Source organism: Nonomuraea sp. NPDC046570, assembly GCF_040645915.1.
Classification (GTDB): domain Bacteria; phylum Actinomycetota; class Actinomycetes; order Streptosporangiales; family Streptosporangiaceae; genus Nonomuraea.
Window position 1 is genome coordinate 1 of sequence record NZ_JBEYZF010000002.1, and the last position, 112,626, is coordinate 112,626.

General features: G+C 71.4%; 107 protein-coding genes and 1 tRNA gene (1 of these 108 only partly in view). 62 read left to right on the forward strand and 46 right to left on the reverse strand.

The window, feature by feature from the left end; genetic code table 11:
- Positions 1-218: 218 nt before the first annotated feature.
- Complete coding sequence (locus tag ABZ911_RS03555) at positions 219-1,595, forward strand: IS1380 family transposase (protein WP_358051458.1); 1,377 nt, start codon at positions 219-221, stop codon at positions 1,593-1,595.
- Positions 1,596-1,873: 278 nt separating this feature from the next.
- Here ABZ911_RS03555 and ABZ911_RS03560 read toward each other — a convergent pair whose 3' ends face one another.
- A complete protein-coding gene (locus ABZ911_RS03560) occupies positions 1,874-2,221 on the reverse strand; it encodes a hypothetical protein (RefSeq protein WP_358051460.1) in 348 nt (115 codons plus the stop codon).
- A gap of 1,416 nt (positions 2,222-3,637) precedes the next feature.
- On the opposite strand from ABZ911_RS03560, the gene ABZ911_RS03565 reads away from it, so the two are divergent.
- Complete coding sequence (locus ABZ911_RS03565) at positions 3,638-5,233, forward strand: tyrosine-type recombinase/integrase (RefSeq protein ID WP_358051462.1); 1,596 nt, start codon at positions 3,638-3,640, stop codon at positions 5,231-5,233.
- Between the two features lie 428 nt (positions 5,234-5,661).
- Here the strand turns inward: ABZ911_RS03565 and ABZ911_RS03570 are convergent.
- A tRNA-Ile gene (locus ABZ911_RS03570) sits at positions 5,662-5,735 on the reverse strand.
- A 93-nt stretch (positions 5,736-5,828) separates the two neighbouring features.
- Here ABZ911_RS03570 and ABZ911_RS03575 point away from each other — a divergent pair.
- From ABZ911_RS03575 to ABZ911_RS03585, 3 genes are all read left to right on the forward strand, one after another.
- Positions 5,829-6,353, forward strand: a complete 525-nt coding sequence (locus tag ABZ911_RS03575) for a histidine phosphatase family protein (protein ID WP_358051464.1) — start codon at positions 5,829-5,831, stop codon at positions 6,351-6,353.
- Positions 6,354-6,507: 154 nt separating this feature from the next.
- Positions 6,508-6,714 carry a hypothetical protein gene (locus ABZ911_RS03580; protein ID WP_358051466.1) on the forward strand — a complete coding sequence of 69 codons (207 nt, stop codon included), beginning with the start codon at positions 6,508-6,510 and terminating at the stop codon, positions 6,712-6,714.
- A gap of 2 nt (positions 6,715-6,716) precedes the next feature.
- Positions 6,717-7,592, forward strand: coding sequence for a hypothetical protein (locus tag ABZ911_RS03585; RefSeq protein ID WP_358051468.1), 876 nt, complete (start codon positions 6,717-6,719; stop codon positions 7,590-7,592).
- 18 nt (positions 7,593-7,610) lie between these two features.
- Here ABZ911_RS03585 and ABZ911_RS03590 read toward each other — a convergent pair whose 3' ends face one another.
- The 4 genes from ABZ911_RS03590 to ABZ911_RS03605 form a co-directional block, all read right to left on the reverse strand.
- Positions 7,611-8,231, reverse strand: coding sequence for a hypothetical protein (locus tag ABZ911_RS03590; RefSeq protein WP_358051470.1), 621 nt, complete (start codon positions 8,229-8,231; stop codon positions 7,611-7,613).
- A 73-nt stretch (positions 8,232-8,304) separates the two neighbouring features.
- Complete coding sequence (locus ABZ911_RS03595) at positions 8,305-9,339, reverse strand: LLM class flavin-dependent oxidoreductase (RefSeq protein WP_358051471.1); 1,035 nt, start codon at positions 9,337-9,339, stop codon at positions 8,305-8,307.
- 84 nt (positions 9,340-9,423) lie between these two features.
- Positions 9,424-10,890, reverse strand: coding sequence for a S1 family peptidase (locus ABZ911_RS03600; RefSeq protein ID WP_358051473.1), 1,467 nt, complete (start codon positions 10,888-10,890; stop codon positions 9,424-9,426).
- A gap of 84 nt (positions 10,891-10,974) precedes the next feature.
- The gene (locus ABZ911_RS03605; protein ID WP_358051475.1) at positions 10,975-11,907 is read right to left on the reverse strand and encodes a LysR family transcriptional regulator; all 933 of its coding nucleotides are present in this window, start codon (positions 11,905-11,907) and stop codon (positions 10,975-10,977) included.
- Positions 11,908-12,011: 104 nt separating this feature from the next.
- On the opposite strand from ABZ911_RS03605, the gene ABZ911_RS03610 reads away from it, so the two are divergent.
- Complete coding sequence (locus ABZ911_RS03610) at positions 12,012-12,233, forward strand: DUF6158 family protein (protein WP_358051477.1); 222 nt, start codon at positions 12,012-12,014, stop codon at positions 12,231-12,233.
- Between the two features lie 230 nt (positions 12,234-12,463).
- Entirely contained in the window at positions 12,464-13,762 is a 1,299-nt protein-coding gene (gene secY / locus ABZ911_RS03615) for a preprotein translocase subunit SecY (RefSeq protein WP_358051479.1), read from the forward strand.
- A 3-nt stretch (positions 13,763-13,765) separates the two neighbouring features.
- Here secY and ABZ911_RS03620 read toward each other — a convergent pair whose 3' ends face one another.
- From ABZ911_RS03620 to ABZ911_RS03635, 4 genes are all read right to left on the reverse strand, one after another.
- On the reverse strand, positions 13,766-14,422 hold the full coding sequence (locus ABZ911_RS03620) for a response regulator transcription factor (RefSeq protein WP_358051481.1): 657 nt from the start codon (positions 14,420-14,422) through the stop codon (positions 13,766-13,768).
- Positions 14,419-15,390 (reverse strand): histidine kinase, encoded by a 972-nt coding sequence (locus ABZ911_RS03625; protein ID WP_358051483.1) that lies wholly within the window; start codon positions 15,388-15,390, stop codon positions 14,419-14,421. Before ABZ911_RS03625 ends, ABZ911_RS03620 begins: the two co-directional genes overlap by 4 nt.
- Positions 15,391-15,450: 60 nt before the next feature.
- Positions 15,451-16,626, reverse strand: a complete 1,176-nt coding sequence (locus tag ABZ911_RS03630; protein WP_358051485.1) for an ROK family protein — start codon at positions 16,624-16,626, stop codon at positions 15,451-15,453.
- Positions 16,627-16,808: 182 nt separating this feature from the next.
- Entirely contained in the window at positions 16,809-17,705 is an 897-nt protein-coding gene (locus ABZ911_RS03635; RefSeq protein WP_358051487.1) for an aryldialkylphosphatase, read from the reverse strand.
- Positions 17,706-17,827: 122 nt separating this feature from the next.
- On the opposite strand from ABZ911_RS03635, the gene ABZ911_RS03640 reads away from it, so the two are divergent.
- Positions 17,828-18,274, forward strand: coding sequence for a TIGR02611 family protein (locus ABZ911_RS03640; RefSeq protein WP_358051489.1), 447 nt, complete (start codon positions 17,828-17,830; stop codon positions 18,272-18,274).
- 1 nt (position 18,275) lies between these two features.
- Here the strand turns inward: ABZ911_RS03640 and ABZ911_RS03645 are convergent, their stop codons facing one another.
- Complete coding sequence (locus ABZ911_RS03645; RefSeq protein ID WP_358051490.1) at positions 18,276-18,596, reverse strand: co-chaperone GroES; 321 nt, start codon at positions 18,594-18,596, stop codon at positions 18,276-18,278.
- A gap of 139 nt (positions 18,597-18,735) precedes the next feature.
- On the opposite strand from ABZ911_RS03645, the gene ABZ911_RS03650 reads away from it, so the two are divergent.
- The gene (locus ABZ911_RS03650) at positions 18,736-19,368 is read left to right on the forward strand and encodes a spherulation-specific family 4 protein (RefSeq protein ID WP_358051492.1); all 633 of its coding nucleotides are present in this window, start codon (positions 18,736-18,738) and stop codon (positions 19,366-19,368) included.
- Positions 19,365-19,937, forward strand: coding sequence for a DUF1349 domain-containing protein (locus ABZ911_RS03655; protein ID WP_358051494.1), 573 nt, complete (start codon positions 19,365-19,367; stop codon positions 19,935-19,937). Before ABZ911_RS03650 ends, ABZ911_RS03655 begins: the two co-directional genes overlap by 4 nt.
- Here ABZ911_RS03655 and ABZ911_RS03660 read toward each other — a convergent pair.
- Entirely contained in the window at positions 19,924-20,883 is a 960-nt protein-coding gene (locus ABZ911_RS03660; protein ID WP_358051496.1) for an endonuclease/exonuclease/phosphatase family protein, read from the reverse strand. The two genes, ABZ911_RS03655 and ABZ911_RS03660, sit on opposite strands and share 14 nt — an antisense overlap.
- Before the next feature lie 317 nt (positions 20,884-21,200).
- Between ABZ911_RS03660 and ABZ911_RS03665 the strand changes: the two genes are divergently transcribed.
- Complete coding sequence (locus tag ABZ911_RS03665; protein WP_358051499.1) at positions 21,201-21,800, forward strand: AAA family ATPase; 600 nt, start codon at positions 21,201-21,203, stop codon at positions 21,798-21,800.
- Here ABZ911_RS03665 and ABZ911_RS03670 read toward each other — a convergent pair.
- Genes ABZ911_RS03670 through ABZ911_RS03680 form a run of 3 tightly spaced genes read right to left on the reverse strand, consistent with a single transcriptional unit; the run spans position 21,733 to position 24,610 of the window.
- On the reverse strand, positions 21,733-22,527 hold the full coding sequence (locus ABZ911_RS03670; RefSeq protein WP_358051501.1) for an ABC transporter ATP-binding protein: 795 nt from the start codon (positions 22,525-22,527) through the stop codon (positions 21,733-21,735). The genes ABZ911_RS03665 and ABZ911_RS03670 overlap by 68 nt on opposite strands.
- Entirely contained in the window at positions 22,524-23,558 is a 1,035-nt protein-coding gene (locus tag ABZ911_RS03675) for an iron chelate uptake ABC transporter family permease subunit (protein ID WP_358051502.1), read from the reverse strand. Before ABZ911_RS03675 ends, ABZ911_RS03670 begins: the two co-directional genes overlap by 4 nt.
- Positions 23,555-24,610: an iron ABC transporter permease gene (locus ABZ911_RS03680; protein ID WP_358051504.1), complete on the reverse strand. Its 1,056-nt coding sequence runs from the start codon at positions 24,608-24,610 to the stop codon at positions 23,555-23,557. The genes ABZ911_RS03675 and ABZ911_RS03680 overlap by 4 nt, the downstream gene beginning before the upstream one ends.
- A gap of 79 nt (positions 24,611-24,689) precedes the next feature.
- Between ABZ911_RS03680 and ABZ911_RS03685 the strand changes: the two genes are divergently transcribed.
- Positions 24,690-25,697 (forward strand): ABC transporter substrate-binding protein, encoded by a 1,008-nt coding sequence (locus ABZ911_RS03685; protein WP_358051506.1) that lies wholly within the window; start codon positions 24,690-24,692, stop codon positions 25,695-25,697.
- On the opposite strand, the gene ABZ911_RS03690 is transcribed toward ABZ911_RS03685, so the two are convergent.
- Positions 25,694-28,099, reverse strand: coding sequence for a helicase-associated domain-containing protein (locus ABZ911_RS03690; protein WP_358051508.1), 2,406 nt, complete (start codon positions 28,097-28,099; stop codon positions 25,694-25,696). The two genes, ABZ911_RS03685 and ABZ911_RS03690, sit on opposite strands and share 4 nt — an antisense overlap.
- An 80-nt stretch (positions 28,100-28,179) precedes the next feature.
- Positions 28,180-28,689: an ATP-binding protein gene (locus ABZ911_RS03695; protein WP_358051510.1), complete on the reverse strand. Its 510-nt coding sequence runs from the start codon at positions 28,687-28,689 to the stop codon at positions 28,180-28,182.
- A 223-nt stretch (positions 28,690-28,912) separates the two neighbouring features.
- Between ABZ911_RS03695 and ABZ911_RS03700 the strand changes: the two genes are divergently transcribed.
- From ABZ911_RS03700 to ABZ911_RS03735, 8 genes are all read left to right on the forward strand, one after another.
- The gene (locus ABZ911_RS03700; protein ID WP_358052410.1) at positions 28,913-29,734 is read left to right on the forward strand and encodes a helix-turn-helix transcriptional regulator; all 822 of its coding nucleotides are present in this window, start codon (positions 28,913-28,915) and stop codon (positions 29,732-29,734) included.
- Positions 29,735-29,971: a DUF397 domain-containing protein gene (locus ABZ911_RS03705; protein ID WP_358051512.1), complete on the forward strand. Its 237-nt coding sequence runs from the start codon at positions 29,735-29,737 to the stop codon at positions 29,969-29,971. It abuts the gene before it with no gap.
- An 87-nt stretch (positions 29,972-30,058) separates the two neighbouring features.
- Complete coding sequence (locus ABZ911_RS03710) at positions 30,059-30,313, forward strand: hypothetical protein (protein WP_358051514.1); 255 nt, start codon at positions 30,059-30,061, stop codon at positions 30,311-30,313.
- A 285-nt stretch (positions 30,314-30,598) separates the two neighbouring features.
- Positions 30,599-31,285, forward strand: coding sequence for a FadR/GntR family transcriptional regulator (locus tag ABZ911_RS03715; protein WP_358051516.1), 687 nt, complete (start codon positions 30,599-30,601; stop codon positions 31,283-31,285).
- A gap of 87 nt (positions 31,286-31,372) precedes the next feature.
- Positions 31,373-32,149: an ATP-binding cassette domain-containing protein gene (locus ABZ911_RS03720; RefSeq protein WP_358051518.1), complete on the forward strand. Its 777-nt coding sequence runs from the start codon at positions 31,373-31,375 to the stop codon at positions 32,147-32,149.
- Positions 32,146-33,156, forward strand: coding sequence for an ABC transporter permease (locus tag ABZ911_RS03725; RefSeq protein ID WP_358051520.1), 1,011 nt, complete (start codon positions 32,146-32,148; stop codon positions 33,154-33,156). Before ABZ911_RS03720 ends, ABZ911_RS03725 begins: the two co-directional genes overlap by 4 nt.
- A 34-nt stretch (positions 33,157-33,190) precedes the next feature.
- Positions 33,191-34,162: an ABC transporter substrate-binding protein gene (locus tag ABZ911_RS03730; protein ID WP_358051522.1), complete on the forward strand. Its 972-nt coding sequence runs from the start codon at positions 33,191-33,193 to the stop codon at positions 34,160-34,162.
- Between the two features lie 39 nt (positions 34,163-34,201).
- On the forward strand, positions 34,202-37,546 hold the full coding sequence (locus ABZ911_RS03735) for a GH116 family glycosyl-hydrolase (protein ID WP_358051524.1): 3,345 nt from the start codon (positions 34,202-34,204) through the stop codon (positions 37,544-37,546).
- Between the two features lie 118 nt (positions 37,547-37,664).
- Here the strand turns inward: ABZ911_RS03735 and ABZ911_RS03740 are convergent, their stop codons facing one another.
- Positions 37,665-38,246 (reverse strand): histidine phosphatase family protein, encoded by a 582-nt coding sequence (locus tag ABZ911_RS03740; RefSeq protein WP_358051526.1) that lies wholly within the window; start codon positions 38,244-38,246, stop codon positions 37,665-37,667.
- A gap of 76 nt (positions 38,247-38,322) precedes the next feature.
- Between ABZ911_RS03740 and ABZ911_RS03745 the strand changes: the two genes are divergently transcribed.
- Positions 38,323-38,466, forward strand: a complete 144-nt coding sequence (locus ABZ911_RS03745; RefSeq protein ID WP_358051528.1) for a hypothetical protein — start codon at positions 38,323-38,325, stop codon at positions 38,464-38,466.
- On the opposite strand, the gene ABZ911_RS03750 is transcribed toward ABZ911_RS03745, so the two are convergent.
- The 3 genes from ABZ911_RS03750 to ABZ911_RS03760 all read right to left on the reverse strand — a co-directional run bounded on the left by ABZ911_RS03750 (position 38,456) and on the right by ABZ911_RS03760 (position 42,524).
- Positions 38,456-40,003 (reverse strand): serine hydrolase domain-containing protein, encoded by a 1,548-nt coding sequence (locus ABZ911_RS03750; protein ID WP_358051530.1) that lies wholly within the window; start codon positions 40,001-40,003, stop codon positions 38,456-38,458. The two genes, ABZ911_RS03745 and ABZ911_RS03750, sit on opposite strands and share 11 nt — an antisense overlap.
- Positions 40,004-40,459: 456 nt before the next feature.
- Positions 40,460-41,851, reverse strand: a complete 1,392-nt coding sequence (locus ABZ911_RS03755; RefSeq protein ID WP_358051532.1) for an MFS transporter — start codon at positions 41,849-41,851, stop codon at positions 40,460-40,462.
- 61 nt (positions 41,852-41,912) lie between these two features.
- A complete protein-coding gene (locus ABZ911_RS03760; RefSeq protein WP_358051534.1) occupies positions 41,913-42,524 on the reverse strand; it encodes a TetR/AcrR family transcriptional regulator in 612 nt (203 codons plus the stop codon).
- 82 nt (positions 42,525-42,606) lie between these two features.
- Between ABZ911_RS03760 and ABZ911_RS03765 the strand changes: the two genes are divergently transcribed.
- From ABZ911_RS03765 to ABZ911_RS03775, 3 genes are all read left to right on the forward strand, one after another.
- The gene (locus ABZ911_RS03765) at positions 42,607-43,920 is read left to right on the forward strand and encodes a M14 family zinc carboxypeptidase (protein WP_358051536.1); all 1,314 of its coding nucleotides are present in this window, start codon (positions 42,607-42,609) and stop codon (positions 43,918-43,920) included.
- Between the two features lie 113 nt (positions 43,921-44,033).
- Entirely contained in the window at positions 44,034-44,429 is a 396-nt protein-coding gene (locus ABZ911_RS03770) for a hypothetical protein (RefSeq protein WP_358051538.1), read from the forward strand.
- The gene (locus ABZ911_RS03775) at positions 44,402-44,551 is read left to right on the forward strand and encodes a zinc-binding dehydrogenase (RefSeq protein WP_358051540.1); all 150 of its coding nucleotides are present in this window, start codon (positions 44,402-44,404) and stop codon (positions 44,549-44,551) included. Before ABZ911_RS03770 ends, ABZ911_RS03775 begins: the two co-directional genes overlap by 28 nt.
- Positions 44,552-44,603: 52 nt before the next feature.
- Here the strand turns inward: ABZ911_RS03775 and ABZ911_RS03780 are convergent, their stop codons facing one another.
- Complete coding sequence (locus ABZ911_RS03780; protein ID WP_358051542.1) at positions 44,604-45,263, reverse strand: hypothetical protein; 660 nt, start codon at positions 45,261-45,263, stop codon at positions 44,604-44,606.
- A gap of 104 nt (positions 45,264-45,367) precedes the next feature.
- On the opposite strand from ABZ911_RS03780, the gene ABZ911_RS03785 reads away from it, so the two are divergent.
- The 8 genes from ABZ911_RS03785 to ABZ911_RS03820 all read left to right on the forward strand — a co-directional run bounded on the left by ABZ911_RS03785 (position 45,368) and on the right by ABZ911_RS03820 (position 53,821).
- Entirely contained in the window at positions 45,368-46,228 is an 861-nt protein-coding gene (locus tag ABZ911_RS03785; protein WP_358051544.1) for a Gfo/Idh/MocA family oxidoreductase, read from the forward strand.
- A 197-nt stretch (positions 46,229-46,425) separates the two neighbouring features.
- Entirely contained in the window at positions 46,426-47,382 is a 957-nt protein-coding gene (locus ABZ911_RS03790; protein ID WP_358051546.1) for an ABC transporter substrate-binding protein, read from the forward strand.
- An 86-nt stretch (positions 47,383-47,468) separates the two neighbouring features.
- Complete coding sequence (locus tag ABZ911_RS03795) at positions 47,469-48,434, forward strand: iron ABC transporter permease (RefSeq protein ID WP_358052412.1); 966 nt, start codon at positions 47,469-47,471, stop codon at positions 48,432-48,434.
- Entirely contained in the window at positions 48,431-49,201 is a 771-nt protein-coding gene (locus tag ABZ911_RS03800) for an ABC transporter ATP-binding protein (RefSeq protein WP_358051548.1), read from the forward strand. The genes ABZ911_RS03795 and ABZ911_RS03800 overlap by 4 nt, the downstream gene beginning before the upstream one ends.
- The gene (locus ABZ911_RS03805; RefSeq protein ID WP_358051550.1) at positions 49,201-49,845 is read left to right on the forward strand and encodes an adenosylcobinamide amidohydrolase; all 645 of its coding nucleotides are present in this window, start codon (positions 49,201-49,203) and stop codon (positions 49,843-49,845) included. Before ABZ911_RS03800 ends, ABZ911_RS03805 begins: the two co-directional genes overlap by 1 nt.
- A gap of 217 nt (positions 49,846-50,062) precedes the next feature.
- A complete protein-coding gene (locus ABZ911_RS03810) occupies positions 50,063-51,571 on the forward strand; it encodes a zinc ribbon domain-containing protein (RefSeq protein ID WP_358051552.1) in 1,509 nt (502 codons plus the stop codon).
- Positions 51,571-53,082, forward strand: a complete 1,512-nt coding sequence (locus tag ABZ911_RS03815) for a serine/threonine-protein kinase (protein ID WP_358051554.1) — start codon at positions 51,571-51,573, stop codon at positions 53,080-53,082. The genes ABZ911_RS03810 and ABZ911_RS03815 overlap by 1 nt, the downstream gene beginning before the upstream one ends.
- Positions 53,083-53,161: 79 nt before the next feature.
- On the forward strand, positions 53,162-53,821 hold the full coding sequence (locus ABZ911_RS03820; protein ID WP_358051556.1) for a response regulator transcription factor: 660 nt from the start codon (positions 53,162-53,164) through the stop codon (positions 53,819-53,821).
- Here ABZ911_RS03820 and ABZ911_RS03825 read toward each other — a convergent pair.
- Entirely contained in the window at positions 53,764-54,465 is a 702-nt protein-coding gene (locus ABZ911_RS03825) for a hypothetical protein (protein WP_358051558.1), read from the reverse strand. The genes ABZ911_RS03820 and ABZ911_RS03825 overlap by 58 nt on opposite strands.
- 220 nt (positions 54,466-54,685) lie before the next feature.
- On the opposite strand from ABZ911_RS03825, the gene ABZ911_RS03830 reads away from it, so the two are divergent.
- From ABZ911_RS03830 to ABZ911_RS03840, 3 genes are read left to right on the forward strand one after another with little or no spacing between them, the layout of a single operon-like run.
- Positions 54,686-56,758 (forward strand): DUF6421 family protein, encoded by a 2,073-nt coding sequence (locus tag ABZ911_RS03830; protein ID WP_358051560.1) that lies wholly within the window; start codon positions 54,686-54,688, stop codon positions 56,756-56,758.
- On the forward strand, positions 56,755-57,384 hold the full coding sequence (locus ABZ911_RS03835) for an SDR family NAD(P)-dependent oxidoreductase (protein WP_358051562.1): 630 nt from the start codon (positions 56,755-56,757) through the stop codon (positions 57,382-57,384). Before ABZ911_RS03830 ends, ABZ911_RS03835 begins: the two co-directional genes overlap by 4 nt.
- Positions 57,381-58,436, forward strand: a complete 1,056-nt coding sequence (locus tag ABZ911_RS03840) for a low specificity L-threonine aldolase (protein ID WP_358051564.1) — start codon at positions 57,381-57,383, stop codon at positions 58,434-58,436. Before ABZ911_RS03835 ends, ABZ911_RS03840 begins: the two co-directional genes overlap by 4 nt.
- Positions 58,437-58,527: 91 nt before the next feature.
- On the opposite strand, the gene ABZ911_RS03845 is transcribed toward ABZ911_RS03840, so the two are convergent.
- Positions 58,528-59,958, reverse strand: a complete 1,431-nt coding sequence (locus ABZ911_RS03845; RefSeq protein ID WP_358051566.1) for an NAD(P)/FAD-dependent oxidoreductase — start codon at positions 59,956-59,958, stop codon at positions 58,528-58,530.
- Positions 59,955-60,584, reverse strand: a complete 630-nt coding sequence (locus tag ABZ911_RS03850; RefSeq protein WP_358051568.1) for a DUF305 domain-containing protein — start codon at positions 60,582-60,584, stop codon at positions 59,955-59,957. Before ABZ911_RS03850 ends, ABZ911_RS03845 begins: the two co-directional genes overlap by 4 nt.
- Positions 60,585-60,693: 109 nt before the next feature.
- Between ABZ911_RS03850 and ABZ911_RS03855 the strand changes: the two genes are divergently transcribed.
- Positions 60,694-61,380 carry a DUF3105 domain-containing protein gene (locus ABZ911_RS03855; RefSeq protein WP_358051569.1) on the forward strand — a complete coding sequence of 229 codons (687 nt, stop codon included), beginning with the start codon at positions 60,694-60,696 and terminating at the stop codon, positions 61,378-61,380.
- Here ABZ911_RS03855 and ald read toward each other — a convergent pair.
- Positions 61,377-62,492 carry an alanine dehydrogenase gene (gene ald, locus ABZ911_RS03860; RefSeq protein WP_358051571.1) on the reverse strand — a complete coding sequence of 372 codons (1,116 nt, stop codon included), beginning with the start codon at positions 62,490-62,492 and terminating at the stop codon, positions 61,377-61,379. The genes ABZ911_RS03855 and ald overlap by 4 nt on opposite strands.
- A 246-nt stretch (positions 62,493-62,738) precedes the next feature.
- Here ald and ABZ911_RS03865 point away from each other — a divergent pair, with 246 nt between their 5' ends.
- Positions 62,739-63,707: an excalibur calcium-binding domain-containing protein gene (locus tag ABZ911_RS03865; protein WP_358051573.1), complete on the forward strand. Its 969-nt coding sequence runs from the start codon at positions 62,739-62,741 to the stop codon at positions 63,705-63,707.
- On the opposite strand, the gene ABZ911_RS03870 is transcribed toward ABZ911_RS03865, so the two are convergent.
- The 3 genes from ABZ911_RS03870 to ABZ911_RS03880 are packed head-to-tail and all read right to left on the reverse strand — an operon-like array spanning position 63,704 to position 67,601.
- Positions 63,704-65,089, reverse strand: coding sequence for an NCS2 family permease (locus ABZ911_RS03870; protein ID WP_358051575.1), 1,386 nt, complete (start codon positions 65,087-65,089; stop codon positions 63,704-63,706). The two genes, ABZ911_RS03865 and ABZ911_RS03870, sit on opposite strands and share 4 nt — an antisense overlap.
- A 53-nt stretch (positions 65,090-65,142) precedes the next feature.
- Complete coding sequence (locus ABZ911_RS03875) at positions 65,143-65,373, reverse strand: EF-hand domain-containing protein (RefSeq protein ID WP_358051577.1); 231 nt, start codon at positions 65,371-65,373, stop codon at positions 65,143-65,145.
- Between the two features lie 38 nt (positions 65,374-65,411).
- Positions 65,412-67,601 (reverse strand): molybdopterin cofactor-binding domain-containing protein, encoded by a 2,190-nt coding sequence (locus tag ABZ911_RS03880; protein ID WP_358051579.1) that lies wholly within the window; start codon positions 67,599-67,601, stop codon positions 65,412-65,414.
- Between the two features lie 94 nt (positions 67,602-67,695).
- On the opposite strand from ABZ911_RS03880, the gene ABZ911_RS03885 reads away from it, so the two are divergent.
- On the forward strand, positions 67,696-69,159 hold the full coding sequence (locus ABZ911_RS03885; RefSeq protein ID WP_358051581.1) for a helix-turn-helix domain-containing protein: 1,464 nt from the start codon (positions 67,696-67,698) through the stop codon (positions 69,157-69,159).
- Here the strand turns inward: ABZ911_RS03885 and ABZ911_RS03890 are convergent, their stop codons facing one another.
- On the reverse strand, positions 69,160-71,991 hold the full coding sequence (locus ABZ911_RS03890) for a transcriptional regulator (RefSeq protein ID WP_358051583.1): 2,832 nt from the start codon (positions 71,989-71,991) through the stop codon (positions 69,160-69,162).
- 373 nt (positions 71,992-72,364) lie between these two features.
- Here ABZ911_RS03890 and ABZ911_RS03895 point away from each other — a divergent pair, with 373 nt between their 5' ends.
- The 4 genes from ABZ911_RS03895 (at position 72,365) to ABZ911_RS03910 (ending at position 76,895) form a co-directional block, all read left to right on the forward strand.
- Positions 72,365-73,648: a helix-turn-helix domain-containing protein gene (locus tag ABZ911_RS03895; RefSeq protein WP_358051585.1), complete on the forward strand. Its 1,284-nt coding sequence runs from the start codon at positions 72,365-72,367 to the stop codon at positions 73,646-73,648.
- 44 nt (positions 73,649-73,692) lie between these two features.
- The gene (locus ABZ911_RS03900; RefSeq protein ID WP_358051586.1) at positions 73,693-74,280 is read left to right on the forward strand and encodes a copper resistance CopC family protein; all 588 of its coding nucleotides are present in this window, start codon (positions 73,693-73,695) and stop codon (positions 74,278-74,280) included.
- Complete coding sequence (locus tag ABZ911_RS03905) at positions 74,277-76,268, forward strand: cytochrome c oxidase assembly protein (RefSeq protein ID WP_358051588.1); 1,992 nt, start codon at positions 74,277-74,279, stop codon at positions 76,266-76,268. The genes ABZ911_RS03900 and ABZ911_RS03905 overlap by 4 nt, the downstream gene beginning before the upstream one ends.
- A 231-nt stretch (positions 76,269-76,499) precedes the next feature.
- Positions 76,500-76,895: an ATP-binding protein gene (locus ABZ911_RS03910; RefSeq protein WP_358051590.1), complete on the forward strand. Its 396-nt coding sequence runs from the start codon at positions 76,500-76,502 to the stop codon at positions 76,893-76,895.
- On the opposite strand, the gene map is transcribed toward ABZ911_RS03910, so the two are convergent.
- On the reverse strand, positions 76,882-77,730 hold the full coding sequence (gene map, locus ABZ911_RS03915; protein WP_358051592.1) for a type I methionyl aminopeptidase: 849 nt from the start codon (positions 77,728-77,730) through the stop codon (positions 76,882-76,884). The two genes, ABZ911_RS03910 and map, sit on opposite strands and share 14 nt — an antisense overlap.
- A gap of 44 nt (positions 77,731-77,774) precedes the next feature.
- Between map and ABZ911_RS03920 the strand changes: the two genes are divergently transcribed.
- Both ABZ911_RS03920 and ABZ911_RS03925 read left to right on the forward strand, forming a co-directional pair.
- Positions 77,775-77,954 carry a hypothetical protein gene (locus ABZ911_RS03920; RefSeq protein ID WP_358051594.1) on the forward strand — a complete coding sequence of 60 codons (180 nt, stop codon included), beginning with the start codon at positions 77,775-77,777 and terminating at the stop codon, positions 77,952-77,954.
- A 93-nt stretch (positions 77,955-78,047) separates the two neighbouring features.
- Entirely contained in the window at positions 78,048-79,022 is a 975-nt protein-coding gene (locus tag ABZ911_RS03925; RefSeq protein WP_358051596.1) for a LysR family transcriptional regulator, read from the forward strand.
- On the opposite strand, the gene ABZ911_RS03930 is transcribed toward ABZ911_RS03925, so the two are convergent.
- Positions 78,963-79,541: a hypothetical protein gene (locus ABZ911_RS03930; RefSeq protein WP_358051598.1), complete on the reverse strand. Its 579-nt coding sequence runs from the start codon at positions 79,539-79,541 to the stop codon at positions 78,963-78,965. The genes ABZ911_RS03925 and ABZ911_RS03930 overlap by 60 nt on opposite strands.
- Before the next feature lie 97 nt (positions 79,542-79,638).
- Between ABZ911_RS03930 and npdG the strand changes: the two genes are divergently transcribed.
- Positions 79,639-80,301 carry an NADPH-dependent F420 reductase gene (gene npdG, locus ABZ911_RS03935; RefSeq protein WP_358051600.1) on the forward strand — a complete coding sequence of 221 codons (663 nt, stop codon included), beginning with the start codon at positions 79,639-79,641 and terminating at the stop codon, positions 80,299-80,301.
- A gap of 57 nt (positions 80,302-80,358) precedes the next feature.
- Here npdG and ABZ911_RS03940 read toward each other — a convergent pair whose 3' ends face one another.
- The 4 genes from ABZ911_RS03940 to ABZ911_RS03955 are packed head-to-tail and all read right to left on the reverse strand — an operon-like array spanning position 80,359 to position 83,701.
- Positions 80,359-80,964 carry a response regulator transcription factor gene (locus ABZ911_RS03940; protein ID WP_358051602.1) on the reverse strand — a complete coding sequence of 202 codons (606 nt, stop codon included), beginning with the start codon at positions 80,962-80,964 and terminating at the stop codon, positions 80,359-80,361.
- Positions 80,961-82,052, reverse strand: a complete 1,092-nt coding sequence (locus tag ABZ911_RS03945; protein ID WP_358051604.1) for a sensor histidine kinase — start codon at positions 82,050-82,052, stop codon at positions 80,961-80,963. The genes ABZ911_RS03940 and ABZ911_RS03945 overlap by 4 nt, the downstream gene beginning before the upstream one ends.
- Positions 82,053-82,062: 10 nt before the next feature.
- Positions 82,063-82,812, reverse strand: a complete 750-nt coding sequence (locus ABZ911_RS03950) for an ABC transporter permease (protein WP_358051606.1) — start codon at positions 82,810-82,812, stop codon at positions 82,063-82,065.
- Positions 82,805-83,701, reverse strand: coding sequence for an ABC transporter ATP-binding protein (locus ABZ911_RS03955; RefSeq protein ID WP_358051608.1), 897 nt, complete (start codon positions 83,699-83,701; stop codon positions 82,805-82,807). Before ABZ911_RS03955 ends, ABZ911_RS03950 begins: the two co-directional genes overlap by 8 nt.
- Positions 83,702-83,800: 99 nt before the next feature.
- Between ABZ911_RS03955 and ABZ911_RS03960 the strand changes: the two genes are divergently transcribed.
- The 5 genes from ABZ911_RS03960 to ABZ911_RS03980 all read left to right on the forward strand — a co-directional run bounded on the left by ABZ911_RS03960 (position 83,801) and on the right by ABZ911_RS03980 (position 87,097).
- A complete protein-coding gene (locus tag ABZ911_RS03960) occupies positions 83,801-84,973 on the forward strand; it encodes an aminotransferase class I/II-fold pyridoxal phosphate-dependent enzyme (protein ID WP_358051610.1) in 1,173 nt (390 codons plus the stop codon).
- Positions 84,974-85,123: 150 nt separating this feature from the next.
- Entirely contained in the window at positions 85,124-85,480 is a 357-nt protein-coding gene (locus ABZ911_RS03965; protein ID WP_358051612.1) for a hypothetical protein, read from the forward strand.
- Positions 85,452-85,853, forward strand: a complete 402-nt coding sequence (locus ABZ911_RS03970; protein ID WP_358052414.1) for a DUF3800 domain-containing protein — start codon at positions 85,452-85,454, stop codon at positions 85,851-85,853. Before ABZ911_RS03965 ends, ABZ911_RS03970 begins: the two co-directional genes overlap by 29 nt.
- 12 nt (positions 85,854-85,865) lie before the next feature.
- Positions 85,866-86,168 (forward strand): metalloregulator ArsR/SmtB family transcription factor, encoded by a 303-nt coding sequence (locus ABZ911_RS03975; RefSeq protein WP_358051614.1) that lies wholly within the window; start codon positions 85,866-85,868, stop codon positions 86,166-86,168.
- The gene (locus ABZ911_RS03980; protein WP_358051616.1) at positions 86,165-87,097 is read left to right on the forward strand and encodes a serine/threonine dehydratase; all 933 of its coding nucleotides are present in this window, start codon (positions 86,165-86,167) and stop codon (positions 87,095-87,097) included. The genes ABZ911_RS03975 and ABZ911_RS03980 overlap by 4 nt, the downstream gene beginning before the upstream one ends.
- Before the next feature lie 109 nt (positions 87,098-87,206).
- Here the strand turns inward: ABZ911_RS03980 and panB are convergent, their stop codons facing one another.
- Positions 87,207-88,061 (reverse strand): 3-methyl-2-oxobutanoate hydroxymethyltransferase, encoded by an 855-nt coding sequence (panB, locus tag ABZ911_RS03985; RefSeq protein WP_358051618.1) that lies wholly within the window; start codon positions 88,059-88,061, stop codon positions 87,207-87,209.
- A gap of 155 nt (positions 88,062-88,216) precedes the next feature.
- Between panB and ABZ911_RS03990 the strand changes: the two genes are divergently transcribed.
- The 7 genes from ABZ911_RS03990 to ABZ911_RS04020 all read left to right on the forward strand — a co-directional run bounded on the left by ABZ911_RS03990 (position 88,217) and on the right by ABZ911_RS04020 (position 95,945).
- The gene (locus ABZ911_RS03990; protein ID WP_358051620.1) at positions 88,217-89,437 is read left to right on the forward strand and encodes an MFS transporter; all 1,221 of its coding nucleotides are present in this window, start codon (positions 88,217-88,219) and stop codon (positions 89,435-89,437) included.
- 142 nt (positions 89,438-89,579) lie between these two features.
- On the forward strand, positions 89,580-91,079 hold the full coding sequence (locus ABZ911_RS03995) for an MFS transporter (RefSeq protein ID WP_358051622.1): 1,500 nt from the start codon (positions 89,580-89,582) through the stop codon (positions 91,077-91,079).
- Positions 91,080-91,086: 7 nt separating this feature from the next.
- The gene (locus ABZ911_RS04000; protein ID WP_358051624.1) at positions 91,087-91,689 is read left to right on the forward strand and encodes a TetR/AcrR family transcriptional regulator; all 603 of its coding nucleotides are present in this window, start codon (positions 91,087-91,089) and stop codon (positions 91,687-91,689) included.
- Between the two features lie 77 nt (positions 91,690-91,766).
- Positions 91,767-93,791: a right-handed parallel beta-helix repeat-containing protein gene (locus ABZ911_RS04005; protein WP_358051626.1), complete on the forward strand. Its 2,025-nt coding sequence runs from the start codon at positions 91,767-91,769 to the stop codon at positions 93,789-93,791.
- Positions 93,788-94,174 (forward strand): hypothetical protein, encoded by a 387-nt coding sequence (locus ABZ911_RS04010; protein ID WP_358051628.1) that lies wholly within the window; start codon positions 93,788-93,790, stop codon positions 94,172-94,174. The genes ABZ911_RS04005 and ABZ911_RS04010 overlap by 4 nt, the downstream gene beginning before the upstream one ends.
- The gene (locus tag ABZ911_RS04015; protein ID WP_358051630.1) at positions 94,171-95,394 is read left to right on the forward strand and encodes a hypothetical protein; all 1,224 of its coding nucleotides are present in this window, start codon (positions 94,171-94,173) and stop codon (positions 95,392-95,394) included. Before ABZ911_RS04010 ends, ABZ911_RS04015 begins: the two co-directional genes overlap by 4 nt.
- Positions 95,391-95,945, forward strand: coding sequence for a TetR/AcrR family transcriptional regulator (locus tag ABZ911_RS04020; protein ID WP_358051632.1), 555 nt, complete (start codon positions 95,391-95,393; stop codon positions 95,943-95,945). Before ABZ911_RS04015 ends, ABZ911_RS04020 begins: the two co-directional genes overlap by 4 nt.
- Here the strand turns inward: ABZ911_RS04020 and ABZ911_RS04025 are convergent.
- From ABZ911_RS04025 to ABZ911_RS04040, 4 genes are all read right to left on the reverse strand, one after another.
- On the reverse strand, positions 95,907-97,679 hold the full coding sequence (locus ABZ911_RS04025) for an NAD+ synthase (protein ID WP_358051634.1): 1,773 nt from the start codon (positions 97,677-97,679) through the stop codon (positions 95,907-95,909). The genes ABZ911_RS04020 and ABZ911_RS04025 overlap by 39 nt on opposite strands.
- A 54-nt stretch (positions 97,680-97,733) precedes the next feature.
- Positions 97,734-99,179 (reverse strand): BTAD domain-containing putative transcriptional regulator, encoded by a 1,446-nt coding sequence (locus tag ABZ911_RS04030; RefSeq protein WP_358051635.1) that lies wholly within the window; start codon positions 99,177-99,179, stop codon positions 97,734-97,736.
- 54 nt (positions 99,180-99,233) lie between these two features.
- On the reverse strand, positions 99,234-101,123 hold the full coding sequence (locus tag ABZ911_RS04035) for a histidine kinase (protein WP_358051637.1): 1,890 nt from the start codon (positions 101,121-101,123) through the stop codon (positions 99,234-99,236).
- A gap of 69 nt (positions 101,124-101,192) precedes the next feature.
- Entirely contained in the window at positions 101,193-102,407 is a 1,215-nt protein-coding gene (locus ABZ911_RS04040; RefSeq protein WP_358051639.1) for an MFS transporter, read from the reverse strand.
- A 59-nt stretch (positions 102,408-102,466) separates the two neighbouring features.
- Between ABZ911_RS04040 and ABZ911_RS04045 the strand changes: the two genes are divergently transcribed.
- Positions 102,467-103,432 carry a DUF5937 family protein gene (locus tag ABZ911_RS04045; RefSeq protein WP_358051641.1) on the forward strand — a complete coding sequence of 322 codons (966 nt, stop codon included), beginning with the start codon at positions 102,467-102,469 and terminating at the stop codon, positions 103,430-103,432.
- Positions 103,433-103,464: 32 nt separating this feature from the next.
- Here ABZ911_RS04045 and ABZ911_RS04050 read toward each other — a convergent pair whose 3' ends face one another.
- Together ABZ911_RS04050 and ABZ911_RS04055 are read right to left on the reverse strand one after the other, a co-directional pair.
- Positions 103,465-104,349 (reverse strand): terpene synthase family protein, encoded by an 885-nt coding sequence (locus ABZ911_RS04050; RefSeq protein WP_358051642.1) that lies wholly within the window; start codon positions 104,347-104,349, stop codon positions 103,465-103,467.
- Positions 104,350-104,360: 11 nt separating this feature from the next.
- Complete coding sequence (locus tag ABZ911_RS04055; protein WP_358051643.1) at positions 104,361-104,906, reverse strand: hypothetical protein; 546 nt, start codon at positions 104,904-104,906, stop codon at positions 104,361-104,363.
- A 176-nt stretch (positions 104,907-105,082) separates the two neighbouring features.
- On the opposite strand from ABZ911_RS04055, the gene glnA reads away from it, so the two are divergent.
- The gene (gene glnA / locus ABZ911_RS04060; RefSeq protein ID WP_358051645.1) at positions 105,083-106,447 is read left to right on the forward strand and encodes a type I glutamate--ammonia ligase; all 1,365 of its coding nucleotides are present in this window, start codon (positions 105,083-105,085) and stop codon (positions 106,445-106,447) included.
- Here glnA and ABZ911_RS04065 read toward each other — a convergent pair.
- Positions 106,407-107,318 (reverse strand): CPBP family intramembrane glutamic endopeptidase, encoded by a 912-nt coding sequence (locus tag ABZ911_RS04065; RefSeq protein WP_358051647.1) that lies wholly within the window; start codon positions 107,316-107,318, stop codon positions 106,407-106,409. The two genes, glnA and ABZ911_RS04065, sit on opposite strands and share 41 nt — an antisense overlap.
- A 139-nt stretch (positions 107,319-107,457) precedes the next feature.
- On the opposite strand from ABZ911_RS04065, the gene ABZ911_RS04070 reads away from it, so the two are divergent.
- The gene (locus tag ABZ911_RS04070) at positions 107,458-109,950 is read left to right on the forward strand and encodes a collagenase (protein WP_358051649.1); all 2,493 of its coding nucleotides are present in this window, start codon (positions 107,458-107,460) and stop codon (positions 109,948-109,950) included.
- A gap of 55 nt (positions 109,951-110,005) precedes the next feature.
- Here the strand turns inward: ABZ911_RS04070 and ABZ911_RS04075 are convergent, their stop codons facing one another.
- Positions 110,006-111,265 carry a serine hydrolase domain-containing protein gene (locus ABZ911_RS04075; RefSeq protein WP_358051651.1) on the reverse strand — a complete coding sequence of 420 codons (1,260 nt, stop codon included), beginning with the start codon at positions 111,263-111,265 and terminating at the stop codon, positions 110,006-110,008.
- Positions 111,266-111,493: 228 nt separating this feature from the next.
- Here ABZ911_RS04075 and ABZ911_RS04080 point away from each other — a divergent pair, with 228 nt between their 5' ends.
- Positions 111,494-112,207 (forward strand): hypothetical protein, encoded by a 714-nt coding sequence (locus ABZ911_RS04080; RefSeq protein ID WP_358051653.1) that lies wholly within the window; start codon positions 111,494-111,496, stop codon positions 112,205-112,207.
- A 4-nt stretch (positions 112,208-112,211) separates the two neighbouring features.
- On the opposite strand, the gene ABZ911_RS04085 is transcribed toward ABZ911_RS04080, so the two are convergent.
- Positions 112,212-112,409, reverse strand: a complete 198-nt coding sequence (locus ABZ911_RS04085; protein WP_358051655.1) for a hypothetical protein — start codon at positions 112,407-112,409, stop codon at positions 112,212-112,214.
- Between the two features lie 110 nt (positions 112,410-112,519).
- Here ABZ911_RS04085 and ABZ911_RS04090 point away from each other — a divergent pair, with 110 nt between their 5' ends.
- Positions 112,520-112,626, forward strand: the beginning of a protein-coding gene (locus tag ABZ911_RS04090) for a type 1 glutamine amidotransferase (protein ID WP_358051657.1). It continues 571 nt past the right edge of the window; only the first 107 of its 678 coding nucleotides appear in the window; its start codon is at positions 112,520-112,522; the stop codon falls past the right edge of the window.

The following is a 112,626-nucleotide window of genomic DNA, read 5'->3' on the forward strand; positions in this document are numbered from 1 at the left end:
CGGCTGTTCTCGTTGGATCGGATTCCGATCACAGGATCACATCGACCTGCTGCGAATCTGGCCTGGTCATCCAGCAAATGGCGGCTGCCGTACTAGCCTGCGGCTTTCACGGCGAATTTGAGTCGGCCTGATCGTTCATATAAGAAAAGTGCCCTTGAGCTGGGATGATCGGACTTGTCTAAGGCCCCGTCCACCCCGGATCAGAAGGCACTTTCCAAGTGAACTCTACCGCTTCTCGCCGCAAGATCTCTGTGTCTGCCGATGGCCGTGGACTGGTCTCACACGCCGGCGGCCTGCTGCTGGTGCAGACGCTGCGCGTCACCGGGCTGGACAAGGCCCTGTCGCAGCGGCTGGAGCGGTGGCGGCCCAGCCGCGCTATCCACGACCCCGCAAAGATCGTCACCGATCTGGCCCTCACCCTGGCACTGGGCGGGGACTGCCTGGCCGACATCGCCATGCTGCGCTCCCAATCCGAACTGTACGGCCCGGTAGCCTCCGACCCGACGGTCTCGCGCCTGATCGACCGGCTCGCCGCCGACCCGGCCCGCGCGCTGACGGCGATCCGCGCCGCCCGGGCCACCGCCCGCCAACGCGCCTGGCACCTGGCCGGGCCGCACGCCCCAGGAGCCGACGGCCAGCCGCTCATCGTGGACCTCGACGCCACCATCGTGATCTCCCACTCCGACAAGCAGCACGCGGCACCGACCTGGAAGAAAAGCTACGGATTCCACCCGATGACCGCCTTCGCCGACCACGGCCCCGGCAGCGGTGGAGAACCGCTGGCTTTGATGTTGCGGGCGGGCAACGCCGGGTCCAACACCGCCGCCGACCACATCGAGGCCACCCGGCTCGCCCTGGCCCAGCTACCCCGCGCCCAGCGGCGCAACGTGCTCATCCGCACCGACTCCGGCGGCGGCACCCGGGAGTTCCTCGCCTGGCTGACCCGCCCTGGACGATGGCTGAAGTACTCCATCGGCTTCACCATCACCGATGACATCGGCCAGGCGATCCTCAAACTCCCCGCCACCGCCTGGACCCCCGCCTACGACGCCGACCGCCAGGTACGGCCCGGCGCCTGGGTCGCCGAACTCACCGGCCTGCTGGAGCTGACCGGCTGGCCCAAGGGCATGCGGGTCATCGCCCGCAAGGAACGCCCACACCCCGGCGCCCAGCTGCGCTTCACCGACCTCGACGGACACCGCTTCACCTGCTTCGTCACCGGCACCCCCGGCGGCCAGCTCGCCGACCTCGAACTACGCCACCGCCGCCGCGCCCGCGCAGAAGACCGCATCCGCACCGCCAAGGACACCGGCCTGCGCAACCTGCCCCTGCACGACTTCACCCAGAACCAGATCTGGCTCGAGATCGTCACCCTGGCCTGCGAACTCACCGCCTGGATGCAGATGCTCGCCCTGCACGGCACCGACGCCCGCCGCTACGAACCCAAACGCCTACGACTCCGCCTGCTCACCGTCGCCGGCCGACTGGTGCACGGAGGCCGCCACCTGCATCTCCGCATCCCAACGCGATGGCCCTGGGCCAGCCAGATCATCACCGCCCTGGCACGCCTGCACGCGCTGCCAACACCACCCTGACCGTCACCAACCCGTCCCCACGAGCAGAAAGGGCACCCCGCGGGCCCGTGGAACCCCGCCCACCCGGCGCGACAGCCGGGCATCCACGCTGACCACAGCGAGGAAACGACCTCCAGCCGAACCCCTCAGCCGACCAGATCAAGATCGAGAAAGATCGAGGCTAGACAAGACCACTTCTATCAGGGGCTTTACGCTTTCCTGCCGCCCGAGGGCCAGGGGCGTCGAGGGTTGATGACGACTACGCACCGTTCCTGATCGTTACAGACAATGGCTCACTGTTACTTGATCCAGACGGACCTGTGGCAGTTCCGGAAGGGACCCTCGGTGATGCACATCTTGAAGACGTCGATGCGGAAGATGAGTGTGCTGTCGGTCCCGCACCCGGATCGGGGGCCGTTGCCGTCGGACACCTTGTAGGTGCCGAGTATGGAAGTGGCGTACTCGGCGTTGACGCTGGTGCCGTCGTCCTTCTCATCACACACAGTGATGTGCTTGCGATCGGCCGAGACGTGAACGCTTCCATCGACGGTCTCAAAGCTCCAGCCGGAGGCAGGCACGGCAGCCGCCGCCGGCGTGGCGAGCAGGGCCAGGACGGTACTTCCGAGCAGGGTAAGACGAACGATCATTGAGCTTCTCTTCCGTAGAGGAGATCAGAACGGCAGCCACTATGAAGGGCCCACCTCGACCGAAGCGGCTCTATCGGCACTTGGGCGGGCCTGCGATCAAGCAGGGAGCAGCCTGCCCGCCAGTCACATTCGCGCGACTCTTCTGATGGGCTTCGGATGGGTCTGTCTTTACCTACCGGGCCGGGCCGCGCATGAGTCGCCGGTCGCGAAACGGCGCACAGCGCCCCTCTGCCGCTCGCCCGCAGACCTGCCGGATGACAGAGGCGACAGAACGGGCAAGAAGGATGAAATAGGCCGCCGCCTCGGTCGCCAGCGACTTTGAGCGTGCTTGGACGAGCCGGGAGGAGAACCGGGTACGGACCGCCCGCCAGTCCCGTTGGCGGCACTCTTCCGATGGGCTTCTGGCGGGTCTGACTTTGCCTTCCGGGTTCGGGTGGCCCACAGCCGCCCGCATGCTAGGCCGCCGTCATGCCGAACCCGTGCCGAAGAGCACTTTCCGAGCACCGACTCGGCCATCTTCGCCTCTCAGAAGAGAGTCGAAAATCGAGAAAGCCCAGGTCGGAAGGGATATGAGGTGGTAGGGCGCCCGGGGCTCGAACCCGGAACCTACGGATTAAAAGTCCGGAGCTCTGTTTTCGCATGCCGGAGAATGTCGTGTGCTGTTGCGCGGGTTCAGAAAGTGTTAGCGCAGGTATCTTGAATTCGGGCATTCACGCATAGAACGATCGCGGCGATTTGTCCATGAATGTCATGGATTCGAAATCGCGTGTGGCCGTTGGTTGCTCGGGCTGCTGGGAGCGGATTCCGATGTCGGTTTGACCAAAGGCTGACCTATCGCGCTGTCCTAACTAGGCCCTTCGGGTCGGTATTTAGATAAGTGACAGGGATGAGTTCGCCCGCCAGATCGGGACGCAGGATGGTGACCGTACATTCCAGCCGCTTCGCCGAACCTTCATGCTTTCTGCCGTCGCGACGGCGGGGAAGCCGTCATGCATTCAGCGGATGGCCATCTGCGTGAGGCCGGCCTCCTTCCGTGAAGCCATGACGACGGTGCGCCCGGGCGGAGCCTGGGCGTGGCCCGGGGATGTGACCAGCGGATATTGCTTGACGCGGGCGGTGAAGGTGGGTGTCGATATCACCGCCCCGGCCAGCCGGTGGCCGCGTGGGTGTTCCGCTACGGGCCGCCCACAGGCGTGTGCGGCCCGACAGGGGTGCCGTCAGGCCATGGGCACGGCAACCCATCTGTGGGCCGCCTGGCGGCTGACCGCGCCCCTACGCGCTGGGCCGGTAGGCCGCCGGTCGGGTCGTGCATGGGCGTATTGCATGGACGGTGCCGTGCCCAGCCGGTCGTGGGGTGCGTGTCGTCGAGCAGCGACGACGCGGCAGCAGCCAACGAGGAAAGGCGAGAGAGCGCAGATGAACGGAACCACCTTCAAGACGTGTTCTTGCCGGGACGAGGCGACCGGCAGGAAACTGGGCAAGGCCTGTCCGAAGCTGCGCCGCCCGGGTGGCGGCGGGGAGTGGTGGAGCAGTACCCATGGCCGGTGGGCCTACCAGCTGGAGCTGCCCGCGCACGCGGACGGGCGGCGGCGTAACCCGCTGCGCCGTCGGGGCTTTGCCACGCTGGAGGAGGTCGAGGCGGAGCTGGAGCACGCCCGCGCGCTGCTGGCGCTGGATGAGGATCCGCACGTCCAGCGGAAGGTCACCGAGCTGATGCTGTCCACGCTCAAGGACACCAAGGCGCTGCCGCCGGTGGAAGAGGTGCGGCGCAAGGTCCGCACTCGCCAGGACCTCAACCCGACCGTCACGGTCGCCGAATGGATGCAAGAGTTTCTGCGCCGTAAGCGGAAGATCGATGCCACCACGCGCCGCTCGTACGAGGCGCACATCCGCCTGTACTTCACCCCGTATCTGGGCGACATCCGGATGGACCGGCTTCGGGTGTCTGATGTGGCGGGGATGTTCGATGCGATCGAGGAGTTCAACGACGTCATCACCTCCGCCCGCGCCAGCGGCGACTCGGAGCAGCGGGCGAAGGTGCGGTACCGGCGGCCGGTCGGCCCGGCCACCATGCACCGCATCCGCGCCACCCTCCGCCACGCGCTGAACATCGCGATCAAGCAGGACCGGCTGATCGACTTCAACCCGGCCGCGGTCGTCGAACTCCCGGACGCCGAACGCCCCAAGGCGCTGGTATGGACCGACGAGCGGGTCGCCGACTGGAACCGCGAACTGCACGAGCGGCTGGCCGCCGAGCAGCAGCGGCGCGGGGCCCGCCTCAGCCGCGCCAGCATGATCAACGTGTATGCGTCCACGCCGCGGCCGTCGCCGGTGATGGTCTGGACGCCCGCGCACACGTTCGCCTTCCTCGCCCGGGCGGCCGCCCACCGGCTGTTCGCGCTGTATCGGCTGATCGCTCTGCGCGGGCTGCGCCGGGGTGAGGCGGTCGGGCTGCGCTGGAAGGACGTCGACCTGGTCGCCGGGACGGCCGGGGTGCATTGGCAGATCACCCAGCTGGGCTGGGAGCCGGTGCAGGGCAGGCCGAAGACCGAGGCCAGCGACCGCACCATCGCCCTGGACGCCGATACCGTCACCGCCCTGCGCGCGCACCGCAAGCGGCAGGCCGCCGAGCGGCTGGCCGCGGGCGGGGCCTGGACGGAGAGCGGGTTCGCCTTCACCGATGAGATCGGCCGGCCGCTGCAGCCGCAGCAGGTCAGCGACCAGTTCTACCTGCTGGCCTTCGAGGTGGGGTTGCCGCCGGTGCGGCTCCACGACCTCCGCCACGGGGCCGCCTCGCTGATGCTGGCCGCCGGCGTCGATCTGAAGATCGTGCAGGAGACCCTCGGCCACGTGTCGTCCACCTTCACCCGCGACACCTACACCAGCGTCTACCCCGAGGTCGCCCGCGCCGCCGCCGAATCCACCGCCGCCCTTGTCAACACCGCAGCCGGGGGTGCCCGGACAGCTCGGCTGATCACCCTGCCGACCCAAACCGGGGAGAGCACCACCTGACCCACCGAACCCAGGCAGGCCCGCCGATCCTTCGGCGGGCCTGCGTCTTTGCCCTGGGCGGCTATCGCACAGGTAGCCTCAGCCGATCGATTCCTAGCCTGCGCTGTGAACGGCCGAGCGGATCGCCGCGAGAGGCAGCGGATCTTTTGTCTGCTGGTCACGAACGGCCTGGTGGGCAAGACGAGCCGACTTGGGCAAGGCTTGACCGCGCATTAGAGCACCGCTGACCGGCGACGCTGAGCAGGCCTGCTTGCTTGATCTTCTGATGGATGTCTCTGGGATCTGAGCTGACGGTGGCCGCTTAAATGATCTACCGCGATACGCGATCCGTACACAAGAGCAACCACCGAGCAACCAACCATGATCAACAACGAGATCGAAGGCTGGCGAGAACTGAGAAACCCCAGGTCGAACGCGGTGTTGGAGAGTAGGGCGGGTGGGACTTGAACCCACGACCCACGGATTATGAGTCCGATGCTCTGACCGGCTGAGCTACCGCCCCTTGCAAATCTGCAGTCTCCCACATCTGTGAACCCTTGCCAGCATAGATCGGAAGCCTCGCTGGTGGGTTCTCTCAGCGCGTACGGTCTGTCTCATGGTGGTGAAGCTGATCTACGAGGCGCACTCGATCACGACCGACAACGAGGCGGGCATCGCCACCGGTTGGCTGCCGGGGGAGTTGTCGGCCGCGGGGCTGGTGGAGGCGGCGAAGTTGGGTGTGCGGCGGCGGGAGGTGGAGGTCGTCTACTCGTCGGATCTGCGGCGGGCCGCGCAGACGGTGGAGGTGGCGTTTCCGGGGCGGGAGGTGGTGTGGGACCGGAGGCTGCGGGAGTGTGACTACGGGGTGTACAACGGCAGGCCGGTGGCGGAGTTGGTGCCGTTGCGGCGGGAGTACATCGAGGTGCCGTGGCCGGGGGGCGGGCAGAGCTACCGGCAGGTTGTGGTGGAGACGGCGGCGTTTCTGCGGGATGTGCGGGCGAGGCACCAGGGGGCGACGGTGCTGGTGGTGGCGCATTCGGCCAACCGGTGGGCTCTGCAGTGCCTGTTGGAGGGCAGGGTGCTGGAGGAGTTGATGGATGCTCCCTTCAACTGGCAGCCGGGCTGGGAGTACGACATATAAGGTTTCGCCCTATATTGCGGCTGGTCTTATGGGGGACGGCCTTCGTCTGGACTGTGGTCCTCTACCTCCTCAGCCGCACCACCGCGCGCACGGCCAGCCTGGTCAAGGAGCACGGCAAGGAGGGGATGTTGCCCACACCGAAGGCTTCGCGTTCATGGTCGAGGCATCCTGCCCCGGGTTCATGCCGTACGTCGATCTCACCCTGGCGGCGCCCGCCCCAGTGCTCGCCCCGGTGCCCGCCCCGGTGTACGTCGTGGCCGAATGCGTTGCTCATGCGCAGGGGGCTGCCGCGCTGAGGGAGGGCGGCGGGGTGGCCGGCGGCGCTCGGGGTGAGCTGGACGACCTGGCGCTCGCCCGCTGAGCGTGCAGCCGGCCGTCCTGTTCGCCAGCGGCCTCGCCGCCGGGCTGCTTGCGGGGACCGCGTCGTGCACGGCCATGCAGGGCGGCCTGCTGGCGGGTCCGGCGGGCGCTCCACCGCGGGCGCTCACGGCGGTGGACCTGGCGGCGGATCAGGCCTGCGAGTCGGCCTGGACGCCGTTCTTCGGCGGGAACGCCCTCCGGAGCGTCCTGGACCTCGTCCCCGGGCTGCTTATCCTCGTCGCGGTGCTGGTACGGCATCCCTCCCCGCATACTTTGGTCTTCCGTACGGCTGACGCCGCCCTCCTGATGCTCGCCCTGCACACCGGCGACACGGCGGCCGGAAAGGTGACCAGGTTCCCCGACGAGGGGTATCCGCCCGTCGAGCAGGACCGCCAGGCCGCCTTCCTCTGCGCCGCCCGCGTCACGTTGTCCTCCTCGCGGTCCGCAGACCTGCCGGACACCGCGCTGACGGCCTTCGGCAGGAGGCTGTGCGCGATGAGCGTGCGCGGCAACGAGAGGACGATGGACCGGGTCCTGGCCGAGACCGGCATGCCGTACCTGACGGACGAGACGTTGGGGCTGCTCTGTCCTGAGGTGGCCGCGCGGCACCTGGCCGAGGACGAGCGGTGGAGGGCCGAGGAGGCCGTGTTCGTCGCCAACGCCAAGGCCCGCTGCGCGAAGCATCCCCCGCACCGGCCCGCGGATCAGGCCGGTGGTGCCCGGCCAGAACATCACCAGAACCAACCTAACGAAGTACTAACTAACGGCTCCGCGCGCATGTGCACGCGAGGCGCCCAGCGCCGCCTCGCGTGCACATGCGCGGACGCGAGGCGGCGCTGGGCGCCGACGGCGAAGCCCGCCGGCCAGCCGTGTACCTAACCTCTCAGGGCAGTACAGCTAGGGCCGGGAGGGGGCGGCGCTCAGGGCGCGGTCGTCGTCTCTGCCGAGTAGCAGGGTGCCCAGCCACATGAGGGAGATGCCGGCCGCCACCAGCGGCGAGTTCCTGCCGACGGCCAGTGTGGCCACGGCCAGCACCACCCCGCCGACCCCGACCACGGCCGCGCTCAGCGGGGCGGCCCGCCCCCGCACCGCCATGATCACGGCCAGGGCGAGCAGCGCGGGCAGGAACAACTGCGCGCCCACGGCCGCGACCTCCACCCCCGGATACCCCTGAACCCGGTCGAACAGCGCGTGCATCGCCTGTCCGTCCGCCGAGGTGAGACCGGCGACCAGATCGATGCCCAGCTGGGTGAGGTTCGCGGCGACGCTCAGCAGCGCGAGCCCGGCCGCCACACCGGCGGCGACACCGGTCTTGCCGCCCCGGCCCGTCCGCCGCCACAGTTCGACGACCAGGACGCCGAACATCAGGAAGGCCAGCAGCCACACGGCGTGCGCCGCGGTCCACCACGGGCCCGGCACGGCGTCGCCGCCGATGGGCCGCATGAGCAGCCAGCCGCCGAGGAAGGCGGCGGGGGCCGCGGTATAGGAGAGCGCGGCGAGGCGCGAGGGCGGGTTCATGGCCCCACCTTGCCCCGAAGCGCCACCCGGCTTCATCGGTGATCGCCCCTGAGGAAACCCCGGGATGCGAGGGTCAGGGGGTCAGGGCAAAGGCCTTGGCGATCAGCTCGTAGGAGCGGATGCGGTTGGCGCCGCCGTACACGCCGGTGGTGATCATCAGTTCGTCGGCCTGGGTGCGGTCGCGCAGGGCGGTCAGGCCGGCGCGGACGGCGGGGCCGTCGCCGATCACCACGTTGGAGAGCCAGTCCTCGACGAACGCGCTCTCGTAGCCGGAGTAGGGGTGGTTCTCGGCCTCCTCCGGGGAGGGCACGGGGCCGGGCCGGCCGCTGCGCAGCCGGAGCATGGCGAGGGCGAGCGTCCTGGCCAGGCGCAGCGCCTCGGCGCCGGTGTCGGCGGCGACGGCGCTGACGCCGATCATGGCGTACGGCTTGTCCAGCCACGGCGAGGGCCGGAACGTGGTGCGGTACAGCTCCAGGGCGGGCTCGGTGTGGGCGGCGCTGAAGTGGTGCGCGAACGCGAACGGCAGCCCGAGCAGAGCGGCGAGCTGGGCGCTGAACCCGCTGGACCCGAGCAGCCACACCGGCGGGCGGTCGGCGCCGCGCGGAATGGCCTGGATGCGGGCGTACGGGTGGTCGTCGGGGAAGGAGCCGTCCATGAAGCGGGTCAGGTCGGCGACCTCCTCGGGGAAGGCGTCGGCGTCGCCGCGGCGCAGCGCGCGGGCGGTCGCCTGGTCGGTGCCGGGGGCGCGGCCGAGGCCCAGGTCGATGCGGCCGGGGTGGAGCGCGTGCAGGGTGCCGAACTGCTCGGCGACGATCAGCGGGGCGTGGTTGGGCAGCATCACCCCGCCGGAGCCGACCCTGATCGTCCGTGAGGAGGCGGCCAGGTGGGCGATCAGGACGGCGGGGGAGGAACTGGCGACGCTCGGCATGCCGTGGTGCTCGGCGACCCAGTAGCGGTGGTAGCCCCACGCCTCGGCCCGCCGTACCAGCTCGGTGCTGGTGTTCAGCGCCTGGGTGGGCGTGTCGCCCGCGCTGACGGTGGCCAGGTCGAGCACGGACAGGGGGACTTCGGCCTCGCCACGGGCGAGGCCACGGATCTCGTCGCTCACCCAGGCGACAACCGGCTGGTCGCGGGCGATATTCCGGGTACGGCGAAGCGCCGCCGCCCGCGGGGACGGCGGCGCCGTGCCGCGCTACGGGCGGGTCACCCCGAGGGTGTAGGTGCCCGAGCCGCTGTAGGCGTGCACGCGGTAGCGGTAGAAGCCCGCGGTGCCGCTGTAGCTGAGCGTCTCGTCCGCGTTGGGGCTGTCGCCCTTGGCGACGACCGCCCAGGAGGAGCCGTTCCACTTCTGCAGGTACAGGTCGTAGTCGGCGCCGTTCGGCCCGTCGAGGCAGCCGGAGTGGGTGCCGGAGGCGGTCGACTGGTAGTAGGAGTTGTTCGGCTGGTACTGGCTCTGGTTCGAGGTCAGCGAGCCGCTGTAGGTCTCGGCGGAGTTGTCGCACCCGGTGGGCGGCGGGCCGCCGCTGGTGACCAGGGTGAGGCCGTAGGCGGAGAGGATCTCGTTGACCGGCTGGAAGTAGGTCGTGCCACCGGAGGAGCAGGTGCCCGACCCGCCCGAGGTGACGCCCTGCGCCTGGCTGCCGGAGATGAACGAGCCGCCGGAGTCGCCGGGCTCGGCGCACACGTTGGTCCTGGTGACCTCGTAGATCGTGCCCTGGGAGTAGGTGACGCTGGTGTTGAGCTGCTGGATCGTGCCGCAGTGCCACTGGGTGGTGGACCCGGAGCGGCAGACGGCCGAGCCGACCGTGGCGACGGTCGAGCCGCCGACCGGGATGATGCCGGCGCTGTAGCCGTTCACCACGCCCACCGGCGTCCACTGGGAGTTGACCTCGACCCAGGCGTAGTCGTTGCCGGGGAACGACGAGCCGCGGAAGACGCCCTGGGCGACCTGGTTGTGGCCGCGGGTGGTCTGGCCGACGGTGCCGCAGTGCCCGGCGGTGACGAAGCCGCCGGGGGTGCCGGCCTTGGTGACGGAGAAGCCGACCGAGCAGCGGCTGCCGCTGCCGATGTAGTAGGCGTCGCCGCCGCGCACGTCGTACAGCGCGACCGGCTGCTCGGCCGACTGCTCGACCCTGACGGCCGTCCTGTCCACGCCGCTGGCCGCCACCCACGCCTCGGCGTCGGCGGGCGCGGAGGACAGCACCACGACGCTGTTGGTGACGACGTCGACGTACCAGACGGGGGCGGTCTTCGGCGCGCTCGCCGACGCCTTGTCCAGCGCCTCCTTGGTGGCCGAGAGGCTGCTGAGCGAATGCTTGACGACCTTGGCCTGGGCGCCCGCCGCGGCGATGCCCGCGGTGTCGGCGCTGTCGACGGTGGCGACGACCAGGGCGCTCTCGGGTCCGGTCACCCAGGCGCCGGCGAAGTCCGCGCCGAGCCGCTTGCCGAGCGCCGGGGCGGTACGGCCGGCCCGCTGCTCGCTGACCAGGCGGTTGAGCACCTGCTCCTTGGTGAGGCCGAGGTCGCGCTGGATCGCCTCGACCATGCCGGGGGGCGGCTTGACCGACGAGGTGGCGGTGGTGGTCTGGGCGACGGCGGGAGCGGCCGTCAGTGCTAACGCGCCGGCCGCGAGCACGGCCAGCGCTCGGCTGCGAAGCATGGGGTCTCCTCGTTGCTGGGGGTGCCGTCACCGTAATGGCACTCCCAGTGATTGGGGAGCTATCACTTTCCCCCTATCGCGGTGTTATGGGGCGGTGCCGAAGCTGGCGTTGCGTGCCAGCCAGTCGCGGTAGACGGGGCTGCGCCGTACCGCGTCCGCGTGGGCGTCCTTGGCGCACGCCGCCACCCAGGGGGCGGCGGGCGCGCTGGGGTGGCGGCCGAGGAGCTGGCGCCAGCGCAGCGGCGCGCCGGTGAGCGGCACCATCACCAGGCCGTCGGCGCCCTGGTGGGTGGCCTGGCACAGCACCACCGCGCGGCCCACCCTGGCCAGGTGGGTGCAGGTGGCCACGTCGGTCTCGTACATGGTCCTGGGGGTGAAGCCGGCGCGGGCGCAGGCGGCGGCGAAGCAGTCGGCGAAGCAGCCGTCGCCCGGCGTCACCGCCCACTGCTCGTCGGCCAGCTCGGCCAGGTCCAGTTCCTTCTCCGCGGCCAGCGGATGCTCCTGGCCGAGCAGCACGAAGACGGGGTCGGCGCTCACCGTGACCCAGTCGATCGTGTCCACCACGGGCCCGCCGTCGCCGCAGGCGCCGACCAGCACGTAGTCGAGCCTGCCGTGCGCGGCCATGGTGGCCAGCTCGGTGGCCGACCAGGAGGTGAAGGTGGTGACCGGCCGGTCGGTGGCCAGCCGGTCGACCAGGCCGCCGAGGATGGGGCCGTTGGTGGCGCCGATGCGGAAGCCGGAGGCGTGGGTGTTGGCGAACCGCCTCGCCTCGGCCTGGAGTTCCTGGGCGGCGGGAAGCAGCACCCTGGCTCGGGAGAGCACCAGCTCGCCGAGCGGGGTGGGGCGTGCGCCGGTGCGGTCGCGTTCGAAGAGCGTGCCGCCGAGCACGCGCTCGATGCGCTTGAGTTGGGCGGTCAGCGCGGGCTGCGCGACTCCCAGCCTGGTGGCGGCCTTGGTGACACTGCCAGACTCCGCGACCGCCCGGACGATCTTGAGGTGCCGGAGCTCGAGGTCCATACCCGGAAGGTAGGACCACGCTGCTGTCCCGGCAATGGCCATAAGTCAGGAAATCTGACATAAATAGTCGGGACCGTTCCACCGTAGCTGGGTAGAGGCTGTACATGACGATGGGAATCGATCCGAAGGCATTGCCGGAAGAGGACCTGCTGCGCGAGCTGCGGCATCTGCACGCCACGCGGACCGAGGCGCTCATGCACGGTCCCGACGAAGCCCTGGCCACGCACACCTCACGCACCAACGAGCTGGAGTCGGAGTACCTGCGCCGCCACCCCGAACGCGACATCGACCCGGGGCGGCTGCGGGAGGGCGCGCGGATGCGCTGACGGGGATCACGAAGGCCGGGGGCGAGGAGTGCCGAGTGCCTTGAGCTGCTCCGCCACAGGCGGCGCCTCCGGCCGGTTGTCGACCAGCTCGTCCACCCTGATCGCCCTCAGATAGCCGTCGAAGCCGGCCGGCTTGCCTCCCTTTCTACCGCGCCGGTACGCGGATCCGCGTACACCGGAGCCGCTCGCCCGCGGATGGCAGGGCGCGCGAACCCGGCCAGACTCGCCGCATGCTGACCGTGCTCGTCCGCGCCTTCCGCGTGCCGGAACTCCGTAGGAAACTGCTGTTCACGCTGGGCGTCATCGCGCTGTTCCGGCTCGGCCAGATCCTGCCGTCGCCGGGGGTGGACGTCGAGGGGGTACGGCGCTGCCTGGCCGGGGCCAGTGGCGGGCTGGTCGACATGGTGCAGCTGTTCAGCGGGGGAGCGATGCTGAAGCTGTCGGTGTTCGCGCTGGGGGTCATGCCGTACATCACCGCCAGCATCGTGATCCAGCTGCTGGCCGTGGTCGTCCCACGGCTGGAGTCGCTCAGGAAGGAAGGGCAGGCCGGGCAGACCAGGATCACGCAGTACACCCGGTACCTGACCATCGGCCTGGCCGTCATCAACGCCACCGCCGTCGTGTCGCTGGCCCGCACCGGGCAGATCTTCCCGGGCTGCGCCGAACGGCTGCTGCGCGACGACAGCCTGCTGACCGTCCTGGTCCTGGTGCTCACCCTGGTGGCCGGCACCGCCGTCGTCATGTGGCTGGGCGAGCTCGTCACCGACAAGGGCATCGGGAACGGCATGTCCATCCTGATCTTCACCCAGGTGGTGGCGGTGTTCCCGTCCTACCTGTCCAACATCTTCGTGCTGTCGCCGTTCGCGCTGGCCGTCATGCTGTTCGCCGGGGTCTTCCTGGTCGCGGCCGTGGTGTTCATGGAGCAGGCGCAGCGGCGGGTGCCCGTGCAGTACGCCAAGCGCATGGTCGGCAGGCGCATGTACGGCGGGACCGCCACCTACCTGCCGCTCAAGGTCAACCAGGCGGGCATCATCCCGGTCATCTTCACCTCCTCGCTGCTGTACCTGCCGCAACTGGCCACCTCCCTGACGGGCGGCACCGGGCCGGTCGCGTCCTGGATCGCCACCTACCTGGTCAGCGGCGACCATCCCGTCTACATGGCGACGTACTTTCTGTTGATCGTCGGGTTCACCTACTTCTACGTGTCGATCACCTTCAATCCCGACGAGGTGGCCGACAACATGAAGCGGTACGGCGGGTTCGTGCCGGGGATCCGGCCGGGGCGGCCCACCGCCGGGTACCTGCGCTACATCCTGTCCCGGCTCACCGCCCCCGGCGCCTTCTACCTGGGCGTGCTCTCGCTGATCCCGACCATCGTGTTCGTCCTCCTGCGCGACCCGTCCAGCCTGCAGAACTTCCCGTTCGGCGGGGCGACCGTCCTGATCATGGTCGGGGTGGGCCTGGACACGGTCAAGCAGATCGAGTCCCAGCTCCAGCAGCGCAACTACGAAGGCTTCCTGCGGAAGTAGGCGCTACGGGACGGTCAGGCCCGCGCGGACCGCGAAGACGACGAGCTGGGCCCGGTCGCGGGCGTGCAGCTTGACCATCGCCCGGCTCACATGCGTGCGCACCGTCTCCGGGCTGATCACCAGCTCCCGGGCGATCTCGGCGTTCGAGCGGCCCGTCGCCACCCAGGAGACCATCTCCCGCTCGCGCGGCGTCAGCGTGTCGAGCCCCGCCACCGGTGTCAGATCGTGGCCGCCGAACCTGCCGATGACCTTCTTGGTGATCGACGGCGACAGCAGCGCCTCGCCCGCGGCGACCACCCTGATCGCGTTGACCAGCTCGTCCGGGGCGCTGTCCTTGAGCACGAAACCGCTGGCTCCCGCCTGGAGCGCGGCGAAGACGTACTCGTCGACCGCGAACGTGGTCACCACCACCACCCGGGCCCCGCGCAGCTCCGGATCGGCGGCGATCGCCCGCAGGGTCTCGACGCCGTCCATGCCCGGCATCCGGATGTCGAGCAGCAGCACGTCGGGCTTGGCGGACCGGACGAGCGCCAGCGCGCCCAGCCCGTCGCCCGCCTCCCCGGCGAACTCCAGATCCCCTTCACGCTCGATGAGCGCCCGCAGGCCCATGCGGACGACGGCCTGGTCGTCGGCGATCGCGACCCGTACCCGGGCGCTCACGCGCAGCCTCGCGGGAACCGGGCCCTGACCTCGAACCCGCCCTCCTCGCGGGGGCCCGCGTGGAAGTCGCCGCCCGCCGCCACCACCCTGGCTCGCATCCCCACCAGCCCCCGCCCCGAACCGGCCCGCTGAGGCCCGTCGCCCTCCTGGCTCCACGCGCCGCCCGCGGCCCGGCCGCTGTCGGCGACCTCCAGCACGAACTCGCACGGATCGTTGGCCACCCTGACCAGGGCCCGCGTCGCACCCGCGTGCCGCAGGACGTTCGTCAGCGACTCGCGCACCACCCGGTACACGGTGCCCCGCAGGTGCGCGGGCACGCGCGGCACCGCGGGCTCCAGGTCGACCCGCAGCCCGGCGGCCCGAATCCCGTCGATGAGCCGGGGAAGGTCCTCCTCGCCGGTTCGTGTGGGATGCGCGGTGTCCACGGCAGCCCCGTCGAAGGTCGCGCGGGCCGGGTCCATGGCGTCGAGGGCGGTGCGCAGGTGGGCCAGGGCCTGGGTGCTCGTGTCGCGGATCGCCTGAAGCGACTCGCGGGCCTGGGCGGGGTTCTCCTCCAGCATCAGCAGGGCGATACCCGCCTGCATGGCGATGGCCGCCAGTCCATGCCCCGCCGCGTCGTGCACCTCACCGGCGATCCTGGCCCGCTCCCGCGCGATGAACTCCACCGTCGCGTGCCCACCGGCATCCCCGTCCGAGTCCGTGACTCCGGCGACCGTCGTGGAGGGCGGAGCGCCGAGAACCGCCAGCGTCGCGGCGGGAAGGGAGGTGGCCGGAGCGGGGAGGAGGGAGGGAGTGAGGGGCTTGGCGGGGAGGTCGTGGGGCGGGGCGGTGGCGGTGCGGGACTGGGCCAGGCCGTGGAGGGACCAGGGGACCGCGAGCCAGCCGGCCCACACCAGGATGAAGACCACCGGCAGGTCGCTCAGGCGGTCCCACAGGCGGCGGATCGGGTGGGGCGGCGGATCGGTCACAGTAGATCGATTCTAGCCAGTTTCCCCTTCAGTCGTTCGCCTCCGGAAGCGGCCGGAGGGTCAGCGGACGGACCGGTCGACCGCGCCGGGGGACAGGACGTGCTCGATCACCATCACCGCCGCGCCGATCACTCCCGCGCGGTCGCCCAGCTCGCTGGTGCGGATGCCGAGGTGCTGGGTGGCCAGCGGCAGCGACCGGCTGTAGATCACCTCGCGTACTCCGGCCAGCACATGCTCGCCCGCCTCCGCGATGTCGCCGCCGATCACGATCACGGCCGGGTTGAAGAAGTTCACGATGGAGGCCAGCACGTCGCCGACCTCCCGCCCGGCCTGCCTGATCAGTTGTACGGCCTGCGTGTTGCCCGACCTGACCAGGTTCACCACGTCGCGGCTGTTCTCGGCGGGCACCCCGGTCTCGGTGAGCCTGGCCGCGACCGCGCCGCCGCCGGCCACGGCCTCCAGGCAGCCGGTGTTGCCGCAGCGGCAGACCACGTCGGCGGCCGACGACACGCGGACGTGCCCGATGTCACCCGCCGCGCCCTGCGCGCCCCGGTGCAGCCGCCGGTCGGAGATGATGCCGCAGCCGATCCCGGTGCCGATCTTGACGAACACCAGTTGGTCGGCCTCCGGCCTGGCCGCCCAGTGCTCGCCCAGCGCCATGATGTTCACGTCGTTGTCGACCAGCACGGTCGCGCCGAGCCGTTCGCCCAGCCAGTCGGGGACGGGGAAGCCGTCCCAGCCCGGCATTATCGGCGGGTTGATCGGCCGCCCGGACGCGTGCTCGACCGGGCCCGGCAGTCCGACGCCGACGCCGCAGACCTGGTCCAGGCCGTGTCCCGTCTCGGCGAGCAGGTCGGTGAACGTCTCGACCAGCCATTCGAGCGTCGGCACCGGGCCCCGCTCTATCGGCAGGTCGGCGGTGCGCTCGGCGAGGACGGTGGTGCCGAGGTCGATCACCGCGACCCTGGCGTGGGTGGCGCCGAGGTCGGCGGACAGGACGACGCGGGCGGCGTGGTTGAACGCGAACGCCACGGCCGGGCGCCCGCCCGAGGAGATGGCGTCGTCGGCGGGGACGATCCAGCGGTGGTTCAGCAGGAGGTCAAGGCGTTGCGACACGGTGGACCTGGCGAGGCCGGTGAGCTGGACCAGCTCGGCCCTGGTCCGCGCCTGCCCGTCGCGCAGGATCGCCAGCAGCGCCCCGGCTCCGGCGACGGGCCCGCTCTGTTCACTCAGCACCCCACTGGTCCTTCCCCGCCGGCCACCACAAAGTGCGATATGTCGGATTGAATCACACTTCTGTCTGACGACCGGCATAACGACTGCGTGTGATCCCTGCGAAAGGTACTCCCATTCGCGGGGAATCGCTCGCGGACCGGCCATTCGAGCGGCGGGGGTGAGGTGGGGAAACGCGCCCGGGGTCAGGCGTTGGTCAGCCAGCGCAGGGGGTTCGTGTGGGTGATCGAGCGGATCGTCTCCTCCGGGGTCCCCGCCTCCCGCAGCCGGGGCAGCAGGGTCCTGAACAGGTGCGAGTAGCCCGCTCCGTCGTACCGCTGCAGGTGGGCCACCCGGGAGATCCCGGTGCTGAGCAGCAACCGGTCCGCGTGACCTTCCTCGATCAGCCCGAGCGCCACGCGCGCCGCCGAGGAGGCCCCGAGTCCCAGCGACCCGAGGCTCACGTACGCCCCGGCCTCGGCGATCTTCCTGGCCATCGCGAGCTCCGCGCACCCGACGCTGACCCGCGAGGCGGGCAGTCCCTCGCCGAGCAGGATCTCCAGCAGGCCGAGCCCGTCCTGGCCGTACGTGGCGACCGGGAGGCGCGACGACACCGAGGCGCGGGCGGCCACGACGAGGCAGCGCTCCTCGGCGGGTGTGGGCTCGGCGCCCCAGGCGCCCACCTCGCCGATGACGCCGGGCAGGACGCCGGTCCCGTCCAGCCCGGAGGTGATCTCCTCCATGAGCGTCCGGTACAGCGAGTCCACGTCGCCGTCGCCGACGTGCGTGAACGGCTCGGCGAACAGCCCGGTCGAGGCGACGACGGGAACGCGGCTGCCGGCGGCGATGCGGGCCAGGGAGGCGGCGTCGCGGCCCATCCCCAGGCAGGTGAGGTCGATGACCAGGCCGAGGTCGTCACTCTGGCGCATTTCGCGCAGCTCGGCGGAGACGCTGGTCTCCTCGTCGAGCCACCGGTACGGGTCGGAGTCGATGCCGACCGCCCAGCGCATGTCGGTGCGCAGGTGCTCGTGCGGGAGAACGGCACCGGCCAGCGCGTCGACGCGGACGTGACCGGTGACAGTACGAATCAGGACCTCGGGCATGGACGACATTAACCGGATTTACTGGCAAAAGGCCACTTCAAGCGGGAAGTTTTACTTTATCCCGGCAGAGTGTCAGTCAAATGGCCGATTCCCCGCTCCGCGCCCGGTCCTATCCTGGGAGGATGCCCATTCAGAACTCCGAGACCGGGGACGCCGACCAGCTCAAGGACGAGGCTGCGCGGCGTTCCGGCATTCACGGCTGGCTCGACGGCGTCCGCTCCACCCGCTCCGGCGCCCTCACACTGAAGATCGTCATCGGCGTGATCGGCGCCGTGATGGTCATCGGCGGCCTCATCATGGTGCCGTTCCCCGGCCCCGGATGGCTGGTCGTGTTCGCCGGTCTCGCGGTGCTCGCGACGGAGTTCCACTGGGCGCACAAGGTGCTGGAGTTCGGCAAGAGCGTCCTCCACCGGTGGACAGAGTGGTACAAACGCCAGGGCTGGACGATCCGCATCATCGTGCTCCTGGTGACCCTCGCCGCCGCCGGCGCGATCATCTACGCGGTGACGAAGCTGACCCTGGGCATCGACATCGTCGTCGAGACCATGAAGCTGCTCCACCTGTCCTGAGTCAGAGGTAGAGGCCGGTCCCGTGATCGGTCTCGGGCGTGGCCACCGCGTGCAGGTCGCGCTCCCGCATCACCAGGTAGACCTTGGCGTGCAGCTCCACCTCGTACTGGTCCTCGGGGTTGAGCAGCACCTTGTCGCCGACCTTGACCGCGCGCACGTTCGCCCCGACGCCGCACACCTCGCCCCAGGCGAGCCGGTTGGCCAGCTTGACCGTCGCCGGAATGACGATCCCCGAGCCGCTGCGCCGCTCCTCGGCCTCCACCTCAAGGCGGATCATCACGCGGTCGTGCAGCATCTGGATCTCGAACTTCGGGTCTACCACACGGGAAGTTTACGCACACCACGCCCGTGGTCATCCTCGGCATCCGCAATCCCCGGCCGGACGGCCCCCACGTCGGCTATAACTTTCCCACACCCCTCCATCACCTGGCGGAACGCCTGTGAGCAGAAAAGGGGTCCCTGTGGACGTGCCCGCGCGGTTCATCCCGGTCTTCTTCCATCCCGAGACCCGCCCCGAATCGTGGCGGCGGCTCCTGGCGGCCCCACCCAGGATGGCCGCCGTCGCCCCGGACGGCCCCGCGTTCCAGCGGGCCGTCGGCGCGCTGCAGGCCGCGGGCACCGAGGTGCTCGGCCACGTCGACACCGACTTCGGCCTGCGCCCGATCGCCGACGTCCGCGCCGACCTGCGCAGACTCAGGAACGGGTACGGCCTGCGCGGCGTCTTCCTCGACCAGGCCGCCGCCTGCGCCGACCGGCTCGACCACTACCGGGAGATCGTCGACGGCGTCCGGGGCACGATCGTCCTCAACCCCGGCGTCTACCCCGATCCGGGCTACGCGGCCCTGGCCGATGTGCTGGTGACCTTCGACGGCCCGCTCCCGGCGTACCGGGCGATGCGCGAACCGGCCTGGGCGCGCTCGCTGGCCAGGGGCCGGTTCTGCCACCTGGTGCACGAGGTGCCAGGTCAGGCGGCCGACGCGACCGTACGCAGAGCCGTACGGCACGCCGGCCTGGTGCATGTGACCGACCGCCCGGGCACCGACCCGTGGGGCGATCTGCCCGCTTACCACCGGTCGTCGCCCATGGCAGGATGACCGTCATGATCATGGCGTTCGGTGTGTCGGACTGGCAGTGGATCAACCCGCCCCGCGAGTGGACGTCCGACGACGGGCTGAGCCTCGTCTGCGATCCCGGCACCGACCTGTGGCGCCGCACCCACTATGGCTACACCTACGACACCGCGCACCTGTTCGGCCGGGTCCAGCGCGGCGATTTCACCCTGACCGTGACGTTCTCCGGCGATTTCGCCGAGCAGTACGATCAGGCGGGCGCGGTGCTCCGGATCGACGACGCCACCTGGATCAAGGCCGGGGTGGAGTACGTCGACGGCGCCTTCCACCTCAGCACCGTCGTCACCCGCGGCTGGTCGGACTGGTCGGTGCTGCCGTCGCGGGGCCGGGCGGACCGGGTCACGTTCGCGCTGGAGCGCGCCGGTGACGCGGTGACCGTCCGGTACGGCCTCGACGGCGGGGAGCCGGAGACGATGCTCAGGCTGGCCCACTTCCCGGCGGGGACGCCCGCGCTGGCCGGGGCGATGGCCGCCGCCCCGGCGGGCAAGGGGTTCCCCGCCAGGTTCGACGAGATCCGCGTCACGGCAGCCTGAGCTCGGCGAACACCGGCCGATGATCGCTGGCCGGCAGCGCGTGCACGCTGAAGGCCCGCACCGCGATCCGGCGGTCGGCCAGCACGTGGTCGATCGCCACGCCGGGCAGGCCGTCCCACCACTTCTCCGGCCAGGTCGCCGTGAAGCCCTGCCCGGTCACGTCGGCGGCGTCCTGGTACCCGCTGTCCAGCAGGTCGCGGATCGCCCAGTGGTCGAGCGTGGCGTTGAAGTCGCCGGCCAGCACCCGCAGCGGCTCGCCCGCCCGCGGCAGCGCGTCCAGGCCCGCCCGCCAGCACGGCGCCTTGCCCACGTGACTGGGCGCGCACGGATGGACGGAGGTGATCTCCACCACCGGCCCGCCGGTGACCCTGATCGCCGCGCGGGCCTGCCGGAACCGGCCGAACACGATCAGCGGCTGCTCGGTCAGCGGATACCTGGAGTAGATCCCGGACCCCGTCACACCCTTCTGCGACCTGTCCACCACGTGCGGCAGCCCCTTCCGCAGCCCGCCGTTCTCCAACCGCTCCTTCGCCGCGGGCGTGAGCTCCTGCAGGGCCACCACGTCCGGCTTCAGCTCGCCCACCAGGCGCAGCAGCGCCTCGGTGTCGGCCGCGCCGACCGCCAGGTTGGCGGCCAGCACCCGCAGCGACGGCCCGCCCGCCGGCGGCGCGGCGTCCGCGAGCTGCCGGGGGAGTACGGCCGCAGCCAACGCCACCGACGCCGCCAGCGCCACCACCGCGGGCGCCCACCGCCTGGACAACCCCGCCAGCAGCAGCACCACCAGGGACGCGGCGGCGACATACGGCGTGAACGCCACCAGCGCGACCCACCACCAGCCCACATCCACCCCGGTGACCCTCAGCACCGCCCAGGCCGCGAACGGCACCACCAGCACCCAGACCAGCCCGCTCACCCAGCGGCGCGACTTCCTCGACTCTCCTGACACGGGCCGGACAGTAGCGGATCTTCGTGCAGATTCCGTGAAGACGCCTCCCTCACACAGCCGCGCACCACGAGATCGGCCCCGCGGCGTTTGATACGGTTGGACGCCACGCCGTCGGTGACTCGCCCGGCCGCGTGCGGCAGGCCAGCCAGACCCGGCCGTCCATGATCGTGACGGCGACCTGGCGGCGCGCCCGCCCTTCCAGCAACGGCCTGCTGACCAGCGGATCCTCCCTCCCGCCATGGCCGCCGCTTAGGCAGCTCGACCGGCCGCAGACCTCCCTTCCGTACCCGCTCATCCACCCAAGAGATCGGTGCCGCATGTCCAGTGAACGCTTTACCGTCGTGACCGGAGGACCGGGCGCGGGGAAGACCACGCTCATCGAACGGCTGACGGCCAGCGGCTACGCCTCGTGGCCCGAGGCCGGGCGGGGCATCATCCAGGACCAGGTGGCGATAGGGGGCCGCGCGCTCCCGTGGGCCGACCGGGAGCTGTTCGCGGAGATGATGCTGAGCTGGGAGCTGCGCTCCTACCGGGCGGCCGGGGCGCACGACGGGCCCGTCGTTTTCGACCGCGGCGTCCCCGATGTCGCCGCCTACCTCAGGCTGCTCGGCCTGCCCGTGCCCGCCCACGTGGACGCCGCCGCGCGAGCGTTCCGCTACCGGCGGCAGGTGTTCGTCGCCCCGCCGTGGCCGGAGATCTACACCGTCGACACCGAGCGCAGGCAGAGCTTCGCGGAGGCCGAGCGCACCTACGACGCCCTGCTGGCCACCTACGCCGACTACGGCTACGAGCTGGTGCCGCTGCCGCGCTCGACGGTCGGGGAACGCGTGTCCTTCCTGCTGGACGCGATCACGCCAGGACCCGGCGGCGGGCCTCGGGGACGATCAGTGGGGTGCCCGTCTGCGGATCCGGGATGATCTCGCAGCGCAGCTCGAACACCTTCTCCACCAGCGCCGGGGTGACGATCTCCGACGGGTCGCCCTCGGCCACGATGCCGCCCCCGTGCATGACGATCAGGTGGGTGGCGTAGCGGCAGGCCTGGTTCAGGTCGTGCAGTACAGCCACCATCGTCCGGCCCGCCTCGTGCAGGTCGGCGCAGAGGTCGAGCACCTCGATCTGGTGGCTGATGTCGAGGAACGTGGTGGGCTCGTCGAGCAGCAGGATCGGCGTCTCCTGGGCCAGCGCCATCGCCAGCCACACGCGCTGGCGCTGCCCGCCGGACAGCTCGTCCACGATCCGCTCGGCCAGGTCGGTCACGTCGGTGGCGGCCATCGCGGCGGCCACCGCGCCCTCGTCGGCCCGCGACCACTGCCGCATGAGCTTCTGGTGCGGGTAGCGCCCCCTGGCCACCAGGTCCGCGACGGTGATCCCGTCGGGCACGATCGAGCTCTGCGGCAGCAGGCCGAGCCGGCGGGCGACCTCCTTCGACGGCAGCGACGTGATCACGCTGCCGTCCAGGTGCACCGCGCCGGTCCTGGGCTTGAGCATCCGGGCCAGCGCGCGCAGCAGCGTGGACTTGCCGCACGCGTTCGGCCCGATGATCACCGTGAACGACCCGTCGGGGATCACCACGTCCAGACCGGTCGCGACGGTGCGCTGGTCGTAGGCGAGGGTGAGGTCGGTACCGGTCAAACGCGCGGTCAACGGCGTTCCTTCCTGAGCAGGAGGGCGAGGTAGGTGCCCCCGATCGCGGCGGTGAGCACGCCCACGGGCAGCTGGGTGGGGGCGAGCAGACGCTGGGCGGCCAGGTCGGCGAGGGTCAGCAGGACGGCTCCGGTCAGCGCGGAGGCGGCCAGCGTCACCCCGGCCGACCGGGTCAGGCGGCGGGCGAGTTGCGGCGCGGCCATCGCGACGAACAGCACCGGCCCGGCGGCCGCCGTGGCCACCCCGCAGAGCAGCACACCCGCCGCGATCGCCACGATCTTCACCGCCTCGACGTTGATGCCGACCGCCCGCGCCGCGTCGTCGCCCATCTCCATCATGCGCAGCGGCCTGCTCAGGAACGCGCACACCGGCACGAGTACGGCCAGCGCCCCCGCCACCGGCAGCGCGTGGTCCCAGCCGCGCCCGCTCAGACTGCCGGTCAGCCAGGCGCCCGCGGTCGCGGCGTCGTTGATGTTCGCCCTGGTCAGCAGGTAGGAGTCGACCGACAGGAGCAGCGCGTTCAGCCCGATGCCGACCAGGATCAGCCGGTAGCCGAGCACCCCGCGCCGGTAGGCGAGCGCGTAGACCAGGGCCGCGCAGGCGACGCAGCCCAGCAGCGAACCGCCCGCGATCCACACCGCCGACCCGCCCATGACCACGGCCAGGATGCCCCCGGTGGAGGCGCCGGCGGTGAAGCCGATGAAGTCGGGGCTGCCGAGCGGGTTGCGGGTGAGGCTCTGGAAGATCGCCCCGCTCAGCCCGAAGGCCGCGCCCACCAGCAGCCCGGTCACCACGCGCGGGGCGCGCAGCCTGCTCACGATGAGCTCGGCCACCGGCGTGCCCTGCCCGACCAGGGCGGTCACGATGTCCGGCACCGGCACGGTGAACTCGCCGGTCGAGATCGCCACCAGGCTCACCGCGACGGCGGTCACGACGAGCGCCAGCCCGACGACGGCGGCGCGCGGCGCCAGCCGGACCGACCAGCCACCCACGCGCACGGATCTGGCGAGCTTCGGAGAGGGGAGCGTCATAGCGCGGCGAGCCTTCTGCGGCGGGCGAGCAGGATGAAGACGGGCGCGCCGACGACCGCGCACATGATGCCGACCTGCACCTCGCCGGGCGCGGCGACGACCCGGCCGAGAATGTCGGCGCCCAGCAGCAGCACGGGCGCCAGCAGCGCGGAGTACGGCAGCAGCCAGCGCTGGTCCGGCCCGACCACGGCGCGTACGGCGTGCGGCACGGCCAGCCCGACGAACCACAGCGGTCCCGCCGCCGCCGTCGCGGCCCCGCACAGCAGGGTCACCGCCACCGCGGTCAGCCCCCTGGTTCGGCCGACCGCCACGCCCAGCGCCCGGCCCGCCTCGTCGCCCAGCGACAGGGCGTTGAGCGGCTTGGCCAGCAGCAGGCCGAGGACCAGGCCGGCGGTGAGGAAGGGGAGGAGGTGGACCAGCACGTCGGAGGTCTGGGCGGCGAGCGAGCCGGTCAGCCAGAAGCGCATGCGGTCGAACGTCTGGGCGTCCATGCGCAGGACGGCCTGCGAGATCGCGGTGAACACCATGCCGAGGGCGACGCCGGCCAGCGCCAGCCGTACCGGGCTGGAGCCGGTGCGGCCCGCCGAGCCGAGCGCGTAGACCAGCGCCGAGGCCAGGGCGGCGCCGGCGAAGGCGAACCAGACGTAGACGGCGGGGTCGGTGAGGCCGAACAGGCCGAGCGCGACGGTGGCGCCGAGCGCGGCGCCCTGGTTGATGCCGAGCAGCCCGGGGTCGGCCAGCGGGTTGCGGGTGAGGCTCTGCATGAGCGCGCCGGCCAGGCCGAGCGCCGCGCCGACGGCGATGCCGAGGATGGTGCGCGGGACGCGCAGCTCGCGGATCACGGTGTGGTCGCTGGAGCCGTCGGGGGCGGCGAAGGCGTCGATCACGGTGAACAGCGGCACCGAGCGCGCCCCGGCGGCGACGCTCAGCAGGGCGACCAGCACGAGTGCCCCCACGGCCACGACCAGACCCGCCGCGAGCACCCCCGACGGCCTCTTCACCCGGGCGGGGTTCTCCTTCGGAGGCGCCGCGGTCAGTGTCGCTGGGCGCACACGCCCCCCTCTCGTCTTCAAGTTTAGGTAAGGCTAATCTAAGGCCGCCTTGATGTGAACCTAGCCTTAGGGGGCTGTTATGTCGGTATCCCGCAGAGGATTCCTGTCCGCGGCGGGCGGCATGGGCGCCATGCTGGCGCTGGCCGCGTGCGGAGGCGAGCAGCCGGCCACGCCTAAGGGGAGCGCGAGCCCGGCCGCCGCCGGCCCTTGGACCTTCACCGACGACCGCGGTAGGAAGGTCGAGCTGCCCGCGCGGCCCACCCGGGTGGTGGCCCAGGTGAGCGCCGCCGCGACGCTGTGGGACTTCGGAGTGCGGCCGATCGCGGTGTTCGGCCCGCACAAGCTGAAGGACGGCACCAAGGATCCCGAGGCGGGCGACATCGACATCACCAAGGTCGAGACGATCGGCAACGTGTGGGACGAGTTCAACATCGAGAAGTACATCTCCGTCCAGCCCGAGCTGCTGGTCGCCGGGATGTACCGCAACGACGAGCTCTGGTACGTCCCGGCCAAGTCGGCCAAGGACATCGAGCAGGTCGCGCCCACGATCGGCGTCCAGCAGCAGGGCAAGTCGGGCGACGAGCTGATCCGCCGCTACGAGGAGCTGGCCGTCGCGCTCGGCGCGGACCGGGCGGCGCCGCTCGTCACCCAGGCCAGGCAGCGGTTCGAGACGGCCCAGGCCGCGCTGGCCGCGGCGGTCAAGGAGACGCCGCGCAAGGTGCTGTTCTGCGGCGCCTCGCCCGACCTGTTCTGGGTCTGCAACCCGGGCGAGTTCCCCGACCAGAAGTACTTCAAGGCGCGGGGCCTGGACATCGTGCTGCCGGACAAGGTGGACGAGGGTGGCTACTTCGAGTCGTTGAGCTGGGAGAACATCGACAAGTACGAAGCCGACGCGATCTTCGTGGACGCCCGGGCGCAGTCGATGCCGGTGGCCGACATCGCCAAGAAGCCCACCTGGGCCAAACTGCCCGCGGTGAAGGCCGGCCACGTCTACCCGTGGCGCGCCGAGACGCGCTTCACCTACCAGGGCTACGCGGCGCAACTGGAGGAACTGGTGGCGAACCTGCGGAAGGTGACGCCGAACTAGTACGCCCCCCGGACCTCCACGATCTCGGCCAGCGGGAACTCCAGGTAGTCGCCCGCCTCCTCGCACCACGCGTCGAGCGCGCCGCCGCGCAGCTCGCCGTGGCTGATCGTGGCGGTGATCCCGTCGGTGAGCGTGATCCCGGCCCGGACGCCCCGGTCGACGACGAAGCCGAGCAGTGACTGCTGCGCGGTCGGCAGCCTGGTCGCCATCCGCCCGATGATCGCCCAGGTGCGGCCGTTCTGCTCGCCGTCGGCCTCGCCCGAGCCGAGCAGGCGGCGGGCGTGCTCGTGCGGGTCGGGCGGCGGCTCGGCGATCGCGTGCGGCGGCGGGTCCAGCTCCGACAGCTCGGCCACCTGCCCGCCCGGCAGCAGGATCAGCTTGCCGTTGCGCGGCTCCTCGACGCGGGTACGGCGGATCGCGATCTCGCCGGTGTCGGCGATCGGCACCGGCGCGTAGCCGTTCTCGCGCAGCGCGGCCAGGGTCCGGTCCGCCGGGCTCGCGCTGACCAGCACGGTCGGCGCCAGCAGCCGCAGGCCCAGCCTGGCCAGCCGCCGATGCCCGGCGATCTCGGCCAGCAGCGCCGGATCGGTGGCCTGCACGATGCATGCCACCGTGGTCACCGTCACCTCGCCGTGCCGGCGCGCCACGTCGCGCACCATGTAGTCGAGCGGCTGCGGGATCGTGCCCACCTGGGCCAGCTCGTCCAGCAGCTCGTCGGCGTCGTAGCCCTCGTCGAGCGCCCCGCGCACGCTCTCGACGGTGAAGCGCCACACCGAGGCCGCCCCGCGCGACTCGCGCTCGGCCACCCGGTCGAGCAGTGCGGCCAGCTCCGAGGACGGCGGCCCGGTCACCACCGCGGTCAGGTCGGGCCCGAACAGCGCGCTCCTGCGCACGCTGGCCAGCGCCCTGGTCGAGGCCTCGATCAGCATCGGGTCGTGCTCGACCATCGGCACCATGTCGTCGTTCTCGTCGCCCGCGACCCCGGTCAGCCCGGCCAGCGCCCGGCCCAGGTCGGTGAGCGAGTCGTTGGCCAGCAGGCCGAGCAGTCTGGCCTCCTCCAGGACCGCGGCGGCGGAGTCGGCGAGCAGGGACTGGTCAAGCAGGGGAGCGTGCCAGTGCACGTTGCGGACCAGGCCGCCGCGGCCGGCGAAGGCCGTACCGGAGGGGAGGTGGGACAGGGCCGCGATCACCGCGCGGCGCACGCGGGCCAGCGCGGCGCCGGTCTGGTCGTCGCCGAGCACGGTGAGGTACTTCCCGTCGACCTTGCGCAGCGACAAGCGTTCCATCCGCCACCAGGCCGACAGCAGCACGCGCAGCCGCGCCGAGCCCTCGTCGAGGCGCCAGCGGTCGAAGCGCTCGGTGGGCACCATGCCGCCCGCCTGCTCGTCCCAGGCCAGGAGCCTGGCCACGGCGCAGATCTCCAGCAGCAGCCGGGTCTCGTCCTCGTCGCAGCCGGTCTCCCTGGCGATCCTGCGCACCTCGCGCACCCCGACGCCGCCGGTCTTCAGCAGCGGCAGCGGCGTCTTGGCGGTGTTGTCGAGCAGCGCGGCGCAGCGCTCGACCACGTGCGGGGCGGCCAGCGTCATCAGGTGGTCGACCTCTTCGGGGTCGATCGGCAGCGTGGCGACCTCGGGCGGTTCGGGCGTGAACGGCGGATGGTAGGCGGCGCCGCGCAGCGACAGCGCGACCTCGCGCGGCATCTCGGCGACGTGCCAGCTCGGGCGGTACAGCAGGCCGTGGTCGGCGGCCCACTTCTCCGGGGTGCCCAGCATGACGAAGCGGCCGCCGTCGACGTCGCGCACGGGGCCGTCCCAGGCGAACTCCTCCAGCAGCCGGTCGGTGCCGCCGGGCGCGCCGCGCAGCAGCGCGGCCAGTCGCTCGCCGTCGGCCAGCACCTCGGCGACCCTGGCGATCGTGCGCCGCTTGTGGCCGTGCGGCGGCAGCCCGAGGTTGCGGGCCAGGGTACGCAGCGCGTCGTTGCTGACCGTCCACGAGTTGAGGTAGTGGGTGAGCGGCTCGCCCAGGCCGAGCGGCGCCGCCCACCAGCGCGCGACGGCCTCGGCCAGATGGATGCCGCCCTCGTCGTCGGGCCAGGCCAGCGCGTGGTCGTAGAGGCGGTCCAGCCACGGGCCGAGCTCGCTCTCCGGCACGCCGAGGAAGGCGGCCAGCCGCGCGGGCCTGGTGTGCTCCCCGGCGACCAGGCACGCCTGGGCGAGCTCCAGGCAGGGCAGCGGAAGGCTCCGCATCGCCTCCATCACGGCGAAGCCGTTGCCGAGGCGCTGGCTCAGCGTGTTGAGGCGCCGGGGCCAGGGAGCCGCTATGGCGTCCGGCCGGTTGGCCAGGACGCGGGCGAGCCTGTCTTCGTCAAGTGTTCGCAGCCAGCCGAGCAGGTGATCATCCATCTGTCAGCACTCTCATGGGGGGTCGCGCGCGGGACTCGCCGTGAGCCATGACCATCCACGGTAATGCAGAGGGCCCTACGTCAGGAGAGGACTGCCCAGACGATCTTGCCTTGAGGTGCGAGCGCGGACCAGCCCCAGCGCAGGCTGATCGACTCGACGATGTGCAGGCCGAGGCCGCCGACGTCGAGCGGCCCCGGGTAGCGCAGCACCGGGACCGAGGCGCCGGGATCGGTGAAAGCGCAGGTGACCAGTGCGCCGCGGCGTACCAGCGACATGTGCACGGGCGGGTTGCCGCAGGGCTCGGTCAGCCGCAGGCCGTGCCGCAGGGCGTTGGTCGCCAGTTCGGAGACGATCAGCTCCATGTTCTCCGTCAGCTCGCCCAGGTGCCAGCCGTCGAGCGTGCCGGCGGTGAAGCTGCGCGCGGAGTGGACGGAGGCGGTCGAGGGTGGGAGCACGAACGTCGCGCTGCCACAGGCGTCCTGGCCGGGGAGGAGGAGATCACGCGCCGCCTCGGGCCACCAGCCGACCGGGGGCCACCAGTCGAACGAGGTCCACAGGCCGAGGGGTTTGGTGGACTGCACGGAGATCATTCTGCGACAAACTATCGTGCAGGTGCAAGAGCGAATGCACGTGCAGAAGCACAGTGCAACCGCTACGGTTTGCCATGTATCGGTCAATCGGCGGCAAAGGGGGATCTTGTCGCGGCCTGTGATCTTTCGGCCGTGAAGTGACAGACTGTGAGGCACGGAAACGACCAAGGAGCAGCACGTGTCCATTGATCCGCCGGGTTCAGGCTCAACCGTTCGGCGCATCATGCTCGGCGCCAGTCTGCGTCGCCTGCGTGAGGGCAAGGGACTCGCCCGCGAAGTGGCCGGATTTCACATCCGGGCGTCCGAGTCCAAGATCAGCCGGATGGAGCTCGGCCGCGTCGGGTTCAAGACACGTGATGTGGAAGACCTGCTCACGCTCTACGGCGTCATCGACGACGCCGAGCGGCGAGCCCTGCTGGAAATGGTCCGTGAGGCCAACACCCCAGGGTGGTGGCACAAGTACGGAGCCGTTTTGCCCTCCTGGTTCGCCACGTACGTGGGGCTGGAGGAGGCCGCGAGCCTGATCCGCACCTATGAGGTGCAGTTCGTGCCCGGCCTGCTGCAGACGGCGAGCTACGCCAGGGCCGTCTTCAAGCTCGGCAACCCTGATGCAACCCCAGAGGAAATCGACCGGCGCGTGCATCTGCGCATGCAGCGCCAGGAGCGCTTCACGAAGAAGGACGGCCCCCGGCTGTGGGCGGTCATCGACGAGGCGACCCTCAAGCGGACCATCGGCGGGAGAGAGGTCATGTCCGAGCAGCTTCAGCATCTGCTGCACGTCGCCGGCTTGCCCAACATCACCCTTCAGGTGATGCCCTTCAGGTACGGCATGCACGCCGCCGAGGGGGGCGCGTTCAGCATCATGCGGTTTCCCGAGTCCGACTTGTCGGACGTCGTCTACGTCGAACAGCTCTGGGGTGCCCTGTACTTGGACAAGCGTGAGGACGTCGACCCGTACCTCACGGCCATGGAGCAGCTGTGCGTGGAGAGCACCACGCCGGGAGGCACTGTTGAGCTCATCGACGGTCTTCTCAGAAAGATGTAGATGGAGCACACCTACAACGGCATGCCCGCGACCGACCTCGCCGAGGTCGCCTGGCGCAAGAGCCGCTACAGCAACTCGCAGGGCAACTGCGTGGAGCTCGCGGAGCTCCCCGACGGAGGGATCGCGGTCCGCAACTCGCGCTTCCCCGAAGGCCCCGCGCTGATCTACACGCGCGACGAGATCCGGGCGCTGATGCTCGGGGTGAAGGACGGGGAGTTCGACGGTCTGCTGGTGTAACACCGTATTCACATCCGGCGCATCCGCTTAACGGCGGTGCGCCGGATGCGTAACCGGCCGGCCTCCCCGCCCGAGCAGGATCGATCCATGACGCTCGACCAGCTGACCCTGTATCCGATCGCCGACGACGTGCTCATCGCGCCGGGCGGCAAGGTCGTGATCCGCACCTACGGCATCGGCTCGGCCGCGCCCGGCGGCGGCGTCTCCTACCGCACCTGGGTGACCGGGATGCGCGACCAGCCCCGCTACTGGCGCTGGGGCCGCTTCGAGGACGCCGCCGGCGGCCACCGCCAGGTCCTGGAATGGCTCACCGGCCGCGGCCCCTTGCCCGCCGCCGCCTGACCCCTCCCTGGCTTTCACGGCCCCAGTGCTCGGATCGTTCGCCATCCCAGCGGGCCGATTAACCCGATGTCTACGGCTACTCCTAAGCCGCAAATCGGGATAAACACCCACAAAAGCGACGTTATATGAGCGTTAGTTGTGGGGTTGTTGACACCACTCACTCCCGACCATACGGTGCTGTTACCCGCAAACATCGGGTCAATTCGCTCAGGTAACAACTCGACGATCAAGGGTGGCCGCGGTGCCACCGCCCGCCAAGATGGGAGGTCACGAGAGAGGAGTCCGGTGGCGCTCACGGACGATGCCGTGGACAGGATCCGGCAGATGATCATCACGGGCGAGCTGCAACCCGGAGATCGGCTGCCGGCCGAGAAGGAGCTGGCCTCCCGGCTCGGCCTGTCCAGAAACTCGCTGCGTGAGGCCGTGCGCGCGCTCACCATGATGCGCGTCCTGGACACCAGGCGAGGTGACGGCACATACGTCACCAGCCTCGACCCCGAACTGCTGCTCGGCACCATGAGCATGGTCGTCGACCTGCACCAGGACAGCACCGTCCGGCACTTCCTGGAGGTCCGCCGGCTGCTCGAACCCGAGGCGACCGCCATGGCGGCGCTCCGGATCACCGCCGACCGGCTCGCGGAGCTGGCCCGGCTGCTGGCCGAGGCCGCCGACCTCGCCGCCGCCCACCCCGTCGACCGGGTACGGCTGCGCGAGAACGGCGAGGCCTTCCACCGGATCGTCACCCAGGCCTCCGGCAACCCCGTGCTCTCCACCATCGTGGAGACGGTCTCCGGCAAGACCCTGCGCCCCCAGTCGTGGTGCGGGATGACCGACGAGGGCGACCTCCACCTGACCCTGACCGAGCACCAAGCCATCTACGAAGCGCTCAGCGCCGGCGACACCTACCGCGCCCGCATCCGCGCGGCCGCCCATGTCGCGGGCATCGAGGACTCGGTCCTCAGCGCCCGCTGACCCTCTCCCCCTTCACCGGCGTAGTCCGCCGCGCCGACGACACCCCCCGCTCGAAAGGACGATGACCCATGCCCGGAGAAGGCCGTCATGGCTGAGCCGCTGCTCGAAGCGAGAAGGATCCGCAAACGCTTCGACCATGTGGACGCGCTCAGGGGAGCCGACTTCACCGCCTACGCGGGCGAGATCGTCTCGCTGATCGGCGACAACGGCGCGGGCAAGAGCACCCTGGTCAAGGTGCTGTCCGGCGCCGTCCGCCCGGACAGCGGCGACCTGCTGGTGGATGGCGAGCCCGTCTCGTTCGCCTCGCCCACCGCGGCGCAGGCGGCCGGGATCGAGACCGTCTACCAGGACCTGGCGCTCGCCCCCGCGCTCGGCCCCGCCGCCAACCTCTTCATGGGCCGCGAGCTCACCAAGGCCGGGCCGCTCGGCCGCCTCGGCTTCCTCGACAAGGCCGCCATGCGCGACAGCACGGTACGGGAACTCGCCTCGCTGGGCGTCAAGCTCGCCGACCTGGACGCGCCGGTCTCGACGCTCTCCGGCGGCCAGCGGCAGAGCGTGGCCATCTGCCGGGCGGTCGCCTGGGCCAAGCGGGTGGTCTTCATGGACGAGCCGACCGCCGCGCTCGGCGTCGTGCAGACCCGCCGGGTGCTCGACCTGATCCGCCAGGTGCGCGACCGGGGCCTGGCCGTCGTCCTGATCACGCACAGCATGCCGCAGGTGCTGGAGGTCTCCGACCGCATCGAGGTGCTCCGCCTCGGCGCCAGGGTGGCCCGCTTCCAGGCGGGCGAGGCCAAGGCCGAGGACCTGGTGGCGGCGATGACCGGGCTGCTCACCCACGGCGTGACACTGGAGGAGACGGTATGACCATCGCAGCGCCGGCCCAGCCCCGCCGCGGCGACGCGGTACGCCGCAGGCTGGCCTCCTCACCGCTCACCTACCTGTCCCTCTCGCTGGCCGTCATGATCGTGGTCTTCTCGATCGCCGCGCCCCAGGCGTTCCTGTCCGCCTACAACGTCCAGACGATGCTGACCGTCACCTCGGTGCTGCTGGTGATGTCGGTCGGGATGACCTTCGTGATCGCGACCGCGGGCATCGACCTGTCGGTGGGCTCGGTCCTGGTGTTCTCCGCGGTCATGTCGCTGAAGACGATGACCGCGCTCGGCGGTGACGGCGTGGGCGTGGTGCTCGCCGGGTTCGCCGTCGCCGCGCTCTCCGGCGTGGCGTGGGGCGCGCTGAACGGCTTCCTCATCTCCAAGGCCCGGGTGCCCGCGCTGATCTCCACCCTCGGCACCATGGGCGCCGCGCTCGGCATCGCGCAACTCGTCACCGGCGGCAACGACCTGTCCGGCGTGCCCAAGGCCCTGTACGAGGGCATCGGCCTCGGCAAGCTGTTCGGCGTCGTGCCCTGGCTCGTGGTGATCGCCCTGGTGGTCACCATCGCGGGCGCGATCGTCCTGACCCAGACCAGGTTCGGCCGCTACACCCTGTTCGTCGGCTCGGGCCCCGAGGCCGCCAGACGCGCGGGCATCAACGTGGACCGCCACCTGATCAAGGTGTACGGCCTCGGCGGCCTCCTCGCCGGCGTCGCCGGATTCCTCGACCTGGCCCTGTTCGCCAGCGCCAACATCGCCGGGCACTCCACCGACAACCTGCAGGCGGTCGCGGCCGTCGTACTCGGTGGCACCAGCCTGTTCGGCGGCGTCGCCACCATCGCCGGGACCGTGATCGGCGTGTTCATCCCCGCCGTCCTGCAGAACGGTTTCGTGATCCTCAAGGTCCAGACGTTCTGGCAGGAGGTCGCGATCGGCGTGGTCCTCGTCCTGGCCGTCTACATCGACCAGTTCAAGCGCCGATCGCGCGAGAAGTCCTAGCACACACCCCCCGTAGAGAAGAGCTCTGTTCAGCATGCGCAAAATCAGCCTGTGCGCGCCCGTGGTGGCGCTGGCCGTCCTCACCGGGTGTTCCGGCGGAGGCGAGGCCCCTGACGCCGCCGACCGGCCGTACAAGATCACCTATGTCCAGGGGATGGCGGGCAACCCGTTCTTCACCTCTCTGACCTGCGGAGCGCAGGCCAGGGCCAAGGAGAAGGGCGTCGTCTTCGACGCCCAGGGGGGCAAGGACTACAGCCCGCAGAGCCAGACGCCGATCCTGAACGGCGTCATCGCGCAGAAGCCCGACGCGATCGTCATCTCCCCGATGGCGGGCGAGGCCATGGTGCCCGCGCTCAGCAAGGCCAAGGCGGCCGGGATCAAACTGGTCTTCGCCGACTCCGTCGCCGCCGACGAGAGCCTCGCCGTCTCCCAGATCGCCTCCGACAACCAGGCGGGCGGCGCGCTGGCCGCCAAGACGCTCGCCGAGCTGATCGGGGACAAGGGCAAGGTCATGGTGATGGGCGCCAAGCCCGGCATCTCCACCACCGACGCGCGCCAGCGGGGCTTCGAAGAAGAGATCAAGAAGCACCCCGGCATCACCTACCTGGGCTCGCAGTACAGCGACAGCCAGCCCGCCACCGCGACCTCCAAGTTCGGCGCCGTGCTCGCCGCCAACTCCGACCTCGCCGGCGTGTTCGCGGTCAGCACCCAGGAGGTGGAGGGGGTGGCGACCGGCGTGCAGAACGCCGAGAAGAGCGGCAAGGTGCGGATCGTCGGCTTCGACACCTCCGACCCGATCCTCGATGACGTGCGCAACGGCGTGGTCCAGTCGCTCGTCGTGCAGCAGCCGCTGCAGATGGGCGTGGACGCCGTCGACCAGGCGGTGGCCGCGCTGAAGGGCGAGTCCACCACGGCCAAGATCTCCACCCCGTTCGTGGTGCTGACCAAGGACAACATGGCGCAGCCCGACATCGCCAAGTTCATCTACAAGACCACCTGCGAGTGACCTTTCCCCTCCAGTCCACGTAAGGGGCCTGATCAAGTCATGCGTACACCCCCCAAACTGGCCACCGCTCTGGCGGTCGGCGGCCTGCTCTCCCTCTCCGCCGTCATCCAGCCCGCCCAGGCCGCCCAACTCGTCACCGGATACGCCGAAGGCTTCGAGGGCGGCGCGCTGCCTGACGGCTGGCGGATCGCGTCCGGCTCGTTCGGCAAGCTCGTCAGCGACCGGGCCGTCCAGCACAACGACGGCAAGCCGTACACCAAGCAGGGCACCTGGTTCCTGAGCACGCTGGAGACGCCCGACGACAAGCCCAGCGACGGCTACCGCGGCGTCGTGGTGTCCGGCGCGTTCACCCTCACCCAGCCGGTCGTCACCATGCTGGTCGGCGGTGGCGCCGGGGCCGGGACCTACGTCGCGGTCTGCGAGTACGACGAGAGCGCGCCCGACGGCTGCGGCCGGGAACTGGCCGTGGCGCGCGGCAACAATGCCGAGGGCATGGCCCGCCGCCTGCTCGACGTGTCCGAACACGTCGGCAAGAGCGCGATCGTCAAGGTGGTGGACGACTCCCAGAGCGGCTGGGGCCACATCACCGTGGACGACATCCGCGCCGACCTGCCCGCCGCGCCCGGTGAGGTCGAGGTCGCCCGCACCGCGACCGCCACCGGCCTGAGCTGGGGCGCGGCGATCGGCGGCGCCGACTACGCCGTCTACCGCTCCACCGCTCTCGACACCGGCTACACCAGGATCGGCCAGGTCTCCGGCACCACCTACACCGACGCCACGGCCGAGCCGGGCACGGCCTACTACTACGCGATCGCCTCGATCACCGCCGACGGCGCCGAGTCCGCCCGCGCGCTCGCCTACGCCAGGCCGTACGCCGACCTGTACGCCAGGGGGAAGACGGTCACCTACGCCGGGCCGAACCTCACCGACACCCGCTTCCCGGTGGGCCCGCTCGGCTCGGCGGGCATCGTGCACGACGGCACCGGCGCCCGGCCCACCTGGTGGATCTTCAACAACCTGGGCAAGCTCGCCAACGGCTGGCACAACACCGACGACACCTACAGCAAGGGCAAGCTGCCCAACAGCTTCTTCGCGGTACGCGCCCAGCGCGAGGGCGGGCAACCGGTCGTCAGGGCGCTGCAGACCACCAAGGTCGGCGCGTTCGACGCGATGGGGTCCCTCACCCAGCAGGGCGAGTACCCGATGCTGAACTACCGGTTCACCGACGACGAGCTGCCGGTCGAGGTCTCCCAGGAGGTCCTCAACCCGATGATCCCCGGGAACGTCAAGGACTCGGCGATCCCGACCGCCATCTACTCCATCACCGTCAAGAACCCGGGCACCCAGACCGCCACCGTCTCGGTGCTGGCCGCGCAGCAGAACGCGGTCGGCTTCAACGGCTACGACACCGTCGGCGGACCCAACGACAGGGTCGTCAACGGGTACGGCGCCAACCACAACGCCGTCGAGCGCGGCCGGACCGCGACCAGCCTGCGCCTGACCGGCGCGCCCGGCAAGGGCACCATGAACCTGACCGCCCTGTCCGGCGGCGTCACCGGCACCGCCTCCTGGAGCGACCTGGCCTCGCTCCGCGACGACCTCGCCGACGACGGCGCGCTGACCGGCCCGGCCACCGCCGACAGCCCGGCGGCCTCCACGACCGTGGACGGCGCGCTCGCGGTCGGCGTCACGCTCGCCCCCGGCGAGTCCAGGACCATCCCGATCGTGCTGAACTGGCACTTCCCCGACGCCCAGAACTACAACGGCGGCGGCGGCCGGCAGTACGAGAACTGGTGGTCCGACGCCGACGCGGTGGCCGCCTACGTCCGGGACAACCTCAGGCGCCTGACCGGCGAGACGAAGCTGTACCACGACACCGTCTACGACTCCAACCTCCCGCAGTACGTGCTCGACCGGGTCACCTCGGCCACCGCGCTGCTGCACACCCCGACCGTGTGGTGGGCCAAGAACGGCTTCTTCGGCGCCCGCGAGGGCTGGGGCTGCTGCCCCGGCATGCCGACGCACGTCTTCCACTACGCCCAGGGGCAGGCGTGGCTCTGGCCTGAGGTCGGGCGGCGCTGGACCCAGCAGTGGCTGGACAACGCCGACGCCCAGGGCAAGATCCCGATGCGCTTCGACAGCGACTCCAGCTTCACCCTCGACGGCCAGACCGGCGTGATCCTGTCGGCGTACCGGACCTACCAGACCGTGGACAAGGACTGGCTGACCGCCAACTGGGACAAGATCAAGCGGACCATGGACTACGCGGTCGCCCAGGCCGACCCGGACAAGGACGGCGTGCTCAGCGGCATCCACAACACCACCCTGGACGGCGGCGAGACCGGCAACGGCTCCTGGCTCGGCTCGATGTACCTGGCCGCGGTGAACGCCTCGGCGAAGATGGCCGAGCTGTCCGGCGACACCGCCGCCAAGACGGCCTACGACGCCATCTACGCTTCCGGCCGGGTCAAGCAGGAGCAGCAGCTCTTCAACGGCGACTACTACCAGGAGGCGTACTCCGCCCAGGGCCACTCCTACGGCGACGGGGTCGAGATCGACATGCTGCTCGGCCAGTGGTGGTCCACCCAGCTCGGCCTCGGCGACATCTACGACTCCGCGAACATGACCAAGGCCGCCAAGAACCTCTTCAAGTCCAACTTCAAGGAGCACTTCCTCGGCTACACCACCAGCCACCAGTTCCGCCAGTACGTCGAGGAGACCGACGCCGGCCTGCAGATGATCACCTGGCCGAAGGGCCCGAGGCCGGGCAACAGCCCGCTCTACTTCGACGAGGTCATGTCCGGCTTCGAGTACTCCGCCGCCGGCCTGATGCTCCAGCGCGGCCTGCTCGACGAGGGCCTGCGCGTGGTCAAGGCGATCTCCGACCGCTACGACGGCCGGGCCAGGACCGAGCACATCGACAAGAACCCGTGCACGACCGGCGACGGCACCGGCAGCCCGTTCGGCGACGACGAATGCGGCAAGTGGTACGGCAGGACGCTGTCGTCCTGGTCCCTGCTGACCGCGCTGCAGGGCTTCACCTTCGACGGGCCCGCCCGGAAGGTGGCGTTCGCGCCCACCTGGAAGCCGGAGGACCACCGCTCGTTCTTCACCACCGGCAACGCCTGGGGCACCTTCGAGCAGAAGCGCGCGGGAGCCACCCAGAAGGACACCCTCACCGTCAGGCACGGCTCCGCCACGCTGCGGACGGTCGAGCTTGAGCTGCGGGCGGGCGACAGCCCCAAGCATGTCAAGGTCACGGTGGGCGGCGGTCGGATCCACGGGGTGAGGTCGGCGATGTCCGGCTCCACGCTGACCGTCACGCTGCCCTCGGAGGTCACCGTCACCCCGGGACGGGCGCTCCGCGTGCACGTCGTGCACTAGACCCGCGACGAACGGCGGCGGCTCCCGGGCCGCCGCCCCCAGACCCGGCCCGCCCCTCATTCGCCTCTGGGGCCGGGTCGTTCACGTTCCCGGATATCCGGGTGACAGGCCAGGCCGGTCAGACGGGGGCGTTCCAGCTCAGGATCACCGGCTCGGCGTGCTCGAAGCCGAGGCGCGAGTAGGTGCCGGTGTCCAGGCGGAACAGGCGGCCGTCGGTGGGGGGCAGGCCCAGCCAGCGGGCGGTCAGCACGCGCAGGAAGTGGCCGTGCGCCACCAGCGCCACCTCGCCCTCCACCCGCCTGACCCTGGCGATCACCCGGTCGGCCCTGGCGGCCACCTCGGCCGCGCTCTCCCCGGGATGCTCGGCGTCGCCCGGGGGCACACCGTCCCGCCACAGGTACCAGCCGGGGCGCGTCTCGCGGATCGCCGGCGTGGTGATGCCCTCGTAGCCGCCGTAGTCCCACTCCCACAGGTCGGGCTCCAGCTCGTAGCCGGTCAGCCCCGCGAGGTCCGCCGTCCGCCTGGCTCGGGCCGCCGGGCTGACCAGCACCAGGTCGAACGTCCTGGCCTTGACCAGCGGGCCCAGCGCCCTGGCCTGGTCCTCGCCGTTGTCCGTCAACGGCAGGTCGGTGCGCCCGGTGTGCCGGCCGGACCTGCTCCATTCGGTCTCGCCATGCCTGAGCAGCATCATCTCGTCCATAGGCGACCATCATCGCAGCCCGTCGACTTGAACTTCGGTTGAGGTTGCATGCTGGAGGAAGCCGGAAGGAGTGAACATGTCCGCCGTCGTCCTGCACGCGTTCGGCCCCGCCGAGAACCTGACCGCCGGTCGGCCTGGCCTGGCGCAGCCGGGCGATGCGGTCCAGCACGAGCTCGGCGAGGAAGGCGTCGAAGTCAGTTCGTACGTGCTCAGCTCGTGAGGTTGAGCCCGGGCGGCACACCGACCGGGCGGGTGCCGTCGGGCTGGCGGACGTACCGCAGCCGGTACGTGCCGAAGATACTGACCAGGAGGTCGTCGCCGTCCGGGCGGAGGGTGGCCATGCCGGCGGAGAAGCAGCCGTCGGGGGCCGGCTCGATCGGCGCCACCAGGAGCAGCCCGAGCTCCAGGACACCTTCGTCGGTGATCGTGGCCAGGGTTCCGAGCTCGGGGCTGAGGTAGACGGCCGCGGGCAGCCTGGCGCCTTCGACCGGCGCCGCACAGGGCAGGAAGGCGCGGGCCCGTCCCGGGGCGTAGATCGACCCCGCCATGATCTTGCCGTCGATCAGGTGCAGCCGGTTGTCCTTATCATGCCAGGTCCCGTCGCTCGTGAGCGCGAACGTGCCTGAGAGGTGGCCGCCGCCGGTCAGCGTGATCCTGCCATCGTCCGCCTGCTCGACCTGGAACGTCGTCTCGGTGCCCGGGTCGCACCAGAACCCGCTCAGCGCCTCGGCCGCCGCCTGGTCTGCGATGAGGGCGGGCTCGGCCTCATCGGGCAGCCCGGCAGCCAGGCGCAGCGCCTGGTAGCCGATCCTGCGGGGGTCGATCGAGGTGTTGTTGGTCAGTACCGCGACGCCGTTGCCCTGCTCGGGCAGGAGGAGCAGCTGAGACTGGTAGCCAGGCGCGCCGCCCGCATGGCCGAACGCGGGCTGCCCGCTGACCGTCGTGTGGTAGATGCCGAGGGTATACGGAGCATCCGTGTCGTCCCGTTCGAGCAGCGCGTCGCGTACGTCAGCGCCGAGGACCCGGCCGTCGTGGAGGAAGCCGAACCATGGCCCCAGGTCGGCGACGCTGGTCACGATCATGCCGTCGCCGACGGCGCACTCCTCGGTGTCCGCGCGGCGCACCCCTTGCTCCGAGACGGCATAGCCGTAGGCGTACCTCGCCAGCGGCTCCTGGCTGTCGTCACGGAAGTGGGTGTCGGTCATACCCAGCGGGGCGAACACGCGCTCGGTCGTGAACGCGCGCAACGACTGCCCGGTGATCCGTTCGATGGCGGACGTCACGAGGATGTAGCCGGTGTTGGAGTAGGAGAAGTCGGTGCCCGGCTCGAAGTTGACCTCGGCCAGCCCGGCGACGAAGGCCAGCGCCTGGGCTTGCGTTATCCGGGTCAGCGACCGGCCGGCCAGCGCGGACAGGGACAGCCACTCCCGCAGGCCACCGGTGTGACGCAGGCACTGGGCGACGGTCACCGGCACGGACAGCTTGAGCTCCGGCAGGTGCTTGCGAATGTCGTCGTCCAGCGAGAGCCGCCCGTCGCGGCACAGCAGCAGGGCTGCCGTGGCCGTGAACTGCTTGCTCATCGACGCGATGTCGAACCGCGTCACGCTGTCGATCGGCACCTCGAACTCAACACTGGCCATTCCGGCAGCGGCGTGGTGGATCAGCCTTCCGTCGGAGTAGACCCCGATCGCGAGCCCGGGACCCCCCGGCCGCACCGACGAGTGCACCAGGTCAGACAACCTCTCTGCGACATCCATACCCGACATGCTCGCAGGGGATGAAGCGCCCACATTTGTCGGAAACGCGCAAAGTAGATGCCTGGACATTGGCCTGCGCAACAAAGTGCCGCACTGAGAGATCGACAGCAGTACGAGACCGAGAAAAGTCAGGTGCTAATACTCCAGCCGCACTTCCTGCTCTGACCGGGCTGATGGCCTATAGGGCTATCGCAGCGGCACGCCGGGCATTCCCCGCCGTGGCGACATGCTGGGCCGGTCAGGTATGTGGCTCGGTCGCGTCAGCTCTGCGGCGCAGGAGGTGTGGGCGTCCCTGCCAGATCCAGGCGATGATCGCGCCGCAACTACACCGTCCCGTACGCCGCTCCAGAAACTCGCGCGGCTCCGGCGACGGATCAAGCGGGCGCCGCCGGGCCCGGGTGCGTGCGCCGGCTGGGGCCCGCCGTGCCCGATCAGGTCCGGGTACGGCGGGCGTGTTCACGAGGACGTCGTGACCGGTTCGGCCGAGGGCGCCTTGGCTCCGATGGCGAAGGCGGCGGCGGTGGCGAGCAGGCCGAGGGCGGCCGAGAGGAGGTAGGTGTTGACGAAGCTCTGCTCAGCCGGGACTCCCCCGACGTTCCCCGCCGCCAGGAGTAGCCCGCCGAACTGGGCCCCGAAGCTGCCGCCGACGCTCTTGGCGACGAAGACCACCCCGCTCACCCCGGCGGCCCGGTCGGCGGGCATGTCGGCGGCGACAACGTTCAGCGTCGCGGTCAGCCCGATGGACCCGCCCAGCCCCAGGATCGTCACCCCCGCCACGATCTGCCAGGGCGAGGTGTGCCAGAAGGCCAGCATCGCGGTGCCGACCGAGACGAGCGCGGTGCCGAGCACCAGCACCGCCCGCCGTCCGAGCGCCCGGGTCATCGGCCCGACCAGCGGCGCGATGAGTGTGCCCGCGACGCCGAGGGGGAACATGTAGAGCCCGATCTGCAGGATGTCGGCGCCCAGGCCGTACCCGGTCTCGGGGGGCAGGGCCAGCATCAGCGGCAGCGCCACCACCAGCCCGAAGGAGGTGAAGCCGAGCATGAAGCCGATCGTGGTCGCCCCCGCCGCCGAACGACCGACCAGCAGCCGAAGGTCCACCAGCGGGTCGCGCACCCGCAGCTCGACGGCCCCCCACAGGCCCAGAGCGAGCAGCGCGCCCGCGAACAGGGCCAGCGTCGCGGGGGCGGTCCAGCCCCAGGTGGAGGAGGTGGTCAGGCCCAGCATCAGCAGGGCGAGCCCACCGCCCAGCAGCAGCCCACCGGCCCAGTCGATGCGCCCGGAGGCGGCGCGCGGGGTGGCGGGCACCGCGAACCAAGCCCAGATCCCGGCGGCGAGCGAGCCGATCAGGGGCAGGAAGAACAGCCAGCGAAAGCCCAGCGCCGAGGTGAGCGGCCCGGCCAGGACCAGGCCGAGGGCGCTGGCCAGCGCGGCTACGCCGATCATCAAGCCGTTGCCGGTGGCCACCCGGTCGGGCTCCAGCGTGTCGCGGAACAGCCCGACCGTCAGCGGTAGCATCCCGAGCCACAGACCCTGGACGGCCTGGCCGATGATGAGCACCCCCACGTTGGGCGCCAGGCCGGAGACGAGCGCCCCGGCGCTGGTGATCGCCATCAGGCAGAACAGCACCGTGCGCTTGTCGTAGATATCGGCCAGCCTGCCGACGATCGGGGTGCTGATCGCCGAACTGATCAGCCCTCCGGTGAAGATCCACGCGAGCTCGCCTGGCGAGGCGGCCAGTTCCCGCTGGATGAGCGGGAGCGCGGGCGAGAGCATGATCTCCAGCAACTGGAAGACGCCGATGAACAACACCGGTGCGCCGATGATGCCGAAGCCGGATCTGGACATGGTCGTGCCTTTCGGGTGGGGTGAGATGCGGCCGCGTGTTCCCCCGAACCCGTGGCCTGATCTAGGCGGGGCCGAGCACCTTCGGCGTGATCAGGGCGTGCGCGAGGTCGACGAAGAACTCCTCGGAGCTGTCGTGGGTGCCGAGCACGACGCTCTGCCCGAGCCCGGACAGCAGGGCTTTGAGCGCGCGGGCCAGGCGCATCGCCTGCTCGCCCGTGACGGGTGCCCCGCCGTACTCGCGGCCGGTGAACAGCGCGGCGAAGTCGGCCTCGATCGATCTGACCGAGGCGTTGAGCTTGCCCAGCAGGTCTGGGTCGTTGAGCACGAGGTCGAGCACGCGCGTCTCGAACAGCAGCTGTCCGGCGGCCCCGGGGTCGGCCGACATCCGCCGGTACTGGCGAGCGACCTCGGCCACCACCTCCTCCAGCGGCAGGCTGGGATCGATGGCCTGGACCGGCCGCAGGTCGAGCGGGCCGGCGTAGTCGTCGACCATGGCGACCATCAGATCGTTCTTGCCGCCGAACAGCGAGTAGATCGCGCCCGTCGTCAGTCCGGCCAGCTCGGCGATGTCCTCCAGCTTCGCCTGCGAGCCCTCCTTCCCGACGACCTCGCGCGCCGCGTCGATCAGCGCGCGCTTGTTGGCGGCCTTGCTCTCCGCCCTGGTCAGCCGCATGGCGTTTGCCCTCTCCTCATCTGCTGGTCAGGCCACGATAATCTGATTTACTAGAATAATCCATATTATTAGGAGGCTGAAAATGGATGTCGACCAGCACATGAGCCGGGTGCCCGACTACGCCGCGTTCCCCACCGTGGACCAGATGCACGCCGAACTCGACGAGCTCGCCGCCGCCCACCCCGGCCTGGTACGGCTGCGCCGCATCGGCACCTCGCGCCTGGGTGAGCCGCTGCGCGTGGCGACCGTCGGCTCCGGCCCGCACGACGCCGTGATCATCGGCGGCCCGCACCCCAACGAGCCCATCGGCGCGCTCACCGTCAGCAGCCTGCTGCACCAGCTCGTCGAGGACGCCTCGCTGCGCGAGGACTTCGGCTACCGCTGGCACCTCATCCCGTGCGTCGATCCCGACGGGGCCCGGCTCAACGAGGGCTGGTACGTGCGGCCGAGCGACCGCCGCGCCTACTCCGAGCACTTCTACCGCCCCGCCGAAGCCGACCAGGTCGAATGGACCTTCCCGCTGGCCGGCGAGGACTGCTTCTTCGACCGCACGCTGCCGGAGACCGAGGCGCTGATGCGGCTGATGGACGAGGTCAAGCCCGCCTTCGTCTACTCCCTGCACAACGGCGAGCTCCAGGGCGCGTTCTACTACCTCAGCAAGGACGAGCCCGCGCTCGCCGCCCGCCTGGCCGCCCTCGCGACCGCCCAGGGCCTGCCCCTGCACATGGGTCCGCCGGAGGTGCCGAGCGCGGTCCCGATCGGCCCCGGCGCCTACCGCACCCCGAGGGGCGCCGAGCTGGCGGCGGCCTACGGCATCGGCGGCGGGAGCGTCGACTACGCCGACCGCTTCGACGCCCTGCACCTGGTGACCGAGCTGCCCTACTGGGCCGACCCCCGCGTCGCCGACGAGACCCCCACCGGCCAGCAGTACGGCGAGGCGATCCAGGCCAGCCTCGCCGCGCAGCGCGCCCTGATCGCCGAGCTGACCCAGTCCATGTCGGCGGTCAGGGCCGACCTGACCGTGCGCTCACCGTTCCGCCGCGCCCTGCAGGACTTCCTTGACACCCACGACGACTTCATCTCCGAGTGGGAGTCCTTCCCCGGCACGGACCGGCCCGCCACGGTGGCCGAGGCGGTCGGCAACCGGCAGATCATGCACAGCATGCGGCTGCGGTACGGCGGGACCTACCTGCGCATGCTGGACGCCGAGCTCGGCGCGGGCAACCAGACCCCCGCCATCCGGGCCGAACGGGCCCGCCTCGGCGCCCGCTTCGACGACTGGTTCACCGAGGCCGAAGCCGACTCGACGGCCACCCCGATCCCGATCCGCACGCTGGTCGCCGTACAGCTCGGCGCGGCCCTGCTCGCGGCGGAGGCGGCGAAACAGCAGCTTTGACCTGAGCGCTCATCCGGCTTCGCCGGGCCCGGCGGCCCGGCGGGCGCCGTTCCGGATCAGCTCCGCACGGCCCCGGAGGCCACGGCGGCCTCGCGTCGCTGACGAGCGCGGCGTTGAGCGGTGCCGAGCGCGCGACCATGATCGTGACGGGCACCACCACGATGGGCATCCTGGAGGTCGCGCCCATCTCCTCCGGTGACGTGGTGCTGGTGATGTCCGCCGCGGGCGGCATCGGGCGGCTGCTCGTCCAGCCCGGCTGGGACAAGCCGGTCGAGGAACGGTTCGGCCCCGTCACGGTGGTCTACGACGGGGTCGGCGGCGACCGCGGCCGAGCCGCCTTCGGGCTCCTGGACACGGGCGGCCGGCACATCGTGTACGGCAGCGCCTCCCGCCAGGACTTCACCCCCGACCCCGGCGCACTGGCGGCCAGGGAAGTGACCTCGACCTACGCCCTCGCACCGCTGAAGTCCTGGCCGGGGGGATGCGCGAGTTCGAGACCAGGTCCCTGACCGCGGCCGCGTCCGGCACCCTGGCCCCCGCCTACGAGACCTTCCCACTGAGCCGGGCGGCCGACGCCCACGAGGCCCTGGAGAACCGGCGAACCGCGGGCAAGGTCCTGCTGATCCCCTGAGCGCGAAGCCGTACAGGGCACCCCTCCGGCCCTGTACGGCGTCGCGGGGCCGTCAGGCGCGCTCGTTGAGCAGGCCGAGGGCGACCCCGCCCATCCCGATGGTCATCACCAGCCAGGCCACGCCCGCGAGGACGTTGCCGAGCCCGGCGAACCAGGAGACGGGCACCAGGACGGGCGCCACGATGAGCGCGACCGACGCCCACACCGGGGCCGTCTTGCCGAGGAGTGCTGCCACGCCGACGATCACGAAGCCGGCCAGGCCGAGCAGGAAGATCCAGCCCAGCACGGCCGTCGGCGTGCCGTTGGACAGGGTGTCGTAGAGCTTGGCCGTGGTCGGCACGTCCAGGCCGCTCTTGAGCGCGGCGTACAGCACGTCGTCGCTGTTGGGCATCACCGGGACGCTGATGCAGAAGGCCAGGATCATGCCGACCAGGCCCAGGACCGGGCGGCCGCGCCTGGCCACCCTGCCGACCGCGAGCGTGGCCGGGATTCCGGCGATCGCGCTGAGCAGGCCGATCCAGGCCATCGCCGGGTAGGCGTCGAGGTTCGCGGCGAAGGAGGCGACGTAGGCGGCGCCCTCGGCGGTGGCGTCGTGGGGGGAGAGGAACAGGGTGACGGCGATGGCGAGCGGGGTGAACACCGCGCAGGCGATCATCGAGTAGCGCACGAACGTGTCGGCTCCCGAGCGGGGAGTCGCGTCGAGACTGGTCATGCTTGGAGCGTCCGCCGCCCCGGCCTCGTCCACATGAGTAGGCCCCTACTCAACCCGCGCCGCCGGTGCGGTGGCGGATCAGGGCATGGCCTAGGGTCGGGAACGTGGAACCTTTGGCGGTGGGGCTGGTCGGGGCGGGGCCGTGGGCGGAGATGGCGCACGCGCCGATGCTGGCCGCGGGGCCGTACACCCGGCTGGCCGGGGTGTGGGCGCGGCGTCCCGAGGCCGCCGCGCGGCTCGGCGCCCCGGTGTACGAGCGGATCGAGGAGCTGTTCGACGCGTGTGAGGCGGTCGCGTTCTGTGTGCCGCCCGCCGTGCAGGCCGAGCTCGGAGTGCTGGCCGCCAGGGCGGGTAAGGCGGTGCTGCTGGAGAAGCCGCTGGCCGCCGATCTCGACGGGGCGAAGCGGCTGGCCGGGGCGATCGCCGAGGCGGGGGTGCCGTCGCAGATGTTGCTGACGATGCGCTATGCCTCCGAGACCCGTGACTTCCTGGCCCGGTGCGCCCTGATCGAGCCGTTCGGCGGGCACGCGGCGAACGTGTCGGGCGCGCTGCTCGGCGGCGGCCCGTTCGCGACGCCGTGGCGGCTGGAGCGCGGCGCGCTGCTGGATGTGGGGCCGCACGTCGTCGACCTGCTCGACGCGGCGCTCGGCGAGGTGGTCGGCGTCCGCGCGCACGGCAACCCGCTCGGCTGGGTCGGCCTGCTGCTGGAGCACGCGGGCGGCGCGGTCAGCGAGGCGTCGCTGTGCATGGCCGCGACCGGCGACCTGCCGCCCGCCACGTTCGCCGTCTTCGGCGCGAAGGGCAGCGCGGTGCTGCCGCACTTCGAGCACGACCCGCTGGACGTGGTGGCGGAGGAGTTCGCCAGGACGGTACGCCAGGGCGGCGGTCACCCGCTCGACGCCGCCCACGGCCTGCGCCTGCAGCACGTCATCGCCGAGGCGGAGAATCAGCTGGCAGCCCCTTGACAGTGGGCCGACCGGCGTTTTGATAGCGTTTGTCCGACGCGCAGTGCCGCAGCGAAGTCCGGTGTGAGTCCGGCGCTGTCCCGCAACTGTCAAAGCCAGGTCGCCTGCCTCTGCGCCGACGTCATCAACCCTCGTGGAAAAGGGTGATCCGTCGCGATTTCGCGGGTCTCTCGGTTCCGGCAGTGAAAGGACTCCTCGTGAGGCCCGTACGCACGGCCTTCACGGGCGCGATGCTCGGCCTGCTCGCCCTGACCGGTTGTGGTCAGAGCTCCGGCACCGGCACCGCCTCCGTGGCCCCCGCCCCCGTCCCCAGCTCCGCCCCCGCCGCCGCGGGCTTCCCCGTCACGGTCGAGGCGGGCAACGGCCCCGTCACCATCGCCAAGAAGCCCGAGCGCATCGTGTCGCTCTCGCCCACCGCCACCGAGACGCTCTTCGCGATCGGCGCGGGCCCCCAGGTCGTCGCCGTCGACGACCAGTCCAACCACCCGGCCGAGGCGCCGAAGACCGACCTGTCGGGCTTCAAGCCGAACGTCGAGGCGATCGTCGCCCAGAAGCCCGACCTCGTCGTGGTGGCCAACGACGCCGACAAGATCGTCACGGAGCTGGGCAAGCTGAACGTGCCCGTCCTGCTGGAGCCGGCCGCCACCAAGCTGGAGGAGGCCTACGACGAGATCGCCGACCTCGGCGCCGCCACCGGCAACAAGCCCAAGGCCGACGAGATCGCCGCAGGCGTGAAGGCGTCGCTGGAGAAGCTGGCCGCCGAGGCGCCCAAGGACAAGAAGCTCACCTACTACCACGAACTGGACGTCACGCCCTACGCGGCCACGTCCAGCACCTTCATCGGCCAGATCTACGGACTGTTCGGGCTCGTCAACATCGCCGACAAGGCGCCGGACGCGGCCGGCGGCTACCCCAAGCTGTCCGCCGAGTTCGTCGCCCAGGCCGACCCCGACCTGATCTTCCTCGCCGACGTGAAGTGCTGCGCGCAGAACAGCGCCGCGCTGGCCAAGCGGCCCGGCTGGAAGGACCTGTCGGCGATCAAGAACGGCCAGGTGGTCGAGCTCGACGACGACGTCGCCTCCCGCTGGGGGCCGCGCGTCGTCGACCTGGCCACCAGCGTGGGCCAGGCCGTGCAGAAGGCCGCCGCCCGCTAGTGCCGGTGCCCGCCGTCAAGGAATCCGGGCCCGCCAGGGCCAGGCCGCTGTGGGTCGTGGGCGGGCTCGTGGTCCTCGCGCTCGCGATGGTCGCCGGGCTGCTCGGCGGCGCCGCCGACATCTCCCCGTGGCAGGTCGTCCTGGAGGCCGCCGACTGGCTGCCCTTCGTCGACGTCGACTCCGGCCTGGCGCCCGTCGAGCAGGGGCTGCTGCTGCAGCTCCGCCTGCCCCGGGTGCTCGTCGCCGCCGTCGTCGGCGGCCTGCTGGCCATCGCCGGGGCGGGCTACCAGGGTGTCTTCCGCAACCCGCTGGCCGATCCCTACCTGCTCGGCGCCGCCTCCGGCGCCGGGCTCACGGTCACCATGGTGATCGTGTTCGTGCCCGGCGACGTGCAGACCGTGTCCGTCCCCGTGGCGGCCTTCGCCGGGGCCGTCGGCGGCGTGCTGCTCGCCTACGCGCTCGGCAACACCGCGGGGCGGGCGGGCGGCACCGCCACCCTGGTGCTCGCCGGGGTCGCCGTCACCTCCTTCCTCACCGCCATCCAGACGTTCGTCCAGCAGCTCAAGGTCGAGGAGCTGCAGCGCATCTACTCCTGGATCCTCGGCGACGTGGGCGGCGGGTGGGACCAGCTCTGGATGGTCGGCCCCTACGCGCTCTGCTCCGCCGTCCTGCTGCTCCTGCACGGGCGGATGCTGGACGTGCTGTCCGTCGGCGACGACGAGGCCACCAGCCTCGGCGTACGCGCGGCGCGGATCAGGCTGGTCGTGCTGCTCGGCGCCTCCCTGGCCACCGCCGCCGCGGTCGCGGTCAGCGGCCTCATCGCCTTCGTCGGCATCGTCGTCCCGCACGTGGTGCGCCGCCTCGCCGGCGGCTCCTACCGCGTGGTGCTGCCGCTCTCGCTGCTCGGCGGCGCGGCCTTCCTGGTCATGGCCGACCTCCTCGCGCGCGTCGTCATCGCGCCCGCCGAGCTGCCCATCGGCGTCGTCACCGCCTTCGTCGGCGCCCCCTTCTTCGTCGTGGTGCTGCGGATGACCAGACGGGCGTCGATGTGATCGAGACCAGGGACCTGTCGGTGACGCTCGGCGAACGCGAGGTGCTCACCGGCGTCGGCGCGCGGGTGGAGCGCGGCGGCTGGCTGGCGGTCATCGGGCCCAACGGGGCGGGCAAGTCCACGCTGCTGCGCGCGGTCATGGGGCTGGTCGGGCACCGCGGGGAGGTGCTGATCGACGGGTCCTCCGCCGGGGCGCTCAAGCCGCGGGAGCGGGCCAGGCTGGTCGCCTACGCGCCGCAGACGCCCGCGCTGCCGCCGGACATGACCGTGTTCGACTACGCGCTGCTGGGGCGCACGCCGTACATCCCCTATCTCGGCCGGGAGAGCCGCCACGACCGGGATGTGACCGCGTCCGTCCTGGACCGGCTCGACCTGGACGCCTTCGCCGGGCGCAGGCTCGGCAACCTGTCCGGCGGCGAGCGGCAGCGGGTGGTGCTCGCCCGCGCGCTCACCCAGCAGGCGCCCGTCCTGCTGCTCGACGAGCCCACCACCGCCCTCGACCTGGGACACCAGCAGCAGGTGCTGGAGCTCGTCGACCGGCTCAGGCGCGCCGACGGCCTGACCGTCCTCACCACCCTGCACGACCTCACCCTCGCCGGGCAGTACGCCGACACGCTGCTGCTCGTCGCCGAGGGCCGGGCCGTCGCCTCCGGGCGTCCGGTCGAGGTGCTCACCGAGACGCTGGTGGGCACGCACTTCGGCGCCCATGTCAAGATCGAGCCGGGCCCCGGCGGGCGGCCCGTCGTGCACCTGGTCAGGGGAGCGTAGTGAAGCTGTCGTACCGCGTCGAGGAGGGCGTCACGCTGGGGGCGCTGCTGTGGGAGTTCGGTCCCGGCTGGCGGATGATCTCCTCGGCGATGCTCGGCGGCGGCATCGGGACCCGCTCCTGGGTGCTGAACGCGCAGGTCGTCGCCGGATACTCGCGGATGGACCCGGTCGACCACCTGCTCTCCCTCGGCCCCGAGGGCGACGGGGTCGGCATGCTGACCGCCGCCTCCGTCGACCGGTACGCGAGCGCCGCCGACGGCGGGGTCGAGGCGGTGGCCACCGTCGGCCTGCGCGTCCCCACCTGGGCCGCCGCCCCCGAGGGCACCCCCGATCCGGAGCTGGCCCCGATGCGGCTGCCGGTGCCCGGCACGATCAACATCGTCGTCCGGGTGCCCGTGGCGATGAGCGACGCGGCGCTGGTCAACGCGGTGATGACGGTGACGGAGGCGAAGACCCAGGCGCTGGTGGAGGCGGGCTTCCCCGGCACCGGCACCGCGTCCGACGCGGTGTGCGTGGCGGCCCCGGCCGAAGGGGCGGAGGAACTGTTCGGCGGCCCCCGCTCGGAGTGGGGCGCACGCGTCGCCCGCGCGGTCCACACGGCCGTACGGCAGGGCACCACCGCCTGGTACCAGCACCACACCTGACCCCGCCGCGTAACTCCGAGGACGTCTCCGACGATAGGACCAGCGTGGGGGACAAACGGCCGCGGGGCCGGGGCGACGTGGTGCCCAGGGGCGGGACGGCCGCGGAGCGTGCACTCCACACCGACACGCCAGATTCCGAAACAAGCGGCTACGGGGGCATCTCTTGACTTCCGCGCTGCTGTTGGGACGCTGGTCCTATCCTCTGTAGGGAGGCGTGATGAGGCGTCTCATCGTCGTGGCCGCCGGGGTCGCGGCCCTGGCCCTGGTGGCCGTCAGGCCCGCTTCGGCGCACGAGCACCCGAGCGGGATCTCCGATCTGGTCACACCCGCGCTGGTCCGCGTCGAGGCCAAGGCGCAGGTCGACATCACGCTGCTCGACCACATCGGCGAGCTGGTCCACGTCGAGCGCAGCTACGAGGTGCCGATCGGCGCCGGCACGGGGTTCGTGGTCAACCCCGAAGGCGGGATCGTCACGCTGACCCGCGCCGTCAAGAGCGACCAGAACATGATCAACTACGCCGCCAACAGGATCTTCGCCGAGCACCACAAGGTGCGGCTGCCCGCCGACTTCGCCCGGCACAAGCTGAAGAACGACCAGCTCAACCACCACCTGGAGCTGTGCTACACGCCGGAGAAGTCCACCGCGACCTGCATCGTCAACGTCAAGACCGACATCACCGTCTACCCCAACCTCACCCAGCCCGACAAGCAGGGCTTCAAGGCCGAACTGGTGTACGCCGGCCGGCCGGACGCCCCCGCGGTCCTCAGGGCGGTCGGCAGGGCCGACGGCAGCGCGGGGCTGCCCACCGCGCCGCTGGCCGCCAAGGTGCCCGACAAGGAGGGCTCGCCGGTCAACGTCGCCGGGTTCCTCGGCCGCCCGGCCGCGGACGTCCCGCACAAGATCGAGATCGGCCACCTGGGCAAGGGCGGCGTCGGCGACCGGGGACGCGGCTTCGCCGACCCGGAGAAGAAGGTCGACGAGCCGCCCAAGCTGGGCGCGCTGATCGACCAGGGCCTGCTCGGCGGCCCGGTGATCGGCGACAAGGACGGCCACGTGATCGGCCAGCTCATCGGCGGCGGCAAGGACGCCAGGATGATCGGCGTCCGCGAGATCAGCTCCGCCCTGCAGAAGGCGAAGATCACCCCGCGCCGGGGGACGATCGACGCCGCGTTCGAGGCGGCGCTGACCCGCTTCCACAGCAAGTACTACACCGAGGCCGTGGCCGGCTTCCAGCGCGTCCTGGAGCTGTACCCGGGGCACGTGGTGGCCGCCGAGCATCTCAAGACCTCGCTGGCCAAGCGCGGGGGGTCCGAGGACGCGGGCACCGCCAAGGTCGCGCCGCCTTCGGGGACCCGGATACCGCTGTGGCCGTTCATCGCGGCGGCGGCCGTGATCCTGGTCGTCGCGCTGCTCGGGGCGTTCCTGCTGTGGCGTCGCCGTACCCCGCCCGAGCCCGCGGCCGAGGAGGCCGCGCGGCCGCCGTACCCGCAGGCGCCCGTGGTCGCCACGACGCCCCCGTTCGACGACCGGGCCAGCCCGACCGTCGTGGTCAGGCGGCCCCCGCAGGGGCTGCAGCCGGTGCCCGGCACCGGACCGCAGCCCGTGCTGGTCGCCCCTGACGCCCCCGGCAAGGAGCCCGCGGTGAAGTACTGCACGGCCTGCGGCATGCGACTGGGGCCCGTGCACAAGTTCTGTGGCTACTGCGGCCACCCCAGCGAGACGTGATGCACTTGAACGAGAGATCCCTGATCGGCCAGGAGGTCGCCGGGTACTACATCGAGGACGTCATCGGTAAGGGCGGCATGGCCGTCGTCTACCTGGCGCTCGATCCGAGACTGAGCCGCAGGGTGGCGTTGAAGATCCTCAACCCGGCCCTGAGCGTCGACGAGCGGTTCCGACAGCGTTTCATCCTGGAGTCCAGGACCGTCGCCAGCATCGAGCACCCCAACATCATCCCGATCTACGAGGCGAACTCCGACGACGACGGCGTGCTCTTCATCGCCATGCGCTACGTCGACGGCCTCGACCTGCGCCGGTTCTTCTACGACCGAGGGCCGCTGCCCCTGGGCCAGGTGAACCAGATCTTCGCCCAGGTGGCGGCGGCGCTGGACACCGCGCACGCCCACGACCTCATCCACCGCGACGTCAAGCCCGCCAACATCCTGATGGCCGGCGACCACGTCTACCTGACCGACTTCGGCATCACCAAGCACCGCACCTCGATCTCCGGGCTGACCCAGACCGACCAGTTCATCGGCACCCCGAAGTACATGGCGCCGGAGCAGATCAACAAGGAGCACATCGACGGCAGGTGCGACCAGTACGCCCTGGCCTGCGTCGTCTACGAGGCGCTGACCGGGCGGCTGCCCTTCCAGCGCGACAACGACATCGCGCTGCTCTGGGCGCACCTGGCCGAGGCGCCGGTGCCGGTCTCCGCGCTCCGGCCCGACCTGCCGCTGGAGGTCGACGGGGTGATGATGCGGGCGCTGGCCAAGTCGCCCGAGCAGCGCTACGAGAGCTGCGGCGTCTTCGTCGCCGCCCTGCGCGACGCGATCAGCGGCCCGTCCGCCGAGACCCAGCCGCGCCCGCAGGTCGGCGTGCCCGCCACATCCGCCAAGCCCGCCAGGGGGACCAAGCTGCCGCTCGTGCTGGCGGGCGTCGTCGCGGCGGTCGCGGCGATCACGCTGGTGGTGCTGCTGGTCCTCGGCAACACCGGGGACGGCGGTTGGGCCCGCTATCCCGGCACCGGCGCCGCGCCCGTCGCGTTCGACTACCCGTCGGGCTGGACCGCGACCACCCACGGCGACCTGTTCGCGCTGGCCTCGCCGAAGGCCCCCGAGTTCGAGTCGCTGTTCGTGGCCGGGGTCGGCGCCGACTGGGCGCGGGTCAACCCGCTCATCCAGAGCGACCCGGAGACCGCCACCGGCATGTACGTCCAGCTCACCGAGACCATCGACCCCCTCAGTACGGCGGCGCAGCTCAAAGCCGCCCTGGACGGCATGATGCCGGGCCGGGTGGAGATCGCCAAGGAGCCGTTGCCCGACCGGGTCGGCGACAGGGACGCCCGGAAGTTCGAGGGCACGATCACCGACACCCGTACCGGCGGGCGGCTGAGCTTCACCGGCTACGTGGTGCCCAGGGCGGGCAAGCCCGTGCTGATGCTCTACTTCTGCGCGAGCAACGGCTGCGAGGGCCAGACCCTCAGCCGCCTGGTGGGCAGGGCGACGATGAGCTGACTTGCGGTTGACTTGCGGGCGGCTTGGCCGGGCGACTCCGGGCATGGGCAAGGCACCCGCGACGGTCTACTCTCCGCCTGTGGGCATAAGAATCGTCATTGCGGACGACCAGGCGATGGTCAGGGTCGGGCTGCGCATGGTCGTCGACAGCGAGCCGGGCATGGCGGTCGTGGGCGAGGCCGGGGACGGCGTCGAGGCACTGGCCGTGACCAGGCGTACCCGTCCCGACCTGGTGCTGATGGACATCTCCATGCCGCGCCTGGACGGCCTGGCCGCGGCCAGGCAGATCCTCGACGAGCCCGATCCGCCGAAGGTCGTCATGCTCACCACCTTCGACACCGACGAGAACCTCTACGCCGCGCTGCGCGCCGGCACCAGCGGCTTCCTGCTCAAGGTGTCACCGCCCGAGCAGCTCGTCGAGGCGATCAGGGTGGTGCACTCCGGCGACGCGCTGCTCGACCCGGCGGTCACCAGCCGGGTCATCGCCTCCTTCGCCGGGCGCCACGACCCGGCGCCGCCGCCGCAGCTCGACGAGCTGACGCCGCGCGAGCTGGAGGTGCTGCGCCTGCTGGCCCGCGGGCTGACCAACGCGGAGATCGCCCGCGAGCTGTTCGTGGGGGAGGCCACGGTCAAGACGCACGTGGCCCGCGTGCTGATGAAGCTGCACCTGCGCGACCGGGCTCAGGCGGTCGTGTTCGCGTACGAGTCGGGCGTGGTACGGCCGGGCGCGGTCGCGTAGAGCGCCGCCCACGCCTCGTCGCCCATCCGCAGCACCCGCACGCCGATCAAGGTGAGCGGGAGCACGGGGAGGGCCCAGAAGGGGATCATCTGCGGGCCGTACGAAATGAACAGCGAGCCGAGGTAGCCGACGGCCACCGCCGCGGGCGCCCACCAGCCGGCGAACCCGGCCCGCCACACGGCGGTCACCAGCAGCGGCAGCCCGATCATGCTGAAGAACATCCACGGAAGCTGGAAGGCGTACATCACGCCCGGCAGGTCCATCATCTCGCCGAGGATGCGCTGGGCCTCCTCGGGCGGGTAGTGGCTGCCGAGCCACCACTCCACCGGGTCGGCCAGCAGCAGGCCGGAGGCGCTGATGTAGCCGACGACGGTCATCGCGCCCGCCACGTGGCCGAGGCGGACGGCGCGCTGCCGGGTCAGGTGGGCCAGGCCGAGGGCGGCGACCGCCATCAGCAGCCAGCTCCAGTGGTAGAGCGCCGACTGGGCCTGGGCGAGGGCCGGGTTGTCGCCGAAGCTGACGGCCTCCCGGTCGTCGCCCCAGGTGCCCGGGTCGACGAGGACCGCCGCGAGCTGGAGGAGCGGGGCCACGATGATCAGCGTGCCGGAGGCGATCCGGCGGAAGGTGAGGGGATTGCTCAGCATGGGAGTCCTCGCGGTCTTTGGGAGCCTTCGACAAGGACGTTAGGGGCGCGTTCCCCGCGCCCGCGTCAGCCGCCCGGCTGACCGGCCTTCCCCCGCTGGGCTGACTCGGCGCCTCCGGCCCGGGATCATCGTCGAGCGGGATATCGAGCTGGATATATGGCGCATGCCCGACTTGTGTGTATATTTTCCGTCAAGAGACCTCTGCGGCAGGAGATATTTCATGAGGGCGTTTCCCGAGGTGCTGTTCGACGAGGCGCACAGCGAGTCGTGGACCATCAGTCGTGCGACCGCCGAGTCGATGAACCCGGCACATCCCGACGACAACAGTTACGCGCGCGCCGCCGAGCTGCTGCGCGGCCTCGGGCACACGGTGGGCGCCCACCTGGATGGCCCTCTGGACGCCGCGACGCTGAGCACGCGGGACGTCCTGGTGATCGCGCACCCGTCGGGTGAGCGCTGGGAGCGCACCACGGGCCAGGGCAGCCCGGTCTTCACCGGAGCCGAGCTCGACGCCATCGCGGAGTACGTCGCCGAAGGCGGCGGCCTGGTCGTGCTGGCCGAGGAGGAGCAGGACAAGTACGGCAACAACCTGGCCGACCTGCTGGCCCGCTTCGGCGTCGGTGTGACGCACACCACCGTGCGCGACGCGCGCGACTCGCACGCCGGCGTGGCCACCTGGGTCCTCGGCACCCCCGCCGCCACCAGCGGCATCCTCGCGGGCGGCTCCCGCGCCTGCTTCTACCGGGCCGGCGCGCTGACCCTCGACCCCACGGCCGACGCCACGGTGCTCTTCCGCACCTCGCCGACCGCCGACCCCGCGGGCGCGCCGCTGGCCGTCGCCCTGCCGTACGGCAAGGGCCGGGTCGTCGTGTTCGCCGACTCCGACCTGTTCGGCGACGACTCCATCGACGACTACGACCACCGCGCCCTCTGGGGCAACGCGGTCACCTGGGCCGCCCGGGTGCCCGAGAAGAGCGGCGCGGCCGGCAGCGGAGGCGACGGAGCCAAGGAGCGGCTGTTCGCCGAGCTGAAGGCGACCGTCGAGGAGCTGCGCCCGCTCCAGGTCAAGGACGGCTCGGTGCCGCAGGAGAAGGAACGTGCCAAAGAGCTCGTCGCCCGGATCTCCGCGCACGTCGCCGCCCTGGCCCCCTACTTCCCGCACGACGCTGCCTACCTTCAGGCCGTCCGCGACGACCTGGCCAAGTGGGCCGGGCAGGACCTGGGCGTCCCCGACTTCCTCGACTCGCTGAACCTCTTCCACCCCGACACCCAGCGCGAGGACGGCCTGGAGCACCTCGTGGTGTTCCCGATGTACACCCAGAACGGCAACCTGAACCGCAACATCGAAGCCGTCTGGATCCGCACCATCTGGCCCGACTGGCTGGCCCGCCTGGAGGCGAGCGGCTACGACAACCCGATGTTCGTGCCGATCGCCTTCGAGGACTTCACCGCCGGCTACGACACCCACTCCGCCGTGCTCTTCCCCGAGACCGTCGCGGTACGGCAGGCGCCCGAGCGCTTCACCTGGGGCGGCATCTTCGCCGACCGGGAGGCCGCCAGGTTCAGGCGGGTCTCGCAGGCCGCGGCCGACACGCTCAAGCTCGACCTGCCGCCGGACGCCGCCAGGCTGCTGGCCTCGCAGGAACTGGCCCAGGACACCTTCGTGATGTGGGACCTGATCCACGACCGCACGCACAGCCACGGCGACCTGCCGTTCGACCCCTTCATGATCAAGCAGCGCATGCCGTACTGGCTGTACGCGCTGGAGGAGCTGCGCTGCGACCTGACCGCGTTCGGCGAGGCCGTGCGGCTGGAGGCGGAAGGGGTGCCGCACGCGCGGTACGTGCAGATCGCGATCCTGTTCGACCGGCTGTTCCGGTTCCCGATCACCGGTGACCGGGTGCGCAACTACGACGGGCTCGGCGGGCAGCTGCTCTTCGCCTACCTGCACCGCAACGACATCGTCAGGTGGACCGACAACCGGCTCTCCATCGACTGGACCAGAGCCGCTGACGGGGTCGCCGACCTGCGCGCCGAGGTGGAGAAGCTGTACCGGGACAGCATCGACCGGTCCAAGCTCGCCCACTGGCTGGCCGCCTACGAGTTGGTCACCGCCTACGTGCAGCCGAACCCGGCCTCGACCTGGAGCAAGGGCGTCGCGGCGCTGCCGGAGGAGCAGAAGGCCAAGGTGGACGCGGTGCTGTCCGATGAGTTCCCCCTGAGCATGTTCTACGAGGCACTGCGTCGTAAGCTCACGGAAGTGGTCGAATCGACTAGGGGGATCCGGGCATGATCATTCTTATCACGGGTGCGGCCGGACCGACCGGCCAGGCGATCGGCGACTATTTCGCCAAGAACGGGCACACCGTGCTCGGGGTGGACAAGGAAGAGATCGACCTCCTCGATCGCGATGCCGTACAGAACCTCGCCGCCGCCATCGACCGGGATTACGGCCGCGTTGACGGCGTGGTGCACCTGGTCGGCGGCTGGCGCGGCGGCAAGACCTTCGCCGAGACCGACCTGGCGGACTGGGACCTCCTGCACAACCTGCTCATCCGCACCCTCCAGTACGTCTCGCTGGCCTTCGAGCCGCTGCTGCGCAAGAGCGAGAACGGCCGCTTCGTGATCGTGTCGGCCAAGGCCGCCGAGCACCCGACCGCGGGCGGCGCCGCCTACGCCGCGGCCAAGGCGGCCTCGGAGGCCTGGACGCTGTCGCTCGCCGACGCGCTCAAGGACACCCAGAGCGCCGCCGCCATCCTGGTGGTCAAGGCGCTGGTGAACGACGCGATGCGGGCCGCCAAGCCGGATGCCCGTTTCGCCGGGTTCACCGACGTGCATACCCTGGCAGAGGTGGTGGCCGGCCTCTACGAGCAGCCCGCCGAGCAGATCAACGGCCGTCGATTGGACCTGACGCAGTGATTCCCCTGCACGACCCCGCCCTGAAGGGCTTCGCCAGCGACAACTACGCCGGAGTGCATCCGGAGATCCTGGCGGCCATCGCCGCGGCCAACGGCGGCCACCAGATCTCCTACGGCGACGACGTCTACACCGAAGCCCTGCAGGACGTCTTCCGGCGGCACTTCGGCGAGCGCGCCCAGGCGTGGCCGGTGTTCAACGGCACCGCCGCCAACGTGGTGTCGCTGCGCTCGATGACCGCCCACTGGGAGGCGGTGATCTGCGCGGAGAGCGCGCACATCCACACCGACGAGGGCGGCGCCCCCGAGGTGGCCGGCGGCATCAAGCTGCTGACCGTCCCCACCCCCGACGGCAAGCTCACCCCCGAGCTGATCGACCGCCAGGCGTGGGGCTTCGGCGACGTGCACCGCGCCCAGCCCAAGGTGGTCTCGATCTCCAACACCACCGAGCTCGGCACCGTGTACACCCCCCAGGAGATCACCGCGATCTGCGACCACGCCCACGAGCTGGGCCTGCTCGTCCACCTCGACGGCTCACGGCTTACCAACGCCGCCGCCGCGCTGGACGTGCCGCTGCGCGCGCTGACCACCGACGCGGGTGTCGACGTGCTCTCCTTCGGCGGCACGAAGATCGGCCTGCTGTACGGCGAGGCGATCGTCGTCCTCAACCCCGAGGCGGCGACCGGCGTCGACTACATCCGCAAGACGTTCATGCAGCTCTCGTCCAAGATGCGGTTCGTCTCGGTGCAGTTCGAGGCGCTGCTCTCGGGCGACCTGTGGCTGCGCAACGCCCGCCAGGCCAACGCCATGGGGCAGCGGCTGGCCGAGGCGGTCAGGGAGATCCCGGGCGTTCAGGTGCCCAGGGCGGTCGAGGCCAACGCCGTCTTCGCCGTCCTGCCCAAGGACGTCACCGAGCGCCTGCAGAAGCGCTTCCGCTTCTACACCTGGAACGAGGCCACCGGCGAGGTGCGCTGGATGTGCGCCTTCGACACCACCGAAGCCGACGTCGACGCCTTCGCGGCGGCGGTGGCCGAGGAGATGGCGCACAGCGGCTGAAGGCTTGACCCCACGACGCCGCGCCCCGGGCCACTCGGCCCGCGGCGCGGCGTCGCCGTTTCGGAGAGCGGGCCCGGCCTGCCGGAGCCGCTTAGGGACCGGACGGCGGCCCGGCCACATTCCCGCCGAGGGCCAGGCGGGCCGCCTGCCAGCCGCCCATGCCGTGCACGCCGCCGCCCGGCGGAGTCGCCGACGAGCACAGGAACACCCCGGGCAGCGGGGTACGCCACGGCGCCCGCGACCACACCGGCCGCCTCACGAACTGCCCGAGACTGCCCAGCCCGCCGTTGATGTCCCCGCCCACCAGGTTCACGTCGTGCGCCGCCAGCCCGGCCGAGTCCACGGCGCGCCTGGCCAGCACCCGATCCCGGAACCCCGGCGCGAACCGCTCGATCTGCGCCTCGATCGCGCCGGTCATGTCCCGCGTCGAACCGTTCGGGACATGGCAGTAGGCGTAGAGCGTGTGCCCGCCCCGGGTGGCGTCGGCCGCGTAGGGCTGCACGACCAGCACGAACGGCCTGGGGGAGTGCCGCCCCCGCGCCACCTCGGCCTCGCTCAGCGCGATCTCCTCCATGGTGCCGCCCAGATGCACGGTCCCCGCCGACGCCACCCGGGGATCGCGCCACGGCACCGGCCCGTCGAGCGCCCAGTCGACCTTGAACACCCCGGGCCCGTGCCGGTGCCGGGCGAGCGCCCGGCGGTATCCCGGAGGCAGCTCGGCCATCGCGGCGAACTGGCCGGGCATGACGTCGAGCAGCACGATGTCCGCGTCGAGGTCGCGCAGGCGCCGTACCCGGTGGCCGCTCACCGCCTCCCCGCCGAGCGCCCGCAGCCGGGCCACCAGCGCGTCGGCGAGCACCTGCGAGCCGCCCTCGACCACGGGCCAGCCCACCAGGTGCGCCAGCGACGCAAGCATCAGCCCGTAGCCCGCCGTGATCGGGGCGCGCAGGTCCAGCGTCGAGTGCGCGGCCATCCCCGCCAGCGCCGCCCGCGCCCCGGCCGTCCTGAACAGCCGCCCCGCGACCGTGGCCGGAAGCGCGGCCAGCGCGCCGAACCTGGCCGCGTCCGCGAGCACGCGCGGCCCCGGCGGCGCCCACGGCCCGAGCGGCTTGAGCAGCAGGTCGACCAGCGGAAACCCGCCGCCCGCCGCCGCCCCGACCGTCGCCCGCCAGGCCCCCGCGTCCCGCCCCAACTCCTCGGCGGTACGGCCCGCGTCCCGGTGCACCAGCACCGCGTCCCGCCCGTCCAGCGGATGCGCCGCGGGTACCGCCGGATGCGTGAAGCGCACCAGATCGGCCACGCCGAGCGAGCGGAAGGCCGGTGAGGCCAGCGCGAGCGGCAGCACGGTCGCGCACACGTCGTGCACCCGGCCCGGCAGAGTCGCCTCCTCGCTGCGCAGCCCGCCGCCGAAACGCTCGTGCGCCTCCAGCAGCAGCACCCTGCGCCCGGCCGCGGCGAGGGTCAGCGCGCCGACGAGCCCATTGGGCCCCGACCCGACCACCACCGCGTCGAAGGCGCTCACTTTAGGATGGACGGATACGGCTGCGCGCCGCGCTGTTTCAGCATGTCGGTCATCAGGGCGATCTCGCCGGTCTGGCCGTTGACGATGTGCGTGGCCATGGTGGCCACCTCGTCCCGCTCGGAGAGCTTGAGCAGGCCCTTGGCCATGTCCACGCCGCCCTCGTGGTGGCGGATCATGAGCTGCAGGTAGAGGATCTCGGCGTCCTTGCCCTCGGCCGCCTTGAGCGCGGCCATTTCCTGCGACGTGGCGAGGCCCGGCATCGGCGCGGGCTTCTCGGCGGTGCCGCCGTGCCCGTGACCGGCCATCCAGGCCATGTCGGGGCGGCTGCTCGCCTGGTCGAGCCCCCACTGCTGAAGCCAGCCCATGAAGACTCCGCGCTGGGTGGCCTGGGTGTTGATGATGTCGTAGCCGAGGCTGCGCACATCCGTCGCCGAGGAGGCGTCGCGGACGACGAACGACATCTCGACCGCCTGGGCGTGGTGCTTGGCCATGTCCCGGGCGAATCCGGCCTCGGGCGAGGCATCGGTCGGTGTACCGTTCCCGCCGATGACGAAGAACAGCACGGCCGCCGCGGCCAGGAGCAGGGCGGCGGCGATCTGAAAGGGTCTGCGTACGGGCGTTTCCATCGCCTCCCAGGGTAGCCGCGTGGCATGAGCTACCGGTTCTCGCCCTTATTCTCCTGATACGCCCATAGGGCATAGGGTGACCGGAAGTTGGCAGGCCGATGGAGGGTCGATGACTAAGGAGAAGTCGCAGGCGCGACGCGAGCACCTCGCGAAGATGCGCGCCTCGCAGAAGAGCAAGGAGCGCCGGATGGCGCTGCTCATGTGGGGTGTGGGCGGTCTCGTCATCGTCCTGATCGTTGGCGCTGTCGGCTTCTACCTGGTCAAGGAGTCGGCGGCGACCTCTCTCGACTCGGTGTCCAAGGCCGCCTATGTGGGCAGCCAGCACACCACCAAGACGGTGACGTACAAGGAGAGCCCGCCGATCGGCGGTGAGCACCACCCCTACTGGCAGAACTGCGGCATCTACGACAAGCCCGTGCACCCCGAGCACGCGGTGCACTCGATGGAGCACGGGGCCGTCTGGATCACCTACCGGCCCGGCCTGCCCGCGCCGCAGCTCGAGCGGCTGAAGACGCTGGCCTCCGCCGACTACATGCTGCTCAGCCCGGTGGAGGGCCTGTCCTCGCCGATCGTCGCCAGTTCCTGGAACCACCAGCTCAGCTTCCAGAACGCCGACGACCCCAAGCTGCCCGCGTACATCAAGAAGTACAAGCAGAACGCCTCCGAGACTCCCGAGTTCGGCGCGGCCTGCACCCAGGGCATCGACACCACGAAGGACCAGGCGCCGCTGCCGCAGCCGTCCGAGGCGCCGCACCCGGATCCCACCGTGACCCCGACGGCCACGCCGAGTTCCTAGAGCAGCACCTCGTAGAGGGGCGTCGCGTCCAGCCCGTGCGCTTCGGCGACCGGCTCGCTGGTCAGGCGCCCCTCGTGCGTGTTCAGGCCGAGAGCGAGCACGCCGTCGTGCCGGAGCGCCTGCCGCCAGCCGTGCTCGGCGATCGCCAGCGCGTACGGCAGCGTGACGTTGGTCAGCGCGAACGTCGAGGTGTGCGGTACCGCGCCCGGCATGTTGGCCACGCAGTAGAACAGCGAGTCGTGCACCCGGTAGGTCGGGGCGTCGTGCGTGGTCGGCCGGGAGTCCTCGAAGCAGCCGCCCTGGTCGATGGAGATGTCCACCAGCACCGAGCCGGGCTTCATCCGGCTGACCAGGTCGTTGGTGACCAGGGTGGGCGCCTTCGCGCCCGGCACCAGCACCGCGCCGATGACCAGGTCGGCCTCCAGCGCCGCCCGTTCGATCTCCAGCGTGCTGGACGCGAGGGTCTGGCAGTGCCCCTGGTAGATGACGTCGGCCTGGCGCAGCTTGTCGATGTTGCGGTCCAGCAGCAGCACCTCGGCCTGCATGCCGAGCGCGATCGCCGCGGCGTTCATGCCCGACACCCCGGCGCCGATCACCACGACCCGCGCCGCGCGCACGCCGGAGACGCCGCCCATCAGCACGCCCCTGCCGCCCTCGGGCCGCATCAGGTGGTAGGCGCCGACCTGGGGCGCCAGCCGCCCCGCCACCTCGGACATGGGGGCCAGCAGCGGCAGCGTGCCGTTCGGCGCCTGCACGGTCTCGTAGGCGATGCCGGTGATCCCGGACTCCAGCATGGCCCTGGTGCACGCCGCGGAGGCGGCCAGGTGCAGATAGGTGAAGAGCACCTGCCCCTTGCGCATCCGGTGGTACTCCTCGGCCACCGGCTCCTTCACCTTCAGGATCAGCTCGCCCTCCGACCAGACCTCGTCGGGGCCGTCGACGATGACCGCGCCCGCCGAGGCGAAGTCGATGTCGGGGATGGCCGAGCCGGTGCCCGCCGTACGCTCCACGAAGACCTGGTGGCCGTGCCTGACCAACTCGTACGCGCCGGCCGGGGTGAGGGCCACACGGTACTCGTGGTTCTTGACCTCGCGAGGAACTCCGACCTTCATAGGTCCACTCTCGTTTCGCCGGTCCGGGAGAACTAGCGGCAACATGTAAGGATTACTCCATTCTTCCTCGCGCGATGGGGACTATTTGGTGAATTAGCCGGTTCCTCCGGTCCTCGATAAGCTCACCTGCCAGTAACGTCAGGATGGGGTTCACCGATGGAACAGCAGCCGTCGCAGGGGCGCACACCGCCCCCCGGACCGCCGCCTGGGCCCTCAAGTCCATCAGAGCCGCAGCAGGCGGCTCCCGTGCCCCCGAAGGCCCCCTCAGGCCCCCGGGCGAGCAGGATCACCACCGTCATCCTGGTGGTCGCGCTGGTGATCGTCGTGGTCACCGCGGGCATCCTGGGCGCGATCGCGGTGCTGATGACCCGCGACCCCGACAGCCCGCTGCTCGGCGGCAGGCCGCCCCGGACCCTCGCCGTCCCCATCCACTTCGCCCCCGTGGTCGAGACCATGGCCGCACCCTGCCCCGGGAAGCAGGCGGCGCTCGACGAGGCGCAGACCACCTGCTACCTGCTGGACACGGCGATCAAGGTGACCGCGGTGCAGGAGGTCGAGGCGCTGGCCGACCGGGGCGGCGCCACCTACTCCGTGCGCATCGCCTTCCCCTCCGCCGTCCGGGACAAGGTCGCCGACCTCGTCCGGGAGCAGCTCACCGAGCAGCAGGCCATCGCCGTCCTGGAGGTGCGGGGGCAGGCGGCGACCGTGCTGGCCGCGCCGATCGTGACCCAGGCCATGGACGGCGACAGCCTCAGCATCGCGGGCTTCACCAAGGAGCAGGCCGACAAGCTGGTGCAGCGCCTCCTCGGTTCCTCGGCCCAGCCGTCGATCACCCCCGGCCGGCCCGAGGCGTCCCTACCGGCCACCACCCCACCGGGCCTGCCCCAGCCCGGCACCACCCAGCCCGGCGTGCCGCAGCAGGGCACCGTCCAGCCCGGCACCACCCAGCCCGGTGCTACCACCCAGCCCGCCACGCCTCCCGCCTCGCAGCCGGCGGCCACCTCGCCCGGCACACAACCGGTCGCCGCCACCAGCGCGCCCGCCGCCACCAGGAGCGCCCTCTTGGCCGCCCGCGACAAGCGCTTCCCGACCTGCCAGGAGGCCATCACCGCCGGGTACGGCGGGCCGTACACCAAGGGCAGGCACGCCGAGTACGCGTGGTACCCCGACCGGGACAAGGACGGGGTGGCCTGCGACCCGCAGGACGTGCGCTAGTCGAACACGCCCTCCAGCGCGGCGATCCCGAAGTACCCCACGAAGATCAGCGACACCACCCACAGCAGCCACGGGATCTCGTCGAACTTCCCGAGCGCCGCCTTGATCACCGTGTAGGCGATCACACCCGCGCCCACGCCGTTGGTGATGCTGTAGGTGAACGGCATCAGCGCGATCGTCAGAAACGCCGGAACGGCCAGTTCCAGGTCCTCCCACGGCACGTTGCGGCTCTGCGTCATCATCAGCGCGCCCACCAGCACCAGCGCGGGCGCGGCGGCGGCGGCCGGGACCACCGCGGCCAGCGGCGTGAACAGCAGCGTCAGCGCCAGCAGCGCGCCGGTCGCCACGCTGGCCAGACCGGTCCGCGCCCCCTCGCCGACGCCCGCCGCCGACTCCACGAACACCGTGTTCGCTGACGAACTGGTCACCCCGCCGACCATCCCGGCCACGCCGTCCACGGTCAGGATCGCGCCCAGCCTCGGCACCCGCCCCTGGTCGTCGATCAGCCCGGCCTCGTCGCTGACCCCGATGATGGTGCCCATCGCGTCGAAGAACCCCGACAGCACCAGGGTGAACAGCACCACGCTCGCGGTCACCACGCCCGCCCTGCCGAACCCGCCGAACAGGTCGAACTGCCCGACCAGCTCGAAGTCCGGGGCCGCGACCAGCGCGGTGGGCATGGTCGGCACCACCACACCCCACTCCTTCGGATCGATGACGGCCAGCGCGTTCACCGCCACCGCGACCACCGCGGTCACCGCGATGCTGATCAGGATCGCGCCCGGCGTCCTGCGCACGAACAGCACGATCATCAGCAGCAGCCCGAAGCAGAACACCCCGACCGGCCAGCCGGCCAGGTGCCCGGTCGCGCCGAGCTGCACGGGCGTCCCCGTGCCGCGCGCCACGAACCCGGCGTCGACCAGCCCGATCAGCGCGATGAACATGCCGATGCCCACCCCGATCGCGTGCTTGAGCCCGAGCGGGATGGAATCCATGATCAGCCGCCGTACACCGGAGACGGCCAGCACGATGATGACCGCGCCTTCGAGGACCACCAGGCCCATCGCCTGCGCCCACGTCATGAACGGCGCCGCCTGGTAGGCCACCACCGCGTTGAGGCCGAGCCCCGCCGCCAGCCCGAAAGGGGCGTTGCCGACGAACGCCATCAGCAGCGTGCACACCGCGGCGGCCAGCGCGGTGGCGGTGGTGAGCTGCCCGATGTCGAGCCTGGCCCCCGTCACGTCCTTCGCCCCGGCCAGGATGATCGGGTTCAGCAGGATGATGTACGCCATCGCCATGAAGGTGGTGATGCCGCCCCGTACCTCCCGCGCGGGCGTGCTGCCCCGCGCGGTCAGCTCGAAGAACCTGTCGAGCACAGTCATCCCCCTCGGTCGATCATGGGGGATGACTGTGTACTACCCGCTCGCCACAGCCGTTACCGCCGCCCGTGCCGCCCGCCGCCGACGAGCTGGATGAACTCCTCCAGTGCGATCCGGCCGTCGCCGTCGCGGTCCGCCACCTTGATCGCGTTCTCCACCTCCGCGTCGGAGATGGTCTGACCGAGCGCCTTGCTCGCCTCCCGGATCTCGTCGGCGGTGATCAGCCCGTCGTTGTCGGCGTCGAAGCGCTCGAACTCCGCCTTGGCCTCTTCCCATGCTGAGGTCATGGTCGCCTGCCCTCCCGATGTAGTCGAAGGCCTCAAATCTAGCGAAGGGCGATGTCCTGCGGCCGGATCGGCACCCGCGACAGCGCCAGCCCGGTCGCGTCCCGCACCGCCGCCGCGACCGCGGGCGTCGACGACAGCGTCGACGGCTCACCCGCGCCCCGCAACCCGTACGGCGCGGCCGGGTCGGGGTTCTCCAGGATCGACAGGCGCATCGGCGGCATGTCCAGGATCGTGGGGATGAGGTAGTCGGTGAACGACGGATTCAGCACCAGCCCGTCCCGCATCTGGATCTCCTCCATCAGCGCCAGCCCCAGCCCCTGCGCCGAACCGCCGTGGATCTGCCCCTCCAGCGCCACCGGGTTCAGGATCCGGCCCACGTCCTGCACCGCCGCCAGCTCCACCACCTTCACCAGCCCGAGCTCCACGTCCACGTCCACCACCGCGCGGTGCACGCACAGGGCGAGCTGGGTGTGCGAGTCGCCCTGCCCGGTCACCGGGTCCAGCGGGTACGTCGGCCGGTGCCGGAACTCCCGCGTCTCCTCGATCGGCCCGAGCTTGTCCAGCGCCTCCCGCGCCGGCAACCCCTCGAACCGCGCCCGTACGGCCTCGCAGGCCGCCTTGACCGCGCCGCCGGTCACGTACGACTGCCGGGAGGCCGAGGAGGAGCCCGCCGAGCCGACCGTGGTGTCCGCCGTGGCCACGGTGACGTGGTCGACGCCCAGCTCGGTGCGGGCGATCTGCGCCTGGATCGTCACCAGGCCCTGGCCCACCTCGGCCGCGGCGGTGTGCACGGTGACGTGCGGCTCGCCGTTGACCAGCTCGGCGCGCACCCTGGCGGTCGAGTAGTCGTCGAAGCCCTCGGAGAAGCAGATGTTCTTGATGCCGACGCCGTACCCGACGCCGCGCCGTACCCCCTCGCCGTGCGTGGTCTGCGAGACGCCGCCGGGGCGGGCGCGCAGGTCGTCCTCGGGCGGTGCGGGCAGCGGCATGGCGGCGAGCTCGCGCAGCATGTCCGCCAGCGGCGCGGGGGAGTCGATCACCTGCCCGGTGGCCAGCTTCGAGCCCTGGGAGACCGCGTTGCGCACCCTGATCTCCACCGGGTCGAGGCCGCACGCCTCGGCCAGCCGGTCCATCTGCGACTCGTAGGCGTAGCAGGCCTGCACCGCGCCGAAGCCGCGCATCGCGCCGCAGGGCGGATTGTTGGTGTAGACGCCGACCGCCACGACGTCCACGTTCGGCACCTCGTACGGCCCCACGCCCAGCGACGCGGCGTTGCCGACGACGGCGGGAGAGGAGGAGCAGTAGGCGCCGCCGTCCAGCACGATCTCGGCCCTGACGTAGACGAGGCGGCCGTCGCGGGTGGCGCCGTGCTCGTAGCGCATCGTGGCCGGGTGCCGGTGCACGTGCCCGAAGAACGACTCCTCGCGCCCGTAGGACATCTTCACCGGCCGCCCGGTCCTGAGCGCCAGCAGGCAGGCGTGCACCTGCATGGACAGGTCCTCGCGGGCGCCGAACGCGCCGCCGACGCCGGCCAGCGTCAGCCGTACCTTCTCCTGGGGCAGGCCCAGGCAGGGGGCGAGCTGGTCGCGGTCGACGTGCAGCCACTGGGTGGCGATGTACAGGTCGACGCCGCCGTCCTCGGCGGGCACGGCGAGCCCCGACTCGGGGCCGAGGAACGCCTGGTCCTGCATGCCGACCGCGTACTCGCCGGTGACGACCACGTCGGCGGTGAAGGTGTCGCCGACGCGGACCGGCTGGCGGCGCAGCACGTTGCCCGTCCCTTGGACGATCGGGCTGCCCGGCTCCATGGCCGCCCGCGGGTCGGTCACCGCCTCGCGCATCTCGTAGTCGACGACGATCGCCGCGGCCGCCCTGCGGGCCGTCTCCGGGTGCTCGGCGGCCACCAGCGCCACCGGCTCCCCCTGGTAGCGGACCTGGTCGATGGCCAGCACCGGCTGGTCCCGGTGCTCCAGGCCGTAGAACTTCTCACCGGGCACGTCCTCGTGGGTGAGCACGGCCAGCACGCCCGGCACCGCCAGCGCCGGGCCGACGTCGACGGACCGGATCCAGGCCGAGGCGTGCGGGCTACGCAGCGTCACCCCCCACACCATGCCGTCGAGCCACAGGTCGGAGGCGAAGGCGAACTCGCCCGTCACCTTCAGGGCGGCGTCGGGGCGCACCGCGCCCTCGCCGACGCCCTGCCTGGTCACACCGGCCGTCTGCGTCATCCTTCGAGTACAGCACCCCAGGTCGGGTGGAGGCTATGACGGGCCGGGGAAACCCCCTCCGGCGCGCCCGCGCCCGCCTTGTATATTCCTCCAAGTGCGCATCAGCGACCTGCTCGCCGTCGAAGAACTCGGCCTCCGCCTGCTGTGCGGACCGGCGGACACCGAGTTCGGCTCGGTGCTCGTCACGGACCTGCCCGACCCCGCCCGCTACCTCGGCGGCGGCGAACTCGTCCTCACCGGGCTGATCTGGCACCAGGGCCCGGACGACTCCGCCCGCTTCGTCGCGGCCCTGCGCGCCGCCGGAGCCGCCGCCCTCGGCGCCGGCCAGGCCTGGCTCGGCCACGTGCCGGAGGACCTGGTGGCCGCGTGCGCCGCGGCGGACCTGCCGCTGCTGGAGGTGCCGACCAGGGTCCCGTTCGGCCGGATCGGCCAGTTGGTCGCGCCCCGCCTCAGCGGCGACGCGCGCGAGGCGCTCGGCCGCCAGCGCCGGGTCGTCGCCGCCGTGGCCGAGGGCACCGACCTGGCCGCGCTGTTCGCCCTGACCGCCACCGAACTGGGCGTGACCGGCGCGGTCGTCTCCTCCACAGGCGAGGTCGTCGTCGGCACCACACCCGATCCGGTACGGGTGGCGCGGGCCTACCTGGCCGCGCCGCGCCTGCCGTACCTGGCGGGGGAGCAGACGATCTTCGCGGTGGGCAGGGGGCACCGGGCGGCGGGCTGGGCCCTGGTGTGCGACGGGGACCTGACCGGGCGGGCCGACGTCGGCTTCGAGCTGGCCGCCTGCGTCGCGCTGGAGCGGGCGCGCACGGAGGAGGGGCGGCGGGTCGAGCGCCGGCTCGCCGGGCAGCTCGTCGCCGCCGCCTGCTCGGGGGAGACCGACCCGGCCGAGCTGACCGCCGGGCTGCGCACCTGCGGGCTGGCGCCCACGCGGCGGTACGCCGTGGTGAGCGCGACGGCCTCGGGCCCCGAACCCGCCGTGCTCGGCGGGCAGGTGGTGGAGGAACTGCTCGGCCGGAGCGTGGTGGCGGCGCCGGGAGCGGACGGCGCGGTGGCGCTGGTGCCGCTGACCGGGACGGCCGACGAGCTGGCCGCGCGGCTGCGGGCGGGCGCCGAGGTGCTCGGGGAGCTGCGCGACACCGTGGTCTCGGTCGGGGTGTCCGGCGCGCTCACCGGGGCGGCCGCGATCAGGGGTGGCGTCGAGGAGGCCGGGCACGCCCGCCGGCTCGCCGAGGCGCGCGGCGGCGCGGTGGTGACCAGCGACGAGATCTACACGCACGCGCTGCTGCTGGCCACGGTGCCGGGGGACGTGCGCAGGTCGTTCGCCGACCGGCTGCTCGCGCCGCTGCTCCGCTACGACGCCCGGCACCAGTCCGAGCTCGTCCGCACGCTGGGCGTCTTCCTGGACTGCGCCGGATCGTGGAACGCCTGCGCGGAGCGGCTGCACGTGCACGTCAACACCGTCCGCTACCGGGTGCGCAGGGTGGAGGAGCTGACCGGCAGGAACCTGTCCACGATGGCCGACCGGGTGGACTTCTTCCTGGCCCTCAGATCCACCTGATCACAGCGCCTGCGCCCGCTCCTTCTCCAGCCGCTGGTGCCAGTAGTCGCTGCCGAGCTCGTCCGCCAGCGCCGCCATCTGGCCGAGGTAGCCCAGCGACTCGGCCCGGTCGCCGAGCAGGCGGTGCGCCCTGGTCAGGTTGAGCAGGCAGCGCGCCTCCACCAGCCTGGCGTTGCGCGAGCGGGCCAGGTCGAGGCCGGGCCGGAGCTGCTCCAGGGCCAGGCGGGGGCAGCCTAGGTCCAGATGCACCTCGCCGAGCATGCCGCGGATGATCGCCTCGTGTGTGCTGTCGCCCACCGCCAGCGCCAGGTCCAGTCCCTCGCGCAGGGACGCCATCGCCTCGTCGAGACGGCCCAGGCCCTGCTGGGCCATGCCGATCACGAACAGCGCGTAGCGCTCGCCCACGCCCGTGCCGATCTCCCTGGCGATCGCGAGCTGCGCCCGCCCGCCGCGCAGCGCCTCCGCGTAGTGGTCCCGCTTGGCGTGCTTGATCGCCATGACCCCGTGCGCCCGCTGCTCCTCGAACCGGTCGCCCAGCCGCCTGGCCAGCGCCAGATGCTGGTGGTCGTGGCGCAGCGCGTCGTCCAGCCGCCCGCGCAGGTACTGGCCGTAGCCCGCGTGGCTGTGCGCGAGCAGCATGATCCGCTGGTCGCCGAGGCGCTCGCCGACCAGCAGCGCCTGCTCGTTGAGGGAGACCAGGTCCAAGGCCCGGTAGGCGCCCTGCTGGTACCACATGAGGCCGAAGGCGAGCGCCACCCCGAGCCCCGCGATCGTGTCGTCGGGGTCGGCCATGGCCTGCGCGGCGGCGGCCACCAGATTGGGCTCCTCCCTGGTCAGCCAGGCGTGCGCGGCCGCCGCGTCGCGCAGGGGGAGCGGGGCGGCATCGACGCCGGGGCCCCGCGGCTGGACGCGGTGCTCGTCGAGCAGCGTCGCGGCCGTACGCGCCGTGGCGGCGTACAGGCCCAGCGCCCTGATGAGCGGGGCGCGCCGGTCGGCGGGCGCGACCTCGGCGGCGAAGAGCCTGACCAGGTCGTGCATCCGGTAGCGGCCGGGACGCGCGCAGTCCAGCAGATGGGCGTCGGCGAGCCGGTCCAGCGCGCGGTCGGCGGCGGCCGTGGTGGTGTCCAGCAGGGCGCCCACCACCTCGCCGGTCACCGTCGGCACCCGGAGCAGGCCGAGCACGCCGAGGGCGCGGGCCGCCGCGCGCTCGGTCGGGTGGTCGCTGTCGCGCAGGGACTCCCAGCTCGCGGCCAGGCCGGCGCGCACGCCGAGGTCGCCGGTCTCCAGCTCGGACAGGCGGCGCTGCTCGTCGTCGAGCCGGTCCGCCAGGTCGGCGACGCTCCACGCGGGACGGCCGGCCAGGCGGGCTCCGGCGATGCGCAGGGCCAGCGGCAGGCCGTCGCAGAGCCGTACCAGGCGGGAGGTGGCCGCCGGGTCGGCGGAGGTCCGCGCGGCGCCGGCCAGCCTGGCCAGCATGGTGACCGACTCGCTCTCCGGCAGGGTGCCGAGGTCCACCTGGACGCAGTCGTCGGCCCAGGCGAGCGTCTCCCGGCTGGTCACCAGCACGGCGTTGCCCGCGGGGACCGACAGCAGCGGCCGGATCTGCGGGAGCCCGGCCGCGTCGTCCAGGACGACGAGCACCCTCATGCCCTCCAGCCGCGCCCGCCAGCGGGCCGCCGCCTCGTCCGGATCGGCGGGCACCGACTCCAGCGGCACGCCCAGCGCGTGCAGGAATCCGCTCAGCACGTCGTACGGCCGCAGCGGCGCCACCCCCGGCGTGGCGCCGTGCAGGTCGACGTAGAGCTGGCCGTCCCCGAACCGCTCGGCGACCAGATGCGCCACATGTACGGCGAGCGCCGTCTTCCCGGCGCCCGGCGGCCCGGACAGCACCACCAGCGGCTGCGGGGGCGCGTCGTCCCACGGGGCCAGGAGCGAGCGCAGCCGTACCTTCTCCGCGGCCCTGCCGACGAAGCCGGCCAGTTCGCCGGGCAGCCGCCGGGGCGGGGCGGCGGCCCGGCTCCGGGGCGGCGGCCCGGGGCGGGGATCGTCGCGCATGGCGCTGTCGCGGCTGCGGCGCAGCCCCTCACCCGGCTCCACCCCCAGCTCGGCCGCCAGGACCCGCTCCGCCTCGGCGTAGGCCCGCTGCGCGTCCGCCCGCCGTCCCAGGCGGCCGAGGGCCAGGATCAGCAGCTCGCGCGGGCGCTCCCGCAGAGGGTGGCCGGTGATCAGTTCCATCAGTCCTGGCAGCGCGTCCTGGCACCGGCCGAGCCCGATCATCGCCTCCGCGCGGCGCTCGACGGCGCCCAGTCGCAGCTCGTTCAGGCGGTCGCGCTCGCCCGCGGCGAAGGGGCCGGGCACACCGCTCAGCGCGCCGCCGCGCCACAGGGTCAGCCCGGAGTCGAGGGCCGCCAGCGCCCCCTCGTGGTCGTCCTCCCGGGCGAGACGCCGGGCGTCGTCGAGCCGCCGTGCGAAGAGCAGGGCGTCGACCTGAGCGGCATCGAGGCTCAAGCGGTATCCGCCGGCGCCGCCTGGCAGGTAGCGCGAGGCCCCGCGCCGGTCCCGGCCGGGCTCCAGCGTGCCACGCAGCCCGGCCACGTAGGTGTAGACGCTCTGCTCGGCGCTGCGCGGCGGCATCTCGCCCCACACGCCGTCGATCAGCGCGCTCATGGGCACCACGTGCCCGGCGTGCCGCGCCAGGATCGCCAGCACCGCCCGCTGCCGGGGCGAGCCCAGGTCGAGGTCACGCGCTCCGCGGACACCGGAGACGGGCCCGAGAAGGCGGATGAACGGATCGAGACCGTGCTCCACGCCGCCGGCCAACTGAGTCTCCATGATCAGGTCGCCGATCGATCAGCGAGCCAGCACCTGTCCGTCTATAGAGGAAATATAGACGGACCGGTTAGCTTGGCTCCGTCGCTGGAGATTGTCCGGCCTCCCAACGCAGCCCACAGCGTCGGAGCTGCGGTGGGTCGCCGTCTTCGAGCCTGGAAGGAACGTCGCTCTACTGGATGGTCAGCAGCAGGCGCCGATGTCCGTCAGTCTGTAGGGAGACGAATCGGCTGCTGCGGTCGTAGCATTGCCTCCAACGGCCACAAAGGCCGCGATCAAGGCAGTACACATGGACAGGGCAAGACGCTTGCGCATGGGGGGTTCTCCCTCGCTCAGGGGTGTTGCTCGGACATCATCATCTCAGGGAGTGGCGGCTGTGACCACATCTGACCTGGTCGGGCTCCGGATTAAGACGGTTCGGCGACAGCGGGGCCTGTCCCAGGCGCAGCTCGCGCATCCTGAGTTGTCAGACAGCTACGTCTCCTTGATCGAAAGTGGGAAGCGTACCCCCACTCCTGCCGTTCTCGAACTCCTGGCCCAGAAGCTCGACTGCTCGCTCAGCTACCTCGTCAACGGCGTGACCGCCGAGCAGATGGAGGACATCGAGCTCGGGCTGGGCTACGCCAGGCTGGCCCTGGAGAACGGTGAGGTCTCCGAGGCCCGGACCCGGTTCGCCGAGCTGCTGGCGAACAACAACCTGACAGGCCTGACCAGGTTGCGTCAAGACACCGAATTCGGACTCGCGCTCGCCACCGAAGCCGCCGGCGAGCTTGACGAGGCGATCTCCATCCTCAACCGCCTGCGCGAGGAGGAGCTCACCCCCGAACGGCACATCGAGATCGCGATCGCCCTCTGCCGGGCCTACCGGGAGAGCGACAAGCTGACCGAGGCGGTCGAGGTCGGCGAGCGGATCCTGGGCGGCGCCGTCCGGCCGACCTGGTCCGACCTGCTGGTCGAGCTCGGCTCCACGCTGCTGGCCGCCCACCTGTTCCGCGGCGACCTGCTGCGCGCCCGGCAGTTCGCCGCCGAGCTGCTCAACGCCGCCGACCTGCTCGGCACCCCCCGCTCGACCGTCGCCGCCTGCTGGAACGCCGCCGTCGTCGCGCACACCACCGGCCACTACGACGAGTCGCTGTCCTTCGCCGAGCGCGCCCTGGCCGTGCAGTCGGAGACCGGCCAGCCGCGCAACCTGGCCCGGATGCGCAAGACCTTCGCCTCCCTCTACCTGCGCATCAGGCCCGGCGAGGCCGAGGAGGCGCGGCAGATGCTGCTGCGTGCCGAGCAGGAGCTCGCCCAGTCCTCGGCCAGCACTGTCGACCAGGCCCGCTGCCGGCTCGAACTGGCCCGCGCCGAGCTCGTGCTCGGCAACCCCGAGCGTTCGGTGAGCGCCGCCAGGAGCGGCGCCGACATGCTGCCGGTCGCCGCCAGGTTCATGGAGGCCGAAAGCCACCTGCTGCTCAGCCGCGCCTTCGGCGCGCTCGGCGACGGGCGGCAGGCCGAGGCCGAGCTCAACGAGGTCCGCGACTGGCTCACCCCGCTGCCCGACTCCCGCCGCGTCGCCGCCACCTGGTACGCGGCGGCCGAGACGATGGAGCAGCTCGGCGACGAGGACGCCAGCGTCGAGGCCTACCGGCGGGCCCTGTCCTGCGCGGGGCTGTAGCGAAGTCGGGACCGGGCGGCGGCATAGGTAGCCTTGGGGGTGCCATGAAGAGATCCCCACTCGCGGCCCTCACCGCCATGCTCGCCGCCCTGGTCGCCAGCGTTGTCCTGGCCGGCCCGGCCCTCGCCCACGACGCGCTGAAGAGCAGCGACCCCAAGAAGGACTCCACGGTGGAGTCCGTCGAGGAGGTCACGCTCGAGTTCACCGCCAAGGTGCGCATGCCGTACGTCATCGTGCGCGGCGCCGACGGCGCCGACCAGCAGGCGGGCAAGCCCGCGCTGGACGGCCACGTGGTGACCCAGAAGCTCAAGGGCGTGCTGCCCGACGGGAAGTACACCATCGCCTTCCGGGTCGTCTCCTCCGACGGGCACCCGATCGAGGGCGAGATCCCGTTCACGGTGAAGGGGGCGCCCAGCGCCACCCCCACCCCGAGCGCCACGGCCGCCGCGCCCAGTGAGGCGCCGTCGAGCGCCGCCCCCGCGCCGCCCGCCACGGCCGCGGCGCCGCAGAGCACGCCGGCGGCCGCCGAAGAGAGCGCCCCCGGCTTCCCCGTCTGGCTGCTGATCGTCGTCGGCGCCCTGGCCGGCATCGGCATCGGCTTCCTGCTGAGCGTACGGAAAAAGAAGCCGTGAACAGGACCGCGCGTCTCGCGCTGGCGCTGGTGGGAGCGGCCGTCGCCGGTCTCGCCATCGCCATGATCGCTGGGGGCGCGGCCTTCCCCCGCATCATCCCCGGGCTGCCCTCGCCCGGCACGTTCACTCGGTGGGGCCTGCCGCTGTCCAAGCTGGCGATGGACACCGCCGGGGTGCTGACCGTCGGCCTGCTGCTGGCCGCCACCTTCTTCCTGCCCTCGGACAAGGGCATGCTCGGCAAACCCGCGCTCGACTACCTCAAGGCCGCCTCCTGGACGGCGCTGACCTGGGCGGGCGCGGCCGCCGCCACCATGGTGTTCACCCTGTCGGACCTGCTGGCCGAGCCGGTGACCAACCTCTTCGGCGGCCTGGAGTTCTCCAGCTTCGCCAGCCAGAACGACCTGGGCATCGCGCTGACCCTGGTGGTGCTGTTCGGCGTGGCCATCGCGCTGTTCTCGCGCGGCGCGATCACCTCCGGCGCCTCCGCGGGCCTGTTCGTGCTCGCCCTCCTCACCATGCTGCCGCCCGCGCTGACCGGGCACGCCTCCTCCTCGCCCAACCACGGCCTGGCCACCACCGGCGTGGCCAGCCACCTGCTCACGCTGGCCATCTGGGTGGGCGGCCTGGCCATCCTCGGCGTGCACGCGCTGCGCCGGCAGCCCCAGCTCGACGTCGCCGCCGCCCGGTTCTCGGTGGCGGCGCTGTGGTGCTACGTCGCGGTCGGCCTGTCGGGGCTGTTCAGCGTGCTGGCCAGGCTGACCGCGGTCTTCGACCTGTGGACCTCCTCCTACGGCGTACTGATCGTCGCCAAGACGGTCGCGTTCGTGCTGCTCGGCTACGCCGGCTGGTGGCACCGGCAGCGCACCCTCGTCGACCTCGGCGCTGGCCGCCCGCGCGCGTTCGTCCGGCTGGCCGTCGGCGAGCTGGTCCTCATGTCCCTCACCATGGGCCTGGGCGTCGCGCTCTCGCGCACTTCGCCACCGCCGGTCAGCACGCCCGCCGACCGCGCCTTCGAGCTGCTCGGCTACCCGGTGCCGCCGCCGATCACGGTGGGCAACCTGGCCTCGATGTGGTGGCTCGACCTGTTCTTCGCGATCGTCGCCGCACTGCTCGGCGGTCTCTACGCGGCCGGCGTCGTACGGCTGCGCCGCCGCGGCGACGCCTGGCCGTGGGGCCGTACGATCTCCTGGATGCTCGGCGTGCTGGTCCTGGTCATCGCCACCCAGAGCGGCGTGGCCCGCTACTCCAAGGTCATGTTCAGCGTGCACATGGCCGAGCACATGACGCTGACCATGGTCGTGCCGATCTTCCTGGTGCTGGGCGCGCCCGTCACCCTGGCCTTGCGCGCGCTCAGACCCGCCGCCAGGCGCGGCGACCGAGGCCCGCGCGAGTGGATCACCGTGATCCTGCACAGCCGGTACATGCGTGTCGTCGGGCACCCGGCCTTCGCCACGATCGTCTTCATCGTGTCCACCTACGCCCTCTACTTCACCCCGCTGTTCGGCGCGGCGATGGAGGAGCACCTCGGCCACATCGTGATGACCCTGCACTTCCTGGTGAGCGGGACGCTGTTCTTCTGGGTGATCATCGGGGTGGACCCGGCGCCGCACCGGCTGCCGCACTACGCCCGGCTGCTCACGCTGTTCGTCACGATGCCCTTCCACGCCTTCTTCGGCATCGCCCTGATGATGATGGGCACGCTGATCGCCTCCGACTGGTACGACCAGCTCGGCAGGACGTGGGGCCTGCCACTGCTGGACGACCAGCAGGACGGCGGCGCCATCGCCTGGGGCTTCGGCGAGATCCCGACGCTGATCGTGCTGCTCGCGCTCGCCGTGCAGTGGTGGCGCGCCGACGACCGCCAGGCCAGGCGGGCCGACCGCAGGGCCGACGCGGCCGCCGCCCGCACGGGCGGCAGCGGCGACACCGAACTCGACGACTACAACGACTACCTGGCCAGGCTGCAGAAGCTGGACAAGGGGGAGTAACCCGGCGGCTACGGCCCCCTATCCACCGCACACGCCTTTCTGGACCGGCCGGTAGCCTGGAATGCGGGGGAGACGGGCAAGTCATTCGGTGCGCGCCGTCAGCCCCGGCGCGCGAAGCGGCCCGAGGTCAGTGGGGTGACCCGGGCACGTGGCCAGACGCCGGACTCGGGGACAGGCGATTGCCCGCTGTGTGCTCAGGAAGGCGAGTGCAAAGTGGTGGATGAAACGCGCATGCGTGGGGGGAAGGGCCTGGCCGAGGCCCTGGAGCACTATCTGTCGGAGTGGACCCGGCGCACCGGGATCACCGTCGAGACGTGGGCCCTCCCGGAGGGGGAGGTGCCGGCCAGGATCGCCCGGGGGGTCATGGTCGCGTTCGAGGAGGCGCTGCTCAACGTCGAACGGCACAGCGGCGCCCGTACCGTGTCGGTGGCGGTCACGCTGGGCCCGAGCGGGCTGCGCATGACCGTCAGCGACAACGGCCACGGCTTCTCCTCCGAACCCGAGGGCCGGGGCATCGCGCTCATGCGCGCCCGCTTCCGCGAACTGGGCGGCAACCTGTCGGTCAACGGCGTGCGCGGGGAGGGCACGACCGTGACGGGCGTGGTGCCGCGCACTAGGGGAGCGTGAGGATCTCGCTGCCGCCGTCGGTCACCAGGATCGTGTGCTCGAACTGGGCGGTGCGCTTGCCGTCCTTGGTGACGGCGGTCCAGTTGTCGGGCCAGATGTCGTAGTCGATCGTGCCGAGCGTCAGCATCGGCTCGATGGTGAACGTCATGCCGGGCACCAGCTCCACCTTGTGCGACGGGTCGTCGTAGTGGGGCACCATCAGCCCCGAGTGGAAGGTGGTGCCGATCCCGTGGCCGGTGAAGTCGCGCACCACGCCGTAGCCGAACCGCTTGGCGTACGCCTCGATGACCCGCCCGACGATGTTGAGCTGCCGGCCCGGCGCCACCGCCTTGATCGCCCGCATCGTCGCCTCGCGGGTGCGCTCCACCAGCAGCCGCGACTCCTCGTCCACCTCACCCACCAGGAAGGTCGCGTCGGTGTCGCCGTGCACGCCGCCGATGAACGCGGTGATGTCCACGTTGACGATGTCGCCGTCGCGCAGGACCGTGTCGTCGGGGATGCCGTGACAGATCACCTCGTTGATCGAGGTGCACAGCGACTTGGGGTAGCCGCGGTAGCCCAGCGTGCTGGGGTAGGCGCCGTGGTCGAGGAGGAACTCGTGCCCGACGCGGTCCAGCTCGTCGGTGGTCACCCCGGGGGCGACGTGCCTGCCCACCTCCTCCAGCGCCTGCGCGGCGATCCGGCCGGCCACCCGCATCCGCTCGATGATCTCCGGGGTCTTCACGTCGGGCTCGCCGGTCTTGGGGCGCTTCTTGCCGACGTACTCCGGCCGCTGGATGTGGGCGGGGACCTTGCGCATGGGCGAGAGGCGCCCAGGCTGGAGCAGTGTCGTCATGGAGATGAGTCTAGTTGGACCTTCCACCGGGCAGGATTGCACCCGTGAGCAATGATCAGTGGTGGTTCTGCCTGAAGCACATGCGGGTCGAGCCCGACCAGGGCTGCCCCAACAAGGACCGGATGGGTCCCTACCCGACGGAGCAGGAGGCGGCCGGCGCTCTGCAGCGGGCCGCCGACCGCAACAAGGCCTGGGACGAGGCCGACCAGGACGAGGACGACTAGGTCACCGTGCCGGGCCGGGGCCGGTCGCCGTACCGCCCCGGCCCGGGTAAAGCGCACGGGGGGAAATCCCCTGGCGAGCGTAAACTTGGCCGCGTGGACATCGATCCCCGACGGCTGCGCGTGCTGCACGAGGTCGCCCGCCGCGGCGGGGTCATGCGGGCCGCCGAAGCGCTGCACCTCACCCCGTCCGCAGTCTCCCAGCAGCTCACCCAGCTCGAACGCGAGGTCGGCCTGCCGCTCATCGACAGGTCGCAGCGCACCGTCTCACTGACCCCCGCCGGCCGGGTGCTGGCCGGGTACGCCGAGCGGGTCGAGGAGGAGCTGGCCGAGGCCAGGCGCGAGCTGACCCGCTTCACCGAGGAACTGGCCGGTCCGGTCGCCATCGCCTCCATCGCCAGCGTGATCACCCACATGCTGGTGCCGGCGCTGGGCACGCTGGCCGAACGCCATCCGCTGATCACGCCGGTCGTCCACGAGATGGAGGGTTCTCGGGCGCTCAACGAACTTAGGCTCGGCAGCGTCGACATGCTGATCACCGAGCAGGACATGAGCCTGCCGGTGCCCGTCCACCCGTCGCTGCTGACGCACAACTTCTACATCGACGAGCTGCGCCTCGTCGCGCCGCCGAGCTGGCCGGAGACGCCGCGCACGGTGGCCGACGTGGCCGGGGTGCCGTGGGTGGCGAGCGACCCCGCGAACTCCTGCGGGCAGGCGCTGGAGCGGCTGTCCGCCCTGCACGGCTTCGAGCCCCGCCGGGTGCACGTGACCAGCGAGTTCTCGCCCACGCTGGCGTTGGTCGCCGCGGGGCACGGGGTGGCGATCGTGCCGACGCTGGCGCTGCTGAACGTGGACGAGGGCGAGGTGCGGGTGAGCGAGGTCAGGGATCTGGGGGCGCGCAGGCTCGACGTGGTGACCCGGCTCAGCCGTACCAGGTCGGGGCAGCCCGATCCGGTGCAGGCCGTGGTGATCGGCGCGATCGAGGAGGCGACGAAGGCGCTGAGCCGGTCGCTAGTCGGCCACCTGCGGGCCGCTGACCCGCTCCAGCAGCCTGGCGAGCCGGTCGCGTAGCCCCGGGCGCGGGGCGACCTCCCCCGCCGCGGCACTGACCAGGTGCTGGGCGCCGTCGAAGGAGAGCAGCCCGTCGGCGGGCACGGCGAGCGCGTCGTGCGCCAGCCCGGCCAGCTCGGAGTCGCCCCCCTCCAGCGCCAGGATCGTCGCCCCGGTACGGCGCGCGCCCTCGACCCGCTCCAGCAGCGGCACCGGCGCCCGCCCCTCGGCCACCACGAACAGGGTCTCGCCCCGTCCCGCCCGCCCCGCCCGGTCGAGCCCGACGCTCAGGTGGGCGGGCGCGCCCGGCGGCGGCGCCCAGCGCACCAGCGTGGGCGCGAGCTGCGGCAGGCCGGACAGGCGGGCCTCGTCGCCGAGGTGCGCGGTCAGGTGCCAGGGTTCCTCCTCGGGCGTGCCGACCAGCAGCAGGCCGCCGGGTGAACGGGTCGCCCGCAGCGCCAGGCCCAGCTCGCGGGTGCGCTCCAGCCAGCCGGACTCGGCGAGGAGTTCTCGGAGGAAAGCCACAGATGCACCGTCCATGCCGTCCATCGTGCCCCAGGAGCCGCGCCGCCGCCGAGCGTTCCGCCGACACGGACCTGTCGGAGCCGGTCGATGGGGGTGCTGGCATGATCTGGCTATGACTGATCTGCCTGATGTGAGCGGACTGACCATCGGAATCCTCGGCGGCACCGGAGACCAGGGCAAGGGGCTGGCCCGCCGGTTCGCCCTGGCCGGGCACCCTGTGCTCATCGGCTCGCGCAGCGCCGGGCGCGCGCAGGAGGCGGCCGACACGATCGGCTCGGGAGCGCGCGGCGCGGAGAACGCGGCCGTGGCCGCCGAGGCGGACGTGGTGATCGTGGCCGTGCCGTGGGACGGGCACAAGGCCACGCTGGAGTCGCTGCGCGGCGAACTGGCCGGGAAGATCGTGATCGACTGCGTCAACCCGCTGGGGTTCGACAAGCAGGGCGCCTTCGCGCTGCCGGTCGAGGAGGGCAGCGCCGCGCAGCAGGCCGCCGCCGTGCTGCCGGACAGCCGGGTGGTGGGCGCCTTCCACCACGTGTCGGCGGTGCTGCTGCTCGACCCCGAGGTGGCGGAGGTCGACCTCGACGTGCTGGTGCTCGGCGACGACCGCGAGGCGACGGACACGGTGCGCGCCCTGGCGGCGGCCATCCCGGGCGTCCGCGGCGTGTACGGCGGGCGGCTCCGCAACGCCCACCAGGTGGAGGCGTTCACCGCGAACCTGATCTCGATCAACCGCCGCTACAAGGCGCACGCCGGGATCCGCGTCACCGACGTGTGAGCCGCTCATCGGGCGGGGCGCTGTGCGCCCGCCGCCCGCTTGCCCGGCCGGCGCGGTTCACAGCCAGCCCGCGTCCTGGGCGATCCGCACGGCGTCGATCTTGTTCCTGGCGCCGGTCTTGGTGATCGCGCCGGTCAGGTAGTTGCGCACGGTGCCGGCCGACAGGTGCAGCCGCGCGGCGATCTCCTCGGCGGAGGCGCCGCGCGCGGACTCCTTGAGCACCGTGCTCTCGCGCTGGGTGAGCGGGCTCTCGCCGTACTCCATGGCCGAGGCGACCAGTTCGGCGTCCAGCACCCGCAGGCCCTGCGCGGTGCGCCGGATGGCGTCGGCGAGCCGGTCGCCGGGGGCGTCCTTGACCAGGAACGCCTCGATGCCGGCGGCCAGCGCGCGGCGTACCTGGCCGGGCTGGCCCATCGCGGTCAGCACCAGGACGCGGCAGGTGGGGAGCCGCCCTAGGAGCGTGGCGGCGGCGGTGATGCCGTCGAGGACCGGCAGGTCGATGTCGACGACGGCGACGTCGGGCCGTACCTCCAGGGCTCTGGGCACGATCTGGTCGCCGCTGGTCACCTCGGCGACCACCTCGATGTCGGGTTCGAGGCGGAGCAGCGCGGTGAGCGCGGCCCTGATCATGTGCATGTCCTCGGCCAGCAGCACCCTGATCACGCGGGCACCTCCATGACCAGCCGGAACCCGCCGCCGTCGGTGCCGCCCGCGGTGACCGACCCGCCCGCCTGCGCGGCCCGCTCGCCGAGCCCGGTCAGCCCGCCGCTGTTCGCGGGCGTCCCGGCGGCGGGCGCGCCGTCGTTGACGACCTCCAGGTGTACGGCTCCGCCGCGCACGGACGTGCTGATCGTGCAGATGGTCGCCCTGCTGTGGCGCAGCACGTTCGTCACCCCTTCGCGCACGCCCCAGGCCAGCGTCTCCTCGCTGTCGCGGGGGAGTTCGGTCTCGGTGAGGTTGACCTGGCAGTCGACCCCGGACGTCTCCAGCAGCGCGACCGCCCGGTGCACCTCGCCCGTCAGCGACATCTCGCGGTAGCCGCGCGCCACCAGGCGCACGTCCTGGGCCGCCTCCCTGGCCACCTGGACGAGTTCGCCGACCTCGTTCCTGGCCGCGCCGGGGTCGCGGTCCATGAGCCGGGTGGCCAGGTCGCCCTTGAGCGCGATCGCGGTGAGGCTGCGGCCGAGCCCGTCGTGCAGGTCGCGGGAGATCCGCAGCCGCTCCTTCAGCACCGCGGCCTCGGCCAGGTCGGCGCGGGCCTGCTCCAGCTCCACCGTCAACCGGACGAGGCGGACCAGGCTGTAGATCATGCCGCCGGTGATGACGATGGTCAGGCCGTAGTAGAGGCCGACGCTGAAGCTGCCGGTCATCTCGACCAGGCGCACCATGTGACAGAGCGCCGTGAGGCCGACGATCGGGGCGCTCCAGCGCAGCGGCACGAGCAGCAGCAGCGGCCCGGCGAACAGCGCGGCCGCGCCCTGCGACCAGCCGCCGACCAGCCCCAGGTTGGGCAGGTAGGTGGCGAGCGTCTGGATCACCAGCAGCGCCACCACGTGCTTCGGGCGTTCACCGCGCAGCGCGGCGCTGAGGTTCAGGTAGTGGGGGACGTAGAAGCCCACCAACGCCGCCAGGACGATCAGGGTGATCTGCGCGGACCCCATCAGCGCGTACAGGACCACGCCGGAGATCATGTAGCCGACGGAGATGAGGACCACCACGGTGACGGCGACTCGGCGCGCTGAAGTGCTCATATCCCGACCATTATGACTTTCGGGACTCCCACCGGAACCGGTAGCGGAGGGCGGCCAGGCCGATGGCGGCCCAGACCGCGAGGTTGAGCGCGGGCAGCAGGTACCCCGACGCCGCGCCGCCAGTGTGGGCGACCCTGGCGGCGTCCACCACGGCGCCGCTCGGCAGCAGGTCGAGGACCGTCTGCGCCCAGCCGGGCAGCAACTGGCGCAGCGGTCCGAAGCCGCCGCCGCCGAGCCCGGCGAGCAGGAAGAACGGCATGGTCAGCACGGCCGCCAGCTCCGCCCGGGAGATCACCGCCGTGTACGCCGCGCCGAGCAGCGCCAGCACCCCGGCCCCCGCCACCACGAACAGCGCGTACGCCAGCGGGACGGCCGGGGCGCGCAGTCCGCCCGCCGTGTGCAGCACGATCGAGATCACCGCCGCCACCAGCACCGACTGCGCGGCGATGTTGAGGATCTCGCCGCCCAGGATGTCGCGGTCGCTCAGCCCCGTGGCGCGCATCCGCTTGAGGATGAGCTGGTCCCTGCGCGCGGACAGGGTGACCGCGGCCTGGTTCAGCGCGGTGATCGTCAGCACCATGGCCAGCAGGCCCAGGTGCATGTCCAGCAGCATGCCGGGCCGGGACCCGCCGATCCTGCCGAGCGCCATCGGCAGCCCGATGCCCAGGCCGAGGGAGAGCGCCACCGAGGTGGTCAGCGCCACCTTGTCGCGCCAGTACACGCGCCCGCCGAAGCGGGCGACGGCGACGAGCTCACGCATGCCGGGTCTCCTGTTCCGCCAGATCGAGAAAGAGGTCTTCGAGGGAGGCGGTCCGCACTTCGAGGCCGCGCAGCCGTACGCCGCGGGCGCCCGCCCAGCTCAGCAGGGTCTGGGCGGCGAGGTCGGGGTCCCCGGCCCGGCAGGTGGCGACCGTGCCGTCCACGGTGGCGGGCAGCGGCAGGTCGGCGGCGTCCACCCCGTCCGGCAGCTCGAAGCAGACCCGCCCTGCCTGCGCGGCCAGCGTCTCGGCCATGCCGCCGCCGGCCACGATCCGGCCCCGGTCCATGATGGCCATCCGGGAGGCCAGTTGCTGCGCCTCCTCCAGGTAGTGGGTGGTGAGCAGGATCGCGGTGCCCGAGTCGGCCACGTCGCGGACGACCTGCCAGGTGTTCCGGCGCGCCTCGGGGTCCATGCCGGTGGTCGGCTCGTCGAGGAAGAGCACCTCGGGGCGGCCGAGCAGGGCCAGCGCCAGGTCCAGCCTGCGCTTCTCGCCGCCGGACAGTTGCCTGACCTTGGTGCCGGCCTTCTCCCGCAGCCCGGCCAGCTCCAGCGCCTCCTCGGCGGGGCGCGGGGCGGCGGTGAAGGAGCGCCACGACTCGACGGTGGCCGTCACGGTCAGGTCGGGGAGGAAACCGGCCTCCTGCAGCATGATGCCGGTGCTGCGGCGTACCCGGCGGCGGTCCTTGGCCGGGTCGAGGCCGAGCACCCGCGCCCGGCCCTCGTCGGGGGTCTGGAAGCCGGCCAGCAGTTCGATGGTGGTGGTCTTGCCGGCGCCGTTCCGGCCGAGCAGGGCGAAGATCTCGCCGGGCGCGGCCTCGAAGGAGACGCCCTTCACGGCCTGGAAGCCGCCGTAGCTCTTGGTGAGCCCGTCGGCCTGGATCGCTTTCACACCTGCGATTGTTCTCGGGGCGCGGCGGCGGGGGCAGTGAAGAATTCATGACTTCCACCGGATCTGACAAACAGCCAGCCCTCAGGACATTCTTGGCACATGACTGAGCTTCGTCCCGAGACCAGAGCCGTCCACCTGCCCCGGCCGGTGATGAACGGAAGCCGTCCGATCTCCGTGCCCCTCTACCAGACCTCCGGCTTCGTCTTCGACGACCCCGAGGTGTTCGCCGACGGGATGGGGCGCCCCGACGGGGCCTTCGTGTACGGCCGGCTCTCCAACCCGACGGTCCGCTCGCTCGAAGAGGCCGTCGCCGGGCTGGAGGGCGGCGTGGGCGCCGTCGCCACCGCGTCCGGCATGGGGGCGATCAACTCGGTCCTGCTCGGGCTGCTCCAGCCGGGCGACCACCTGATCGCCCAGGAGGCGCTGTACGGCGGCACCGCGGCCATGATCAACGAGCTGGCCCGGCGGTTCGGGGTCGCTGTCAGCCATGTGCCCGAGGACGACCCCGAGGCGCTGCGGGCTGCCGTACGGCCCGAGACGAAGCTCGTCTACCTGGAGACCATCGCCAACCCCGTCTGCCAGGTCGCCGACCTGCCCGCCATGTGCGCGGTCGCCCGCGAACTCGGGGTGACCTCCGTCGTGGACAACACCTTCGCCTCGCCGATCCTTTGCCGGCCGATCGAGCACGGCGCGGACATCGTGGTGCACTCCACGACGAAGTACCTGTCCGGGCACACCGACGTGCTCGGCGGGATCGCGGTCTTCGCCGACGACGCGATGTACCGCAAGGTGTGGCACTTCGCGGTCGAACTGGGCGCCACACCCGACCCGTTCGCCGCGTGGCTGACGCTGCGCGGCATGCAGACGCTGCCGCTGCGGATGGAACGCCACTGCGCCAACGCCCGCCTGCTCGCCACTCGCCTGGCCGAGCACCCCGCCGTCGCCGCCGTACACTGGCCCGGCCTGCCGTCGCACCCGTCGTACACGGTCGCGGGCAAGCTGCTGCCGGACTTCGGCGGCGTCTTCTCCTTCGACCTGAAGGGCGGCCGCCCGGCGGGGGAACACTTCATGAGCTCGGTACGGCTCGCCCTGCTCGCCCCCTCACTGGGCGGCGTGGAGACGCTCATCCTGCACCCCGCCACCACCTCGCACCGCTCCCTGTCACCGGCGGAACTGGCCCGCCACGGCATCAATGAGGGCACGGTCCGGGTCGCGGTCGGCATCGAACACCCCGAAGACCTGTGGTCCGACTTCGCCCAGGCCCTCTCGTAACGCATTGATCGCCCATGGGCTGATCTTTTTGCTTAGGGGAATGTGGGTGTGCTTACATAGCTATAGAAAATTTTCTACCGGTGCCTAGGGGCAACCCGAACACCACATCCTAAGGCCGCCTTCGGGCGGCCTTAGCGCTATCGTGACCCGGTGCAACTCTGCTACCTCGATGAGTCCGGTGGCTGCGAGTCTCCGGACAAAAACTTGACCGCTACGCCGGTAATGGTGCTTTTAGGGCTGATTGTCAACAGTTCTTCCATTCCAGCATTGACGAGAGACTTCCTGGTGCTGAAACGTAGCCACTTTCCGGGGCGTTTCACCAAAGGTTTCGCCCTCGACCACATTCTCGTGGAGATCAAGGGCAGTGAGATCCTGCAGATGACCCGGGACCGGTCCCGCAACCAGCGTCGCAAGGCAGACCGCTTCCGGTACGAACTCCTTGACCTGGTGGAAACGTACGGATGCCGGCTTGTGGGGCGTGTATGGATCAAGGAAGCGGGCAAGTGATCCTTACACTCCTCTGGGCGAGGTGCCCTTGTTCGCGGCAAGCGACAATCATGCCGGGCTCCAGATCGCCGACCTCCTCGCATCCACTCTGGTATTCCCCATGGCGGCCTCTGCCTACTGCCCTCAGCGGCCAGGGAATCCGCACTCGTCAGGCTGTACGCGGGCGTGCGGGCGGCCTTCGGTCCTCGGCTCCGCGGTCTTCAATACCGCTACCGCGATGAATCGGGCCGCTGGCGTGGAGGGCTTGTGGTCAGTGACCCTGTCTCCAGGAAGCCGGGCTCGTGGCTGTTCGAGCCGTAGCCCCAGCGGGGTACCACCTCGTCGCGCCGTGGAGCTCGGAGTGGTCGGCTTGACAAGATGGTTAGGCGATTAGGAAAATTCCTAAATGCTGTCCGGTGATGTGATGCGGGCTGTGGCCAGTGAGCCGCGGTTGCGGATTTTGGCGTGGCTCAAGGAGCCTGAGGCACATTTTCCGCCGCAGGTCGACGGGGATCTGGTGGCGGACGGGGTGTGCTCGCTGCATATCGCGAGCAGGCTCGGGATGACCCAGCCGAGCGCCACGGGGCATCTGAAGATCCTGGAACGCGCGGGGCTCATCAGAGGCAGGCGGATCAAGCAATGGGTCTTCTACCAGCGTGACGAGGAAGGCATCGCCGCGTTGAAGCGGGCCATCGAGGAGGAGCTTTGACAGGCATCGGTGATGTACGGGCGGCGGCCGCACGGATCGGGGGGCACGTCCTGCGCACGCCGGTCGTCGAGGTCGCGCCCGGGGTGCTGTTCAAGCTGGAGTGCCTGCAGCACTCGGGGTCGTTCAAGGTGCGGGGGGCGTTCAACCGCATCCTGTCCGCCGAGGTGCCCGGCAGTGGGGTGATCGCGGCCAGTGGGGGGAACCACGGGCTGGCGGTCGCGTACGCGGCTCGGGCGCTCGGGATCCGGGCCGAGATCTTCGTGCCCGAGGTGGCGAGCCCCGTCAAGGTGGCCGGGCTGCGGGCGCTGGGGGCGGAGATCACCCAGATCGGATCGATCTACTCGGAGGCCGCGGAGGCCGCCGCCAAGCGCGCCGCCGAGACGGGTGCGCTGCGGGTGCACGCGTACGACCAGGCCGAGGTGGTGGCCGGGCAGGGGACGGTCGGCCTGGAGTTGATGGAGCAGACGGGCGGCGTGGACACGATCCTCGTCGCGGTCGGCGGCGGCGGCCTGGCAGCCGGGGTCACCATCGGTGCGGGTGCGGGTGCGGGTGGGGTGCGGATCGTGGCCGTCGAGCCTGAGCGGATTCCGACGCTGCACGCCGCGCTGGAGGCGGGGCGGCCGGTGCCGGTCGAGGTGGCGGGTGTGGCGGCCGACGCGCTGGGGGCGACCAGGTTGGGAGACCTCGCCTTCGGCATCCTGTCGACGGCCGCCGTCACGAGCGTGCTCGTCGGCGACGAGGCGATCGTGGAGGCCCGCCACACGCTGTGGGAGCGGCACCGGGTGGCCACCGAGCACGCGGGAGCCACCGCCTACGCCGCCCTGCTGGCGGGCGCGTACGTCCCCGCCCCCGGGGAACGCGTCGCCGCCGTGGTGTGCGGCTCGAACACCGACCCGGCGACTCTGCCCCGCCAAGGCTCGGCGGCCTGAGCGTCGGGGTTCCGCAGCCACGCCACCGCAGCCACGCGACCGAGGCCCTGCCATCAAGCCGTCTTTGGCCCTGATGTAGGGGGCGGAAACCTGAGTCTCCGCCCCGGGGTCAGCTGTAGGTGTGTTCGGGGGCGGGGAAGGCGCCGGTGGCCACCTCGGTGGCGAAGGCGCGGGCGGCGTGGTCCAGGTCTTCGGCGAGGTTGGCGTACTGCTTGACGAACTTGGCCGGGTGGGGGGTCAGGCCCATGAGGTCCTGCCAGACGAGGACCTGGGCGTCGGTGGCGGGGCCGGCGCCGATGCCGATCGTGGGGATCGACAGCGACGTGGTGACCCGTTCCGCCAGGTCGGCGGGGACGCATTCGAGGACGACGGCGAACGCTCCGGCCCGTTCCAGGTCCTTGGCGTCGGCCATCAGCTCCTCGCCGGACTCGCCGCGCCCCTGGACGCGGTAGCCGCCCATGGTGTTGACCGACTGCGGGGTGAGCCCGAGGTGGGCCATCACCGGTACGCCCGCCGAGACCAGCGTCTCGACCTGCGGCAGCACCCGGCGCCCGCCTTCGAGCTTCACCGCGTGCGCGCCCGCCTCCTTCATGAACCGGGCCGCCGACTCCAGGGCCTGCGCGGGTGAGGACTGGTAGGAGCCGAACGGCAGGTCGGCCACGACGAGCGCGCGCGACGACCCGCGGACGACCGCGGCGGTCAGCGGGAGCAGGTCGCCCACGGTGACGGGCACGGTCGAGTCGTAGCCGTACACGACCATGGCCGCGGAGTCGCCGACGAGCAGCACGGGCACGCCCGCCTGGTCGAACACGCGGGCCGTCATCGCGTCGTACGCGGTGAGCATCGGCCACTTCTCGCCGCGGGCCTTGGCGGCGGCGAGGTCGCGGACGGTCACCCTTCGACCTGCCTGCCCGCCGTAGAGCGTGGTCGGGGAGCCGGTGGACTCGGGGGTGGCAGAGGACATGGTGCATCCCTCCAGAGGAGTCTCGAGTCGCCCCTGTGGCGTACCCGGACGATCTGATGATGGCACGAGGTTCAACGCCCGTCTCCCCGGAGGTAATCCGGTGGCGAAAGTGTCGGTAACGAACGACACAATAGGGACGGAGGTAAGTAATAAAAATGGCTATCGAACCTTACCGGCGCTTGTTGCGCCTGCCCGGCGTCCGCACGTTGCTGCTGGTCGGGCTGCTCGCCCGGATCCCCACCACCGCCACCGGCATGGCGCTGACCCTGCATGTGGTCAACGGCCTCGGGCTCGGTTTCGCACAGGCGGGCCTGGTGGGCATGGCGAGCACGGTGGGCATGGCCGTCGGCTCGCCGCTGGCGGGGAGGTTCGTCGACCGGCACGGCCTGCGTCCGGTGCTGGTCGTGACGACGCTCGCGCAGGCGGTGTTCTGGGCCGGTGCCTGGGCGCTGCCGTACCCGGTGCTGGTCGTCGCCGCGGGTGTGGCGGGGCTGCTGGCGCTGCCGGTGTTCAGCGTGATCCGGCAGTGCCTGGCCGCGATGGTGCCGATCGAGCAGCGCCGGATGGGCTTCTCGCTGGACTCGATGTTCATCGAGCTGTCGTACATGACCGGTCCCGCGCTCGCGGTCGCCGGGGTGACCACGCTGGGCAGCCAGTGGACGATGGCCGTGATCGCGGCCGGCATGGTCGGCTCCGGGGTCGGCCTGCTGCTGCTCAACCCGCCGACGCGCTCGGCCGAGGAGCTCCTGGCGCCGCCGGTGAAGGTGGCGCGCGGGCAGTGGCTGACCCCGGCGTTCGTCGCGCTGCTGGGTACGGCGGCCGCCGCCACGTTCGTGCTGACCGCGACCGAACTGTCACTGGTCGCCTCGATGAAGCACTCGGGCGCCACGGCCTGGATCGGCGTCGGCGTGGCGATCTGGTGCGCCTATTCACTGCTGGGCGGCTTCGTGTACGGCGGGCTGTCCCGGGGCTTCTCGCCGCTGGTGCTGATCGCCGCGATGGGCGCGCTCACCGTCCCGGTGGGGCTGGTCGGCGGCGACTGGCGGTGGCTGCTGGTCGCGCTGGTCCCGGCCGGCGTGCTGTGCGCCCCGGCGCTGTCGTCCACGGTGGACAGCGTCAGCCGCTGGGTGCCGGCGGGTGCCAGAGGAGAGGCGATGGGCCTGCACGGCACCGCGCTGATGATCGGCGGCGCGTCCTCGGCGCCGATCGCCGGGGCGATCATCGACAGCCATGGGCCCGCCTGGGCGTTCCTGGTCGCGGGCCTGGTGGGGGTGGTGATGGTGCTGGTCGCACTGCCGTTCTGGCGGCGCAGGCCGCGCCCGGAGGCGGACGCCGAGCCGGTGCTCGAGCCCGTGTCCGCCACCGGAACACCCTGATCCCATTACGAAACGGGACAGTTGCGTATCGAAATACCTTGCGATACGGTTGCGTTGCGAAACTCAACCGTATCGAAATTTGGGGATCCTTGTGGAACAAGACACCGGACATCCACGGCGATGGGCGATCCTGGGAGTGCTGGTGTTCAGCCTTCTCGCGGTCGTGCTCGACAACACGATCCTGAACGTCGCCCTGAAGACCATCGCCGACCCGAACGAGGGCCTCGGCGCGTCCCAGAGCCAGCTCGAATGGGCGATCAACGCCTACACCCTGGTCTTCGCCGGCCTGCTGTTCACCTTCGGCGTCATCGGTGACCGTACCGGTCGCAAGCGAATGCTCTTCATCGGCATGGCGCTGTTCGGCCTGGCCTCGCTGGCCAGCGCCTACTCGACGGATCCGATGCAGCTCATCCTGGCCAGGGCCTTCATGGGCGTCGGCGGCGCGGCCATCATGCCGGCCACCCTCGCCATCATCTCCAACGTCTTTCCGCCACGGGAGCGCGGCAAGGCGATCGGCATCTGGGCGGGTGGAGTCGGTCTGGCGGTGGCGATCGGCCCGATCACCGGCGGCCTGCTGATCGAGCACTTCTGGTGGGGCTCGGTCTTCCTGATCAACGTGCCGATCGTGCTGATCAGCATGGTGCTCATCGGCATGATCGTGCCCGAGTCGCGTGACCCCAAGCCGTCCAAGCTCGACCCGGTGGGCGTGCTGCTGTCGGTCATCGGCCTGGTCGCGGTCACCTACGGCATCATCCGCGGCGGTGAGCTGGCCAGCGTCACGAGCGCCGAGGTGCTGGTGCCGACGCTCGTCGGCGTCGCGGTGCTGGCCGTGTTCGTCTGGTGGGAACGGCGCATCGACCACCCCGTCTTCGACGTCTCGAACTTCAGCAACATCCGCTTCAGCTCGGCCATCGCGATGATGGGCATCGTGTTCTTCGCGATGATGGGCGGGATGTTCTTCCTGGTGTTCTACCTGCAGGTGGTGCTGGGCTTCACGCCGCTGCAGGCGGGCGCGCTGATGATCCCGTTCGCGGCCGCGCAGCTCATCTTCGCGCCGCTGAGCCAGCGGGTGAACGAACGCTTCGGCGCCAAGGCCGCCGCCACGGTGAGCCTGATCGTGGTCACGCTCGCGCTGGGCAGCTACGCGCTGATGGATCAGAACACCCCGATCGTGCTGATCGAGGTCGTCTTCTTCGTCCAGGGCGCCGCGATGGCCAACCTCATGCCCCCGGCGACGACCGCCATCATGGAGTCGCTGCCCAGGGAGAAGGCCGGGGTCGGCTCGGCGATGAGCAACACGGTCCGGCAGGTGGCGGGCGCGCTGGGCGTGGCCGTCCTCGGCTCGGTGCTGTCCTCCAGCTACCGCGGCGAGATCGCGCCCGCGCTCTCGGCCCTGCCCGAAGGGGTACGGCACGAGGCCGGCGAGTCCATCATGGCCACCGTGAACGCGGCCCAGAGCATGGGGGAGCAGGGCAAGGCGCTGCTGCAGCCCGCCTACGACGCCTTCATCCACGGCATGCACACCACGGCGCTGGTCTCCGCGGTGGTCGCGCTGGTGGGCGTGGGCGTGGTGTACAGGTGGATGCCGGGCAAGGCGCCGGCCGTACTCAAGGTGGAAGAGAAGCAGCCAGCGGTAGTGTGAGCGCGCGATGACGACGACTGAGACAGGTACGGCCCGCCCTGCGGGCCGTCCCCGCAGCGAGAAGGCCGAGAAGGCGATCATCGAGGCGACCCTCGAGCTCGTCGGCGAAGGCGTGAGCGTGTCCGAGCTGTCGATCGAGGCGATCGCGGCCCGGGCCGGCGTGGGCAAGACGACGATCTACCGGCGCTGGTCCAACAAGGAGGACCTCGTCGCCCATGCGCTGGCGAAGCTCAAGGCGCCGCTCCCGCCGCTCGCCGGGGTCTCCGTCCGCGAGGACCTGATCACGCTGCTAGACGTGATGCGCACCGAGGCCGGCCACGTGCGCACGCGTTGCGTGATGAACATCGCGCTCAGTGAGTCGGACCGCTACCCGCAGCTGTTCGAGAAGTTCAGGATGCTCGCCATCGAACCGCGCAGGCAGGCGATGGTCGAGGTCCTGGAGCGCGGCCGGGCGAACGGCGAGCTGCGGCCCGACCTCGACGTCGCCCTCGCCATGGCGATCCTCAACGGGACCATGCTGTGGCACACCAAATGGGGAGGCGAGGGCCTGCTCACCGCCGATCTCGCCGAGCGCATCGTCGACCAGGTCCTGCAGGGCCTGGCCGCCTGAACCCGGCCCGAGACCTCGCGGGCGGGCCGGAGAAGGGGCCCTAGGCAAAACGTGAGCAATGTTCTAGTCTCGCGGCCATGCCCCCCATGCGCAGGATCGCGACGCTCGTCGCGCTGACCGTTGGCCTGCTGTTACCCGCAGGAGTCGCCTTCGCCCACGAGGAACGGGAGGTCAAGCTGCCCGACGGGTCGGGAAGCGTGCCGGTCCTCCGGACGGGCGAGCCCGACCTCCTGGTCTGCAAAACCGACAAAGCCGACTTCGAGCAGCGGATCGCGAAATTTCCGGACGACCTCCGGCAGCGCAATCTCGACCTCTTCGCGAAATGTCAGGAAATAGGGTTCAGGCATCTGCAGGAGGCCGTCGACCAGGTCGACAAGCCGGGGATGAACATCGCCATCCTGCCGGGTCTCTACCACGAGGAGCCCAGCCAGCCCGAACCCACCGGCGAGTGCGCCAACCTCAAGGCCCGCTGGTCCTCCTGGGGCTATCAGATCCTCTCCTTCGAGCAGCAGAAGCAGTGCCCGCACAACCAGAACCTGGTCGCCATCCTCGGCGTGAAGGACCTGCAGATCGAGGGCACCGGCGCCGGCCCGCTGGACGTGATCGTCGACGCGCAGTACCGCAAGCTGAACGCGATCCGCGCCGACATGACCGACGGCGTCTACTTCCGCAACTTCACCGCCCAGCGCACCACCTTCAACTCGCTGTACATCCTGGCCACCGACGGCTTCGTCATCGACAGAATGCTGACCCGCTGGAACGACGAGTACGGCTTCCTCACCTTCGCCAGCGACCACGGCCTCTACACCGACTGCGAGTCCTACGGCAACGGCGACTCCGGCATCTACCCGGGCAGCGCCTCCAACATCAACGACGGCCGGGGCTACGACGTGCCGCGCTACGCCATGGAGATCAGGCGCTGCTCCAGCCACCACAACATGGTCGGCTACTCGGGCACGGCCGGCGACTCGGTCTGGGCGCACGACAACGACTTCTACGGCAACCTGGCCGGCGCCACCATGGACAGCGCGTTCCCCGGCCACCCCGGCCTGCCGCAGAACCACGCCAAGTTCGAGCGCAACCGCATCTACGACAACAACGCCGACTACTACAAGTACGTCAAGGACGGCACCTGCGAGAAGAAGCCCGCCGAGCGAGGCTACGAGCAGGGCGTGGTCTGCCCGCAGATCGGCCTGCCACCGGGCACCGGCGTCATCGTCGGCGGCGGCAACTGGAACGTCTTCCGCGACAACTGGATCTGGGGACACGAGGCCAGCGCCTTCAACCTGCTGGCCGTGCCCGCCTTCATCCGCGGCGAGGAATCGTGGGACAAGCAGTTCGACACCTCCCACCACAACCTGTACACCGGCAACAAGCTCGGCCTCTCCCCGACCGGCGAGCGGCGCCCGAACGGCGCCGACGTGTACTGGGACGGCCAGGGCGCCGGCAACTGCTGGGAGGGCGTCGGCGCCTCGACCCCGGGCGCGCTGCCCGGCTGCGGCGGCACCGGCCCTTCGCGGGTGGTGGCCGAGCCGGTGAAGCTCATCCAGATGTACCTGTGCAACGACTACAGCATCGGCGAACAGCGCCTGCCCGGCGGCTGCTCCTGGTACGGCTCGACCGGCATCGAACGGGTGGAGGTCCAGATCGCCCTGGGCGGTTCCCTGGTCCTCGCCCTGGTGGCGGTCCTCCTGTGGCGCAGACGCCTGCGCGAGCACGGCACCGCAGCCAAGGGAGCCCAGTCCGCCAAGGCAAGGTGGGCCGCGATCCTGACGGTGGTGGGCCTCGCGGGCCTGGCCGCCGACGTGGTGGGCGCGCTGGACTGGTACACGCCCGTGTCCGCCGTCGCGCTGGCCCTGATGGGCGTCTGGTTCCTCGGCGTCGGCCTGATCATGCGCGGCGCCTTCGGCTGGTTCAGCGTCGTCGTCGGCGCGCTCTCCCTGGTCGACGCCCTGGACAAGGCCGTCTGGATGCTCCCGCTGATCCCCGTCGGCCCCGGCTGGATCAGGGGCCTGCTCGTCGGCGTCTGGGTGCTGTGGGCGGTCGTGCTGCTCGCGCCGAGGCCTCGCCGTACAGCGGTGGCCGAGGAGGTGGCCGCGTGACCCGGGCCGGAGTCGTGCTCGCCTGCCTGCTGCTGGCCGGATGCGGCGCGCAGGCCGAGACGCACCACAATCCGGGCACCGGCCACGAGGTGTCCACCTCGGTGCCGGCCCCGGTGGCGGGCGAGGCGCGCGCCGAGATCACCATCGCGGCGGGTAAGGTCGAGCCGCCGCCCGGCTGGCTGGAGCTGACCAAGGGCCAGCCGGTCAGCCTCATCGTCACCAGCGACGTCGCCGACGAACTGCACGTGCACGGCTTCGACATTCCGGCCACGCTGGTGCCGGGACAGCCGGTCACGGTCCGCTTCAAGGCCGACAGGACCGGGGTGTTCGAGGTGGAGACGCACGACTCCAAGCTGGTGCTCCTCCAGCTCCGCGTGCGGTGAACGTCCTGGCGCACGGGGTCGGCAGCCGCAGCGACCTGCCGATCCCCGAGTTCTACGCCTACGCGGGCGCGTTCGCCGCGCTGGTCGTCTCCTTCCTCGCGCTCGGCCTGCTGTGGGCCGACTCGCGGTTCAGGGGAGCGGAGGCGGGCGTGCCGATCAGGGTCTCGCCGCCCGCCCGGCCGCTGCGTGTGGTGAGCCTGCTGCTGCTGGTGTACACGCTCGGCTGGCTGGTGGCCGGCCCCGCGCGCACGGAGGCGAACGCCGGGCCGTACCTGGTCTATGTGGTGTTCTGGGTTGGTCTGGTGCCCGCCTCGCTGCTGTTCGGGCCGGTGTGGCGGCTGCTCAACCCGTTCCGGCTGCTGCCGGACCGGGCGCGCAGGCCGCTGCCGGCCCGGCTCGGTCACTGGCCCGCCGCGGCGGGCCTGCTCGCCTTCACCTGGGTGGAACTGGTCTCGCCCGAGCCCGCCGCCCCGGCCACCCTGCTGGCCTTCCTCGCCCTCCACGGCGCGGTCCAGCTCACCGGCACCCTGGTGTACGGCCACGCCTGGCTGGAGCGCGGCGACCCGTTCGAGGTGTACTCCACGCTGGTCGGCCACCTGTCCCCGGTCGGCCGCAGGTCCGACGGCGCGCTGGTGCTGCGCAGCCCCTTCAACGGCCTCGACGCGATCGTCCCCGCGCCGGGCCTGGTCGCCACGGTCTGCGTCCTGCTCGGCAGCACCGGCTACGACGGCTTCTCCTCCGCGCCCTTCTGGGTGGACGCCCTGCAGTCGGGCCCGCTCGGCCGGACGGTCCTCGGCACGGCGGGCCTACTGGCCGCGATCGTCGCCGTGGCCGTGCTGTACGCGGCCTGCATCGGCGCTGCCGGGCTGATCGGCGGAGCCCGGGGGATGTCACCGAGGTTCGCCCACTCCCTGGTCCCGATCGCCGTCGGCTACCTGGTCGCGCACTACTTCTCGCTGCTGGTCATCGAGGGGCAGCGCGCGTTCCTGCTGGTGTTCGGCCTGGACGGCGAGGTGGATCTGGAGATCGTCGGGCCGGGGGTGATCGCCACCGTCCAGGTGCTGGCCGTCATCGGCGGGCACGTGGTCGGGGTCGTCGCCGCCCACGACCGGTCGGTCCGCCTGCTGCCCCCGGCGAGGGCGGTGGCCGGGCAGATCCCGCTGTTCGTGCTCATGGTCTGCTACACCCTCGGCGGGTTGACCCTATTGTTTGCCGCATGAGACGTACTCCCGTACAGCAACGCAGCGTCGAGCGGGTCGGCCAGATGCTCGACGCGGCGGCCGAACTGCTGGCGGAGGGCGGCTACGACGCGCTCAGCACGCGCGCGGTCGCGGCCAGGACCGGGCTGCCGATCGGCTCGATCTACCGCTTCTTCGACGACAAGCGCGGCCTGGCCCAGGCGCTGGCGCGGCGCAACCTGGAGCAGTTCCTGGCCGGCATCGCGGTGGGCATGCCGGGCGCCGCCCACTGGGACCAGGTCGTGGACGTCGTCGTGGACGAGTACCTGCGGATGAAGCGGACCGTGCCCGGCTTCGCGGTCATCGACTTCGGCGACAACCACGAGGTGGCCGCGGCGCTGGCGGAGATGCTCGCCGCCCGCGCCGGGCTGACCGACGGGGAGCCGCTGCGGATGGCGCTGCTGACCGCGGTGGAGGCGGCGGACGCGCTGCTGCGCGCCCACCACGGCGACCCGGCGATGGTCGAGGAGACCAAGGAGATGCTGCGGGCCTACCTAGCCCGCCGCCTCCCGCCAGCGGTTGGTGATCGGTAGCCGCCGGTCTCGGCCGAAGTTCTTCGGCGTGATCTTCGGACCGGGCGGATACTGCCGCCGCTTGTACTCCGCCTGGTCGACCAGCCGGATGACGCGGGTGACCAGCGCGGGGTCGTGCCCGGCGGCGACCAGCTCGGCCGAGCCCATGTCCTTCTCCACATAGTCGTCCAGCAGCCGGTCGAGCACCTCGTAGGGCGGCAGCGAGTCGGTGTCGCGCTGGTCGGGCCGCAGCTCGGCGCTCGGCTCCTTGGAGATGGAGTTCTCCGGGATCGGCTCGTCCACCCGGAGCAGGAAGCCGTCGCCGGTGTGCGCGTTGCGCCAGCGCGACAGCGTCCACACCAGCGACTTCGGCACGTCCTTGATCGGCGCGAAACCGCCCGCCGAATCGCCGTACAGCGTCGAGTAGCCGGTCGCCAGCTCGCTCTTGTTGCCCGTGGTCAGCACCAGGTGGCCGTGCTCGTTCGACAGGCTCATCAGCGTCATGCCGCGCACCCTGGCCTGCAGGTTCTCCGCGGCCAGCCCCGACAGCTCGATCTCCTTCTCGAAGGCGTCGACGATCTGCCCGATCGGCACGATCCGCGAGTGCAGGCCCTGCCGCCGCACCAGCTCCTCGGCGTCGGAGACGGAGTGCGCGGAGGAGTAGCGCGAGGGCATGAGCACGACGTGCACCTGGTCGGGCCCGATCGCGTCGGCGGCGATGGTCGCGGTGAGCGCGGAGTCTATGCCGCCCGACAGGCCGAGGATCACCGACCGGAAGCCGTTCTTGGTCACGTAGTCGCGTACGGCCAGCACCAGCGCGTGGTACACCTCGCCGGTGTCGTCGAGCCGCTCGGCGATCGGCCCGGTGATCGGCTCGGCGATCTCGACCGGCTCCTCCGACAGCACCAGCCGCTCGACCGTGATGATCGAGCCGTCACCGGCGTCGTACGGGAACGTGCCGGGCTCGGCCTCCGACACGGGCAGCTCCAGATCGGTGACGAGTAGCTCCTCGCGGAACTGCCCGGCCCTGGCGACCAGCTCGCCCGAATCGTCTACCACCAGCGAGTGGCCGTCGAAGACCAGCTCGTCCTGGCCGCCCACCTGGTTGGCGTAGGCGAGCGCGCACCCGGCCTCGCGCGCCCTGCGGGCCACCAGCTCCAGCCGGAAGTCGTCCTTCTCCTTCTCGTACGGCGAGGCGTTCGGCACGACCAGCAGCCCGGCACCCGCCCGGCCGACCACCGCGACCGGCCCGCCGTCCTGCCACAGGTCCTCGCAGACGGCGATCGCCACGTCCACGCCGTGCAGCCGGAAGATCGGCAGCCGGTCGCCGCGGACGAAGTAGCGGTACTCGTCGAAGACGCCGTAGTTGGGCAGGTGGTGCTTGGCCGTACGGGTGGCGACCCGGCCCTGGTACAGCACGGCGGCGGCGTCCAGCGGGGCGCCCTTGGGCTGCCCGGTGCGCGGCGCCAGATTGGCCCGGCCGACATAGCCGACGACGACCGGCAGGTCGCCGAGCCCCTCCTCGGCGAGGCGGACCGCGGCCCGCTCCAGGGTCGCGATGCTGGCGTCGACGAAGGAGGTGCGCAGCACGAGGTCCTCGACCGGATAGCCGGTGAGGAACATCTCGGTGAAGACGACCAGGTGCGCGCCGCGCTCGGCGGCCTGGCGGGTCCAGCCCACCAGCGAGTCGGTGTTGGCGCTCAGGTCGCCGACGACGGGATTGGTCTGTGCCAGGGCAATGCGCAGGTATGCCACGGGAACAGCCTAGTACCTCAGCTTTCTTATCATCAAAAGGACGATAAGTGAGATCTATCTCGCCTCCCGGTCGCCCGGCCTGATCAACCCCGATTCGTAGGCCGCCATGACGAGCTGGGCCCGCTCGAACAGCCCCAGATGATCGAGAAGCGAGGCCACGGTGGCCGCGACGGAACGTTCCTGCACCACCAGCGTCTGCGCGATCTGCCGGTTGGTCAGCCCCCTGGCCACCAACTTGAGCACGTCGATCTGCGCGTCGGGCAGCCCGGCCAGCTCCGGCGGCGCCCCCGGGTCGGTCCGGCCGGCGAACGCGGAGATGAGGCGCGTCGTCACCGCGGGATCGATCAGCGCGTCACCCGCCGCGGCCGCCCGCATCGCGGCGATGAGCTGCTCGGGTGCCGACGTCTTCAGCACGAACCCGCTCACCCCCGCGCGCAGCGCCGCGTAGAGGTTGTCGTCGGTCCCGAAGGTGGTCATCATGATCACCTTGGGCGGGTCGGCGTCGGCCAGGATTCGTCTGGCAGCGGTCAGCCCGTCCAGCCGGGGCATCTGGATGTCCATCAGCACCAGGTCGGGCCGGGTGTCGCGGACGACCGCGATCGCCTCCTCGCCGTCGCGGGCCTCGCCGGCCAGCTCCAGGCCGGGCTCGCTGTCCAGCACCACCCGCATCCCGGCCCTGACCAGGGCCTGGTCGTCGGCCACCACGACGCGCAGCCGCGCCTGCACGGGTACCGGCACCGGCTGGGCCCGCTCGTCCAGGTGCGGTGCCTGGGCGAGCATGTCGGCCTCCAGCCGCTGCAGCGTGCCGGACAGGTCGAGGCCCAGCTCGTCCCGCCACACCTCTCGCGCCCTGCGCAGCGCGCCCAGCGCGTCGCCCTGCCGGCCGGTGCGGTAGAGCGCCTGGGCGAGCAGCCGCCAGGCCTCCTCCCTGAGCGGGCAGGCCGAGGCGTACGCCTCCAGGTCGGGCACCAGTTCGGCGGCCCGGCCGAGCAGCAGCCCCGCCCCGGCCCTGCGCTCGACCGCGACCAGGCGCAGCTCCTCCAGGCGGCTCGCCTCGGTCGAGGCCCACATCAGGTCGGCGAACTCGGCCAGCGCGGGTCCCCGCCACAGGTCGAGCGCCGCCTCCATGGCGGTCCACACCTGCTCGGCCTCGCCCTCCTGCTTGACCAGGGTCTCGAAGCGCCAGGAGTCCACCTGGCCGGCCTCGGCGCGCAGCGCGTAGCCGGGCGGCGCCGAGACCAGCACCCCGGCCTCCTCGCGCGGCGCCCTGCCGGGTTCCAGCGCGCGGCGCAGCCGGGAGACGTACCCCTGGATGGTCGACAGGGCCTGGGCGGGCGGGCCGCCGGGCCACAGTTCGTCGATGAGCATGTTCACGGGCACGGCACGGCCCCTGGCCACCAGCAGGCGGGCCAGCACCGCCATCTGGCGCTGGCCGCCGAGGTCCAAGGGGAGGCCGTCGTGGGTGGCCTGGAACGGGCCGAGGGCATTAAAGGTCAACATCGCAGGCGTAAGCGTAGAGCGAGCAACGACACCCACATATGGCGACATCAGCCATCATTTCCCCATCACTGGTAGTTCGGCGTGAACCATGGTTCCGCCGCCGGGCCCCGGCCGTACCGTACAGGTTCCGCCGAGTTCGGCGGCGCGCTCGCTCATCGAGCCGAGGCCGATGCCCCGCCGCAGGTCGGCGGGCAGTCCACGGCCGTCGTCGCGGACGGTGATCCGCAGGTTCGCCGCCCGCTCCAGGGTGATCCACATGTTCGCGGCGCCGGCGTGCTTGCGGGCGTTGTTGAGCGCCTCCTGGATGATGCGGTAGGCGGCGACCTCCACGGCCGCGGGCAGGCCGCCGAGGTCGCCCGAGGTCTCCACGGGGAGGCCGGCCAGCTTCTCCACCGCGCCCGCCAGGCCCAGCTCGTCGAGGGCCGGGGGGCGCAGGCCGTACACCAGCTCCCTGATGTCGGAGCTGACCGCGTCCATGCCCGCGCGCAGCTCGGCCAGCATGGTCTCGGCCTGGTCGGGAGAGTCGCGCACGGCCAGCCGGGCGGCGTTGATGGACATCGCCATGCCGCCGAGCGACTGGCCGAGCCCGTCGTGCAGGTCGCGGCGCAGCCTGCGCCGCTCCTCCTCGCGCGCGGTCAGGATGCGCTCGCGCGAGGCCTGCAGGTCCCCGGTCAGCCGCACGGCGTGCGCGGCCTCGGCGATGTACGGCGTCAGCGTCGCGATCACCCGCTCGTCGTGCGCGGCGGGAAACGCCCGCCGCTCGGGCGGCCCGATCAGCAGCACCCCGACGGTACGGCCGTGCCACACCAGCGGCACCGTCCGGGCGACCGGCTCGGCCGCGCCCGACGTGGTCGCCGCGCCGTCGATCCGCACACTCGCCCCGGTCACCGCCAGCCCCTCGCGCAGCACCTCCAGCGTGGCGAGCAGCCCGTGCCCCGGGTCGGCCTGCCGCAGCCGCGTCTTGAGGCGCTCGGCCAGCGCGGTCGGGTCGCCGGTGCTGCCGTAGAGCAGGCGGTCCACGCCGCGCTGCAGCCCCCGGTGGATGGGCCGGAAGAACGCGCCCGCGAACAGCGCCGCGGCCAGCCCCGCGAACCGGTCGAACTCCGACAGGAACAGGCTGGAGGCGCCGCCCGCCGCCAGGTACACGGCCGCGGTCATCACGGCCAGCCCGGCGCCGATCAGCGCCCGGCTGATCAGCGTGTCGATGCCGAACAGCCGGTAGCGCAGCACCGCCACCGCGATCGCGGCGGGGATGAGCGGGATGGTCAGCGAGGCGACCCACCAGAGCGGGCCGCCGACGATCCACGGCACGATCAGGCCCGGCAGCGCGGCCATCAGCCAGAGCAACTGGCGGCGCTCCACGGTGTCGCCCCGTTTGAACCGCACCACCAGCGACCCCAGGGCCAGCACCATCGCCAGCGAGACCTCCCAGGAGATCGCGTACCTGAGGTCGGCCCGGCCGGCGACCTTGGCCACCCAGTCCGCGACCATGGCGACGCCCGCCAGCACGATCACCCAGCGCCACCCGGGCGACGGCAGCCGCCCGGTCGGGAAGAGCAGCGGGAGCAGCACCGCCAGGGCCAGCGTGCAGACGTTCCAGCTCAGCGTCACGAGCGCCCACTCGTCCGGCGGCACGCCCGTCATCATCGCGGTGTTGGCGGCCAGGATGTTGACCGCCGCGGCCAGACCGCCCACGCAGAGCAGCCAGCCGACCGGATGGCGCGGCAGCGCCCACACCAGGACCACCCCGAACAGCGGGAACACCGTCCCCGCCATGTCCTCGGGCGCGAACGGCAGCGGGTTGTCCGGCGAGCGCGGCAGCCGCGTCGTCACCCAGACGTCGGCGAGCTCCAGCACGATGGCGAACGCGGCCACGCCGATCGCCGTGCCTCGTAGCGCGGTGTCGCCCGGCCATCCGCCCGGCGCCATCCTGAGCCGGCGCATCCCACCTGTCCTCTCCGCGCCCCCGGGGTGGGGCTGCGGGGAACATACCGGGAACGTGCCAACACCGGATCAACAGTCGTTCAACGCCGCCCGGCGCCGGATCGCGGGGCCGATCGCCAACTGGCCGAGCGCCGCCAGCAGGCCCACGCCGCCGACGCTGAACCACAGCATCCGCGGGCCCAGGGCGAGCAGCCAGCCGCCGGCCAGCGGGGCCAGCAGCATGGCCAGCGACCAGGCGAAGCCGAACACGCCCGCGTAGCGTCCGCGCAGGTGGGCGGGGGCCAGGGTGGCCAGGATGGTGCCCGCGATGCCCGCGGTGACGATCTCGCCGAGCGTCCAGATCACGATGGTGGCGGCGAAGGCGAGCGTGGTCGTCACGAACGCGGTCAGCGCGAAGCCGACGCCGAGGACCGCGATGCCGAGCGCCAGCGTCCTGCTGTGGTCGCGGCGGCCCAGCCAGCCGGACACCAGCGGCTGGACGAGCACGATGAGCACCCCGTTGACCGCCATGGCCAGGCCGAACTCCGCGGTGCTCAGCCCCACGACCTTCACCATCGCCAGCGGCAGCATGCTCACCGTCTGCGCGTAGACGAAGGCATTGCCCAGCACCACGACGGTGAAGGCGAGCATCAGCCGGTCGCGCAGCACCTGCCCCCAGCCGCCCGTCTCGCTCTCGCCGCGGGCCGGCCTGGTCTCCGGGACCGCCCGCCAGACCAGGGCGGCGAACGCCAGGCAGCTGACCGCGTTGATCCAGAACAGCCACATGAAGCCCGACCCGGCCAGCCAGCCGCCGGCCGTCATGCCGACCGCGTAGCCGAGGTTGATCGCCCAGAACAGCAGCCCGTAGGCCTTCGGCCGGTCCACCGGCGAGACCAGGTCGGCCACCAGCGCGCTCGAGGCGGGCCGGTAGGCGTCGATGACCAGGCCGAGCGAGAACATCGAGGCCAGGATCGCGGGCAGGGTGGTGCTGTAGCCGAGCGCTGTCATGCAGACGGCGGTGGCGACCATCCCGCCGCTCAGCGTCGCCCGGCGGCCGATCCGGTCGGCCAGCGAGCCCGCCACGATCTGGGACACCAGCGAGCCCGCGCCGAACACCGCCATCACCAGCCCGGCCGTGGCGATCGACAGGCCGCGAGCCTGGGTCAGGTAGACGCCGGTGAACGGCATGACCATGGTGCCGAGCCGGTTGACCAGCGTGCCGCCCCACAACGCCCAGAACGGCCTGGGCAGCCCGTTGACCTGGGACTTGAGGAACGAGGGCTTGGGGGCGAGTGCGGTTGTCACGATCACATGTTCGACGGGTTGCGGGCTGCTCCGCGAACCTTTTAGGGCAGACTAAAACCATGACGGTCGTCTGGACGCTCAAAACCGAGGACGTGGCCAGGATCAGGTTCGCCTTCTCCCCGATCTGGGAGCTGGCCGCCAGCCTGCGCACCCTGCGCGACCCCGCCCGGCAGTCCATCCACCTGCCGTGGATCACCGCCGTACGGCCCCGGCTGCCCGCCCTCGACCTGTCCGAACTGTTCGCTCTCGTCCCCCCGAGCGGCTACCTGGCCGACTTCATCACCCCGCCCCCGGACACCCCGCTGCCCGACTTCGCGGCCGAGCTGGACAGGGTACGGCGCACGCCGCCCGGAACCGCCTTCACCGAGGCGGGCAACATCGTCGGCGCCGACCCGGCGGTCATCGCCCGGTTCAGGGCCGACCCCGCCGCCGGGATCGCCAGGGTGGCCGACGCGCTGGAGGCCTACTGGGAGACGTGCTTCGCCGAGTTCTGGCCGCGGGTGCAGGGGCTGCTCGAACGCGATGTGCTGCGCAGGTCGCGGGAACTGGTCGCGCACGGCGCGCACGGGCTGTTCGCCGAACTCGACCCGGCGATCAGGTGGACCGGCGGGCAACTGATCATCGACCGGCCGTGGTGCCACGACGGGCAGCCGGGCGGGGACGGGCTGGTGGTGATGCCCAGCGCGTTCTACTGGCCGAGCGTGGCGGTGATGACGCCGCCGTACCAGCCGACGCTGGTCTACCCCGTGTACGGCGTCGGCACGCTGTGGGAGGAGGGGCCGCCGCCCGCGCCCGGCGCGCTGGCCGCGCTGATCGGCAGGAGCCGGGCCAGCATCCTGCTCGCGCTGGCCGAACCCGCGACCACCTCGGCGCTGGCCCGGCGGATGACGCTCACCCCCGGCGCGGTCAGCCAGCACCTCAAGGTGCTCAGCGCGGGCGGGCTGGCGGTGGGGCGGCGACTCGGCAAGGAGGTGGTGTACCACCGCACCGCGACGGGGGACGCGCTGGCGTGCAGCTCGCGGTGACCGCGCCGTCCGCGGCCGGTGACGTTACGTGTCTATGCGTAGCGCGCCGACTCCAGCAGCCAGTCCAGGTGCGCGCGGGGCGCGCCCAGGTAGGCGCAGGCGACCTTGCTCACCTCCCTGGCCGTCCCCGGATCGAGGCCGTCCAGCGGTAGCCGCCGCGCCGCGTCGCTCATCTCCGCGCACCGCTCGGCCACCCGGTCGAGCACCCACGCCACCGCCTCCGGCTCCCCGAGCCCCAGCTCCGCGCAGGCCACCACCACCAGGTTGTGCCCGTCGCCGCGCTCCTTCGGCAGCGAGGCCACGTCGTTGCACCAGGCCGTCACGTCCCCGCACGACTCCACCAGCGTCTGCCAGGCCCAGCCCGCCTGCAGCTCCGGCGGCACCTCCACGCCCAGGCACGGCTCCACCAGATCGAACAGGAACGGCCCGACCGTCCCCCGGCGCAGCGCCGGGTACTCCGACAGCGTCGGCGTCCGCCCCCTGCGCCGGTTCCCCGCCTGGGTACGGCACGCGTCGTGCTGGCGCTGCAGGTTCGTCGCGAACCGCAGCCGCCACTCGTCGCTCATCCCGGCGCTGGTCCGCCGCCACAGCTCCGCGAACGACGACTCCAGCGGATGCTCGCCGTGCCCGTCGAACAGCCGGGGATAGTCGCCGCCCGCCTCGTCGAGCTCGTCGTCCAGCAGGAACAGCCAGGTCAGCCACTGCGCGAACAGGGAGGCCGCGCCGGTGTCGAACTCGGCGAAGGCCCTGGCCGCCATCCGGTGGAAGTCCGCGCCCGGATCGGGCCGCAGTCCCGTCCTGCGGGTCCAGTCGATGACGGCCGCCTCGATCGAGTAGACCGACGGATGCAGCCGGCACGGCGCGGCCAGCACGGGCACCCGCTCGGTGAGCGGGACGAGCGCGGCCGCGGCCGTCATCGTCAGCGGCGTCACAACGGGCCGTAGAGCCAGTTGCCCGGCGCGTTCGGGTCGTCGTCGGCGTAGAACTGGCGGCTGGCAGCCACCAGGTCACCGACCGCCAGCGTGCCCTCGCCGTCGAGGTCGAGCCGGTCGAAGGCGGCGTCGATGTCGTCGTAGGAGGTGCCGAACGCGCTCAGCATGGTGCGGAACTCGGCGGGCCCGATCCGGCCGTCGCGGTCGCCGTCGCACAGCTCGGCGACCGCCTGCGCGGCCGGGCGGAAGACCGGCTCGAAACGGTCGCCGTCGATGAAGGCGGCGGCCATGCCGGCGTGGAACTGCTCGCGGGTGAGCCGCCCCTCGCGGCCGCCGCCCGTCTCGGCCGTCACGGCGGACCAGATCGCGTCGAAGCTGTCGACGAGCTTGCGGCCGGTCACCGAGGTCGGCGACTCGCCGAAGCCGACCAGGATGCGCGCGCCGAGCCCCAGCAGGTCCTCGCGCCCGATCTCGCCCTCGCCGTTGACGTCCACGTGCCCGAAGGCCCGATCGAGTTTGCGTTGGCGCAGCTCAGTGCGCATGAATGCCTCCCCCGAGACGACTGTGATCAATCACAGTAGGTCGGGCGGCGGGCTTTGTCAGCGAGGCACACGGCGATCATGTGGCGCCCCTGGTGCGAGGGGGGCTCGTAACGTGGCCGAAACACGCGGCAGGCAGACTGTAAGCGACCAGACCTGTCTTCGCACAAGGGGATGCATTGGACCGCCAGCAGGAGTTCGTCCTCCGCACTCTGGAGGAGCGCGACATCCGGTTCATCCGGCTGTGGTTCACCGACGTGCTCGGCTTCCTCAAGTCCGTGGCGATCGCCCCCGCCGAGCTCGAAGGCGCCTTCGCCGAGGGCATCGGCTTCGACGGCTCGGCCATCGAGGGCTTCGCCCGGGTCTACGAGGCGGACATGCTGGCCAAGCCCGACCCCTCGACGTTCCAGATCCTGCCCTGGCGCAGCGAGTCGCCGGGCGCCGCGCGCATCTTCTGCGACATCCTGATGCCCGACGGCACGCCCTCGCACGCCGACCCGCGCTGGGTGCTCAAGCGCACGCTGGCCAAGTGCGCCGACATGGGCTTCACCTTCTACACCCACCCCGAGATCGAGTTCTTCCTGCTGAAGAACCGGCCGTCCGACGGCGTCGCGCGGCCCGAGCCCATCGACGCGGGCGGCTACTTCGACCACACCCCGCACAGCTCCGGCCACGACTTCCGGCGCAACGCGATCATGATGCTGGAGTCCATGGGCATCTCGGTGGAGTTCAGCCACCACGAGGGCGCGCCCGGCCAGCAGGAGATCGACCTGCGTTACGCCGACGCGCTGACCACCGCCGACAACATCATGACCTTCCGCTTGGTGATGAAGGAGGTCGCGCTGGAGCAGGGCATCTGGGCCTCCTTCATGCCCAAGCCGTTCACCGAGCACCCCGGTTCGGGCATGCACACCCACATGTCGCTGTTCGAGGGCGACCGCAACGCCTTCTACGAGGCGGGCGCCGACTACCAGCTCTCCAAGATCGGCCGCTCGTTCATCGCGGGCCTGCTCAGGCACGCGGCGGAGATCACCGCGGTCACCAACCAGTGGGTCAACTCCTACAAGCGCCTGTGGGGCGACGTGGAGGCGATCGCGGGCGCGGGCGGCGAGGCGCCCTCCTACATCTGCTGGGGCCACAACAACCGCTCGGCCCTGGTACGGGTGCCCATGTACAAGCCGCACAAGGGCGGCTCGACCCGGGTGGAGTTCCGCTCGCTCGACTCGGCCTGCAACCCCTACCTCGCCTTCGCCGTGGTGCTGGCCGCCGGGCTCAAGGGCATCGAGGAGGGCTACGAGATGCCGCCCGCGGCCGAGGACAACGTGTGGGCGCTGACCAGCGCCGAGCGCCGCGCCCTCGGCATCCAGCCGTTGCCGCAGTCGCTGGACGAGGCGGTCGCGGTGATGGAGCAGAGCGAACTCGTCGCCGGGACCCTCGGCGAGCACGTCTTCGACTACTTCCTCCGCAACAAGCGCTCGGAGTGGCGCGAGTACCGCCGCCAGGTCACCGAGTTCGAACTGGGCCGCTACCTGCCGGTTCTGTGACCGGGCGCAGGCGGAGGAGCAGGGTCGCGAGGGCGCCGATGACGAGCCAGCCGGTAAGGCCGAAGACTCCGCCCAGCAAGGGGTTCAGCGGGGACCGGGCGTCGGAGGTGATCAGGTAGAGCGCGGGCACCGAGGAGTTGAAGGCCGCGTGGCCGAGCACGGCGGGCCAGACGCTGCCGGTGCGCAGGCGGAGCCAGCCGAGGACGGCGCCGATTGTCACGCAGGTCAAGGTGAACAGGGGCGCGCCCCATGCGCCGAGCCCGGGGTAGTTGAAGCCCAGTAGGGTCAGCGGCGCGTGCCACAGGCCCCAGATCACGCCGGACAGCGCGAGTGCGGCGCCCCGCCCCAGGGGCATCAGCCGGGGGAGCAGCCAGCCGCGCCAGCCCCACTCCTCGCCGAAGGCGCCGAGCGCGGCGGACAGCGTGCCGATCACGATCGATATCACCAGGCCGAGCGCGGCGGTGGAGTGGTCGCCCTGGGGGAAGGCCCGGCGGTACCCCGACAGGCCCGCCAGGTCGGTGGGGAACACCCCGGCCAGGGCGCTGAGCGCGATCACCACGGCGACCACGACCGGTACGGCGATCCAGGTGGCGGCGGTGAAACGCAGTGCGCGTCCAGATCTGCCGCCCAAGGTCAGGCCGGTGTCGCGGGCCCATGTCCGCGGTGCGGCGGCGGGGTCCTCGCGTAGCCGGGCGAGCAGCCACACGGCGAGCACTGCGAGGGTGGGGGAGAGCTGCATGCCCGCGAGGGTGATCGGGAGCGCGGGGTGGGCGAGGCCCAGCTCCGAGGTCCACAAGGGGAGGGCGGCAAGCCAGGCGCCGCCGAAGGCGATGGTCAGGTAGAGCCCCAGTGGGGCTCGGGTGGAGGTCATGGCCCCCATCCTCGGAAGGGCCGGGACCGGCGGCCAGTGAAGAATTCACGTACTTGACAGGTGAACCTTGCACGATCGTTGCGAGATGTGCAATTTTACATATCACATACCTGACACTCACTTACCCCCCAGGAGTGCCATGCGCATCGCCCGTGTCTTACCGGCCACCCTGCTGGCGGCGGGCCTCGTGATGGGCGGCCTCGCGGCGCCCGCCGCGGCCACGGAGACGGCTCCGGCCGTACCCCCGCCCGTTCAGCGGCTCGGGGAGGACCCCGCGGCCCATGCCGGCAGGGAAACGTTGCCCGCCAAGGACCGGGCGCCGCTGCCCGCGACCAAGGACGAGCTGCGGCGTGACTACGACGACCCGACCTCCGTCAAGGAGCCGAGGCGCCCCTCGGCGCCGAAGGCGAAGGCCGCCGCCGCGGCGGCCTGCAACGTGTCCGACTTCACCGGGCGCACCGGCTCGGCCCTGGTCACCGCGATCAAGGGTGCGGAGGTCGGCTGCATCAACACGCTGTTCCCGCTCACCGGCACCGACGCCAGCGGCGCCTTCCGCGAAGCGCAGATGGTGACCGTCGCCAACGCCCTGCGCGACAACTCCGTCTCCTACCCCGGTGACAACAGCACCTCGACCGCCCAGCTCGTGCTCTACCTGCGCGCCGGCTACTACGTCCAGTGGTACAATCCCGGCGATGTCGGCACCTACGGCTCCGCGCTGCGCACCGCGATCCGCGGCGGCCTCGACGCCTTCTACAATCACAGCCGCTCCCAGGACGTCACCGAGGCCAACGGCGAGATCCTGGCCGAGGCGATCATCCTGATCGACAGCGCCCAGGAGAACGCCCGCTACATCCACGTCGTCAAGCGCATGCTGAACGGCTACAACAGCTCCTACAACACCTGGTGGATGCTGTCCGCGGTCAACAACGTCTACACCGTGCTGTTCCGCGGCCACCAGGTGCCCGAGTTCGTCACCGCCGTACAGAACGACACCAGCGTGCTCGACACCCTGTACAACTTCGCGAACGGCCACCTGAACCTGCTCGGCACCGACGAGGGCTTCCTGGTCTCCAACGCCGGGCGCGAGCTGTCCAGGTTCGTCCAGCACACCGCGCTGCAGTCCAAGGTGCGCCCGCAACTGCGCGGCCTGCTGCAGCAGTCGAACATCAGCGGCCCCACCGCGCCGCTGTGGGTCGGCATCGCCGAGATGGTCGACTACTACGACTCGTCGCAGTGCTCCTACTACGGCACCTGCGACCTGCAGAACCGCCTCATCGCCACGGTCCTGCCGATCAACCACACCTGCGGCCCCACCCTGCGGATCAGGGCCCAGGCGATGACCTCGGCGGAACTGCAGGCGAGCTGCTCCAGCCTCGCCAACCAGGACGCCTACTTCCACAACCTGGTCGACGACAACGGGCCTGTCGCCAACGACAACAACACCGCGCTGGAGGTCATCGCCTTCGACTCCAGCACCGACTACCAGACCTACGCCGGCGCCATCTACGGCATCGACACCAACAACGGCGGCATGTACCTGGAGGGCAACCCCGCCACGGCGGGCAACCAGCCCAGGTTCATCGCCTACGAGGCCGAGTGGCTGCGCCCCGCCTTCGAGATCTGGAACCTCAACCACGAGTACACCCACTACCTCGACGGCCGCTTCAACATGTACGGCGACTTCAACGCCGGTGTGAGCACGCCGACCATCTGGTGGATCGAGGGCTTCGCCGAGTACGTCTCCTACGGCTACCGCCGGCAGGTCTACGACGCCGCGATCACCGAGGCGGGCAAGCACACCTACCAGCTCTCCACCCTGTTCGACACCACCTACGAGAACGCCGACACCCAGCGCGTCTACCGCTGGGGCTACCTCGCCGTCCGCTACATGTTCGAGAAGCGCGCCGCGGACGTGACCACCGTGCTCGGCCACTACCGCGGCGGCAACTGGAACGCCGCCCGCACCTTCCTGCAGGGCCTCAACCTCAACGGCGACTTCGACACCTGGCTGACCGCGTGCGCGGCGGGCGCCTGCGGCGGCAGCACCGGCGGCAACGCCGCCCCCACGGCGAGCTTCACCGCGTCGGTCTCCGGCCTGACCGCGACCTTCGCCGACACCTCCACCGACACCGACGGCAGCATCGCGAGCCGGTCGTGGGACTTCGGCGACGGCACCACCTCCACGTCGGCCGCCCCGTCGAAGACGTACACCGCGGCGGGCACCTACACCGTCAGGCTCACCGTCACCGACAACGAGGGCGCGACCGGGACGACCACCAAGAGCGTCACCGTCACCTCGACGCCCGAGTGCTCCGGATCCGACACCCGCGCGCTGGGCAAGAACTGCAAGCGCTCCGGCCTGTCGGCCTCCCAGGGCAACTACGCCTACCTGTTCATCACCATCCCGGCCGGGACCACCAAGCTGACCATCACCAGCTCGGGCGGCACCGGCGACGCCGACCTGTACTACAACGGCGCGAGCTGGGCCACCACCGGCTCCTACACCTCCCGCGCGACGGGCGCGGGCAACACCCACACCCTCACCGTCCACAACCCGCCCACCGGCTACAACTACATCAGCCTGTACGGCACGGCCGCCTTCTCCGGCGCCACCGTGACCACGAGCTACTGACCTGACCGGGTGAGGGGGTGACGGCCGCGGGGACCGTCACCCCCTTCCCCTTTCGTCAGAAGCCGTACTGCGGGAACAGGTCGGTGGTCGGCCAGGAGCCGTTGACCGGGGTCCGGTTCATCTGGTCGTCCAGCGTGTCGAAGTCCAGCGAGCCCTCCTCCTCACGCCTGTTGAACAGGAACGAGTAGGTCCAGCCGTTCTGCAGCCTGGCCAGGTAGGTGTGGGTGCCCGGCATGCCGCCCGAGTGCCAGGTGTTGAGGTTTCCGGGGACCTGCCGCGCGTACCAGCCGCAGCCGTACCACCAGCCGTCCCCGCTCTCCCCGATCTCCGGCCTGGCCATGATCGTCGCGAGGGAGTTCGCGTTCAGCACCGGACCGGCCGCGTCGAAGATGCGCGCGTACCGCACCATGTCCACGGCCGAGGCGATCCAGCCTCCGTTGGCGTCCTGGTTGGGCATGTTGAAGCCGCCATAGGGGAAGGGCACGACCTGCCCCGACCCGTCGACGACCGACTTGTTGGTGTACTTCGAGGTGTAGGACACCTCACTGGCGGACATCTCCGACCTGAGGCTCCGGCCGAGGCGCATCCGCGTGATGCCGACGGGCGCCAGGATGGCCTGCTTGACGTAGTCCTCGTAGGAGCGGCCGGACACCTTCGCGATGATCCGCCCGAGCAGCATGTAGCCGTAGTTGCTGTAGTACATCCGCGTGCCCGGGTCGTGGTCGAGCGGCCTGGCGTTGCGGTAGGCGATGATGTCGTCGTGCCCGATGGGTAGCGGCACGTCGAGCGCGGCGGCGATGGTGTGGTCGATCCAGAGCGGGTCCTTGGAGGTGTCCCGGTTCCAGCCGCCGAGGTGCTGCATCAGCCGCAGCACCGTCACCTGGTCCATCCGCGGGTCGGCGGTGGCCGACAGGCCGAGCAGCGTGGTCACCGGGGCGCCGAGGCTCAGCTTGCCGTCCTGCACCAGGCGCATGATCGCGGCGGAGGTGATGCTCTTGCTCAGGCTGGCGATCCGGAACAACGACGTCGGGGTCACCCTGGCCAGGATGTACGCCTTGGTGGGCGGGGCGTAGGTGCCGTAGCCGCGGGCCATGACCAGCTTGCCGTGCTTGGTCATCGCGAGCTGCCCGCAACTGATCTCGCGCTCGGTCATGAAGGTCTGCACGACCTTGTCGAATCCGGCCAGCGAAGCCGGGACGGTGCCCGTCGCCAGCGGGCCCGCCGTGGTGGCGTGGGCCGGGCCGGCGCTCAACGCGATCGCGGGTACGGCGGCGGCTCCCGCCTTGAGCAAGTTGCGCCGAGTCAACGCTGTCACTTCTGACCCCCAAGTCACATCTGTGTCAGGAAGATCATCATTTTAGGGGTCGTTGGTGTTCGTGGCAGGATCTCCGGGAAGACGGGCGGCCACGCGAGCGTTACACGCGCAAAACGGGGGCGTCATCGCCCCCTGCTTGGATCGCTACACCGGATGTCCGGTAAAATCGGTCTGTTTATAATGCAATTTTCGGACTTTGCGCCGGTAAGGCGCCTAGGAGGGTGTGGCATGACGACGGCGGCCCTGCAGACCGTGCTGACCGTTCCCGAGCGTTTCCGCGGGCCCGCGGAAATGGCGAACGGCGGGTGGATCGCCGGCACCGTCGCGGACGCCCTGCTCGCGGACCACGCGGCCGTCGAGGTCACGCTGCACGCGCCCACGCCGCTGGAGACCGAGCTCCGCCTGGAGCAGGTCGCCAACACCGTCGCGCTCTCCCACGACGGCAAGCTGCTCGTCGAGGCCATCCCCGTCCACGAGGACCTGGCCGCGCCCGCGTTCGTGCCGTTCAACGAGGCCGCCCGCGCCGAGGCCGGATTCGCCGGCTGGCACGCGCACGCCTTCCCCGAGTGCTTCGCCTGCGGCCTGCGCGAGCCCGGCGACGGCCTGCGCGTCTTCCCCGGCCCCGTCGAGGGCACCGACCTGGTGGCGGCGGGCTGGCGGGTGCCGTTCACGGTGACCGAGGGCGACGGCGTGCCCGCCTCGATCATGGGCGCGGTGCTCGACTGCATCACCGGCTGGGCGCACTTCGGGCCGGGCGAGTCGGCCCTGCTCGGGCGGCTGAGCCTGCAGATCCACCGCCGCGTCTACCCGGGCGGCACCTACTCGGTGGTCGGCCGCGCCACCGGCCGCGAGGGCCGCAAGCTCCTCGGCCAGAGCGCCATCTACGAGGTGGACGGCACCCTCGTCGCCGCCGCCCAGGCCACCTGGATCGCGCCCCGCTAGAAGGTCAGTCCTTGACGAGTCGTTCGGCGACCAGGCGGGCGCAACGGTCGTCGAACACGATCGTGTAGTGGTTGCAGTCGGGGACCAGTTCGTCGCGCAGCCCCGGGACCCGGGCCCGCCATTCGGCGGCCAGGGACTCGGGGAGCAGGCCGGGCTCCTGACCGAGCAGCCCGCGCGGCGCCCGCAGCAGCGTGAGCGGCACGTCGATCGCCCCCAGCGCCGCACCGAACCCGGCCGCCTCGGTACGCAGCCACCTGCCGTCCAGGTGTTCGGATTTCGGTCATTGATGGTCAAGAGGTGATAATTGCGGCTATGCGGATCACCGTTATCGAGCATGAGGCCGAGGCCGGTCTCGGGTACCTGGCCGGGTGGCTGGGCGTGCCGTGCGAGGTCGTCAGGCCGTACCTGGGGGACGAGGT

Bases quoted from the DNA above. Each gene is read 5' to 3' on its own strand.
- ABZ911_RS03560 (WP_358051460.1), bottom strand. From the start codon at position 2,221: ATGATCGTTCGTCTTACCCTGCTCGGAAGTACCGTCCTGGCCCTGCTC.
- ABZ911_RS03565 (WP_358051462.1), top strand. From the start codon at position 3,638: ATGAACGGAACCACCTTCAAGACGTGTTCTTGCCGGGACGAGGCGACC.
- ABZ911_RS03575 (WP_358051464.1), top strand. From the start codon at position 5,829: ATGGTGGTGAAGCTGATCTACGAGGCGCACTCGATCACGACCGACAAC.
- ABZ911_RS03580 (WP_358051466.1), top strand. From the start codon at position 6,508: ATGGTCGAGGCATCCTGCCCCGGGTTCATGCCGTACGTCGATCTCACC.
- ABZ911_RS03590 (WP_358051470.1), bottom strand. From the start codon at position 8,231: ATGAACCCGCCCTCGCGCCTCGCCGCGCTCTCCTATACCGCGGCCCCC.
- ABZ911_RS03600 (WP_358051473.1), bottom strand. From the start codon at position 10,890: ATGCTTCGCAGCCGAGCGCTGGCCGTGCTCGCGGCCGGCGCGTTAGCA.
- ABZ911_RS03605 (WP_358051475.1), bottom strand. From the start codon at position 11,907: ATGGACCTCGAGCTCCGGCACCTCAAGATCGTCCGGGCGGTCGCGGAG.
- ABZ911_RS03610 (WP_358051477.1), top strand. From the start codon at position 12,012: ATGACGATGGGAATCGATCCGAAGGCATTGCCGGAAGAGGACCTGCTG.
- secY (WP_358051479.1), top strand. From the start codon at position 12,464: ATGCTGACCGTGCTCGTCCGCGCCTTCCGCGTGCCGGAACTCCGTAGG.
- ABZ911_RS03635 (WP_358051487.1), bottom strand. From the start codon at position 17,705: ATGCCCGAGGTCCTGATTCGTACTGTCACCGGTCACGTCCGCGTCGAC.
- ABZ911_RS03640 (WP_358051489.1), top strand. From the start codon at position 17,828: ATGCCCATTCAGAACTCCGAGACCGGGGACGCCGACCAGCTCAAGGAC.
- ABZ911_RS03655 (WP_358051494.1), top strand. From the start codon at position 19,365: ATGACCGTCATGATCATGGCGTTCGGTGTGTCGGACTGGCAGTGGATC.
- ABZ911_RS03665 (WP_358051499.1), top strand. From the start codon at position 21,201: ATGTCCAGTGAACGCTTTACCGTCGTGACCGGAGGACCGGGCGCGGGG.
- ABZ911_RS03675 (WP_358051502.1), bottom strand. From the start codon at position 23,558: ATGACGCTCCCCTCTCCGAAGCTCGCCAGATCCGTGCGCGTGGGTGGC.
- ABZ911_RS03685 (WP_358051506.1), top strand. From the start codon at position 24,690: ATGTCGGTATCCCGCAGAGGATTCCTGTCCGCGGCGGGCGGCATGGGC.
- ABZ911_RS03690 (WP_358051508.1), bottom strand. From the start codon at position 28,099: ATGGATGATCACCTGCTCGGCTGGCTGCGAACACTTGACGAAGACAGG.
- ABZ911_RS03695 (WP_358051510.1), bottom strand. From the start codon at position 28,689: ATGATCTCCGTGCAGTCCACCAAACCCCTCGGCCTGTGGACCTCGTTC.
- ABZ911_RS03700 (WP_358052410.1), top strand. From the start codon at position 28,913: ATGCTCGGCGCCAGTCTGCGTCGCCTGCGTGAGGGCAAGGGACTCGCC.
- ABZ911_RS03705 (WP_358051512.1), top strand. From the start codon at position 29,735: ATGGAGCACACCTACAACGGCATGCCCGCGACCGACCTCGCCGAGGTC.
- ABZ911_RS03710 (WP_358051514.1), top strand. From the start codon at position 30,059: ATGACGCTCGACCAGCTGACCCTGTATCCGATCGCCGACGACGTGCTC.
- ABZ911_RS03720 (WP_358051518.1), top strand. From the start codon at position 31,373: ATGGCTGAGCCGCTGCTCGAAGCGAGAAGGATCCGCAAACGCTTCGAC.
- ABZ911_RS03725 (WP_358051520.1), top strand. From the start codon at position 32,146: ATGACCATCGCAGCGCCGGCCCAGCCCCGCCGCGGCGACGCGGTACGC.
- ABZ911_RS03730 (WP_358051522.1), top strand. From the start codon at position 33,191: ATGCGCAAAATCAGCCTGTGCGCGCCCGTGGTGGCGCTGGCCGTCCTC.
- ABZ911_RS03735 (WP_358051524.1), top strand. From the start codon at position 34,202: ATGCGTACACCCCCCAAACTGGCCACCGCTCTGGCGGTCGGCGGCCTG.
- ABZ911_RS03740 (WP_358051526.1), bottom strand. From the start codon at position 38,246: ATGGACGAGATGATGCTGCTCAGGCATGGCGAGACCGAATGGAGCAGG.
- ABZ911_RS03745 (WP_358051528.1), top strand. From the start codon at position 38,323: ATGTCCGCCGTCGTCCTGCACGCGTTCGGCCCCGCCGAGAACCTGACC.
- ABZ911_RS03750 (WP_358051530.1), bottom strand. From the start codon at position 40,003: ATGGATGTCGCAGAGAGGTTGTCTGACCTGGTGCACTCGTCGGTGCGG.
- ABZ911_RS03755 (WP_358051532.1), bottom strand. From the start codon at position 41,851: ATGTCCAGATCCGGCTTCGGCATCATCGGCGCACCGGTGTTGTTCATC.
- ABZ911_RS03760 (WP_358051534.1), bottom strand. From the start codon at position 42,524: ATGCGGCTGACCAGGGCGGAGAGCAAGGCCGCCAACAAGCGCGCGCTG.
- ABZ911_RS03765 (WP_358051536.1), top strand. From the start codon at position 42,607: ATGGATGTCGACCAGCACATGAGCCGGGTGCCCGACTACGCCGCGTTC.
- ABZ911_RS03775 (WP_358051540.1), top strand. From the start codon at position 44,402: ATGCGCGAGTTCGAGACCAGGTCCCTGACCGCGGCCGCGTCCGGCACC.
- ABZ911_RS03780 (WP_358051542.1), bottom strand. From the start codon at position 45,263: ATGACCAGTCTCGACGCGACTCCCCGCTCGGGAGCCGACACGTTCGTG.
- ABZ911_RS03795 (WP_358052412.1), top strand. From the start codon at position 47,469: ATGGTCGCCGGGCTGCTCGGCGGCGCCGCCGACATCTCCCCGTGGCAG.
- ABZ911_RS03810 (WP_358051552.1), top strand. From the start codon at position 50,063: ATGAGGCGTCTCATCGTCGTGGCCGCCGGGGTCGCGGCCCTGGCCCTG.
- ABZ911_RS03815 (WP_358051554.1), top strand. From the start codon at position 51,571: ATGCACTTGAACGAGAGATCCCTGATCGGCCAGGAGGTCGCCGGGTAC.
- ABZ911_RS03825 (WP_358051558.1), bottom strand. From the start codon at position 54,465: ATGCTGAGCAATCCCCTCACCTTCCGCCGGATCGCCTCCGGCACGCTG.
- ABZ911_RS03830 (WP_358051560.1), top strand. From the start codon at position 54,686: ATGAGGGCGTTTCCCGAGGTGCTGTTCGACGAGGCGCACAGCGAGTCG.
- ABZ911_RS03835 (WP_358051562.1), top strand. From the start codon at position 56,755: ATGATCATTCTTATCACGGGTGCGGCCGGACCGACCGGCCAGGCGATC.
- ABZ911_RS03850 (WP_358051568.1), bottom strand. From the start codon at position 60,584: ATGGAAACGCCCGTACGCAGACCCTTTCAGATCGCCGCCGCCCTGCTC.
- ABZ911_RS03855 (WP_358051569.1), top strand. From the start codon at position 60,694: ATGACTAAGGAGAAGTCGCAGGCGCGACGCGAGCACCTCGCGAAGATG.
- ald (WP_358051571.1), bottom strand. From the start codon at position 62,492: ATGAAGGTCGGAGTTCCTCGCGAGGTCAAGAACCACGAGTACCGTGTG.
- ABZ911_RS03870 (WP_358051575.1), bottom strand. From the start codon at position 65,089: ATGACTGTGCTCGACAGGTTCTTCGAGCTGACCGCGCGGGGCAGCACG.
- ABZ911_RS03875 (WP_358051577.1), bottom strand. From the start codon at position 65,373: ATGACCTCAGCATGGGAAGAGGCCAAGGCGGAGTTCGAGCGCTTCGAC.
- ABZ911_RS03880 (WP_358051579.1), bottom strand. From the start codon at position 67,601: ATGACGCAGACGGCCGGTGTGACCAGGCAGGGCGTCGGCGAGGGCGCG.
- ABZ911_RS03890 (WP_358051583.1), bottom strand. From the start codon at position 71,991: ATGGAGACTCAGTTGGCCGGCGGCGTGGAGCACGGTCTCGATCCGTTC.
- ABZ911_RS03900 (WP_358051586.1), top strand. From the start codon at position 73,693: ATGAAGAGATCCCCACTCGCGGCCCTCACCGCCATGCTCGCCGCCCTG.
- ABZ911_RS03910 (WP_358051590.1), top strand. From the start codon at position 76,500: ATGCGTGGGGGGAAGGGCCTGGCCGAGGCCCTGGAGCACTATCTGTCG.
- map (WP_358051592.1), bottom strand. From the start codon at position 77,730: ATGACGACACTGCTCCAGCCTGGGCGCCTCTCGCCCATGCGCAAGGTC.
- ABZ911_RS03930 (WP_358051598.1), bottom strand. From the start codon at position 79,541: ATGGACGGTGCATCTGTGGCTTTCCTCCGAGAACTCCTCGCCGAGTCC.
- npdG (WP_358051600.1), top strand. From the start codon at position 79,639: ATGACTGATCTGCCTGATGTGAGCGGACTGACCATCGGAATCCTCGGC.
- ABZ911_RS03945 (WP_358051604.1), bottom strand. From the start codon at position 82,052: ATGAGCACTTCAGCGCGCCGAGTCGCCGTCACCGTGGTGGTCCTCATC.
- ABZ911_RS03950 (WP_358051606.1), bottom strand. From the start codon at position 82,812: ATGCGTGAGCTCGTCGCCGTCGCCCGCTTCGGCGGGCGCGTGTACTGG.
- ABZ911_RS03960 (WP_358051610.1), top strand. From the start codon at position 83,801: ATGACTGAGCTTCGTCCCGAGACCAGAGCCGTCCACCTGCCCCGGCCG.
- ABZ911_RS03975 (WP_358051614.1), top strand. From the start codon at position 85,866: ATGCTGTCCGGTGATGTGATGCGGGCTGTGGCCAGTGAGCCGCGGTTG.
- panB (WP_358051618.1), bottom strand. From the start codon at position 88,061: ATGTCCTCTGCCACCCCCGAGTCCACCGGCTCCCCGACCACGCTCTAC.
- ABZ911_RS03990 (WP_358051620.1), top strand. From the start codon at position 88,217: ATGGCTATCGAACCTTACCGGCGCTTGTTGCGCCTGCCCGGCGTCCGC.
- ABZ911_RS04000 (WP_358051624.1), top strand. From the start codon at position 91,087: ATGACGACGACTGAGACAGGTACGGCCCGCCCTGCGGGCCGTCCCCGC.
- ABZ911_RS04005 (WP_358051626.1), top strand. From the start codon at position 91,767: ATGCCCCCCATGCGCAGGATCGCGACGCTCGTCGCGCTGACCGTTGGC.
- ABZ911_RS04020 (WP_358051632.1), top strand. From the start codon at position 95,391: ATGAGACGTACTCCCGTACAGCAACGCAGCGTCGAGCGGGTCGGCCAG.
- ABZ911_RS04030 (WP_358051635.1), bottom strand. From the start codon at position 99,179: ATGTTGACCTTTAATGCCCTCGGCCCGTTCCAGGCCACCCACGACGGC.
- ABZ911_RS04035 (WP_358051637.1), bottom strand. From the start codon at position 101,123: ATGCGCCGGCTCAGGATGGCGCCGGGCGGATGGCCGGGCGACACCGCG.
- ABZ911_RS04045 (WP_358051641.1), top strand. From the start codon at position 102,467: ATGACGGTCGTCTGGACGCTCAAAACCGAGGACGTGGCCAGGATCAGG.
- ABZ911_RS04050 (WP_358051642.1), bottom strand. From the start codon at position 104,349: ATGACGGCCGCGGCCGCGCTCGTCCCGCTCACCGAGCGGGTGCCCGTG.
- ABZ911_RS04055 (WP_358051643.1), bottom strand. From the start codon at position 104,906: ATGCGCACTGAGCTGCGCCAACGCAAACTCGATCGGGCCTTCGGGCAC.
- ABZ911_RS04065 (WP_358051647.1), bottom strand. From the start codon at position 107,318: ATGACCTCCACCCGAGCCCCACTGGGGCTCTACCTGACCATCGCCTTC.
- ABZ911_RS04070 (WP_358051649.1), top strand. From the start codon at position 107,458: ATGCGCATCGCCCGTGTCTTACCGGCCACCCTGCTGGCGGCGGGCCTC.
- ABZ911_RS04080 (WP_358051653.1), top strand. From the start codon at position 111,494: ATGACGACGGCGGCCCTGCAGACCGTGCTGACCGTTCCCGAGCGTTTC.